The organism is Ancylobacter amanitiformis (assembly GCF_030814815.1).
Lineage (GTDB): Bacteria > Pseudomonadota > Alphaproteobacteria > Rhizobiales > Xanthobacteraceae > Ancylobacter > Ancylobacter amanitiformis.
Map to the genome: position 1 here is coordinate 56,579 of NZ_JAUSVR010000010.1, position 108,214 is coordinate 164,792.

The 108,214-nt window shown below is 67.9% G+C and carries 89 protein-coding genes and 1 riboswitch (1 of these 90 only partly in view); of the genes, 41 read left to right on the forward strand and 48 right to left on the reverse strand.

What is annotated here, in order from left to right:
* The 4 genes from QOZ99_RS15130 to QOZ99_RS15145 all read right to left on the reverse strand — a co-directional run.
* Window positions 1-246, reverse strand: partial view of an ABC transporter permease gene (locus QOZ99_RS15130; RefSeq protein ID WP_306890913.1) — the 5' portion only. 726 nt of this gene lie to the left of the window's left edge; 246 of the gene's 972 nt are visible here — the first part of the coding sequence; it begins with the start codon at window positions 244-246; its stop codon lies off the left edge, out of view.
* A 50-nt stretch (window positions 247-296) separates the two neighbouring features.
* A complete protein-coding gene (locus QOZ99_RS15135; protein ID WP_370876866.1) occupies window positions 297-1,925 on the reverse strand; it encodes a sugar ABC transporter ATP-binding protein in 1,629 nt (542 codons plus the stop codon).
* A gap of 103 nt (window positions 1,926-2,028) precedes the next feature.
* Window positions 2,029-3,039, reverse strand: coding sequence for a substrate-binding domain-containing protein (locus QOZ99_RS15140; RefSeq protein WP_306890829.1), 1,011 nt, complete (start codon window positions 3,037-3,039; stop codon window positions 2,029-2,031).
* Between the two features lie 59 nt (window positions 3,040-3,098).
* Window positions 3,099-4,094, reverse strand: a complete 996-nt coding sequence (locus QOZ99_RS15145; RefSeq protein WP_306890830.1) for an ABC transporter permease — start codon at window positions 4,092-4,094, stop codon at window positions 3,099-3,101.
* Between the two features lie 498 nt (window positions 4,095-4,592).
* Here QOZ99_RS15145 and QOZ99_RS15150 point away from each other — a divergent pair, with 498 nt between their 5' ends.
* From QOZ99_RS15150 to QOZ99_RS15170, 5 genes are all read left to right on the forward strand, one after another.
* Window positions 4,593-5,681 (forward strand): LacI family DNA-binding transcriptional regulator, encoded by a 1,089-nt coding sequence (locus QOZ99_RS15150; RefSeq protein WP_306890831.1) that lies wholly within the window; start codon window positions 4,593-4,595, stop codon window positions 5,679-5,681.
* 9 nt (window positions 5,682-5,690) lie between these two features.
* A complete protein-coding gene (locus tag QOZ99_RS15155) occupies window positions 5,691-6,353 on the forward strand; it encodes an aspartate/glutamate racemase family protein (RefSeq protein ID WP_306890832.1) in 663 nt (220 codons plus the stop codon).
* A gap of 42 nt (window positions 6,354-6,395) precedes the next feature.
* The gene (locus tag QOZ99_RS15160; protein ID WP_306890833.1) at window positions 6,396-7,457 is read left to right on the forward strand and encodes an aldo/keto reductase; all 1,062 of its coding nucleotides are present in this window, start codon (window positions 6,396-6,398) and stop codon (window positions 7,455-7,457) included.
* Between the two features lie 584 nt (window positions 7,458-8,041).
* Window positions 8,042-10,228, forward strand: coding sequence for an EAL domain-containing response regulator (locus tag QOZ99_RS15165; RefSeq protein WP_306890834.1), 2,187 nt, complete (start codon window positions 8,042-8,044; stop codon window positions 10,226-10,228).
* The gene (locus QOZ99_RS15170) at window positions 10,212-12,710 is read left to right on the forward strand and encodes a sensor histidine kinase (RefSeq protein WP_306890835.1); all 2,499 of its coding nucleotides are present in this window, start codon (window positions 10,212-10,214) and stop codon (window positions 12,708-12,710) included. The genes QOZ99_RS15165 and QOZ99_RS15170 overlap by 17 nt, the downstream gene beginning before the upstream one ends.
* Window positions 12,711-12,761: 51 nt before the next feature.
* On the opposite strand, the gene QOZ99_RS15175 is transcribed toward QOZ99_RS15170, so the two are convergent.
* Window positions 12,762-13,727 carry a crotonase/enoyl-CoA hydratase family protein gene (locus QOZ99_RS15175; protein WP_306890836.1) on the reverse strand — a complete coding sequence of 322 codons (966 nt, stop codon included), beginning with the start codon at window positions 13,725-13,727 and terminating at the stop codon, window positions 12,762-12,764.
* A gap of 780 nt (window positions 13,728-14,507) precedes the next feature.
* Window positions 14,508-15,839 (reverse strand): hypothetical protein, encoded by a 1,332-nt coding sequence (locus QOZ99_RS15180; RefSeq protein ID WP_306890837.1) that lies wholly within the window; start codon window positions 15,837-15,839, stop codon window positions 14,508-14,510.
* Window positions 15,840-16,079: 240 nt separating this feature from the next.
* On the opposite strand from QOZ99_RS15180, the gene QOZ99_RS15185 reads away from it, so the two are divergent.
* Together QOZ99_RS15185 and QOZ99_RS15190 are read left to right on the forward strand one after the other, a co-directional pair.
* A complete protein-coding gene (locus QOZ99_RS15185) occupies window positions 16,080-18,134 on the forward strand; it encodes a hypothetical protein (RefSeq protein ID WP_306890838.1) in 2,055 nt (684 codons plus the stop codon).
* Window positions 18,131-20,206: a hypothetical protein gene (locus QOZ99_RS15190; RefSeq protein WP_306890839.1), complete on the forward strand. Its 2,076-nt coding sequence runs from the start codon at window positions 18,131-18,133 to the stop codon at window positions 20,204-20,206. Before QOZ99_RS15185 ends, QOZ99_RS15190 begins: the two co-directional genes overlap by 4 nt.
* Window positions 20,207-20,215: 9 nt before the next feature.
* Here QOZ99_RS15190 and QOZ99_RS15195 read toward each other — a convergent pair whose 3' ends face one another.
* From QOZ99_RS15195 to QOZ99_RS15215, 5 genes are all read right to left on the reverse strand, one after another.
* Window positions 20,216-21,523 carry a S8 family peptidase gene (locus tag QOZ99_RS15195; RefSeq protein WP_306890840.1) on the reverse strand — a complete coding sequence of 436 codons (1,308 nt, stop codon included), beginning with the start codon at window positions 21,521-21,523 and terminating at the stop codon, window positions 20,216-20,218.
* A gap of 51 nt (window positions 21,524-21,574) precedes the next feature.
* Window positions 21,575-24,184, reverse strand: coding sequence for a peptidoglycan-binding protein (locus QOZ99_RS15200; protein ID WP_306890841.1), 2,610 nt, complete (start codon window positions 24,182-24,184; stop codon window positions 21,575-21,577).
* A gap of 113 nt (window positions 24,185-24,297) precedes the next feature.
* A complete protein-coding gene (locus tag QOZ99_RS15205; RefSeq protein ID WP_306890842.1) occupies window positions 24,298-27,186 on the reverse strand; it encodes a hypothetical protein in 2,889 nt (962 codons plus the stop codon).
* Between the two features lie 12 nt (window positions 27,187-27,198).
* Complete coding sequence (locus QOZ99_RS15210; protein WP_306890843.1) at window positions 27,199-28,239, reverse strand: AAA family ATPase; 1,041 nt, start codon at window positions 28,237-28,239, stop codon at window positions 27,199-27,201.
* Window positions 28,240-28,249: 10 nt separating this feature from the next.
* The gene (locus QOZ99_RS15215; RefSeq protein WP_306890844.1) at window positions 28,250-29,941 is read right to left on the reverse strand and encodes a trypsin-like serine peptidase; all 1,692 of its coding nucleotides are present in this window, start codon (window positions 29,939-29,941) and stop codon (window positions 28,250-28,252) included.
* Window positions 29,942-30,198: 257 nt separating this feature from the next.
* Here QOZ99_RS15215 and QOZ99_RS15220 point away from each other — a divergent pair, with 257 nt between their 5' ends.
* Entirely contained in the window at window positions 30,199-31,098 is a 900-nt protein-coding gene (locus QOZ99_RS15220; RefSeq protein ID WP_306890845.1) for a GNAT family N-acetyltransferase, read from the forward strand.
* Window positions 31,099-31,147: 49 nt separating this feature from the next.
* On the forward strand, window positions 31,148-32,152 hold the full coding sequence (locus QOZ99_RS15225) for a methyltransferase (protein WP_306890846.1): 1,005 nt from the start codon (window positions 31,148-31,150) through the stop codon (window positions 32,150-32,152).
* Between the two features lie 98 nt (window positions 32,153-32,250).
* Here the strand turns inward: QOZ99_RS15225 and QOZ99_RS15230 are convergent, their stop codons facing one another.
* The 9 genes from QOZ99_RS15230 to QOZ99_RS15270 form a co-directional block, all read right to left on the reverse strand.
* Window positions 32,251-33,450 carry a glycosyltransferase family 2 protein gene (locus QOZ99_RS15230; protein ID WP_306890847.1) on the reverse strand — a complete coding sequence of 400 codons (1,200 nt, stop codon included), beginning with the start codon at window positions 33,448-33,450 and terminating at the stop codon, window positions 32,251-32,253.
* A gap of 62 nt (window positions 33,451-33,512) precedes the next feature.
* Window positions 33,513-34,679, reverse strand: a complete 1,167-nt coding sequence (locus QOZ99_RS15235; RefSeq protein WP_306890848.1) for a DegT/DnrJ/EryC1/StrS family aminotransferase — start codon at window positions 34,677-34,679, stop codon at window positions 33,513-33,515.
* 656 nt (window positions 34,680-35,335) lie between these two features.
* Window positions 35,336-37,096, reverse strand: coding sequence for a rhamnan synthesis F family protein (locus QOZ99_RS15240; RefSeq protein ID WP_306890849.1), 1,761 nt, complete (start codon window positions 37,094-37,096; stop codon window positions 35,336-35,338).
* Window positions 37,078-39,984, reverse strand: coding sequence for a hypothetical protein (locus QOZ99_RS15245; RefSeq protein ID WP_306890850.1), 2,907 nt, complete (start codon window positions 39,982-39,984; stop codon window positions 37,078-37,080). The genes QOZ99_RS15240 and QOZ99_RS15245 overlap by 19 nt, the downstream gene beginning before the upstream one ends.
* Before the next feature lie 146 nt (window positions 39,985-40,130).
* On the reverse strand, window positions 40,131-41,060 hold the full coding sequence (locus tag QOZ99_RS15250) for an NAD-dependent epimerase/dehydratase family protein (protein WP_306890851.1): 930 nt from the start codon (window positions 41,058-41,060) through the stop codon (window positions 40,131-40,133).
* Entirely contained in the window at window positions 41,057-41,623 is a 567-nt protein-coding gene (gene rfbC, locus QOZ99_RS15255; RefSeq protein ID WP_306890852.1) for a dTDP-4-dehydrorhamnose 3,5-epimerase, read from the reverse strand. Before rfbC ends, QOZ99_RS15250 begins: the two co-directional genes overlap by 4 nt.
* Before the next feature lie 18 nt (window positions 41,624-41,641).
* Window positions 41,642-42,700: an NAD-dependent epimerase/dehydratase family protein gene (locus QOZ99_RS15260; RefSeq protein WP_306890853.1), complete on the reverse strand. Its 1,059-nt coding sequence runs from the start codon at window positions 42,698-42,700 to the stop codon at window positions 41,642-41,644.
* Between the two features lie 46 nt (window positions 42,701-42,746).
* Window positions 42,747-43,517, reverse strand: coding sequence for a glucose-1-phosphate cytidylyltransferase (gene rfbF, locus QOZ99_RS15265; protein ID WP_306890854.1), 771 nt, complete (start codon window positions 43,515-43,517; stop codon window positions 42,747-42,749).
* 544 nt (window positions 43,518-44,061) lie between these two features.
* Window positions 44,062-44,523 (reverse strand): Lrp/AsnC family transcriptional regulator, encoded by a 462-nt coding sequence (locus QOZ99_RS15270; protein ID WP_183189870.1) that lies wholly within the window; start codon window positions 44,521-44,523, stop codon window positions 44,062-44,064.
* Between the two features lie 134 nt (window positions 44,524-44,657).
* Between QOZ99_RS15270 and alr the strand changes: the two genes are divergently transcribed.
* The 10 genes from alr (at window position 44,658) to glpK (ending at window position 56,810) form a co-directional block, all read left to right on the forward strand.
* On the forward strand, window positions 44,658-45,779 hold the full coding sequence (gene alr, locus QOZ99_RS15275) for an alanine racemase (RefSeq protein WP_306890855.1): 1,122 nt from the start codon (window positions 44,658-44,660) through the stop codon (window positions 45,777-45,779).
* Between the two features lie 82 nt (window positions 45,780-45,861).
* Window positions 45,862-47,115, forward strand: coding sequence for a D-amino acid dehydrogenase (locus QOZ99_RS15280; protein WP_306890856.1), 1,254 nt, complete (start codon window positions 45,862-45,864; stop codon window positions 47,113-47,115).
* 256 nt (window positions 47,116-47,371) lie between these two features.
* Window positions 47,372-48,949 carry a glycerol-3-phosphate dehydrogenase gene (glpD, locus tag QOZ99_RS15285; RefSeq protein WP_306890857.1) on the forward strand — a complete coding sequence of 526 codons (1,578 nt, stop codon included), beginning with the start codon at window positions 47,372-47,374 and terminating at the stop codon, window positions 48,947-48,949.
* Entirely contained in the window at window positions 48,946-50,070 is a 1,125-nt protein-coding gene (locus QOZ99_RS15290; protein ID WP_306890858.1) for an ABC transporter ATP-binding protein, read from the forward strand. The genes glpD and QOZ99_RS15290 overlap by 4 nt, the downstream gene beginning before the upstream one ends.
* A 12-nt stretch (window positions 50,071-50,082) precedes the next feature.
* A complete protein-coding gene (locus QOZ99_RS15295; RefSeq protein WP_306890859.1) occupies window positions 50,083-51,171 on the forward strand; it encodes an ABC transporter ATP-binding protein in 1,089 nt (362 codons plus the stop codon).
* Window positions 51,171-52,073 carry a carbohydrate ABC transporter permease gene (locus QOZ99_RS15300; protein WP_306890860.1) on the forward strand — a complete coding sequence of 301 codons (903 nt, stop codon included), beginning with the start codon at window positions 51,171-51,173 and terminating at the stop codon, window positions 52,071-52,073. Before QOZ99_RS15295 ends, QOZ99_RS15300 begins: the two co-directional genes overlap by 1 nt.
* Window positions 52,070-52,879 carry a carbohydrate ABC transporter permease gene (locus tag QOZ99_RS15305; protein ID WP_306890861.1) on the forward strand — a complete coding sequence of 270 codons (810 nt, stop codon included), beginning with the start codon at window positions 52,070-52,072 and terminating at the stop codon, window positions 52,877-52,879. Before QOZ99_RS15300 ends, QOZ99_RS15305 begins: the two co-directional genes overlap by 4 nt.
* Window positions 52,880-52,891: 12 nt before the next feature.
* Complete coding sequence (locus tag QOZ99_RS15310) at window positions 52,892-53,197, forward strand: DUF2160 domain-containing protein (protein ID WP_306890862.1); 306 nt, start codon at window positions 52,892-52,894, stop codon at window positions 53,195-53,197.
* Window positions 53,198-53,250: 53 nt separating this feature from the next.
* Entirely contained in the window at window positions 53,251-55,005 is a 1,755-nt protein-coding gene (locus QOZ99_RS15315) for an ABC transporter substrate-binding protein (RefSeq protein WP_306890863.1), read from the forward strand.
* Between the two features lie 299 nt (window positions 55,006-55,304).
* Window positions 55,305-56,810: a glycerol kinase GlpK gene (gene glpK / locus QOZ99_RS15320; RefSeq protein ID WP_306890864.1), complete on the forward strand. Its 1,506-nt coding sequence runs from the start codon at window positions 55,305-55,307 to the stop codon at window positions 56,808-56,810.
* A gap of 5 nt (window positions 56,811-56,815) precedes the next feature.
* Here glpK and QOZ99_RS15325 read toward each other — a convergent pair whose 3' ends face one another.
* Entirely contained in the window at window positions 56,816-57,229 is a 414-nt protein-coding gene (locus QOZ99_RS15325) for a carboxymuconolactone decarboxylase family protein (RefSeq protein ID WP_306890865.1), read from the reverse strand.
* 196 nt (window positions 57,230-57,425) lie between these two features.
* Between QOZ99_RS15325 and QOZ99_RS15330 the strand changes: the two genes are divergently transcribed.
* A complete protein-coding gene (locus QOZ99_RS15330) occupies window positions 57,426-57,989 on the forward strand; it encodes a hypothetical protein (protein WP_306890866.1) in 564 nt (187 codons plus the stop codon).
* 82 nt (window positions 57,990-58,071) lie between these two features.
* On the opposite strand, the gene QOZ99_RS15335 is transcribed toward QOZ99_RS15330, so the two are convergent.
* From QOZ99_RS15335 to QOZ99_RS15365, 7 genes are all read right to left on the reverse strand, one after another.
* Window positions 58,072-59,427 (reverse strand): aspartate aminotransferase family protein, encoded by a 1,356-nt coding sequence (locus tag QOZ99_RS15335; RefSeq protein ID WP_306890867.1) that lies wholly within the window; start codon window positions 59,425-59,427, stop codon window positions 58,072-58,074.
* A complete protein-coding gene (locus tag QOZ99_RS15340; protein WP_306890868.1) occupies window positions 59,424-60,500 on the reverse strand; it encodes a phosphotransferase enzyme family protein in 1,077 nt (358 codons plus the stop codon). The genes QOZ99_RS15335 and QOZ99_RS15340 overlap by 4 nt, the downstream gene beginning before the upstream one ends.
* A 96-nt stretch (window positions 60,501-60,596) precedes the next feature.
* Window positions 60,597-61,406, reverse strand: coding sequence for a DeoR/GlpR family DNA-binding transcription regulator (locus QOZ99_RS15345; RefSeq protein WP_306890869.1), 810 nt, complete (start codon window positions 61,404-61,406; stop codon window positions 60,597-60,599).
* Window positions 61,403-62,197, reverse strand: coding sequence for an ABC transporter permease (locus QOZ99_RS15350; protein ID WP_306890870.1), 795 nt, complete (start codon window positions 62,195-62,197; stop codon window positions 61,403-61,405). Before QOZ99_RS15350 ends, QOZ99_RS15345 begins: the two co-directional genes overlap by 4 nt.
* Window positions 62,198-62,200: 3 nt before the next feature.
* Window positions 62,201-63,106, reverse strand: coding sequence for an ABC transporter permease (locus QOZ99_RS15355; RefSeq protein WP_306890871.1), 906 nt, complete (start codon window positions 63,104-63,106; stop codon window positions 62,201-62,203).
* A 3-nt stretch (window positions 63,107-63,109) separates the two neighbouring features.
* On the reverse strand, window positions 63,110-64,234 hold the full coding sequence (locus QOZ99_RS15360) for an ABC transporter ATP-binding protein (RefSeq protein WP_306890872.1): 1,125 nt from the start codon (window positions 64,232-64,234) through the stop codon (window positions 63,110-63,112).
* A 201-nt stretch (window positions 64,235-64,435) separates the two neighbouring features.
* A complete protein-coding gene (locus tag QOZ99_RS15365; protein WP_306890873.1) occupies window positions 64,436-65,587 on the reverse strand; it encodes an ABC transporter substrate-binding protein in 1,152 nt (383 codons plus the stop codon).
* Window positions 65,588-65,822: 235 nt separating this feature from the next.
* On the opposite strand from QOZ99_RS15365, the gene fabG reads away from it, so the two are divergent.
* The gene (fabG, locus tag QOZ99_RS15370) at window positions 65,823-66,632 is read left to right on the forward strand and encodes a 3-oxoacyl-ACP reductase FabG (RefSeq protein WP_306890874.1); all 810 of its coding nucleotides are present in this window, start codon (window positions 65,823-65,825) and stop codon (window positions 66,630-66,632) included.
* Between the two features lie 56 nt (window positions 66,633-66,688).
* On the opposite strand, the gene fabI is transcribed toward fabG, so the two are convergent.
* The 3 genes from fabI to QOZ99_RS15385 form a co-directional block, all read right to left on the reverse strand.
* Window positions 66,689-67,474, reverse strand: a complete 786-nt coding sequence (gene fabI, locus QOZ99_RS15375) for an enoyl-ACP reductase FabI (RefSeq protein ID WP_306890875.1) — start codon at window positions 67,472-67,474, stop codon at window positions 66,689-66,691.
* 88 nt (window positions 67,475-67,562) lie between these two features.
* On the reverse strand, window positions 67,563-68,528 hold the full coding sequence (locus QOZ99_RS15380) for a phosphate acetyltransferase (RefSeq protein WP_306890876.1): 966 nt from the start codon (window positions 68,526-68,528) through the stop codon (window positions 67,563-67,565).
* Window positions 68,521-70,746, reverse strand: a complete 2,226-nt coding sequence (locus QOZ99_RS15385) for a DUF3141 domain-containing protein (protein WP_306890877.1) — start codon at window positions 70,744-70,746, stop codon at window positions 68,521-68,523. Before QOZ99_RS15385 ends, QOZ99_RS15380 begins: the two co-directional genes overlap by 8 nt.
* 414 nt (window positions 70,747-71,160) lie before the next feature.
* Here QOZ99_RS15385 and ppk2 point away from each other — a divergent pair, with 414 nt between their 5' ends.
* The 4 genes from ppk2 (at window position 71,161) to QOZ99_RS15405 (ending at window position 74,367) form a co-directional block, all read left to right on the forward strand.
* Entirely contained in the window at window positions 71,161-71,967 is an 807-nt protein-coding gene (ppk2, locus tag QOZ99_RS15390; protein WP_306890878.1) for a polyphosphate kinase 2, read from the forward strand.
* Between the two features lie 66 nt (window positions 71,968-72,033).
* Complete coding sequence (locus QOZ99_RS15395; protein WP_306890879.1) at window positions 72,034-72,534, forward strand: hypothetical protein; 501 nt, start codon at window positions 72,034-72,036, stop codon at window positions 72,532-72,534.
* Window positions 72,535-72,710: 176 nt separating this feature from the next.
* Window positions 72,711-73,142 (forward strand): hypothetical protein, encoded by a 432-nt coding sequence (locus QOZ99_RS15400; protein ID WP_306890880.1) that lies wholly within the window; start codon window positions 72,711-72,713, stop codon window positions 73,140-73,142.
* Window positions 73,135-74,367: an HlyD family secretion protein gene (locus QOZ99_RS15405; protein ID WP_306890881.1), complete on the forward strand. Its 1,233-nt coding sequence runs from the start codon at window positions 73,135-73,137 to the stop codon at window positions 74,365-74,367. The genes QOZ99_RS15400 and QOZ99_RS15405 overlap by 8 nt, the downstream gene beginning before the upstream one ends.
* 31 nt (window positions 74,368-74,398) lie before the next feature.
* On the opposite strand, the gene QOZ99_RS15410 is transcribed toward QOZ99_RS15405, so the two are convergent.
* The 8 genes from QOZ99_RS15410 to QOZ99_RS15445 form a co-directional block, all read right to left on the reverse strand.
* Window positions 74,399-74,800, reverse strand: a complete 402-nt coding sequence (locus tag QOZ99_RS15410) for a (R)-mandelonitrile lyase (RefSeq protein ID WP_306890882.1) — start codon at window positions 74,798-74,800, stop codon at window positions 74,399-74,401.
* Window positions 74,801-75,092: 292 nt separating this feature from the next.
* Window positions 75,093-75,611, reverse strand: a complete 519-nt coding sequence (locus tag QOZ99_RS15415) for a Dps family protein (protein ID WP_306890883.1) — start codon at window positions 75,609-75,611, stop codon at window positions 75,093-75,095.
* 164 nt (window positions 75,612-75,775) lie between these two features.
* The gene (locus QOZ99_RS15420) at window positions 75,776-76,291 is read right to left on the reverse strand and encodes a hypothetical protein (RefSeq protein ID WP_306890884.1); all 516 of its coding nucleotides are present in this window, start codon (window positions 76,289-76,291) and stop codon (window positions 75,776-75,778) included.
* A gap of 79 nt (window positions 76,292-76,370) precedes the next feature.
* On the reverse strand, window positions 76,371-76,748 hold the full coding sequence (locus QOZ99_RS15425) for a response regulator transcription factor (RefSeq protein ID WP_306890915.1): 378 nt from the start codon (window positions 76,746-76,748) through the stop codon (window positions 76,371-76,373).
* Between the two features lie 120 nt (window positions 76,749-76,868).
* Entirely contained in the window at window positions 76,869-77,516 is a 648-nt protein-coding gene (locus QOZ99_RS15430; RefSeq protein WP_183189899.1) for a response regulator transcription factor, read from the reverse strand.
* Window positions 77,513-78,979 (reverse strand): sensor histidine kinase, encoded by a 1,467-nt coding sequence (locus tag QOZ99_RS15435; protein WP_306890886.1) that lies wholly within the window; start codon window positions 78,977-78,979, stop codon window positions 77,513-77,515. The genes QOZ99_RS15430 and QOZ99_RS15435 overlap by 4 nt, the downstream gene beginning before the upstream one ends.
* Before the next feature lie 195 nt (window positions 78,980-79,174).
* Window positions 79,175-82,276 (reverse strand): efflux RND transporter permease subunit, encoded by a 3,102-nt coding sequence (locus QOZ99_RS15440; RefSeq protein WP_306890887.1) that lies wholly within the window; start codon window positions 82,274-82,276, stop codon window positions 79,175-79,177.
* A 2-nt stretch (window positions 82,277-82,278) separates the two neighbouring features.
* On the reverse strand, window positions 82,279-83,490 hold the full coding sequence (locus QOZ99_RS15445) for an efflux RND transporter periplasmic adaptor subunit (RefSeq protein WP_306890888.1): 1,212 nt from the start codon (window positions 83,488-83,490) through the stop codon (window positions 82,279-82,281).
* A 419-nt stretch (window positions 83,491-83,909) separates the two neighbouring features.
* On the opposite strand from QOZ99_RS15445, the gene QOZ99_RS15450 reads away from it, so the two are divergent.
* From QOZ99_RS15450 to QOZ99_RS15485, 8 genes are all read left to right on the forward strand, one after another.
* Window positions 83,910-84,812, forward strand: a complete 903-nt coding sequence (locus tag QOZ99_RS15450; RefSeq protein WP_306890889.1) for a helix-turn-helix domain-containing protein — start codon at window positions 83,910-83,912, stop codon at window positions 84,810-84,812.
* A 30-nt stretch (window positions 84,813-84,842) separates the two neighbouring features.
* On the forward strand, window positions 84,843-85,961 hold the full coding sequence (locus tag QOZ99_RS15455; RefSeq protein WP_306890890.1) for an HlyD family secretion protein: 1,119 nt from the start codon (window positions 84,843-84,845) through the stop codon (window positions 85,959-85,961).
* Window positions 85,942-87,564: an MFS transporter gene (locus tag QOZ99_RS15460; RefSeq protein WP_306890891.1), complete on the forward strand. Its 1,623-nt coding sequence runs from the start codon at window positions 85,942-85,944 to the stop codon at window positions 87,562-87,564. The genes QOZ99_RS15455 and QOZ99_RS15460 overlap by 20 nt, the downstream gene beginning before the upstream one ends.
* Window positions 87,565-87,767: 203 nt before the next feature.
* Window positions 87,768-87,956: a hypothetical protein gene (locus QOZ99_RS15465; protein WP_183189904.1), complete on the forward strand. Its 189-nt coding sequence runs from the start codon at window positions 87,768-87,770 to the stop codon at window positions 87,954-87,956.
* A gap of 208 nt (window positions 87,957-88,164) precedes the next feature.
* Window positions 88,165-89,001 carry an alpha/beta fold hydrolase gene (locus tag QOZ99_RS15470; RefSeq protein WP_306890892.1) on the forward strand — a complete coding sequence of 279 codons (837 nt, stop codon included), beginning with the start codon at window positions 88,165-88,167 and terminating at the stop codon, window positions 88,999-89,001.
* Between the two features lie 382 nt (window positions 89,002-89,383).
* Complete coding sequence (locus QOZ99_RS15475) at window positions 89,384-89,737, forward strand: hypothetical protein (protein ID WP_306890893.1); 354 nt, start codon at window positions 89,384-89,386, stop codon at window positions 89,735-89,737.
* A gap of 295 nt (window positions 89,738-90,032) precedes the next feature.
* The gene (locus tag QOZ99_RS15480) at window positions 90,033-90,572 is read left to right on the forward strand and encodes a TRAP transporter small permease subunit (RefSeq protein ID WP_306890894.1); all 540 of its coding nucleotides are present in this window, start codon (window positions 90,033-90,035) and stop codon (window positions 90,570-90,572) included.
* 68 nt (window positions 90,573-90,640) lie between these two features.
* Window positions 90,641-92,053 (forward strand): TRAP transporter large permease, encoded by a 1,413-nt coding sequence (locus QOZ99_RS15485; protein ID WP_306890895.1) that lies wholly within the window; start codon window positions 90,641-90,643, stop codon window positions 92,051-92,053.
* 73 nt (window positions 92,054-92,126) lie between these two features.
* Here QOZ99_RS15485 and QOZ99_RS15490 read toward each other — a convergent pair whose 3' ends face one another.
* Window positions 92,127-92,618: a hypothetical protein gene (locus QOZ99_RS15490; protein WP_306890896.1), complete on the reverse strand. Its 492-nt coding sequence runs from the start codon at window positions 92,616-92,618 to the stop codon at window positions 92,127-92,129.
* A 290-nt stretch (window positions 92,619-92,908) separates the two neighbouring features.
* Here QOZ99_RS15490 and QOZ99_RS15495 point away from each other — a divergent pair, with 290 nt between their 5' ends.
* Window positions 92,909-94,165, forward strand: a complete 1,257-nt coding sequence (locus tag QOZ99_RS15495; protein ID WP_306890897.1) for a multidrug effflux MFS transporter — start codon at window positions 92,909-92,911, stop codon at window positions 94,163-94,165.
* A 15-nt stretch (window positions 94,166-94,180) separates the two neighbouring features.
* Here QOZ99_RS15495 and QOZ99_RS15500 read toward each other — a convergent pair whose 3' ends face one another.
* Entirely contained in the window at window positions 94,181-94,591 is a 411-nt protein-coding gene (locus tag QOZ99_RS15500) for an NUDIX hydrolase (RefSeq protein WP_306890898.1), read from the reverse strand.
* A gap of 177 nt (window positions 94,592-94,768) precedes the next feature.
* On the opposite strand from QOZ99_RS15500, the gene QOZ99_RS15505 reads away from it, so the two are divergent.
* Window positions 94,769-95,167 carry an MAPEG family protein gene (locus QOZ99_RS15505; RefSeq protein WP_306890899.1) on the forward strand — a complete coding sequence of 133 codons (399 nt, stop codon included), beginning with the start codon at window positions 94,769-94,771 and terminating at the stop codon, window positions 95,165-95,167.
* Window positions 95,168-95,289: 122 nt separating this feature from the next.
* On the opposite strand, the gene QOZ99_RS15510 is transcribed toward QOZ99_RS15505, so the two are convergent.
* Entirely contained in the window at window positions 95,290-95,499 is a 210-nt protein-coding gene (locus tag QOZ99_RS15510; RefSeq protein ID WP_183189911.1) for a hypothetical protein, read from the reverse strand.
* Between the two features lie 87 nt (window positions 95,500-95,586).
* On the reverse strand, window positions 95,587-96,324 hold the full coding sequence (locus QOZ99_RS15515; RefSeq protein ID WP_306890900.1) for a phosphatase PAP2 family protein: 738 nt from the start codon (window positions 96,322-96,324) through the stop codon (window positions 95,587-95,589).
* Window positions 96,325-96,668: 344 nt separating this feature from the next.
* On the opposite strand from QOZ99_RS15515, the gene QOZ99_RS15520 reads away from it, so the two are divergent.
* The 6 genes from QOZ99_RS15520 (at window position 96,669) to QOZ99_RS15545 (ending at window position 102,547) form a co-directional block, all read left to right on the forward strand.
* Window positions 96,669-98,999 (forward strand): MHYT domain-containing protein, encoded by a 2,331-nt coding sequence (locus QOZ99_RS15520; protein ID WP_306890901.1) that lies wholly within the window; start codon window positions 96,669-96,671, stop codon window positions 98,997-98,999.
* A 186-nt stretch (window positions 99,000-99,185) separates the two neighbouring features.
* Window positions 99,186-99,306, forward strand: a riboswitch (TPP riboswitch).
* 50 nt (window positions 99,307-99,356) lie between these two features.
* Window positions 99,357-100,376, forward strand: a complete 1,020-nt coding sequence (locus QOZ99_RS15525; RefSeq protein ID WP_306890916.1) for an FAD-dependent oxidoreductase — start codon at window positions 99,357-99,359, stop codon at window positions 100,374-100,376.
* Complete coding sequence (gene thiS / locus QOZ99_RS15530; RefSeq protein WP_306890902.1) at window positions 100,354-100,551, forward strand: sulfur carrier protein ThiS; 198 nt, start codon at window positions 100,354-100,356, stop codon at window positions 100,549-100,551. Before QOZ99_RS15525 ends, thiS begins: the two co-directional genes overlap by 23 nt.
* 11 nt (window positions 100,552-100,562) lie before the next feature.
* Complete coding sequence (locus QOZ99_RS15535; protein WP_306890903.1) at window positions 100,563-101,393, forward strand: thiazole synthase; 831 nt, start codon at window positions 100,563-100,565, stop codon at window positions 101,391-101,393.
* Between the two features lie 8 nt (window positions 101,394-101,401).
* Window positions 101,402-102,007, forward strand: coding sequence for a thiamine phosphate synthase (locus QOZ99_RS15540; RefSeq protein WP_306890904.1), 606 nt, complete (start codon window positions 101,402-101,404; stop codon window positions 102,005-102,007).
* An 87-nt stretch (window positions 102,008-102,094) separates the two neighbouring features.
* Complete coding sequence (locus QOZ99_RS15545; protein WP_306890905.1) at window positions 102,095-102,547, forward strand: YybH family protein; 453 nt, start codon at window positions 102,095-102,097, stop codon at window positions 102,545-102,547.
* On the opposite strand, the gene QOZ99_RS15550 is transcribed toward QOZ99_RS15545, so the two are convergent.
* The 5 genes from QOZ99_RS15550 to cysQ form a co-directional block, all read right to left on the reverse strand.
* Entirely contained in the window at window positions 102,532-103,101 is a 570-nt protein-coding gene (locus QOZ99_RS15550) for a DUF2087 domain-containing protein (protein ID WP_306890906.1), read from the reverse strand. The genes QOZ99_RS15545 and QOZ99_RS15550 overlap by 16 nt on opposite strands.
* 358 nt (window positions 103,102-103,459) lie before the next feature.
* On the reverse strand, window positions 103,460-104,830 hold the full coding sequence (locus tag QOZ99_RS15555) for an NAD(P)H-dependent oxidoreductase (protein WP_306890907.1): 1,371 nt from the start codon (window positions 104,828-104,830) through the stop codon (window positions 103,460-103,462).
* Window positions 104,831-104,959: 129 nt separating this feature from the next.
* On the reverse strand, window positions 104,960-106,372 hold the full coding sequence (locus QOZ99_RS15560; protein WP_306890908.1) for a coiled-coil domain-containing protein: 1,413 nt from the start codon (window positions 106,370-106,372) through the stop codon (window positions 104,960-104,962).
* A 169-nt stretch (window positions 106,373-106,541) separates the two neighbouring features.
* The gene (locus QOZ99_RS15565; protein ID WP_306890917.1) at window positions 106,542-107,123 is read right to left on the reverse strand and encodes a DUF1134 domain-containing protein; all 582 of its coding nucleotides are present in this window, start codon (window positions 107,121-107,123) and stop codon (window positions 106,542-106,544) included.
* 155 nt (window positions 107,124-107,278) lie between these two features.
* Window positions 107,279-108,067 carry a 3'(2'),5'-bisphosphate nucleotidase CysQ gene (gene cysQ, locus QOZ99_RS15570; protein ID WP_306890918.1) on the reverse strand — a complete coding sequence of 263 codons (789 nt, stop codon included), beginning with the start codon at window positions 108,065-108,067 and terminating at the stop codon, window positions 107,279-107,281.
* Window positions 108,068-108,214: the final 147 nt, after the last annotated feature.

Consider the following 108,214-nt stretch of genomic DNA (forward strand, 5'->3'; position numbering starts at 1 on the left):
CTTCACCAGCAGCGTCAGCGTATACATGGTGAAGGCGGCAATGGCGGTGAACGACACGTCGATGCCGCCCGCCGCCAGGATGATGAACACACCGAGCGCGAACAGCCCCATCACCACACTGGCGCGGCCGATATCGACCAGCGAGGAGGGATGCAGGAAGGCCGGGTTGACGATGGCGACGGCGGTGCAGATCGCCAGAAGCAGCGCGAAGGTGATGATCTCCGGCCGCCGGCGCACCAGCGCCATGAAGGCGTTCGGCTTCCCCGTGGCGGCGCTGTCGTGAAGATGGGTGGCGCTCATGGGCGGGGCTCCGTCTCAACGGCAGGCGGCGTTCTGGCGGGAATGTCCGGCTTGGCGGCGAGCATGGCCTTGTAGAGAAGGTCCTCGTCCGCCGCGCGCGCGTCATATTCGGCGACGATGCGCCCGTCCTTCATCACCAGGATGCGGTCGCAGTTCTGCAAGAGTTCCGGCAGGTCGTCGCTGACGATGACGAGGCCCATGCCCTGTTCGGCGAGAAGCTGGATGACGCGGTAGATCGTATCCTTGGAGCCGACATCGACGCCGACGGTGGGGCCGTGCAGTACGAGCAGCTTGGGCAGGATGGACAGCCAGCGGCCGATGAGCACGCGCTGCTGGTTGCCGCCCGACAATGCGCCGACCGGCAGATCGAGGTTGCGGGTGTTGAGCCGCATGTCCTGCGACAGCTTGTCGGCGAGCGCGCGGCCCTTCGCCTGATCGACGATGCCGAAGGCGTTGGCGAGCTGGCGCACGACAAGGGCGATCTCGTTCTCCAGGATCGACTTGTCGAGGAACAGGCCTTCCGCCAGCCGGTCTTCCGGCACATAGCCGATGCCGAGCCGGATCGCCTGCGCGGGATGGCGGATCCGCTCCACGCGTCCCTCGACGGCGATGCTGCCGTCGGTCGCCGGCATTACCCCGGCAATGGCCATGGCGAGTTCGTTGCGCCCGGAATCGGCGAGGCCGGTAATGCCGACGATCTCGCCCCGGTGCACGGTGAAGCTGACGTCGCGCAGGTAAGGAGGGCGGGAAAGGCCGCGGATCGTGATCAGCTCCTCCGGCCCCGCCGTGCCGGTGCGGTAGCGTTCGGCGTCGATCCGGCGGCCGGTCATGAGTTCGGCCAGCTGGTGCTTGGAGTAGTCCGCGAGCGGGCCCTGCGCCACGCACTGGCCATCGCGGAAGACGATGGCGTGGCCGCCGATGCGGTAGCACTCGTCGAGCTTGTGGGTGACGAACAGCACCGCCACGCCTTCCGAGCGCAGGCGCTCGACGACCGCGATGAGGTTGTCGACCTCGCGGCGGGTGAGCGAGGTGGTCGGTTCGTCCATGATCACCATCTTCGCCCGCGTGGCGATGGCGCGGGCGATGGCGATGAGCTGGCGCTGCGCCAGCGGCAGGTCGGAGACCACGGTGGAGAGGAAGGCGCGGTCGGCCGGCAGCCCGACGGCCTTGAGCGCGGTGGCCGCCGTCTCGCGCAGGCGGGCGCGATCGAACAGGCGCGCCAGCCGGCCGCCATGGGCGACCAGCTGCTCGCTGAGCGCGACATTCTCGGCGACGTTGAGGTTGGGCAGCAGCGAGAGGTCCTGATAGACCGTCTCGATGCCCGCGCTGAGCGACTGGATCGCGGTGAGCGAGCGGTGGCTGGTGCCCTCCAGAATGATCTCGCCTTCGTCCGGGGCGTGCGCGCCGGACATGATCTTGATGACGGTGCTCTTGCCGCAGCCATTCTCGCCCAGCAGGTGATAGGCCTCGCCCGGCCGAATGGTGAAGCCCACCCCGCGCAGCGCGTGGACGCCGCCGAAGCGCTTGTGAATGCCGCGCAGTTCCAGAAACGGACGCGCGGGCGTCACGCTGGCGGAAGACGCGACACTGGCGGAAGACGTGGCCGGGTCGATGGCGTGGGACACGGAAATTTCCTGACACCGGAGGCGGCGCGCGCCGGCAGGGGGGCGCGGGCAGGAGCGCCGGGGAACGCGCAGGCGTCCCCCGGCTTTTGCGGCTATCGGGCGATCAGAAGAGGTATTCCTTGTAGTTGGCCTTGTCGGCGATCACCATGCCGTTGCCGATGATGAGGACACCCTCGCCCGGGCCCTTGATAACCTTCACCTTCTCATAGCCGGGCACGCCGAGATTGGCGCCGTCCTCGATCTTCTTGCCGGCGATCAGGCTCTTGGCGACCGAGTTCATCGCCATGCCGGCCTTCTGCGGATCCCAGAAGCCGATGGCGGTGATGGCGCCGGATTCGAGCAGGTCCTGCGAGGGGTTGGGCAGGCCGGTGCCGACCAGGCACACCTTGCCCGAGAGGCCGGCCTCGTCGATGGCGCGGCCGACGCCCAGCACGTCATTGCCGGCCGAGGTCTGGAAGCCCTTGATGTCGGGGTGCTTGCGCAGGATTTCCTTGGCCTTCTCATAGGTGCCGTTGGCGTCGTCGAACGACTCGTTGTTCGCGTCGACCAGCTGCATGCCGGCATATTTCTTCGCGTTTTCCTCGCCCGCGCCGACCCACTGCATGTGCGTGCGGCTGCCGAGCGAGCCGACGAAGGTGGTCCACTTGCCCTTGCCGTCCATGCACTTGGCGAGGCGCTCGTTGAGGGCGCGGCCGTAATCGGCGTTGTCGAACGCCTCGACGTCGGCGTTGGTGTTCTTCTGGTTGTCCGCCTCGTGGGTCACGACGATGATGCCGCGATCCATGGCGCGCTTCAGCGTGCCCTCCAACACGGACGGGTCCATCGGCACCACGGCAAGGCCGTTCACGCCCTTGGCGATGAGATCGGTGACGATCTGCAGCTGCTGCGCGGCGTCGGCGGTGGCCGGGCCATACTGGGTGGCGACGACGTCCGGATTGTCCTTCTGGAACTGCTTGACGCCGGTTTCCATGCGGTCGAACCACGGAATGCCGCTGATCTTCACCACGGTGGCGATGACCGGCTTGTTCTGGGCCATCAGCGCGCCGGCCGAGCCGGCAAGGATGGTGGCCGCCAGGGCCGAGCCGAGCAGGGCCTTCTTGGAAAGGGTTCCCATCGTTTCCTCCATTGTTGTTTTCACCCTCAGAACCAGTTTCGATGCGTGAGGGGCGCGCATCACACGAGCTTGGTGCTCTTGTCGGGAATGAGGAAGCCGACCACGTTGTAGCGGCCGACCGCCAGGAAGGTCAGGAGCAGCGCACCCCAAGCGAAATCGCGCACGAAATTGGAGAGCCCGCCGAAATTCAGCATGCTGGACATGAGCTGCAGCGCGATCGCCGCCAGCACCACGCAGACCACCCGGCCATAGCCACCCTCGGGGCGCACCCCCGCCATGACGGCGATGAGGATGGCGATCAAGAGGTAGGACGTGCCGTAATCCCATTTCACGTTGACGTTTCGGGCGGCGATGATGATGCCGGCGAGGCCCGAGAGCAGGCCGCTCGTCGCATAGGTGGCGATCAGCACGCCCGTCCGGGGAAAGCCGGCATAGGTGGCGGCCTTCGGGTTGGTGCCCATCAGCATGAGCCACAGGCCGAACGGGGTGAATTTCAGCAGCGCGGCGACCAGCGCGGCGACGCCGATGAAGATCAGGAAGCTGATCGGCACGCCGAGAAACAGCCCGTTGCCGATCTCGGACAGCAGGTCCGGGCTGCCCACCGCCACCGCGCGCCCGTCGGAGGCCACCACGGCAAGGCCGGTGAACAGCATCTGCGTGCCCAGCGTGCACAGGATGGGCGTGATGTTGAGGCGGCTGATCAGCAACCCGTTGAAGGTGCCGCCGATGAGGCCGACCAGCAGCGCGCCGGCGATGAAGGCCAGCGAATACGCGCTGGACGGATCGGTGCTCGACAGGAACTTGCCGACCACGACCGCCGCGACGACGCCCGACAGATTGGCCAGCGCGATGCCGGAGAGGTCGATGCCGCCATTGCCGGCGCACATGGCCAGCATCACGCCGATGGCGAGAAAGCCGATTTCCGGCAATTGCCCGGCCATGGACTGGAGATTGAACGGGGCGAGGAACGAGCCGCCGGAAATGGCCGCGCCAACGGCCAGCACCGCCACGTTGATGACGATGAGCATGACCAGCTGTCCGCCGGTATTCCGCATGGTCTCCTCCCGAGCGTGGTTCGTTTTTTAGTAAATTCTGACCAGCTTTACTAAATGCGTAGCAAAGCCTTTGGCGGGGTGCAAGCGGCAGCGTGGTCGGTTTCGCGCGTGTTTCGGCGGGGGAGCCGGATGGCGAGGGCGCGTGCATGACCAAATGCACGCCATGCCCCGCGCTAACGTCGGAAACGGGTGCCGGTGGGTTTCTGGTATACCAAAAACCCTTATTTTATATGCATTGCAGCAAAGCTGTCCGTTGCCGTCAATCGCTCCGGGTCGTGCCGAGGCGCGCGCCGCGCGCGCTGGCCGCCCAAGATACCGTCGCTGGCGGCCCAATTATTGGGCGCCGTCCCGGTGGTCTCCCTACGCCTGCGTGGCTCGGTGGCAAGGCAGTTGCAACGTCACGTTTTTTGCCTTAACCGTCGGAAAGAGAGCCTGAATGTTTACTAAACAAAAATCGCCCTTGGGCGGATATTACGGCTCCGGGAAGCGCTTCGCGTCATGAAAGCAAGGAAGTCTTTCACCATCAGGGACATAGCCGGGGCGGCGGGGGTGTCGCCGGCAACGGTGTCCTTGGTGCTGAACGGAAAGGGAGAGATTTCCGGCCTCACCCGCGCCCGCGTGCTGGAGGCTGCCGCCCGGCTGAACTATGCCCCCCGCATCGCCCGTACCCGCGCCGAGGCCGCCAGCACCATCCGCTTCCTCAAGATCGCCAAGCACGGCCATACGGTGAACCGCGACCACAGCGTGTTCGTCTCGGATTATATCGATGGCATGTCGGCCGAGGCGACGCGGCGCGGCTTCACGCTGGAGGTGGTCAGCCACGAGTGGCAGAACATCATCGCGGTGGCCGACACGCTGGCGGTGGCGCCGGTGAGCGGGGTCATCGCGCTCGGCACCGAACTGTCCGAGGTGGATATCAGGGTGTTGCAGGGCGTCGGCCTGCCAATCGTGTTCATCGACACGTTCTATGACGTGGTCGAGGCGAATTTCGTCAACATGAACAACGAGGACGCGGTGCACCAAGTGCTGGCGCGGCTGCGCCAGCAGGGATTCGCGCGCATCGGCTTCGTGGCGAGCCATGTCGAGACCACGAATTTCCGCCTGCGGCAGGAGGCGTTCCACCGCAACATGGCGCGGCTCGGCCTCGACGTCGATCCCGCGCATATCCTCTCCGTGGAATCGACCCATGACGGGGCCCATGCCGACACGGTGAAGGCGCTGGCCGACGGCATCGATCTGGCCGACTGCTATTTCTGCACCAACGATGTCATCGCTTACGGCTTCATCAAGGCCCTGCGCGAGTTCAACATCGCCATTCCCGAGGATGTCGGCGTGGTCGGCTTCGACAATCTGCCGCTCAGTTCCACCATGGAGCCGGCGCTGACCACGATCGACGTCTCCAAGCGCAAGATCGGCAATCTCGCCGTCACCGTGCTGGACGACCTGATCAACGCCGCCGAGCCGCCGCCGCCGGTGAAGATTCTGGTCGGCGCCCGTCTTGTCACCCGCATGAGCGACCGCGGGCCGGCCGAGCCGCGCCCGGCGCCGCGCTCGGTCCGCCGGCGCGGCATCGCCGAAACCGCCTGAGGAGACGTCATGCCCCGGCTCGCGCTCATCCATACCGTGCCCGCGCTGGTGCAGCGCTTCCGTCCGCTGGTCGAGGCGGCGCTGCCCGGCTGGGAGCGCGTCCATCGGGTCGATGAAAGCCTGCTGGCGGATACGATCCGCGAGGGGCGGCTGACCGAGGCGACCGAGGCCCGGCTCGCGGCGCATGTGCGCGATGCGGCCGGCGCGGCCGATGCCGTGCTCGTCACCTGTTCGACGCTCGGCGAGGCGGTGGACCGGCTGCGGCCGCACCTGCCCGTGCCGCTGTTCCGCATCGATCGCGGCATGGCCGAGGCGGCGGTGCGGCAGGGCTCCCGCATCGGCGTGCTGGCGACGCTTCCCACCACGCTGGGCCCCACGCTGCGGCTGATCTTTGAGACCGCGCTGGCGCAGGGGCGCGAGATCACGCTGCTGGAGCGGCTATGCGAGGGCGCTTTCGCCGAACTCGCGCAGGGCCGCCGCGATGCGCATGACGCGATGATCCGTGCGGCGTTCGATGAGGTGGCGCCGCAGGTCGATGTCGTGGTGCTGGCGCAGGCCTCCATGGCCAGCGCGCTCGATGCCGCGACGGACGGGCCGGTGCGCGTGCTCACCAGCCCCGAACTCGGCATCGCCGCAATTGCCGTCGCGCTCGGGGCACGAGACGAGGCCTGAACGGCCGCGCGACAAATCCGCCACGTCAGGGAGACGCCTTCGATGAAATACCGCACGCTCGGCCGCTCCGGCCTCAAGGTTTCGGCGCTCAGCATGGGCACGTTTTCGTTCGGCGGCGTCGGCGATTTCGCCAAGGTCGCCAATCACGGTGTGAGCGAGGCGCGCCGGCTGGTGGATGTCTGCCTCGACGGCGGCATCAACGTCATCGACACCGCCAACATGTATTCGCTCGGCCGCTCCGAGGAGATCGTCGGCGAGGTGCTGGAGGGGCGGCGCGAGCGCGTGCTGATCTCATCCAAGGCGCGCATGCGCATCGGCGAGGGGCCCAATGACGAGGGCACCTCGCGCTACCATCTGATCCGCGAGTGCGAGAGAAGCCTGAAGCGCCTGCGCACCGACCATATCGACATCTATTTCCTGCACGAATGGGATGGGCTCACCCCGATCGAGGAAACGCTTTCCGCGCTCGACGCGCTGATGCGCCAGGGCAAGATCCGCTATATCGGCTGCTCCAATTATTCCGGCTGGCACGTGATGAAGGCGCTCGGCATTGCCGAGGCGAAGAACCTGCCGCGCTTCGTCACCCAGCAGATCCATTACACGCTGGAAGCGCGCGAGGCGGAATATGAGCTGCTGCCCATTGCCGTCGACCAGGGCGTCGGGGTGATGGTGTGGAGCCCGCTGGCCGCCGGCCTGCTCTCCGGCGCGTTCGGGCGGGACCTTTTCCCGGCGGATTCCCGCCAGGCCGCCGGCTGGACCGAGCCGCCGATCCGCGACCGCGAGCGGCTGTGGAACATTGTCGATGTGCTGAACGACATCGCGCATGCGCGCGGCGTGAGCGCGGCGCAGGTGTCGATCGCCTGGACCCTGTCGCGCCCGGGCATCGCCTCGCTGGTGGTGGGGGGCACGCAGGAGAGCCATTTCCGCGACAATATCGCCGCCCTCGATCTCGAACTGACGGCCGAGGAGCGGGAGCGGCTGAACCAGGTGAGCCGCCCGCCCTACCTCTATCCCTACTGGCACCAGCATAATTTCGCCCGCGACCGTTTCCGCGCCGGCGACTGGGCGCTGCATGCGAGCTTCGAGGATCTCGGCAAGGTCTGATCGGCGCCACGCCCAACGGTCGGCGGGAGCGACCTGCGGCCGCGATGCCGCTTTGGCGGTGGTGTCATCAAGATACCGCCGTGAAGCGGCACTTCGCGGCTACCATGTGTCGATAGGCGGGGCGGGGCGTTCCGCGGGCCGGTTGGAGTGGGTGATGGGAATGCGTGCGGGCGGCTCGCGGATGAAGATTGCGCGGCCGGTCTTCGTTCCCGGGGCTTCAGATCGGTCGCCGCGACGGGTGCCGAAGCCTCGTCTCTCCACGGACACCAGCGATGCGCCGGGATGGCGCATGTCGGGCGAGACCAAGCCTTGAACGAGGCCAAGCCTTGAACGAGGCCAAGCCTTGAACGAGGCCAAGCCTTGAACGAGGCCAAGCCTTGAAGAGGCCCCGGCCGGCCTCGCTTTGTCAGGCGGGCCGGGACAGCGGTCCACGCCAGCGATCTGCGCAGAGTGCAGCCGGATAAGGCGGGCTCCCTATCGGGAGCCGGTTTCATGACCGACCATTTTAAAAACAGCGTCCAGCGTTATCCGGTGTTCGCGGTTCACCGTGCTAATGCTATTGTGAAACGTGTTTCGAGTGTCTGATGGCGCAAGAACTGATGCCCACAATACTGATCATCGATGATAGCTCGACCAATAGGCGCATCTATTCAAGGCTTGCCCGGCAGCTTGAATCAAATGTCAACGTCCGCTCGTTTGAAAACCCGGCCAAGGCGCTCGATTGGCTGACAGAGCACACCGCCGATCTGATCATTACCGACTACAAGATGCCGATGATGTCCGGCGCGGCGTTGATTACCGCCATCCGCGCCAATTCGCTCAACCAGGACGTGCCGATCATCGTGGTGACGGCCTATAGCGACCAGCAGTATCGGCTTACCTCGCTGGAGGCGGGAGCCACGGATTTCCTGCTCAGCCCGGTGGATCACGTCGAGTTCCTGGCCCGCGCGCGCAACCTCCTGAAGTTGCGCACGCAGCAGCTTCAGCTCATGAAGCGCGCGGACTTTCTGGAGATCACGCTCAACGCCAAGGAGCAACTGCTCCGCGAGAGCCGGGAGGCGCTGGCGCAGGTCATCGATACCGTGCCGGCCATGATCAGCGCGACGGACCGCGACGGGCGCTGCGTGTTCGTGAACGCCCATCAGGCCGCGTTCATCGGCAAGCTGCCGGGCGATCTGGTCGGCCAGCCCATCGAGGTGCTGCTCGGCGAGGAGCGGGCGCATATCAGTCGCCGGCTCGACCAGCTGGTCGTGATGACCGGCCGCGCCATCCCCTCCCGCGAGGAGGAGGTGCAGGCACCCAATGGCGATTTCCGCATCTACCTCACCAGCAAGGCGCCGCTCTATGACGGGACCGGCGATATCGCCAGCGTCCTGACGACCTCCATCGACATTACCGAGCGTCGTCATGCCGAAAAGCGCCTGCAACACATTGCCAGCCACGATTCGCTCACCGGCCTGCCGAACCGCATGATGCTGCGCGACCACCTGCGGCGCGAACTGGCGCGCGGGCGTCGTGGCGACCAGCATTTCGCGCTGCATTTCATCGACCTCGACCGCTTCAAGGCCATTAACGACGCCCATGGCCATCACCGCGGCGACGAGTTGCTCCAGCGCGTGGCGCGCGCGCTCACCGGGCTGGTGGGCAGCACGCATATCGTCGCGCGGCTGGGCGGCGACGAGTTCGCCATCCTGCAGCCCGATATTGACGGCCCCGAGGATGCCGAGCGATTGGCGCAGGCGATCCTTCATCTGCTCAACAGCGACGAGGACAGCCTGGAGGCGCTCAAGATCGGCGCCAGCATCGGCGTCACCCTCGCGCCGCTGGACGGAACCGACCCGGACGAACTGCTGAAGAACTCGGACCAGGCGATGTATCTGGCCAAGTCGCTCGGCGGAGGCACCTGGCGCTTCTTCGCCGCCGACATGCGCCCGCGCGCGAGCCAGACCGCGCAGTTGCAGGCGGAGATGCGCGGCGCGCTGACGCGGCGCGAATTCGTCATGTTCTACCAGCCGCAGATCGACCTGCGCAGCAACAAGGTGGTGGGGGGCGAGGCGCTGCTGCGCTGGCAGCACCCGCAGCACGGCCTCTTGATGCCGGCCTCCTTCCTCGGCCTGGCGGAAGAAAGCGGGTTGATCGTGCCCATCAACGAATGGGCGTTGAACGAAGCCTGCCGGCAGGGCGCGGTATGGGAGGCGGAGGGGCTTGGCGAACTGCGCATCGCGGTGAACCTCTCGCCCATCCAGTTCCGCCGGCAGGGCGTGGAAAGCCTCGTCAAGGACGCGCTGCGCACGACCGGCTTCCGCCCGACATCGCTGGAACTGGAAGTGACGGAAGGCATCCTGCTGGGCCATGACGAGCAGATCGTCACGCAGATGCATGTGCTGCGCTCGCTGGGCGTGACCCTCTCGGTCGACGATTTCGGCACCGGCTATTCGTCGCTCAGCTATATCCGCCGCTTTCCCCTGCATCGGCTCAAGATCGACCGCTCCTTCGTGCAGGATCTCGGCAACGATCCCAGCGCTCTCGCCATCGTGCGCACCATCATCGATCTTGGCCACATCCTGCATCTGCAGGTGCTGGCGGAAGGGGTGGAGGAGGAGTCGCAGCTCGCGCTGCTGCGCTCGGAAGGGTGCGACGAGGTGCAGGGCTATTATTTCAGCCGCCCCATCCCGGCCGACGCCTTCGCCACCTGGGTGAGGGCGCACGAGAGGGCGAATTCCGACGTCGCGGAAAGCCCGACGGAGAGCGAACATGCGGGTCCGGGCTAGGCCGCTTCAGGCTCTCGGCGTGCCCTTCCGCTGGATGGCGACACGGCTGCGCGGCCGGCCCGACAGCGAACACGAGATGAGCTTCAACCGGCTCGTCTTCTCGCTCATCATCGTCCTCGTGCTGCTGGTGAACCGCAGCAGCAGCGATCTCGGCTATGCCCTGAACGTGATGGCGCTGTACATCCCGCTCGCGCTGGGCGTGCTCGGCCATATCCTGCTGTTTCCCGGGGTGTCGCGCGCGCGACGGATCTTCGCGCTCCTGCTCGATTGCGGTTTCCTGTCCTGGCAGTTGCATCTGGGCGGGGAGGTGGCATCGCTGTTCTTTCCGATTTACCTCTGGGTGATCTTCGGCAACGGTTTCCGCTTCGGCCTTACCTCGCTAGCCATCGCTATTCCGGTGGCGACCGGCTGTTTTGGCATCGTCGTGCTGACCACGCCGTTCTGGTACGAGCGCTGGCACCTCTCGCTGGGGCTTCTGGTCGGCCTCATCATTCTGCCCGCCTATGCCGGTACGTTGATCCGCAAGCTCTCGCAGGCGACGCAGGCGGCGGAGGAGGCCAGCCAGGCGAAGAGCCTGTTCCTCGCCAGCGTGAGCCACGAATTGCGCACGCCGCTCACCGCCATTGTCGGCATGACCGGCCTGCTGCGCGCCAGCCCGCTGATTGCCGAGCAGCGCGAGATGGTCGAGACGGTGGATGTGGCCAGCCGCTCGCTGCAATCGCTGATCAACAGCCTGCTGGACCTCTCGCGCATCGAGGCGGGGCGCATGCCGGTGTCGGACGAGGCGTTCGACCTCGTCCTGCTGCTGGTGGATTCGCGCCGGCTGGTGGAAGCCCAGGTGCGCGAGCGGGGATTGAGCTTCGACATTCACGTGACCCCCCGCACGCCGCTGCGCCTCTCCGGTAGTCGCCAGCATCTGCACGAGATCCTGGTCAATCTCGTCGGCAATGCGGTCAAGTTCACCCGCGAGGGCGGCGTGACGATCGCGGTGGATGGCGAGCCGGCCGAGGATGGCCGTGTGCGGCTCACCATCGAAGTTACCGACACCGGCATCGGCATCGCGCCGCAGGATCAGGAGCGCATCTTCGAGGATTTCACCCAGGCCGATGCCAGCATCCTGAACCGCTTCGGCGGCACGGGTCTCGGCCTCGCCATCGCGCGGCGGCTGGTGGAACTGCTGGGCGGCTCCATCGCGGTGGAGAGTGCGCTCGGGGAGGGCAGCACCTTCCGCTTCGACATGACCCTCGCGGCGCTCGCCGACGACCAGCGGGCCGATGAGACGGTGTGGCGCGAGCGGGGTGTGGTGCTGGTCTGCCGCGATCCCGCGCCGCTGGCGGAACTGATGAGCACGCTGTCCGCGCTGGGCATCCGGCCGATGATCGCCGACCCGCGGCAGGGCCCAGCGCGGATGTTTCCGCCGCAGGCCGCCGGCGCCATCCGGGTGCTGTTCGAGCCCGACACCCGCAACCTGCCGCTTCTGTCGGCGATCACGGGCGGGCCGACACCGAAAGTGCTGATGATCCAGCCGGGCGCCGCGCCGACGCTGCCGCCGCTGGCCGTGCGCCAGCGCTGCGCCAGCCTGCTCTCGGCACGTCCGAGCCTGGAGGAGATGCGCCGCGCGCTCAGCCTCGCCGCCCGGCTCGCGGCGCCGGCTGCGGGTCCGGTCGCCCCCGTGCGTCCGGCGCGGCCGAGCCGGGCGCGCCGCGTGCTGCTGGCGGACGATAATCGCATCAACCAGAAGGTGTTCTCCCGCATCCTCGAAGCGGCCGGTCACGCGGTGCTGGTGGCCGAAACCGGCGATCAGGCGCTCGACCTGCTGGAGGACAAGGCGGACCAGATCGACATCGTGCTGATGGATTTCAACATGCCCGACACGGACGGGCTGGAGGCCACCAAGCTCTACCGCATGATGGCGACCGGGGGGCGGCGGCTGCCGATCGTCGGACTGACGGCGGATGCGACGGCGCTCATGGATAATCGCTGGCGCGATGCCGGCATGGACGAGTGCCTGATCAAGCCGGTCGAGCCGGCCGCGCTGCTGGCCGCGGTGGACCGCATCGCGCGCGACGATCCCGGCCGTCCGGCCCGTCTGCTTCCACGGCCGACGCTGGTTCATTCGGACACGCCGCCCAGCCTGGACGAGAAGGCGGTGGAGAGCCTCAGCCGGCTCGGTGGCGCGGAATTCGTCACCGAGTTGATGGAGGACTATCTCGCCGATGCCGAAATCATGCTCGATCGGCTGACTCGAAGCGCGACCAAGGGCGACCTGACGGCCTTCCGCACCGATGCCCATGCGCTGCAGAGCAGTTCGGCCAATATCGGCGCTCTCGCCCTCGGTCGGATCTGCGCACCGTGGCGGGATCTGCGGGGGGAGGAATTGCGGGAGGGCGCGCGCGAATTCGCGCGGGTCGCCAAGGCGGAACTGAAGCGCACGCAGAAGGCCATGCGCGCCTATTCGGCGCGCGAGGCCGGCTTGGGTTGACCACGTCGGGTGGCAGGCGATGCGCCCGCCTGGGCGCATCGCCACGCGTGTTCATTCAGCGGCCACGAGGACGGGCGAGGCCTGAAGGCCGGCGAGCCGCTTGTTCTGCGCCGCGCAGAGCCGGTCCATCTTGCGAAGGTCCGCCTCGGTCAGGTTCAGCGCCGCCTCGGCCCAGATGTCGACGACATCGATCAGTTCCTGCAGCGTCACTGGGTTGACGCGCCGCCGCGCGCGATAGACCGCCTGGTGGGCGTTCTGCTTGCGGTTGTGGCGGGCGATGTACCCCACCACGGCCTGCTGGCCCTCGCCATCCTCCGCCAGCACGTCGACCACGCCCATCTCGTGCAGTTCCTCGGCCGTGTGGATACGGCCCGAAAGGATGAGCGCCTCCGCCTTGGCGCGGTCCATGCGCCGCGACAGGAAGCTGTAGGCGCCCATGCCGGGGAACATGTTGAACAGGATTTCCGGCAGGCCCATCTTGGCGCTGCGCTCGGCCACGATGAGGTCGAAGGACAGGGCGTGCTCGAAACCCCCGCCCAGCGCGTCACCCTGCACCAGCGCCATGGTCACAACAGGCGAATCGAAGGCGACCGCGTTGCGGTGGATCGCTTCCACGGCGACATGGCCGTAATGGCGCATGGCGTCGAGGTCGCCGCCGCGGATGCGCTGCGCGAAATGCCCGAGGTCGCCGCCGAGATTGTAGATGCCCGGCACCGCCGAGGCCATGACGAACCACGAGAAGGGCGCGGCGGCCGTGCTGGGCAGGGCGGCGAAGGTGTCCCGGATCGAGAACTGCATCCGGCTAATGTCGCTCATCAGCTCGTGCGTGTAGGACGGCTTGCCGACCGGATCCATGAAGCACCAGCAGGTGGCGTTCAGCGTGTCGACATCGATGCGCAGATTGTCATAGGCGGCATCGCCGATCGTCTTGGCCGCCTGCGTCTGCAGGAGGCTGGCGGCGTCGGCGGTGAGCTTGGTGCGGACGGCGGCTTCATTGTTGATACGGACCATGGTCATCGTGTTTCTCCAGTCGGGGGTGGGGCGGTACGGATGGCCTGCTGCGCGGCCTGTGCTGCGCGGGCAGTTCCCAGCACATTAAGCTCAGAACGCAAGGCACGAGCTAAAAAGGTAACGGCGTCAGTGGTGCAGAAGGCTGCGACAAAGGTGTAATTGCGCGGCCGAAAGTATGACGGCGCAATGCCGGGCCTCATCCCGGCCGATGCGGCCGGATATGCAATGGCGATGCCGGCAAACGGTACTTCGGTGAGTTAACAAAGCTTGTTTGGCGTTCCGGGGGATATAATGGTAGCGGCGATCCGCCCCGCCGCTCGCTTTCGGCACTGCGGGCGGCGCGATTACCCCGGTGCGAGGGCACTGACGGGCGCCTGCGGCAGATTCGCCGACAAACAAAAATTCGTGAGCATCGCCTCCCGCGGGCTTGCGGGAGGTCCATGGCGGAGCCGGAAGCCTCTACCGCTCGCCCGGGGTGCAGGGCGCTGCAGGGTTGGCGAATTCACAACCTGCCGGGAGACTCCCACCCGCTCCCCCGCGCCCGCCACCGACGTGGCGGAAATGCGCGGGAAATCGAAGCAAACCGTCGTTGAATTGGAAGTTAATTAGACGGCTATTTGTTGTTTATCTTGATGCCAGACTGAACGGCGCGCGGCGCGCGGCGCGAGCGCTCAAGAGCCGGCAGGGCGCATCCCCCACGCGGCTTGCCGCAGCGCGCTTTCAGCACGAAGACGCGAGCATCTCGTGCGCCGCGCATCGGAGCCGGGGCGGCTCGGCTCCGGCCTGTCAGGATGTCGCCGCGGGCAGGGCGAGCAGATGCCGCAGCACCCAGGCAGTGTAGGGTGTGCCGACATCGCCATGGGAGGTGATGCGGTTGGCCGAACCGTCCAGCCCCACCATCCGGGCTCCCGGCGGGTACAGCAGCGGCTCTCCGGGGCCGGGGATGGGATCGATCAGGGTCTCGCCCGACCCGCGCGGCCCATAGCCGCCGAGCGCGGCATAACGGCTGGGTGGTGCGCCGGCCGCCGCGATGCGCATCTCGCCCAGATCCGCGTCGCGGCGCAACGCGAGGTGGAAGACGTCATGCAGCGGCATGTCCATGGCGCTGAACGTGGTGAAGACCGGGGCTGCCACCCGCTCCAGCACGGCGCGATAGCCGCCCGGTCCCGCGCGGCCCGGAACCGTGGCGGCGAAGGCGAGATGGGAGATCGCCGGCTGGAGCAGCAGCAGCGTGTCGACCGGGCGGGGAAGGGCAGGCGCGGCCGCGATGGCCGACAGCATGACCTTGGCGCCGAAGGAATGGCCGAGCAGGTTGAACCGCGCCTCTGGCGCGGCGGCCATCATGCGCCGCAGCAGCGTGGCGACGCCGGTCGCCCCCACGCGGCCGGCGCGATCCTTCATCTGGAACAGCGAGAACAGGCGGATGAGGTCGCGCGGATCGAGCCGCCCGGTGATGCCGCTAAGGCTCGCGATCGGCAGGCCGTTCTCGTCGAGCGCCGGCGGGCCCGCCAGTGTCGCGGGGGCGGCGCGCCCCTCCACGGCCGCGAGCCGCCGGGCACCCTCGATCAGGTCCTCCGCCGTGGGGCCTGCGTCCATCGCGGGATCGCCGATCTCGTCGTTGAGGCCGCCGACCGCCGTGCTCAGCAGGGCCGCAAGCTCCTGCGCGGCGGGCGGATCGAGGTGAGCTGAATCCGCCAGCGCATAAAGCCGCGCGCGCGCCGGCGCCGCGAGCGGGGCCGCGAGATCGGTCACGATGCGCGCGGTGGCAGCCTCGGTGTTCATGCCGGCCAGCGTTGGGCCGGGCTCCTCCGCCAGCCAGACGCTGGGCCAGGTGATGCCAACGAAGATCGGGTTGAAGCCGGCCAGCGGATATGTGGCCAGAACCCCATCCAGCGCGCGCAGGAAGGTGCCGTACTGGCGCAGCGCATCGGCGAAATCGGTGTTCCAGCCGTGGGAGTGGAAGATGACATGGCTCAACGATCTATCAGCCAGTCGCACCATCAGCGCGTCCGCCGTCGCGGGGGAGGCGAGGACGCCGTCCGCGTCGAAGCGCAGCAGCCATGTCGGCATGGTTGCGCCCTCGATCGGAAAACCTTCGGTGGAACTGGAAACAGGCATGGCGTTTCTCCCCCGGGGCGGCGCCGGTGCGCTTCGCATGAAAGTCGTTGCGCCCGAACCTGGAAAAATAAAGTCAATAACGCTGACATATTTCTTTGCCAGCAACAGAACTTGCCAAGTTAAAGCATCGCATTATACTTGCTGTCTATCATCAGACAAGATTTCGGCAGGCGGGTCCGGGTACAGTGGCGTTTCTTGGCCGCAGGATCGTGCGTGCACATCACCGCATCCGGGGGGAGCATGAGCGAAGATCCGACGACAGCCGGGCTGAGCACGGCTGAAATCACCGCGACCGAGGCGCTTCTCGGCTATCGTGAACGCGACGCGTTCGATGCCGCCGAACGGGCGGAGGGGGGCGACGAGGCGCTTGTCGGCGTGCTTGCCACCGTGCCGAGCCCGGCCGCGCTGGCCGCCGCGGCCCGCGTTTCCGGCCGTGCCTTTCGCCTCATCGTGGATTACGAGACGGGTGGGCGCAGCTATTACGAGCGCATCATCAAGAGCCGGCCGATCTGGCCCAAGGCCTCCTCCGGCGTCACCATCGGCTTCGGCTACGATCTCGGCTATGTCGGGCCGGACGAGTACCGCAAGGACTGGTCCGGCCTCATCGCCATCCTGAGCGCGCCGCAGCGGGCCGCGCTCGAAGCCTGCATCGGCCACCATAGCGGCAGGGACAGCGCCGCCACCATGACCGCGCTGGTCGGCAGTGTGCGCGACATCGTCGTATCCTGGGAGCTTTCCGAGGCGGTATTCCGCGCGCGCACCTTGCCGAAATACGCCCTGCAGACGGCGAATGCGCTGCCCAATACCGATCGGCTCAACGGCGACTGCTTCGGCACGCTGGTGTCGCTCACCTTCAATCGCGGCGCTTCCTACGGCAAGGCGTTCAATCCCGCGACCGACCCGAAGGATCGCTACCGCGAGATGCGCGCCATCAAGGCGGCCATGGTCGCCGGTGCCCATGCGGATATCCCGCGCCAGATCAAGGCGATGATCCGCATCTGGGCCGGCACCGCCGTGGAGGAGGGCATGCGGCGGCGGCGGACCGATGAGGCGGCGCTGTTCCTTGACGGCCTCGCGGCGGGCGCGCCGGCGGGGGGGCCGGCTGTCGCCGCGCTGGAGGAGCCGGGCGCCTTCATCGCCGCGGCGGGTGCTGGGGCGGGTGCTGGAGAAGGTCTGGTCGCCTCCACCTTCAGCGACGAAGACAATTGGGTGGAGACATCCGAAGACGACCTCGCCGAGATGGCGCTGGATGGCTTCGCGATCGGCGTGGCGGCGGCCGGGGCGAGCTGGGCGGCGGACGCCGTGCAGCCCGATTATGCCCATCTGGGCGAGGGGCTGACGCTGCGCGTGCCCTTCGCGCTGACCGCGGATGATCTCGCCCTGCTCGCCGCGCTCAATGATTTCGATGTCGCGGCGCTGGCGAACGATACGCCGGTGCTGTTCGGGCTGCGCGGCGCCGGCATCGTCAAGGATCACACGGCACGCGAGGGCATCACGCTGGTGGACCAGCGTCCCGACCACGCGCTGCCGCGCTGCGTCATCGGCGCGTGGGATGTGAAGGCGGGCAAGGTCTCGGTGTTCCCGGCCTCCACCGTACCCAATCAGGCGGCGGTCGCCACCTTCCGGAACCGCGGCACCTCGGGCAATCTGCTGCCGACCGGGCTTTATCACTATGTCTGCGGCGCGCATGTCACCTCGCGCGCCACGCCGGGCTGCTTCCTGCTGCGCAAGCCCGACATGTCGAAGCGCATGGTGGTGGTGCGCCGCTCAAAGGACGATCTGGCCTATGAGACGACGGATCTGGTCGATCGCTGCCAGCCGGGAGACAACATTCACCCGGCCTTCTTCAGCCAACCCACCGGCTTCTCCTCCTTTGGCTGCCAGACCGTGACGGGAACCTTCCGGGATGGCGTCCATTCCGGCCCCTGGGCGGCCTTCCGCAAGGCGGCGGGGCTGGTGGATGTCGACGGTGCGCCGGGGCGGCGCTACCTCTACATGCTGCTGACCGGCGCCGAGGCGCGCCTCGCCTCCCGCCTGCGGCTCGATGGGTTGGCCGATGATCCTGTGGCGCGGCGCCGGCTGCGGCGGCTGAGGGCCGGTTCCACCGGCCCGGCGGCGCGGCGCCTGCAGGAGCGGCTCGGGCTCGCGGGCCCGGATGGCGAGCTCGGCCCCGTCACGGCGGAGAGCCTGCATCGCTTTCAGGCGGCGCGGGGCGGCGGCTCGGATGGCATCTTCACGCCGGAACTGGACGCGACACTGGGCTGGCAGGTGTTTGCCGCCGGAGCCAGCGCGTGATGCGGGCGTGGCTGCGCATCGTCGGGCTTCTCGTCCTCTCCGCCGCGCTGACCGCGCCGATCGCGGCACAGCCTGCCATCGAACTGGTGCCAGCCGCCAGTCCGGCCACGGAGGTGAGCTTCGCCATCGCCGTGCCGGGCTTCATGGAGGAGATCCGGGTGCGTAACCCGGCGAGCGACCCGGCCGCGGTGCAGCGTCTGACGACGGGCGGGCTGTTCATCCGCGTCGGCGATGGGGCCAGCGTGCCCGCGCGCTGGGTGCGGAAGACGCCGGCCGTCGATCCCGCGCGGCTCGCCTCGGGCACCGAAGCGAGTTTCATGGTTTCCGCGGACCTGCCGGGGCCGGGCGTCTATCAAAGCTGGATCGAGGCGGCGCCAGCGAGCGGGACGGCGGGCGTGCCGCAGCGCATCCGCGTGGTGGTGACGCGCGCGGCGCAGACGCTGCCGACGGATTTCCTCGTCGCCCCGCTGGCCTCCCCGGTCGATCTCGACTTCCTGCCGACGCTGGGACGGCTCGTCGGCCGGGGCGAGGCCATGCCGCGCCGCGTGCTGCTCTCCCTGCGCAACAGCACGGTCAACCCGGTGGAATTTCTGCCCCCGCTCGTGGTGTCCTATGGCGTGCGCGCCGGCGCCGTGACCAGCGCGGTGGCATCCACCGATCCGCCGCGCATCGATCCCGGGTCCTGCGCGGCCAGCCTCGCCCCCGGGGCCAACTGCACGCTGAGCCTGCTGCTCGATCGCAACGCCTGGTTCGGCCAGTACGATATCCGCGTCGGCGTGGCTGGAGTGGGCGGCGGCTGGTCGGAGCAGACGCAGGCGGTAAACGTGCGCGCCTCGGCGGGGCTGGCCTTCCTCGTCATCGTCGCGGGGGCGCTGGCCGGGCTGGTGGTCAATGGCTGGCGGGGCGCGGGGCGCCGGGCGCTCACCGGGCTGATCGATCTCGGGCATATCCGCGACGTGATCAACCGTATCGCGATCGAGAGCGCCGACACCGAGACAGAACGTGTCCGTGCCAGCCTGCTGGCCCGGGCCGATGAGGTGGAGTCCCGTTTTCGCAGCGGTGCCGATGCCGGCGCCGACCTGGCCCCGCTGGCGCAGCGGGCTGCCGTGCTGCCGCGCCTCGCCGCGCTCGGCCGGGCGCTGGCGGGCTTGCCGGAGGTGGGCCGGACAGCGTTGGCCCCGCGCTTCGCCGCGATTGCCGCCGCGATCGAAACCGCCGAGGGCGATGCGCTGGCGGCGGCGGACCGGGATCTGGTGAGCCTTGCCGCCGCGTTCCAGGCATGGCCCGCGCTCGCCGCCGAGGCGCGTGTCGCGGCCCGGCTTGCGGAAGGCGTCAATGCCGCGATCGGCGCCGGCGCCGGCGCCGGCGCGAGCGACGGGCGCGCCATCCTTGAGCCCCTGGTGGCGGCCGCCACCGCGGCGCTGGCGCCGTTCGAGGCGGGCACCACGGTCGAGACGCGCCGCCAGGCGCTGGCAATCGTGGTGGCCGGCGCTCGCGAGCAGGCGGCGGCTTTTGCCGCCAGCGCCATCGCCCGGCTGAACGAACAGGTGAAGGCGCTGCTCGCGACCGCTGAGGCGGACCGCACGCCGGAGGTGGCGCCGGCACGGGCGTTGGCGCAGACCACGGCCGCGCTGGCGGCGGCGCGGGTGACGCCCGAGGGGGCGGAGGCGGCGCTCGCCGGCTATGTCGCCGCGAGCGGCAAACGCGCCGCGCTCGATCTTGCCGCCGGCCCGAGCGCTCTCGCGACCGGTGCCGATGCCTCGGTTCTGCACCGGGCGGAATGGGCGGGCAGCCTGTCGATTCCGGTGCTGGACGCCATTTTCGCCATGGAGCCGCTATCGGCTGGCGCATTCCTGCCGCCGCCCGATACCAGCCTCGCCGGGCTGCAGCGGCGCAAGGCCCGCTACGAATGGCTGACCAGCGCCATCGTGCTGGGAGCGCTCGGCCTTGGCGGCGTCTCGACACTGTGGGCCTCCGATCCCGCCTGGGGATCGGGGCTGAGCCTCATTACCGCCTTCCTCGCGGGCCTCGCGGTCAATGTCGCGGTCGGCAGCGTCACGGCCCGTCCTTGACGCCTCGCGTCAGCGCGGCGCCATCACCCGGCCGGCGCCGCGATCGATATAGCCGACATCGGCGGTGAAGCCGTCCGCCACAGTTGACGCGATGATGCGGGCATTCACCATTGTCGCATTGGCGTTGCCGACCTGCCGGGCGACGCTCTCCCACCACAGCGCGGCGACGCCGGCCACGTGCGGGCAGGCCATCGACGTGCCGCTCATCGCCGTCAGGCGCGGCTGCGCTGTCGTTCCCACGCCGGTGCGAGCCGAGACGATATCGACGCCGGGCGCCGCCAGCACCGGATTGATGTTGGAGAAGGGCGCGATGGAATAGAGCCCGCCGCTCCGGCCGAAGGCGCCGACCGAGATGATGGCGGGAGAGGCGGCGGCCGGCAGGCTGGTATCGATGACGAAATTGGGGTCGACCTGACGCATGCTCTCATTGCCGGAGGCGGCCACGATGACCATGCCCGGCCGGCCGGCGCCCTGCTGGGTGAGGAAGGCGACCAGCGTGGCGAACAGGTTGAGGTTCTCGCGATAGGCCTTCAGCGCCATCGAGGTGGCGAGCTTGGCCGGGCGGCCGGCGCCGACCAGTTGTTCCTGCATCAGGGGAAAATCAAAGCCGAGCGACATGGAGACGACCTGCGCGCCCTGTTCGCCGGCCCAGTTCAGCGCCTTGAGCACGCGTGCCGTGGTGCCGCGGCCATTATCGTCCAGCACCTTGCCGATCACCGCCTTGCCGATGCCGCGGGCGACGCCGATGCGCACGCCCTCGACATCGCGGCCGAAAATGGTGCCGGCGCAATGGGTGCCGTGGCCCTGCACGTCGCTCGCGTCGTTCTCGTCGCCGCCGGTGAAGTTGCGGCTCACGAGCTCGATGCCGGCAAAGGCGGGATGCGACCTGTCGATGCCGGTGTCCAGCACCGCGACGGTCACGCCCTGGCCCGTCAGCGTGGACGTGTCGGCACCGATCGCCGACAGGCCCCAGGCCTGTTTGGCGCCCAGCGCGGTCGCCACCGGATCGTCGTCGCCCTTGATGCCGTAATCGGCCTTGCTGCAGCTGGGAATGATCGTGACCGGCATGACCGGGGCGACCAGATTGTCCGCATCGCGCGCCGCTTCGTGCGCCTGCTTCTCCGAGAGTCGGGTTTCTTCCAGTGTCACGCTTGCGGGCTCGGGCGGGGGCGGGGCGCCGAGCACGCCGCCCTGTATGTCGCCGGAGAAGAGATCGTCGGCGCTCTCGAAGGAGCGGCGCCGGTGCTGCGGCTGGGGTGGCGGCTGCGGCGCGCGATTGAGGCCCTTCACGTTCAGCACGAAATAATCGAGGTCCATGGCGTTGCCCTCCCTGTCGCCTGTCCGGCGTGTTGTCCTGCGTCCTGCATCTCAGTTCGCGCTCTTGCGCGAGCCGATGAAGGTCTGGAGATCGACCAGCAGTTCCGGCGTGACCGTGCCGGTGGCAGTGCGACCCTGGTCGGTCTGGAAACGGGTAACGGCCCGGGAGGTGACGGGACCCATGAGGCCGTCGACGTTCAGGGGGCCGTAGCCCGCCTGGTTCAACATCGTCTGCACCCGTGAAAGCGCCGCCCGCTCGGCCGCGATGTCGCTGGCTGGCGTGGCGGGAAGCGCGGCGAGCAGATGCGGCCTCGATCGCCCGCGCGTCGGACCCGCCGGCAGATAGGCGAGCGGCAGGGCGGCGACGAGGTGCAGCCGTGCCAGATCGGTCAGCCGCAGCCGGCCGTCAAGGCTCGCCGCGGCGAGATAGGCGCCGTCCGGCGAGAAGGCCAGCGCGGTGACGAGATCGCCATGGCCGGGCGCGCGCCGCAGGTTCGTACCCTCCCGCTCCACCAGGACGAGGCTGCCATCGGCCTGCGCCAGCGCGAAGTCGGCGCCATCCGGCGAGATCGCCACCATGACGACGCGCAGCGCCGGCAGGAACGGCTCCAGCATCGCCCGGCCCTCGCTCACGCGGCTCGGATCGGCGACATGCAGCGCGCCGGACGGCTCGCGATAGAGGAGGGTGGAGCCATTGGCGGCGAGCGCGAGCCCGTCCTCCGCCAGCGGCGGCATGGGGCCGGAGCGGGTGGGGTCCGGTCTGGCGCGATAGAGCGTGAGCCCCTGCGCCCCCAGCCCCTGCGCCCCCACCCTCTGCGGCGTCAGCACGGCGATGACGCTGGCATCGCCATTCAACGCGATCGCGCGCGGGTTCTCCACGTCGATGCGCCCGAGTTCGTCGATGCGCCCGAGTTCCGCGCCGGACCGCGTGTCGAACACCACCCGCTCGGTGCCCTGGCGGGCGACGAGCCGGGAGCCGTCGGCCGCCAGCGTGGCACCCCGCCAGCCGGCATTCTCCCGCTGGCGCGTCACCGCGCCGCTGCGGATCGAGTGCCAGAACAGGCGCCCGGCGGCGGGATCGAACAGGACGAGGCTGCGCCCGCCGCGCGCGAAGGCAAACTGGAAATCGCGCAGCGGCGCCCAACCCGGCGCCGGCGTCTCGATATCGGCGAGGGAGGTATCGTCGAGCGCGTGGATCAAGATCGTGTTGCCGACCGCCGCGATCAACGCGCCATCCGGGCTGAAGGCGATGCGGTCGATCGGGCCGGCGAAGGCATGACGCCAGATCTCCGTGCCCCCCGCCACCTCATAGACTGCCGCCCCGGCGTCCTTGTCGCCCCGCACCAGCACGGCGAGGCGGCTGCCATCCGGCGAGAAGACGACCGGGTCGGTCTCTTTCAGGCCCAGCGCGGACACGTCGATCTGCCGCAGCGTGGTTCCGGTTGGCTCGGCGCTGACCACGAGGTTTGCGGTGTCGCTGTTGACCTCCAGCGCCGCCAGACGCGTTCCATCGGCGGAGAGCGCCAGCGGTGCGCCGAGCTCGGCGGGCAGAGTCTTCATCGTCGTGCCGCCGCCTTCCGGCGAGCGCCGCAGCCAGGTGAGGGTGCCGATATCATCGTCCAGTACCAGCGTCGTGCCGTCCGCGCTCAGGGCCGCGATGGCGGTAGGGGCGCGCTCGAAGGCGATGCCGAGCCCGTCATCGGTGACCCATCGCGTTCCGGGTGCGACGATGTCGGTGACCGCGCCGGTCTGCACCGGGTAGGTCGGGCTGGCGGCGCGGCTCACGTCGAAAGCCTTGAGACTGCCATCGGCGAAGGCGGCGACGATCTTGACCGGAGCGGCGGCGTCGCTCGGCGCGCTCACCACCAGATCGACCACCGCCGCGCCGCCGGTGAGGATGAGGTTCATGTACTGGTCGGGCGGTACGCCGCCGATCTGCGCGCTGGAGTCGAAGGAGGTGAGATTGCCGGCGCCGTCGCCGACGATCATGCCGGGCGAGCCAGGTAGAGCTTTGACGATACGCGGATCCTCAACGCCCGACAGCGCGCCCACCTCGGTCGGCGTCGGCGAGAGGAGATCGCGATATTCCACCAGCTGATAGGCGGTGATGGGCGCCCGTGGCGGGGCCGGCTGCACATTCGCCCCCTTGGCCTGCGCCCCGTTGGCCTGCGCTTCGCTGAACGGCGCCGGGGAAAACGCCCCGTCCGGCGGCGCGGCCGCCGGCAGCGCGACGATGAGCGTGCCGCCATTCTCCCCGGAGACGGCGGTCAGCGCCGGCCGCGCCGTCTCTATGCCGCGCAGACGGTAGGGCGCGCCGCTGCCCTGTTGCTCGCGGGCGCGATCATGGACGATGGCGAGCGGCATGGCGCCGCCGATCTCGCGAAAGCCGACGATTTCGCCCACGGCCGGCATGGGCGTCCAGGTGGATTCGCCGGAACCTTGCAGCGGCGTGCTGGCATAGGCATCGATCACCATTCCACCTTCGGTGCCGACCATCAGCAGATGGCTGGATGACACCCAGCCGAGCGCCGTCACCCGGTCCGGCGCGCCGGAAGCATCCTGTAGCCGCGCGTCCAGCACGCGGTGCGCGCCGCTGAGATAGAGCCGCACACCCCACGCGCCGGCCAGCGGCAGCAGGATGAGACCGGCGGCGATCAGCATCGGGGTCCGCAGCCCATGGAGCGAGGCCAGACGAGCGCGCAGCCGCGGCGGCGGGGATTCCGAATGCGCGGGGCGCGGGACGACGGGTGGGGGAGGATTTTCCCGCGGGGCGCTCATTTGCGGCGCTCCGTTTCCGTTTCGTCCGATCGAGATGACGAGGAGGCCGGCTCCTCGGACGATAGGATTTCGAAAGGAGAGGGCGGGGCCGGCGCGTCCCCCGGCGTGGTGCCGCCCTCCCGCTCTTCCGGGGCGACGGTGGTCGCGCTGGCGGTATCCGGTACGGGCTCGGTTCCCTCGGCACGGTTCGTCTCTTCAGGTGCGGCGCGGTGGTGGCGGATGATGGCGAGGAGGCCGCCGCACAGCCCCGTTGCCGTGCCATAGGCGAGCAGCGGAAACCAGGCGCCGGGCGGGTGCGGCGCGCTCAACGCGGCCGGCCACAGCCAGAAGGCGCCCAGACACCAGGCCAGCGTCAGCCCGATGACGGCGAGGCGCCGCGTGGCCACCTCTCGCAGATGATCGCGGAAGATGCGGGAGAAAGCGCCCCCGCGCAGCATCGGCACGATGTCGGAACGCTCGGCCAGCCACAGGTCGGCCATGACCGCGTCATGGGGAATGTCCAGTCCGCCCGCTTCGGGTCGCCAGATCGGCAAATGGCTACCCGCCGGCACGGGAGCGCCGGTGGGCAACGGCGCGCCGTTCAGCATCGTGTCCACCGCGTCGCGGATGCGCTGGCGGCTTGCCGGTGTCAGCGCCGCGAACAGCGCCCGGCGCAGCCAGTGCGGCATGTGGCCGTTGCGGAACCATGGCAGAAGCGACAATTGCGCCAGTCGCCGCTCGTCATAAAGTGGCACGGCGAGCGGCCCGAGGCCGATGGTGATGCGCAGCCCGAGATAGAGCGTGATGGCGAAGCGCAGTTGCGGATAGGCGGCCGTGGCCGCCAGCCAGTGGAAGCCATAGGGCCCGAGCCAGCGCCTGAGGTCGTCGATCAGCGCGGCCTGTTCCCCGGCCGGGGGCTCGGCGTCGGAGGTCAGCACGGGGTCGTCATAGCGCAGCACGGAAGGACGCGCGGGGATGGCATCGCCGGCCAGCAACTGGTCGCTCGCCTCCAGCCAGTCGACCAGCCGCGTCAGCAGGTCGTCCTCGCCGCGATCGCCGCCGGCGCGTGTCTGCGGCGGGCGGGCCGCGCGTTCACCGAAGCCGAGCGCCAGATCGTGGAAGCCCTCGGGCGTCGCGCGTCCGACGATCGCGTCCAGCGCCTGCGCGAGGCGGAACTCGCGCTCGCCCCATTCGCTGAGCGGCAGCGGCGTCAGCAGCATGCGCCGGGGCCACAGCGCCAGTTCCTCGGCGATGAAGGCATGCGGGCGCTGGGTGAAATAATCCACCAGCTCGGCGCCGTCCGTCACCAGCACGAGCCGCGCCTCGGCGTGCCGCTCGCGCAGGGCGCGCAGGTCCAGCACGCCCCCGCGCGGATCGCCGTTCACCGTGCGCGGGATCAGCGTGCGCGGGTCGCGATCATAGTCATAGACATCGAGCGAGACCCCGCCGCGGGCGATCGCCTCGATGAAGCGGCTGACCCGGTCGCGTTCATGATCGGCCGGATGCAGGCGCGGCACGAGGAAGACATAATGCGCCGAGCGGGGCGCGCGGCGGGGCACGATGGTGGGGAAGCCGCCGGCCCGCACCGTGGCGCGCACGCTGCGGTCGGCATGGATGCGCCGCGCGATGCCCGGTTCCTGCCAGGAGATCTGCCGGGCGAGCCGCCGGGCCGGCGGCGGCGCCGTGAGCGCGAGGGCGCCGGCCGGCAGGTTCGCCTCGACGCCGACCCGGCGCGCCTGCGGATTGGTGAGCGCGGCGATCAGCGCGGGAAGGAAGCTCGCCGCGCTCCACGCCAGCGCGGCGAGCGCGGGGAGGAAGGCGAGGCCCGCCAGCCAGCCCGGCCAGGCGGTGGTGGGCGTCGTGCTGTCCATCAGGCCGGCGGCGCCGCTGCGGGCCGGGCTTCTTCCGGCGGCGACGCCCTCCAGCCACCGTGCCAGAAATGTGTCGTCCGGGGTGGCGCGGTCGAGCGCGGGCCGGTTGAGCGGCGTTGCCGCGCCCTGCTCGGTGGCGACAAAGGCCCAGGCAAAGTGCTGCAGCGCCAGCGCGCCGCCGGGGTCCAGCGGGATCGCGGCGTCGGGCGGCAGCGGCCAGCGCCGGCGCATGGCCGACAGAAACATCGCGGGCTCGCCGATGCTGTCGGATTCGCCGGCATAGATGGCGGCGAGCTGGCGCGGGGTGAGGGCTTCTGCCTGCTGCTGCGCGGTGAGGGCGACGCCGAGCGCCCGGCGGTACTCGTCGCCGAAGGGGTCGTTCGTCGCGGCGTTCGCGCGGTCGGGCGTGACCATCGGCGAGGGGCGGGCGGTGGCGACGCGGATCGGGGTGCCGGTCCCGTCCGTCGCCGGGTCGCCTGAAGGTGTGAGGGCGAGATAGAGGCCAACCAGAAGGGTGGCGAGACCGACGGCGAGCGCCCCGCGAATTGCGGGCCGCCGCAGCGCGTTTTTCAGCCGCTCGACGAGAAGTTCCCGCGTGGAGGGCGGCGGGGGCTCCTCGTGCTCCTCGCGCCACCACGGGTCTTCTACCAGAAGATCGGGAAGGGGCGGGGGCCGGCCGGCCGGCTCGATGGGGGGCTCGAAGACGCCGGGCAGGTCCTCGCGCGCGGCGATTTCGAGGGCGGCCGCCGATTGCCGCGTCTCGGCCAGAACAGGGGAGAGGTAGCGCAGCCAGAGGTCGGCGCTGTCCTCGCCCGGTTGGCGGTGCCAGCCGCGCGCGCCGTTCAGGCCGAATATCGCTGTCACCGCATCGATGCGCTGGGCCGGGGAAACGCGCTCCAGCGCGGTGGCAAGGCCGGCGCGGCGCCGCTCCTCCTCGTAGCGGGTGAACAGATCGTCCAGCCGGCGGGCTTCCGGCACGAAGCGATAGGTGGTCTCGTCCGCCTGCGTCATGTCGGTAGCCATGTCGGTAGCCATGTCCGTGCCACCCTAGCCGCCCTGGCGGACCCAGCGTTCGATGAGGGCGCCGAATTCGGCCCGGTCGTTCTTGAGCTTGGCCAGCGCCGCGGTCGTCGCGCCGAGCCGCGTGTCGAGCGGGGGCGGATGCTGATCACGGGGATAGGCGACCAGCGCGGCGGCGTCGATCATCTCGGAAATGCCGGGCTTCTTGTCGAGCCGCAGCCCGCGAAAATCCTGCAGCAGCGCAATCAGCGCGTCGCGCTCCTCATCAGGCAGGGTCAGGGGCGCCCCGCCCCCCAACAGGCGTTTTTCCAACCCGCTGGCGATGATGCGCCGCAGCACGCCGGCCTCGGGAAAGGCGATCTCGTGGAAGACGCAGCGGCGCAGGAAGGCGTCGGGCAGCTGGCGTTCCTCATTGGAGGTGATGACGATGATCGGCCGGCGCTGGGGCGGGATGCCGCCCGGCGTTTCCGGCGCGGCGGCCGCGGGGCCGCCATCGCGCCGCCCGAGTTCGGGCACGCGAAAGGCGAGGTCCTCGATCTCGCGCAGGAGATCATTGGGAAAATCGCGCGAGGCCTTGTCCACCTCGTCGATGATCACCACCGAGCGGGTCGGCATTCCGGGGTGGGTATAGGCGCGCCGCCCTTCCAGCAGATGGGCGACCTCGTGGGGGGCGTGGGCATCGAGTATCGCCTCGCCCAGCGCCTCGAACTCGATGTAGTCGGCGACGTCGGCCTGCCCGCCCGCGCGCCCCGCCTGCGCATCGCGGAAGCGCCCGATCGCGTCATAGGTATAGAACAGGTCGCGCGCCTCGGAGTTGGACTTGGTCGAGAAGAAATGCACGCGCGGGATGCCCAGCCGACGGGCGATGGCATAGCCCAGCTCGGTCTTGCCGCAGCCCGGCTCGCCGGATACGAGCAGCGGCCGACCAAGGCCGATGGCGACGTCGATGGCGGCGACCAGCGCCTCGGTGAAGATATAGCCGCGGCCCTTGTCACGCACCGGGCGTCCGTTCTCGCGGATCTCGCTTTCCGGCGCGGATGCGGCCTGCGAGAAGCTGTTGAACCACATATCTTCCCCCTCATCCGCCGGACTGGCCGTCCAGCCAGCTGCGCAGGACCGGCATCAGCCGCTTTTCCGCATCCATCATCGGCAATTGCCGGGTGGCCAGCGCCTTGTCGACATCGGCCTTGAGTTCGCCCTCCGGTAATTGCCAGGCGGTCTCCAGCGCGCGGCACCACGCACCGAGCTCGACGCTGCTGATGTCGTCGAGGCACAGGCACAGGCCGGCCCCCGGGGGCCTTTCGTCGATCTTCCACAGCGCGCCGAGCGCGGCGCGCAGCTTCTGGTTGGGGTCAGGCGCACCCTTGGCGAGCTGGTCGTAATAGATGACGAAAATCTGCAGCCGGTCGGGGTTCGACAGGCTGCCGGCGAGTTTGGCAATCTCGCGCACCAGCACCTTCTCGCGCCGCAGGTCCACATTGCGGATCTCGACCACCGCCTCGACCAGCTGTGGCCGGGTCTCGGAGGCGATCACCTCCAGGTCGCGCCGGAGCATGTCCAGCGCGATGGGCAATTTGCGGTCGGCGCGCGGCCAGGTGAGGTTGGCGAAGGTCCATGTCTCGTCCGGCCGGTCCTTCGGCAGCGGATTGAGAAAGGCCGCCATGCCCTCGCGCTGGGCCCGCAGGTCCTTTTCGTCACGCACCAGCGACCAACGGGCGATGCGCCGCAGGAACTTGCCGTGGTGATCGACATGCCGGCAGGACAGCACATGCAGCATGCCGCGATCCTGCGAGGAGGGGCGGCGCAGGTAGCAGAGGTCGCGCTCAGCTTCGTCGCGATCCATCAGGATGGCGGCGGCCTGCAGCCGACCCTCCGCCATGTCACGGGCGACGCGGATCTCGCGGGTGGCGCGGGAGATGCGCGGGGCGGCGGTGGCGCGCGGGGGCACCACGCCCAGCAGTCCGCCATGGCCGGTAGCGGTGAGATGGCGCACGATGGCCGCCACCGGGATGGCCTGGTTCCACTTGCCGCGAAAGTCGATATCGGCGTCGGGGTCGCCGGCATGGTGGAGGGCGATGAAGTTGAAGTTCATGTCATAGCAGGCCGCGCCCGAGGAGCCCTTGAAGGTCATCGCGTCGTGGCGCAGGCGCAGATCCGTGTCGATGAGGCTGAGCACCTTGCCGGAGGACCATTTCAGCGGCATCGCGCGGTAGCTCGCGCCCAGCATCCGCCGCTCCACCGGGTGCTGCCAGATCTGCAGCGGCGTGCCCGGCACGACGGGGCGCTCCCGTTCGAGGGGAATGGTGAGCCAGCCGCGCATCGCCCCGCCGGCATCGGTGGCGAGCGGCTCGAAGCCGATGCTCCTGTCCAGCTTGATGATGGCGAAATCCAGCTTGTCCGGCTCGAAGCCGGTGTCGGTGCCGCTTTCATCCTTCTCGCTGAACCGGCTCAGCACAACCGGCCAGTCCGCCGCGAAGCCGGCACGGTGGCCGGCCGCCTCCCTGGGGGCGCCGATATCGGAGCCGAAATCGAAGCGGCAGGAGGCCTCCCGATAGCGCTCGGGCTCCGCCAGCAGGCGCTGCACCACATGGAAATTGGTCAGCACCTTGTCGGGGCCGATCAGCACCCCGCTGCCGAAGCTGCCCTTGCAGCTTTCGATGGCGCAGGTCCAGGCGATGCGCTCCATCGCGCGCCGCTGCGGCTCGTCGCCGGACCAGAACCGGGACAAAGGGTCGACGCTGACCTCGAGGCCGTTCTCGGCTATGCCCATGCCGCCCCCCGCCGAACAGGCGAGCCCGCGTGCCCTGCGGAGGAAGCTTAACACAGCGACGCGTGCGTGCAGTAGTCCCGCGGCGGCGGGCTCGCTCGCTTCGTGCCGTTGCGGCTTGTCACGCCATGAAGCTGGGGAATGCAGGCGTGGATTGTGTTTCGCCGCCGGCGGCAATTCGGCTATAGGGTTTTTGCGTTCCGCGCGCCCTGTGCGGGGGACACGCTCGCGCTGCCTCAACCCGACGAGCCAACAGCCTGATGCCGACTGCTTACCGTTCCAGGGACTATGCCGAATCCCTCGCGGAGTTCGGCGAGGCGGCCGCGCTGCCCGCGAGCGGCGGCTGGTTCCTGCGTCGGCCGATCGCGGGTCACGACCTGCATGACGGGATGACCTATCCGTTCCTGTGCTGCGCGGACTGGCGCGCCCTCGATGAGGATATCGAGAGCTGGCGCGGCCGGCTGGTCAGCCTCGCCGTGGTGCCCGATCCGTTCGGTGCGTACCAGATGAGCGATCTCGAGCGCGCCTTTCCAGACCGGGTCATTCCCTTCAAGCAGCACTACGCCGCCGATCTCTCGGTGCCGGTCGCGCGCATCGTTTCCGCGCACCATGCGCGCGAGGCGGCGCGGGCGTTCCGGCGGGTGCAGGTGGAGGTGTACGAGGACCCGCTGCCGATGCTCGATGTCTGGCTCGGGCTGTTCGACATCGCCATCGACAAGTTCGACATACGCGGCATCCGCCGGTTCTCGCGCGCGGCGTTCGCGCGCCAGCTGGCGCTGCCCGGGGCGTTCATGACCGTCGCCTCGCTGGAGGGAACGCCGGTGGCGGCGCATATCCAGCTGGTCGGCGATGGCGTCGTCTATGCCCATGCCGCCGCCGCCAGCCCGCCGGCCTACAAGGTCGGGGCGGCCTATGCGCTCTATTACCGCGAGCTTGAATATTTCGCCGACAAGGCGCAGTGGATCGACTGGGGCGGCGAGGCGGGCCTTGCGCAGGACGGCAAGCTGAGTTCCTTCAAGGCGGGCTGGTCCACCGGGGTGCGCCAGTCCTATTTCTGCGGCCGCATCCTGGATCTGGTCCGTTACGATCAACTCGGCCGGGAGGCGGGGGCTGCGGCCACCGCCTATTTCCCGGCCTATCGGGTGGGAGAGTTCAATTAAGCGCTCGTCGACCGATACCGGGGAATCCCCTTCCACCACGCTGCGCCGGATGGTCGGTGGCTTTGCCGCGACCCAGCTTCTGGTAACGGCGGCGCGCCTGTCGATCGCCGATCACGTGGCGGCCGGGCATACCGAGGTGGAGGCGCTGGCCGCGCAGACCGGGGCGGCGCCGGGGCCGCTCGGGCGCTTCCTGCGCATGCTGGTCGTGCTCGGCGTTCTGCGCCAGTCCGGCGCGGGGCGGTTCGAACTGACGCCGATGGGCCAGTTCCTGCGCGCCGACCATCCCGACACGCAGCATGAGCGCCTCATCTTCATCGGCGCGGTCAATTACCCGACCGCGCAGGCCTCGGTTCACGCCGTGAAGACCGGGGAGAAGGCGTTCGACCAGGTTTTCGGCATGCCGCTGTTCGATTATCTCGACGGCGAGCCGCAACTGCGCGACATCTTCGCCGGCCTGATGAGCGACAGCGTCGAGGGGCGGGCGGAGGGCATTTGCCGCGTCCATGATTTTGCCGACGCCTCGCTGATCGTCGATGTGGGCGGGGGCGATGGCTCCTTGCTGCGCGCGATCCTGCGCACCGCGCCGCAGGCGCGCGGGGTGGTGTTCGACCGCCAGAGCCTTGCCTCCGGGCAGGATGGCGCGCCCGCCGATGCCGCCGCGCGGGAACCGGAATTTGTCGGCGGAGACATGTTCGCGGCGATCGCCCCGGCGGGGGCGGACATCTACATTCTCTCCAACATCATTCACGACTGGAACGACGAGGAGTCCATCGCCATCCTGCGCAATTGCCGCGCGGCGATGAAGAAGGACAGCCGCCTGCTGATCATCGAGGAAATCCTGCCCACCCGCATCGAGCAGGCGCCGGCGACCATCGCCAATGATTATTCGATGCTGCTGCTGACCGGCGGGCGCCAGCGCACCCGGCAGGAATTCGCGCAATTGCTCAAGGCGGCAGGGTTGCGGCTCAGCACGGTGCGGCCGATCGAGCTCAATGCGCGCGGCGCGCGACGGCGCGAGAACTGGGCGCTGGTGGAGTGCAGGCCCGGTCGCTGACGGGCCCTCGCCAGGTTCAGGCGGAGAGAGCCGCCCTTCGGGGCAAGCAACGGACGGTCCCCCGCCATGCTGCCGCGCGGCGCACCGCGCGGCGGGGGTCAGTCGAGAAACCGCTCGCCCTCATGCGGTGCGAATTCCTGCGACTCATAGCTGCGGTGGTACCATGTCAGTGGCTCGTCGACGAAAGCGAGGCGCGGGCGCAGATACTTGATCTTGCGGAAACGGTTCCAGTCGCCGGGTTCGGCGATGCGATAGGCGTTGATGTCCCAGGGCAGCTTCGTGAAGAAGCGGTGATAGAACACCGACGAATTGGTGATCTGCGTGTGCTCCAGCCGGCCATTGCCCCAGCGCTGCCACGATCCATCGCGCTGCAAGTACCAGAACGGGTGCCAGAGGAATTCGGCGCGCTGGGCGCGGGCGGCGGCCAGCAGCATCTCGATGCGATTCGTTTCGCAGCTGTCGTCATCATCGAGAAACGCGATGAACTGCCCGCGCGACAGCCGGTTCGAAGCATTCGCGGCATTCATCCCGGCCACGTTCCAGCGCTCCACGCCCGGCTTGGGGTAGGGGCCGCGCTCGGGCAGGTTGACGAACTCGATTCGCGGATCGCCGAGCGCGGCGATGCGTTCGCCGGTGTCGTCGATGCAGCCGTCGCCGATCACCAGTATCTGCAGATTGGTGTAGGTCTGCGCGCGCAGCGAGGACAGGCAGCGGTCGATCAGCAGATCCGGCCGGCCGGCAGTGCCGGTGCAAACCGTGATGAGCGGCTCGTCTTCCTCGTACGCGGCCTGGAATTCCGGGGTGGTGCGTGCCTCGATCAGTTCGAGACGCAGCGCCTCCATCCCCTCCAGCGTTCCCAGCGCATAGTCGATGCGGCTGCGCTCGTAATTGTGGTCCCAGGCGACGCTGTCCTTGAACATCCCCAGTTCCGCCCGCACGCCGTCGATCCGCCGGCTGCGCTCGTCCAGTTCCTTGAGGGCATGTTCGCGGAAGCCATAGAAGCCGCCGCGCAGATCGTCGATATGGCTGCCGGTGCTGCCGAGATGCGCCAGCGCATGTTCACGGAACCCGCGCAGTTCCTCGATCTTCCAGCTCGTCGCGCCCAATTCCGCGAGCACATGGTCGCGGAAGCCGTAGAAGCCGCCGCGCAGGTCGTCAATATGGCCCCCGCTGGTGCCCAGATCCGCCGCCGTGCCGTCACGGAACTCGCGGAAGGACGTGCTCAACTGCTCCATCTCGGCGCGCAGGGCGGCGATTTCGGCCCGGGCCGCGCGGAGCGCAGCACCTTCCCGTTGCATGCGCGCAAAAAACGCCCGCAGCTTCTTCCAGTAATGTCGCATGACGTGCAGCTTCTAGCCGGTTACAGGCCTTGCACGGCACGTGCGGGGCCAAAGACGGCATCAGCGACCGTCGCCAAGATCCGTACGATCTGATCTGGCACCAGATCCGGCGCCATGGGAAGCCCAATCAACCGCGCGGCGGTCTTTTCCGATGCCCCCATCGCGTCGCGCGGCGTGCGGGCGAAATGGGCGTGGAGATGCAGGCCGTTCTCGTACCACAAGCGCGATCCGATCGAGGCTGCCTCGAGATGCTGGCGGATGCGCAGGCTTTCGTCCACGCTGCGGGCCTCCAGGATTGCATAGGAAATGCCGACCTCGGGCACGCAGAAGAATCGATCGGCCAATCCACGGTCGGCGGCAACGCGTTGATAGATATCGGCGACAGCGAGGAAGCGCTGGCGCTTTTCCTTCCAGCCATCGAGTTCGGCCAGCCCGATGGCGGCATGATACTCGCTCATCTTGCCGTTCGTGCCCGCCGACAGGCTTTCCCGGCTGCCGTAGAAGCCGAAATTCAGCGCCCGCACACAGCCATGGATAACGCTCTCATCCCTGGACAGCACGAGACCGCCTTCGCCGGAGCTGAATCCCTTGGTCGCGTGGAGACTGGCGATGACCGGGACCGAGCCGACGAACTGCTCGGGATCGTCGAAGATCTGGCTTAGGCTGCCGGCCGCGTCGATCACCACGGGAATGCCCGTGGCCTGCGAAAAGGCGGCCCAGGCGGCTGCGGGCACCGGCCGCCCGAGCGGGGCGACGGGAATGACCAGCCCGGCCTTGTCGATCATCGGATGCATGCCCAGTTTCGCCGGGTCGATCATCCAGGTGTCGGGATCGATGTCGAGAAAATAGGGCTTGTAGCCGCACCGCTCGGCGGCGAGCGCCGTCGCGGTGAAGGTGAAGGATGGCATGAGTGCCAGCGGACGCTCGGGTGATAGCGGCGCGGCGGACACGATTGCGGCTTCAAGCGCCAGAGTGCCGGAGGTGGCCGTGGCGAGGCGCAGATCATGCCCAATCAAGCAGCGCAGGCGCTGCTCGAATTCGCGAACCAGCGGCCCATGATTGGTATAGATGCGTCCGGCGTCGATGCGCTTCAGATATGGCAGCAGGCGCTCGGCGGATGGAAGCAGTGGACGCAGCAGCGGAATCATCCGCCTGTCGACGTTTGCAGCCCGCAAAATGGTGCTCACGGTTCTCACTGACCTCCTTGCCGCATGCAGGATAAACCACATGCCCCCCCCGGGACAGAGCGGTCATTGCTCTCTGGAAGATGCTGGAACACTCACACCTTACCAATTGACGCATTTTAACGATAGACCAGACACCGGCAAGCGGGAAAGAGAAGCTCTCCCCGATCGGTTGCCTCACACGGGCCAGCCCGCATGCGCAACCTGGATGGACGCCGTGACGGCGGCCCCGGATTTCCGGCCGTCAGATCAATTTCTTTTGAATTTTCATAGTAAATTCAAAGCAAATACAGGCGTCGCGGCGCGCCGGCAGTGGAAGGCATCCCTATCGGCGGGCGTCACTTTTCCGGCGGAAAGCGATCGTCGGAACGCAACGTCATTGCCACATATCGGCATTTCTCGCGTAGCGCCGAACGAATTGCAAGCGAAGCTTCCGTTACGTTATGACAGTTGATGTCCGGATACATTCCAGAAATGATATGTGTTCTTCGGAAATGCCATCGTTCTGTTGGTCGTACTTCAAGGCAATTATGCCGAATCTACATTCACGCGGAAATCCAGCGATACCATCCGGCACGGGTGCCGCGCCGATTCCGGCTCCTGCGGAGGGCCATCCCGGGGGGTGGGCAGGAGTGGCGAGCGCCTCCCTCCCTCCCTCCCTAGGGCTCGGCGGTGCCGGCCGGCTCTTGCCTGGCGTTATCCGGGTCACTGCCGGGTGCCGACGTGCGGCGCACGATCCGTCCGCGGGTCTCGACGAAGGCGCGCAGATCGTCGGAATCGGCGACACGGCGAATCGTTTCGCGATAGTCGTACCACTCGGGAATGGCGACCTTGACCCAGGCATAGCCGGCCTGCTCGGCGGCGATGAAGAACATGCGCTCTATGGCGTGCGCCATCGTGCCGTCGATCTGGATCTCGGCCGTGTCCAGGGTGAAGTCATCGAGCGAGAGATTCGCCTCGGCGAAGGGGCGCAGCGCGTCCGTGCGCATCCAGAGCATGGCGCCGCTGGGATAGTCGAGAAAGCCGTTGACCTTCAGCTCCACCCCGAAACGGGCGGCGAGCGCACGGCAGAGCGGGTAGTTCTCGCCCCAGCCGAGCCATTGGCGGACAAACTCGAAATGCTGGGGCGCGATGGCGCCGACCTCGGGCGCATCCTCGAAGATGGTGAAGATGCTCCGAACGATCTCCGGCGAGCCGACCAGTTGGTCGAGCAGGAAGGCGCGCCAGTCGCGCAGTTCCTCGGCATGGGCGGAGACCTTGGAGTGGAGCAGCAGCACATAATCGTAGCGCGGGAAAACGTCCCGGAAGCCAACCAGCCGGGGAGCGATGTCGCGTCCCTGTCGCGGCATCACGCGGATTTCCAGATTTCCGCGCAACAGGCCGCGATGGGCCTCGATCACCGCCGCCTTGGCCTCGTTGTGAGTGGAAACATAGACATCGAAATCGAAGGGTATGTTGTTGAGATAGGTGAAGATCTCGCCGGTCAGTTCCTCGGCGAACATGTGCACCACGACCGCGATCCGGCGGGAGGGCGCGGACGCCTCGTTCCGTGTGGGATCGGTCGGGGTGGGATCGCTTGGGATAGGATCGCTCGGGGGCGCATAGGCGAGCGGCAGGGCGATGCTCCAGTCGTCCTCGCGGGCGGAAACGAGCGCCTGCCGATGGAAGATCTCGGGATAGCGCAGCATCATCTCGGCGGTGAGTTCCGCCTGATGCTGGTTGGTGCGGGTGTGCAGCATGGAGCCCGCATGGTGCCGGTGCTCGCACAGGAGTTCCGGCAGGAACACGCCGCGCATGTCGAGCGTGAAGAACCGGCACCAGAGATCGTAATCCTCCCAGCCGTGATTATCCGCCAGCGCGACATAGCCGCCGGCCCGGGCCAGCGCATCGCGGCGGATGAGCGCCATGGCGTCGATGGTGTTGCCATGGCGCAGGCGGTCGAGATGCCAGATATCGGCGCAGCCGATGTCGGTCTGGTCGCCGAAGATGAACAGCTGGGAATAGGCAAAGTCGGCGCCATCGACCTCGATCGCCTCGCACAGCCGCTCCAGGGCGGGTGGGCGGATGCGGTTGTCGGCGTCCAGCATGAACAGCAGCGGCTCCGCGCTCCAGGCGATGCCGGAATTGCGAGCCGTCGAGAGGCCCTGATTCAGCGCGTGACGGACGATGCGGGCCGAGGCGAAGCGGTGCGCGTGGTTTCTCAGGAAGGTTTCGGTCAACTTGAGGCCGTCATCCGTCGAGGCATCATCGATGATGACGACGGAGATCGCCTCCAGCGTCTGGTCGACCACGGATTGCAGGCATTCGACGATAAATGCCTCGTAATTGTACAAGGGGACGATGACGGCGACGCTGCCGCTGCCCGAGATGCCGCTCGCGTAGACGAGTTCGCCGAGTGATTCTATGTCGAATGTCTGCACGCGGCGCGCCCTTTCTTGGCCATGCTCGTCAAGGCGTCGAGCAGGGGCGGCAATATCGCGGCGCGGGCCGCGGGGCTGATCGCCTGCCGGTGACCGGCTGCGGCGATGCTGTCCATCCGCGCATGTCCTTCCGGCGTGCCGAGCAGCCAGTCGATCAGGTCGGGCAACTGGCGGAGATTTTCCTCCAGGAAGTGCTCGCCGGGACGGAAAATCGGATCGGCAAGGCCTGGATCGGAGACCACGCACGCCCCCTGCCAGAATCCCTGCTTCACCATGCGCGACCAGGCGAAAGGCCCCAGCCAGTCGCGGTGGATGTTGAGCACGATCTTGGACCGCTGGCCCAGCGCGCAGTTTATCTCCGGCGAGGTCGTCCGGTAATTGCTCGCGGTCAGTGGCGCGCCGGCACGGGGAGACACGCAGAGGAAGCGGTACTTGTCGGTCAGGCGGCGCAGTTGCTCGAAGGCGTTGGCCCGGCGGTCAAAGCCGGTGCCGACGAACAGAAGGTCGATCGGGCGCTCGCCGAGGCTTTCATGTGCCGAAAAATCGAACGGGGCCCGTGCGAAGCGATAGCCGCGCAGCACCTCGACCTGGCTGACATCCAGCTGCGGCACGCCGTAGCGGCTGCCCTCCAGATAGGGCGGTGCGTAATACACGGCGTTGATACCGCATTGCTGCAGCAGGACCGCGGATTGCAGGTTGATGTCGAGCACCAGCGGCGCGGCGAGAAGGTTGGAAAAGGCGCGGCAGAACTTCGATGTGTAGGGTCGCTCCACATTGTAGAGCACCGTGCCAGGCCGGCTGATCAGCGGGCGCCACTGCGTGCCCCGCTCGAACCAGAAGAATTCGTGCGGCGCGACGAAGATCCGCACGGCGAATTCCTCGTCGAATGGTGAGCGCTCCGTGCGCCGCTGCACTTCGATGCCCAGCGCGGAGAGCTGCCACGCCAGCAGGTTGGCAATTTCCTGCATGAAGAAATTGCCCTGCGTGCTGCAATAGATGGCGACCGTTCCGCCGACTTCCCTGAGCCCGGACGCCGCCGTCTCGACGGCGGCCGCGGGATCGGGCAGCGACAGGCGCTCGGCGACGGCGTGAAGGCTGGCATCGACCTCCGGTGCCAGTCGCGACAGCGCGCGGGCCGCGACCTCGGTGGTGGCGAAGCGGCGGCCTTCCGCCATCCCGAAGCGCACGAAATGGTCCCATGCGTCTTCGCCATCGGCGCGCACATCGGGGTGGAGGTCGAGATAGACTTCCGGCTCGAACAGGCCGGCACGGTCCATGATGCGCCGCAGCCCACCATCCGCAGCCGCCGCCGCCGGCAGGGCGGGCGCGGCGTCGCCGGATGCCGGCGGCGCCTCATCCGGCGGCGTCTCATCCGGCGCCTCCGCCGTCACCGGCACCGGCTCCGCGGCTTCAACGGGAGAGGTCGCCGCGGGCGCGGTCCCGGCCGGGTGCGGACGTCGCCCCTCGGCCCTGCCGCGCTCCAGATAGTGCTGCAGCGGCTCCAGCCCGGTATCAAGAACGTCCGGATTGCTGCGCAGATAATAGCTGACGCTGAAGGCCGGGCCGGGATCGCGACCCTCGCGCCAGCCGGAGGTGGCGTAGTGGATTACCGGGTTCAGGCCCGTCGCCACGACGTCGCCATTGGTTTCAAGATACCATTTCACATTGAAGAGCGGGTTGGGATCGCGCCCTTCACGCCAGCCCGCGCGGCAGAAATGCACCAGCGCGTCACGCTCGTTCCTGGCGATCGTCGATGCGATATCCGGATTCTGGGCGCGGTAATAAGCGGCATCGAACAGGGGCGCGACCTGGGCCTGTGCCGCGTGTGGCCCCCAGCCATGGCGCAGGCGATGGCGTGTCGCCCGCACCAGACGCTCGATCTCGCGAAACGGCGCGCCGATCCGCCATGTGGGCGAGGTGCGAATGCCCGACAGTTGCCGCTGCACCTGGCGCAGGGCGATCTGCCTGCGCAGACCCTCCGCCTCCAGCTCGGCATGGGCGCGCTGGAGGCTCTGGACCTCTTCCCGCGATCCGCCGGAGCCCGGAGTGCCCCAGTAGGGGTCCCGCCGCAGATACTCAAAGCGGCCGACCGCATCCTGGAGCGCGGTCGCCGTGGCGGAGAAGTCCCTCCGCAAATCCCGCAGCGCCGCTTCAAGAGCCGCCCGGCCTTCCGAAAAATCCTCCAGGGCGGCCGTCTTCCGCTCCAGCTTCTGCTCGGCAAGTTCCAGTTCACCGCGCAGAAGGCTGATCTGGCGATCCTTCTCCGCCAGCAGGCGCAGGCTTCGACCCGTCGTCTCGACATTGACGATGTCGGCGCTGCGATGGCTGCGAATGGTGCGGGCGGCGGGAACGGCATCGGCGAGCCGTTCGTCCGGCAGTGCGCCGGCATCCGCCGGGCCCTTGCGGAACACCATCACGCTGTCGCCATGGGCGCCATCGGCACGCGGGGCGGTGAAGGATTCCACCAGCGCGACCTCGATGCCGCGCCGCTCGGCCCAGGCCATCAGCGCCAGCGGGGCGTCGGGATAGAAGCGCCAGCCATCGAACGGAGCGGGATCGTAGCCGGCGTCGGACGACGCATCGACATAGATGAGCCCGCCCGCCCGCGTGACGCGCAGCATTTCGATGAAGAGGAGCCAGAAATTCGGGTAGCGCTGCAAGCCGGGGGCGGCGACGATGTCGAAATGCTCGTCCTCAAAGCGAAGGGCGTCGCCGTCAAGGCTGGGGCGCGCACCGTCACTGACGCCGACCTCGATCGCTAGCGCGGTTGCCGGAGCGCCATTCCCGTCCGGGGCCTCGCCTGATCCGATGACGAGAACCGTGCCGGACGCATCCCGGCCGTAGATCCGGAAGAACTCCCCTGCGAGGCTGCGCGCCGTGTCATGCATAGATCTACCACTTGGACTGCGATCAGTTCTGCACGCTGAGCCGATGGGTGAGGCGCGCGGCACGGCGGGTGGGCCAAGCTACAAGGCCGCGTCCGGGCCGTCGACCATGGATGCGCCGCGAGGGATGCCGGAGGCTGTCACCTCTCTCATCCGTGATAGAATTCCGCGATCGCGTCCCAGCCCGCCACCTCATCCCAGGCGCCGACATAGCGGAACGCCGAATCGGTGTTCACGCGCATCAGCGGCTCGCTGAAATCGGACTGGATGCCGAGTTCGACGCCGCACGCCCATCCCAGCCGCTCACGCATCGCCGCGGCGAAACGCTGGGCGAAGGCGCCCTGCCGTTCGACATAGCCGCTGGGGTTGAGCCTGCGCACTGCCGGGCCGCCGCCCTCCACGGCGCTGGCAAACCTCGCATAGGCCGATGCCAGCAGCGACACATGAATATTGTCGCGCACGTAATCCGGCGTGTTGACCCGGGCCGCCTTGCCCTCGCGCCAGGTGCGGATCAGATAGGAGCAGAAGCGCGGTTCTTCGAGCGGGCCGAACGGGTTGGGAATGACGAACTTGCCATAGCGCAGGCCAATTTCGCGGCAGCGGTGTTCCACTACGGTGGCGGTCAGCCCCTTGGAGAGGCCATAGGGCGAGAAGGCGACACGCGGCTCCTCGCCAGCCCCTTCATCCTGCTCGAACACGCTGCCGGTGAGTACCACGCCCTTGAGCCCGCCCCGCGCCAGCGCGCCGAGCACGGGCCGCAGATTATGGGTGTTTTCGGCCAGCGCGCCGGCAACATCGAAATCCGGGCTGCGATAATCGCCCACCCGTGCCGCGTGATGGCAGAGCAGGTCGAAGCCGCCCGTCCCGGCGAGGTCCAGGAAACGCTCGGAGCCGAACGGGGCATGCTCGACGATCTCAGCCACGGTGCCGAGCCGGGCGACGCGCTGCGCCCGCGCTCCTTCCGCATAATCGGCGCGGCCGGCCGTGAGCGGGGCGACGACCTGCGCCCCCGCCTTTGCCAGCGCTTCCGCGAACCAATAGCCGGTGAAGGAACTGGCGCCGGTGAGCAGGACCTTCATGTCAGGCCCCGCATCGACTCCATGCCGTGGAAGGCGTCGTTCAGATCCGGCCAGGCGGCGTCCTTGTCGGAAATCTCGGTGGGCTGGATCGGCCATTCGATGCCGATAGCCGGGTCGTTCCAGCGCACGCCGCGCTCCTGCTGCGGGGCGTAGAATTCGCTCACCAGATAAAGCGCCTCGACATTGTCGGTGAGGGTGATGAGGGCGTGGGCGAAGCCGCGCGGCACATACATCATCAGCCGGTTGTCGTCGTTCAGTTCGGCGCCGAACCACTTGCCGAACGTGGGCGAGCCGGCGCGCAGGTCAACGATGCAATCCCACAGCGCGCCCTTGATCGCCCGCACCAGCTTGACCTCGCCGGCGGGGGGCAGCTGGTAATGCAGGCCGCGCAGCGTGCCCGCCTTGCTGCTGAGCGAGTTGTTTACCTGCACGAAACGGGTTTCCAGCCCCTGCGCGCCGAACTCCTTCTCGCAGAAGAAGCGCGCGAAGAAGCCACGGTCGTCGCCGCGCCGCTCCAGCTCGATGAGATAGGCGCCCTCGAGAGGGGTCTTGTGGAATTTCATCGTCGGTTTTCCCAGCGTTCAGCGGCGCCCGCCCGGAGCCCAGCGCAGCTCGGGGCCGAGGCGGCCGGTGGCCATGTGACGCTCCAGCGTCTTCAGGCGCATATAGGGCGAATTGCGGAAATCCTTGTCGGCGAAGGCCATGCCGGTGAGCCCGCCGGCCAGCCGCTCGATCGACTGGTCGAGGCTGACCTGCGGAATCCATTCCGGTGCCAGCGATTTGAACAGCGCGAAATCCACCTTGTAGGAGCGCTTGTCCGGCGGCGCGCTGGTGTTGATCGAGACCTTGGTGCCCGGCACATGGCGGGCCACGGCGGCGGCGAGTTCCGACACCTGATAGTTGCCCTCGTCGCGGCCGGCATTCACCGCCAGGAACGTGCCGCCCTTGGCGGCGTCGCGGGTGATGGCCCAGGTGATGGCGCGGGCCATGTCCTCGACATCGATCAGCGGCCGCCACGGCGTGCCGTCGCTCAGCACGGTGATCTCGCCCGAGGTGAGGGCGCAGGCCACGAAATCGTTGAGCACGAGGTCGAGGCGCAGCCGGTCGGACATGCCGCAGGCGGTGGCGAAGCGCAGCGATGTGACGGTGAGGTTGCCCAGGTCCGCCTGCTGGAAGCCCTCCTCAGAGCCGATCTTCGAGCGGGCATAGGCGGTGAGCGGGTTGGTCGGGTCGTTCTCGGTGCGGGCGCCGCCCTCGGCATAGCCATACATCGAGCAGCTGGAGGCGAAGACGAAATTCTTCACCCCGCGCGCCGCCGCGGCCTCGGCGAGGCGGATGCTGGCGACTTGGTTGATCTCGTGGGTCACGGCCTCGAACTTGTTGCCCATCGGGTCGTTCGAGACGGCGCTCAGATGCACCACCGCGTCCACGCCATCGAGCAGTTCGACGGGGAAATCGCGGATATCGCCGAAGACCTGCCGGTCCAGCAGCGTTTCCGGCAGGGTGCCCGCATTGGTGAGGCAGTGGCCGAAGAAGCCGGCATCGAAGCCGATCAGTTCGCAATCGGCCACGTTATCGCGCAGGAAGCGCGTCAGGACGGGCCCGACATACCCCATGTTGCCGGTGATCAACACACGCATCTATCGAACCCTCAATCTACCGAGTCGCGTTCTATCAGGTCTTGTTCTACCAAGTCTTCCAGGGAGCCTTGCCCGACGCCCACATCTCCTCGAGCTGACGCTTGTCGCGCAGCGTATCCATGGGCTGCCAGAAGCCGCGGTGGAAATGGGCGCTCAGATTGCCCTCGGCCGCAAGCTGGCGCATCGGCTCCTGTTCCCACACCGTGGAATCCCCTTCGATATAGTCGCCGACCTTGGGCGACAGCACGAAATAGCCGCCATTGATCCAGCCGCCGTCGCCGACCGGCTTTTCCTGAAAGCCGGTGACGCGGTTGCCGTCGAAATTGATCGCGCCGAACCGGCCGGGCGGCTGCACCGCCGTCACCGTCGCCAGGCGCCCCTCCTTGCGGTGGAGGTCGATCGTCGCCTTGATGTCGACATCGCCGACGCCATCGCCATAGGTCAGGCAGAACGCGGTGTCGTCGCCGACATAGGGGAGGATGCGCTTGATGCGCCCGCCGATCATGGTCAGTTCGCCCGTATCGACCAGCGTGACGCGCCACGGCTCGGCCTGGACGTCGTGCACTTCCATGCTGTTATTCTTGATGTCGAACGTGACATTCGACATGTGAAGGAAGTAGTTGTTGAAATATTCTTTGATCAAATAGCCTTTATAGCCAAGGCAGATGATGAAGTCATTTATCCCATTGGCGGAATAAATCTTCATGATGTGCCAGATGATCGGCTTGCCGCCGACTTCGATCAGGGGCTTGGGCTTGAGGTCCGTTTCCTCGGCAAAGCGCGTACCCAACCCACCAGCCAAGATGACCGCTTTCATTCGGCTTTCCATTCATGAGTTTGGAGGAGTGATACCCGAGGGTCGACGCATCATGTGAACAGCGCGCCGACAATGTCGTGCGGTCGGAGCCGAGGAGCCATTGCGGCGCTGTCCTCGGCCTTGCGATGCACGAGCCTGGCGGGCTGCGCGCCCGTCAGCGGGCGGACCGGCCGACGCCGACCGGCATTCCCGCCCGGCTGTGCCGTCCCCGAAAACGGCGTTCGATGCGCGACGGGAGCGTGCGCAGCCAGGGGGCGCGGCGGGGCACTGCCGGATCGTGAGGCGCACGCCACAGGGGGGATCGGACGAGCGCCGTGTGATCCAGCGCTCGACACATCGCCGGATCCGTCGCGCCCGCAACCCAAGATTGCCCACCTTCTTCGACTTTTCCCACCTATTCTTGCAGGAGCGATAGCTTATCAATTAATTGATTGTCAATGAACGGGACGTCCCACTCCCCCGCGATGTGAACTGTCGATCTTTATACGCGCGCGCGAGCGCGCACTTCAGCACGGTTCATCGCTCCTGCCCCTACCGCGCCGGTCTACCGCGCCCGTCGGCGCGCGCCGAGCACGTTGCGGATGGAAAAGCTGGAGTGAATGCGCAGCACGCCGGGCAGGGTGGATAGAATCTCGGTGTGGATGCGCTCGAAATCGCCGGGGGTCTCCACCTCGACACGCAGCAGGTAATCCGAGCCGCCGGTCATGAGATAGCATTCCTGAATTTCGGGGTGGCGGCGCACGGCGGCCTCGAAACGGTTGAGATAATCCTCGGTCTGCCGCTCCAGCGTGATGTTGATGATCACCGCCATGCCGGCCTCGCGCGCGGCGTGGTCGATCAGCGCGGTGTAGCCGCGGATGACGCCGCTATGTTCCATCAGCTTGATGCGGCGCAGGCAGGTGGAGGCGGAAAGCCCGACCTCCTCGGCGATCTTCGCCGTGCTCATGCGGGCGTCGAGGCGCAGCAGGCGCAGGATGTTGCGGTCCGTGGCGTCGAGCGCGCTCATGGCGGTTCCTCCGAAAAATTCATCGATCCGGCCATAAATTAGTATCGAATGGCGGATGCATGCGCAAATCGACCGGAATTTGCGTGATTCGCGCATTACAATCGGTCCCCGTTCGGCAGCTGCGGGGACGGGTGATGTTCGGCGAGATTTCAAGCGAGCAACTGGCGGTCGACGCGGCGCCGGGAATTCTGACCATCGATCTCGGCGCCCTGGCCGCCAATTACCGGGCGCTGCAGGCGCGGGTTGGCGCGGCGCGGGTGGCCGGCGTGGTCAAGGCGGATGCCTATGGGCTCGGCGCGCTGCGCGTCGCTCCCGCGCTTTACGCGGCCGGCTGCCGCGATTTCTTCGTCGCCCATCTTTCCGAGGCGCGGGTGCTGCGCCCGGCGCTGGGGCCGGATGCGCGGCTTTACATTCTCAACGGCTTGCAGCCCGGCGCGGAACCGGCGGCGGCGGAGGCCGGCATCGTGCCGGTGCTGAACAGCCTCGATCAGGTCGAGCGCTGGTCCCGGCTGGCCGGCGCGCAGCGTCGCACGCTGCCCGCGCTCATCCAGTTCGACACCGGCATGTCGCGGCTCGGCCTCGCGCCGGACGAGGTGGAGGCGCTGATCGCCACGCCGGCCCGGCTCGAGGGGGTGCGGGTGCTCCATGTCATGAGCCACCTCGCCAGCGCCGATGAGCCGGACAATGCGCAGAATGCCGCGCAACTGGCCGAGATGCAGCGATTCGCGCGTGCCTTTCCCGGCGTGGAAATGTGCTTCGCCAATTCCGGCGGCGTGTTCCTGGGGCCGGACTATCACGGCACGCTGGTGCGTCCCGGCATCGCGCTCTATGGCGGCGCGCCGGTCGCCGGCATCGCCAATCCGATGGCGCCGGTGGTGCGGCTCGACGTGCGGGTGATCCAGACCCGCACCGTGCCGGCCGGCGCCCGTGTCGGCTATGGCGGCGCGCATGTGACCGGGACCGAGCGTCGCCTCGCCACACTCGCCGCCGGCTATGCCGATGGCGTGCCGCGCCATCTCAGCGATCGCGGCGCCGGCTATCTCGGTGCCACGCGCCTGCCCATGGTCGGGCGGGTGTCGATGGACAGTGTGACGCTCGATGTCACCGAACTGCCGCAGGGCACGCTCGGGCTCGGCAGCCTGATCGAGTTGATCGGCCCGCATCAGACACTGGAGGACATGGCGAGCGCCGCCGGCACCATCGCCTACGAGATCCTGACCCGCCTCGGGACGCGCTATCATCGGGTCTACCGCTGAACTCGCCCGCTGCCCGTCGCCGCCCGTCGCCACTCCTGCTGACCGCCGCCAAACGTCGCAAGAAGAGAACCAGAGGCCTTCCATGAAAGTCGTCATCCTCGGCGCCGGCGTGATCGGCGTCACCTCGGCCTATTACCTCGCCAAGGCGGGCCACGAGGTCACGGTGCTGGAGCGCCAGCCGGGCCCGGCGCTGGAGACCAGCTTCGCCAATGCCGGCGAGGTCTCGCCCGGCTATTCCTCGCCCTGGGCGGCGCCCGGCATTCCGCAGAAGGCGCTGAAATGGCTGTTCATGAAGCACGCGCCGCTGATCCTCCAGCCGAGGGCGGATCTCGCCACCTGGCGCTGGATGCTGGCCATGCTCGCCAATTGCACGGCGGCGCGCTACGCGGTGAACAAGGGCCGAATGGTGCGCATCGCCGAATATAGCCGCGACTGCCTGATCGCCCTGCGCGCGGAGACCGGCATCGCCTATGACGAGCGTATGCAGGGCACGCTCGAAGTGTTCCGCACGCAGAGGCAGCTCGACAATATCGGCAAGGACATCGAGGTGCTGAAGAAGGACGGCGTGCCGTTCGAGGTGCTCGACCGCGCCGGCTGCGTCGCCGCCGAGCCGGGCCTCGCGGGCTCCGCGCAGAAGATCGTGGGTGGCCTGCGCCTGCCGGGCGACGAGACCGGCGACTGCTTCCTGTTCACCCAGGCGCTGTCGAAGCTGGCCGAGGGGCTCGGCGTCACCTTCCGCTATGGGGTCGACATCCGCCGCATCACGCATTCGGCTGGCCGGGTGCTGGCGGTTGAGACGGCGACGGGCGAGGTGCGGGGCGACGCCTATGTCGCCGCTCTCGGCAGCTATGCCCCGGCGCTGCTGGCCCCGCTCGGGCTGCGCCTGCCGATCTACCCGGTCAAGGGCTATTCGATCACCGTGCCGATCGTCGATGAGGCGCGCGCGCCGGTTTCCACCGTGATGGACGAGGCGCACAAGGTGGCCATCACCCGGCTCGGCGACCGCATTCGCGTGGGTGGCATGGCGGAGATCGCCGGCTTCAACTTCGATCTGCCGCCGGCGCGGCGCGCCACGCTGGAACATTCGGTCGAGGACCTGTTCGGCGGGGCGGGCGACCAGAGCCGGGCGACCTTCTGGACCGGGCTGCGGCCGATGACGCCGGACGGCACGCCGATCATCGGGGCGACCCGCTATCCCAACCTGTTCCTCAATGGCGGCCATGGCACGCTGGGCTGGACCATGTCCTGCGGTTCCGGGCGCCTGCTGGCCGATCTGGTCAGCGGCGCCAAGCCCGACATTGACAGCGCGGAATTCGCCCTGTCGCGCTACGCCTGATCCTTCGCGGGAGGCCGCCGGGCCGCGCGCGCCGGCCGATCCGTCACACCGCCGGACGCCCGCGGGATCGCCCCCGCGGGCGTCCGCTTTTGGCGGGCAGCGCTGTCACGAAAATGCTGCATTGCACTCAAACGAAAGTTCGAGTCTTTCGTTTGAAGCCCCGTTGTGGACAGGTAAGCTTTCGTATAGCGTCCATGTGAAGATAAAAACGAAAGCGCTCCTGACGTAAAGGGAGCCGTCACTGGGAGGAGATGGCGTGGACGCTCGTGCGCTCGACCCGCTATACGATATCGCCATCATTGGCGGGGGCATCAATGGATGCGGGATCGCGCGCGACGCGGCGGGGCGCGGGGCGTCGGTCGTGCTGCTGGAGCAGGGCGATTTCGCCGGGGCGACCTCGTCGGCCTCCACCAAGCTGATCCATGGCGGCCTTCGCTATCTCGAACATTACGAGTTTCGCCTCGTGCGCGAGGCGTTGATGGAGCGCGAGGTCCTGTGGGGCATCGCGCCGCACATCATCCGCCCGCTGCGCTTCGTGCTGCCCCATCACAAGGGGCTGCGGCCGGCCTGGCTGCTGCGGCTGGGGCTGTTCCTCTACGACCATCTGGGCGGGCGCAAGCGCCTGCCGGCCACGCGCACGCTGGACCTGCGGCATGACGAGGCCGGCGCGCCGCTGCGGGCCGGCTATGCGCGGGCTTTCGAGTATTCCGACTGCTGGGTGGAGGATTCGCGGCTTGTCGTACTCAACGCGCTGGACGCGGCCGAGCGCGGCGCCGACATCCGCCCGCGCTCCCGGGTGACGGGGGCGGTGCGCGCCGCCGACCACTGGCAGATCGAGGTCGAGCCGCCGGGCGGCGGGCGCGAGATCGTGCGGGCGCGGGTGCTGGTCAATGCCGCCGGCCCGTGGGTGCACGAGGTGCTGGCGCAGGTGCTGCGCATCAACACCCCCGCCAATGTCCGGCTGGTGCAGGGCAGCCACATCGTGGTGCCCAGGCTCTACCAGCATGACCGCGCCTATATCTTCCAGAATGGCGACGGGCGCATCGTCTTCGCCATCCCCTATGAGCATGATTTCACGCTGATCGGCACGACCGACCGCGACTTCGGCCGGGTGCCGGGCAAGCCGGTGGCGAGCCCCGAGGAGATTGCCTATCTCTGCGCGGCGGCCAGCGAGTATTTCCGTACGCCGGTGACGCCGGACACGGTGGTGTGGACCTATTCCGGGGTGCGCCCGCTCTATGATGACGGTGCCTCCAAGGCACAGGAAGCGACACGCGACTACGTTCTGGAACTGGAGGGCGGCGAGGGCGAGGGCGGTAGCCCGCCATCCGGGCGCCCGCCGCTGCTCTCGGTTTTCGGCGGCAAGATCACCACCTATCGTCGGCTGGCCGAGCATGCGCTGCAGAAGCTCGGCCCCTTCCTCCCCACGCTGTCGCGCGCGTCCTGGACCGGGGGCGAGCCGCTGCCGGGCGGCGACTTCCCGGTGGACGGGCAAATGCGCATCGTCGCGCAACTGAAGCGGGCGCATCCCTTTCTGGAGGAGCGGCAGGCGCGCCGGCTGGTGGTGGCCTATGGCACCCGCGCGCTGCGGCTGCTGGACGGGGCCCGCTCGGCCGCCGATCTCGGCCGCACTTTCGGTGCCGACCTCACCGAGGCGGAGGTGCTCTATCTCATGCGCGAGGAATGGGCCCGCACGGCCGAGGACGTGCTGTGGCGTCGCTCCAAGCTGGGGCTGCGTTTCACCCGCGAGCAGGTCGAGGCGCTGGACGCCTTCATGCAGGCGAGCATGATGCGTCAGCCACAGGTTTCCGCCGCACGGGGGCGCGCGTCATGACGCTCGAACTTGAGAAGGTCAGCCGTGCCGTGCACGGCGTTCCCCATATAAGCGACGTGTCGCTGCGCCTTGAGCGCGGCAGTCTCAACGTGCTGCTCGGCGCCACGCTCTCGGGCAAGACCAGCCTTATGCGACTCATGGCCGGGCTCGACGCGCCGACCTCGGGGCGCGTGCTGGCGGATGGGCGCGACGTGACCGGCCTGTCGGTCAAGAAGCGCTCCGTCGCCATGGTCTACCAGCAGTTCATCAATTACCCCGCGCTCAGCGTCTACGAGAACATCGCCTCGCCGCTGCGCGTGGCCGGCCTGCCCCGGGCGGAGATCGAGGCGCGCGTCGTCGAGGCGGCGCGCCTGCTCAAGCTGGAGCCCTATCTCCAGCGCCGGCCGCTGGAAATGTCCGGCGGCCAGCAGCAGCGCTGCGCCATCGCCCGCGCGCTGGTGAAGCGCGCCGATCTTGTGCTGCTCGACGAGCCGCTGGCCAATCTCGACTACAAACTGCGCGAGGAACTGCGCGAGGAACTGCCGCGCATCTTCGCCTCGACCGGGGCGGTATTCGTCTATGCCACGACCGAGCCGACCGAGGCGCTGCTGCTCGGCGGCAACACCGCGACGCTGCGCGAGGGCGCGCTGACCCAGTTCGGCCCGACCGCCGGTGTCTATCGCCATCCCCATGATCTCGCGACCGCGCGGGTATTCTCCGATCCCCCGCTCAACGTGCTGCGCGCGACCAAGGCGGCGGGCCGCGTGCGCCTCGCCTCGGGGGACGCCATCGCGGCGGCGGGTGCCTTTGCCGACGTGCCGGACGGGGCCTACACGATCGGCGTGCGGGCGCATCACCTGCGGGTGGAGGATGGCGCGGCCTATGAGGCGCCGCCCGCCGATGGCGCGGCCTTCCGCCTGCGCGCCTCGGTGTCGGTGGCGGAAATCACCGGCTCGGAAACCTTCCTGCACATGGTGGCGGCCGGGGAGGGGGTGGACGCAGCGGGGCTGATCGCGCTGCTGCCCGGCATCCGCACCTATGAGCCCGGCGCGGCGGTCGACGTGGTGTTCGACCCCGGCCATATCCTGCTGTTCGATGCCACCGGCGCGCGCGCCGGGCGTGTGCTCGACGTGGCGGCCTGAGGGAGACGCGTCATGGCCAGCATCACCCTCGATCATCTCGCCCACGCCTACCGGCCCGATCCGCGCGGGCCGCAGGACTACCAGCTCAAGGAAATCAACCATGTCTGGCGGCAGGGCGGCGCCTATGCGCTGCTCGGGCCCTCGGGCTGCGGCAAGACCACGCTGCTCAACATCATCTCGGGCCTGGTGACGCCGACCACAGGGCGCATCCTGTTCGACGGGCGCGACGTGACGCACCTGCCGACCGAGGCGCGCAACATCGCGCAGGTGTTCCAGTTCCCCGTGGTCTACGACACCATGACGGTGCGCGAGAACCTCGCCTTCCCGCTGAAGAACCGGCATGTGCCGCGCGCCGACATCGTCCGCCGGGTCGAGGAAATCGCCAGCCGGCTCGACCTCTCCGCGGTGCTGGACCGCAAGGCGCAGAACCTGACCGCCGACGCCAAGCAGAAGATTTCGCTCGGGCGCGGGCTGGTGCGGGCGGACGTGGCGGCGATCCTGTTCGACGAGCCGCTCACCGTCATCGACCCGCACCTGAAATGGCAGTTGCGCTCCTCGCTGAAGGAACTGCACCGCGCGCTCGACCTCACCATGATCTATGTCACGCACGACCAGACCGAGGCGCTCACCTTCGCCGATACGGTGGTGGTGATGCATGACGGCTCGGTGGTGCAGACCGGATCGCCGGAAGAGCTGTTCCTGCGCCCGGCGCACACCTTTGTCGGCCATTTCATCGGCTCGCCGGGCATGAACGTGCTGCCGGCCGAGGTGCGCGGGCGCACCGCCTATATCGAGGGTATCGCCATCGCCCTGCCATGCGCCTATCCGGCCCTGCCGGCCGGAGCCCGGATCGAACTGGGTGTGCGGCCGGAATTCGCCCAGCTCGCCCGCGCCGGCTCGGGCCTGCCGGTGAAGGTGCGGCGGATCGACGATCTCGGCCGAACCCGCATCGCCCGCATCGAGATTGCCGGGCACGCGGCGGCGGCCACCGTGCCCGAGGGCCTGTCGATCGAAGGCGACGCGGCCGGGCTGAAGCTGGACCCGGCACAGATCCACATCTACGCCGATGGCGCGCTGGTGGCCGGCGAGGGGGGCGTCTGATGGAAAAACCGATCAACAACCGGGCTTGGCTGCTGGTCGCGCCGGTCTTCCTGATCGTCGCCTTCTCGGCCATCCTGCCGATCATGACGGTGGTGAACTACTCCGTTCAGGACACTTTCGGCAACAACCAGTTCTTCTGGAACGGCCTCGGCTGGTTTCAGGAACTGCTGGACCCCTCCACCGAGCTTGGCGGGCGCTTCTTCGCGGCGCTGTGGCGCAACCTCGCCTTCTCCGCCATCATCCTCGCCATCGAGGTGCCGCTCGGCATCCTCGTCGCGCTCTCCATGCCGCGCGAGGGCTGGAAGGTGGCGGCCACGCTCGTGGTCATGGCGCTGCCGCTGCTGATCCCGTGGAACGTGGTCGGCACTATCTGGCAGGTCTTCGCGCGCGCCGATATCGGCCTGCTCGGCTATGGGCTGAACTGGCTCGGCATCGACTATAATTACACCGGCGACACGCTCTCCGCCTGGATCACCATCGTGGTGATGGATGTGTGGCACTGGACCAGCCTCGTGGCGCTGCTGTGCTATGCCGGCCTCAAGTCGATCCCCGACGCCTATTACCAGGCCGCGCGGATCGATGGCGCCTCGCGCTGGGCGATCTTCACCACCATCCAGCTGCCCAAGATGAAGCGGGTGCTGCTGATCGCGGTGCTGCTGCGCTTCATGGACAGCTTCATGATCTACACCGAGCCCTTCGTATTGACAGGCGGCGGGCCGGGCAACGCCACCACCTTCCTGTCCATCGACCTCGTGAAGCTCGCGCTCGGCCAGTTCGACCTCGGCAAGGCGGCGGCGATGAGCCTCGTGTACAACCTGATCGTGCTCGCCGTGTGCTGGGTGTTCTACACCGTGATGACCAACACCGGCAGCGAGCGCGCGGACCGGGGAGAGCCGGCATGAACCAGTCCTCGCGCGCCAGCACCTTCATCATGGTGCTGTACCTCATCTTCCTGCTGCTGCCGATCTACTGGCTCGTCAACATGAGCCTGAAGACCAATTTCGAGATCAACACCACGGTCTCGCTGTGGCCGCGCGACCTCACCTTCGAGCACTACATAAAGATCTTCACCGATGCGAGCTGGTATACCGGCTACATCAATTCGCTGACCTATGTGGTGCTCAACACCATCATCTCGATCAGCCTCGCCCTGCCGGCGGCCTATGCCTTCTCGCGCTACACGTTCGTGGGCGACAAGCATCTGTTCTTCTGGCTGCTGTCCAACCGCATGGCGCCGCCGGCGGTGTTCGCGCTGCCCTTCTTCAATCTCTATTCCGCCATCGGGCTGTTTGACACGCCCTGGGCGGTGGCGCTGGCGCATTGCCTGTTCAACGTGCCGCTGGCGGTGTGGATCCTGGAAGGCTTCATGTCCGGCGTGCCGCGCGAGATCGACGAGACGGCGGCGATCGACGGCTATTCCTTCCCGCGCTTCTTCGTGAAGATCTTCATGCCGCTGATCGCCTCCGGCATCGGCGTGGCCGCCTTCTTCTGCTTCATGTTCTCGTGGGTCGAACTGCTGCTGGCGCGCACGCTCACCGCCACCAACGCCAAGCCGATCGCCGTCACGATGACCCGCACGGTCTCCGCCGCCGGCATGGACTGGGGCCTGCTCGCCGCCGCCGGCGTGCTCACCATCATTCCCGGCGCCTTGGTGATCTGGTTCGTGCGCAACTACATCGCCAAGGGCTTTGCCCTCGGGCGGGTGTGAGGGGAGGCAAACATGGACGATTTCACCGCCCACCTCGCCGAAAATGCCGCGTGGATGGCGTGGACCTGGCAGACCGGGCTGTTCTTCGTCATCATCGCCAGCCTGCTCATCGTCTTCACGCTGGTGGCGCTGTTCAAGCCGGAGCGCGCGCGCGTGGGCGTGCTGGGCATCCCCACCACGCGGGGCGACCGGCTGTTCATCACGCTGCTTGGCAGCGCCTTCATCAATCTCGCCTGGCTTGGCCTGGCAGGACCCGATCTCGGCTGGGCGCTCGCGCTCTGCCTTGTCTACGCACTGGCGGTGTTCCGCTTCGTGTGAATCGCACGCGGCGGCAGGCCGCGGCACTTGGGAAGAAACGGGAGGAATGACCAATGAAGCTGTCACAATGCCGTACACGCCTGCTGCTCGCCGCAAGCGCGGCAGCACTGTTCGCCTTGGCCGCGCCGGTGCGCGCGGACGAGGCCGCTGCCAAGAAGTGGATCGATGCTGAGTTCCAGCCCTCGACGCTCTCGAAGGACGAGCAGCTGAAGGAGATGGAATGGTTCATCAAGGCGGCCGAGCCCTATAAGGGCATGGAGATCAACGTCGTCTCCGAGACCATCACCACGCATGAATACGAGGCGAAGACCCTCGCCAAGGCCTTCTCCGAAATCACCGGCATCAAGCTCACCCACGACCTCATCCAGGAGGGCGACGTGGTGGAGAAGATCCAGACGCAGATGCAGTCGGGCAAGAACATCTACGATGCGTGGGTGAACGATTCCGACCTCATCGGCACGCATTTCCGCTACAAGCAGGCCGTGCCGCTGACCGACTGGATGGCCGGCGAGGGCAAGGACGTGACCTCGCCGACGCTCGACCTCAAGGACTTCATCGGCCTCAGCTTCACCACCGCGCCGGACGGCAAGCTCTACCAGCTGCCGGACCAGCAGTTCGCGAACCTCTACTGGTTCCGCTATGACTGGTTCACCAACCCGGACATCAAGGCCAAGTTCAAGGCCAAGTATGGCTATGATCTCGGCGTTCCGCTGAACTGGTCGGCCTATGAGGACATCGCCGAGTTCTTCACCAACGACGTGAAGGAGGTCAATGGCGTCAAGATCTATGGCAACATGGATTATGGCAAGAAGGACCCCTCGCTCGGCTGGCGCTTCACCGACGCGTGGCTCTCCATGGCCGGCAATGGCGATCGCGGGCTGCCCAACGGCAAGCCGGTGGACGAGTGGGGCATCCGCATGGAGGGCTGCCGCCCGACCGGCTCGACCGTGGAGCGCGGTGGCGACACCAATGGCCCGGCGGCCGTCTATTCCATCGTCAAATATATCGACTGGCTGAAGAAGTACACGCCGCCGCAGGCGCTCGGCATGACCTTCTCCGAAGCCGGCCCGGTTCCGGCGCAGGGCACCATCGCCCAGCAGATGTTCTGGTACACCGCCTTCACCGCCGACATGGTGAAGCCCGGCCTGCCGGTCATGAATGCCGACGGCACCCCGAAATGGCGCATGGCCCCCTCGCCGAAGGGCGCCTACTGGAAGGACGGCATGAAGCTCGGCTACCAGGACGTGGGTTCCTGGACGCTGCTCAAGTCCACCCCGCTGGAGCGGCGCAAGGCGGCCTGGCTCTATGCCCAGTTCGTCACCTCCAAGACCGTCTCGCTGAAGAAGAGCCATATCGGCCTCACCTTCATCCGCGAGAGCGATATCTGGGACAAGAGCTTCACCGAGCGCGCGCCCAAGCTCGGCGGCCTGATCGAGTTCTACCGCTCGCCGGCTCGCGTGCAGTGGTCGCCCACCGGCTCGAACGTGCCGGATTATCCCAAGCTCGCGCAGCTTTGGTGGCAGAATATCGGTGACGCTTCCTCCGGCGCCAAGACCCCGCAGGCGGCGATGGATGCGCTGGCCGAGGCCCAGGAATCGGTGATGGCGCGCCTTGAGAAGTCCGGCGTGCAGGGCGAATGCGGCCCGAAGCTGAACGAGAAGCACCCGATGCAGTATTGGGTCGACCTCGCCAAGAAGGAAGGCAACCTCGCGCCCCAGCCCAAGCTGGCGAACGAGAAGCCGCAGGGCGAGACCATCGACTACGATACGCTCATCAAGAGCTGGCCCGCGACTCCGCCGCAGAAGTAGACGAACGGAGCGGCTGCTTAACCTCTCCCCGCCGGGGAGAGGTCGACGCCGCTGGCGTCGGGCGAGGGGGCGTGACCTTCCTCATCGGGCACGATGCCCCTCGCTCAACCCTCTCCCCTAGGGGGGGAGGGCTTTCGTCCGCCTCGGGGCCGATGAATTTTCTCTTCCGTCATTCCCGCCGGAGACGAAGCTGAATAGCCGGGATCGCTCCCCGCCATCTCGCCTGATAAAACGACCCGCGATCCCGGATGCGGCCTGCGGCCGTTCGCGGGATCGCGCCTGTCCGTGAGGGTTTTGCCATGACCTCCTATCTCCTCGCCATCGACCAGGGCACCACCTCCTCGCGGGCCATCCTGTTCCGGCCGGACACCGGTATCGCGGCGCAGGCGCAGCAGGAATTCCCCCAGCACTTTCCAGCCTCCGGCTGGGTCGAGCACGAGGCGGAAGACCTGTGGCGGACGACGCTCGCCACCTGCCGGCAGGCCATCGCGCAGGCCGGGGTGAACGCGCGCGATATCGCCGCCATCGGCATTACCAACCAGCGCGAGACCACCATCATCTGGGATCGCAAGACCGGCGCCGCGATTTATCGCGCCATCGTCTGGCAGGACCGCCGCACGGCCGAGCACTGCGCGCGGCTGCGGGCCGAGGGGCATGAGGCGCTGGTGAGCGAGCGCACCGGGCTCATTCTCGATCCCTATTTCTCCGGCACCAAGATCGCCTGGATCCTCGATCATGTCCCCGGCGCCCGCGCCCGCGCGGAGCGGGGGGAACTGGCCTTCGGCACGGTCGATTGCTGGCTGCTGTGGAAGCTCACCGGCGGCGCCGTGCACGCGACCGACGCCACCAATGCCGCGCGCACGCTGCTGTTCAACATCCATACCGGCGCGTGGGACGAGGATCTGCTGGCGCTGCTGCGCGTGCCGCGCTCGCTGCTGCCGGAGGTGAAGGATTCCGCGGCCGATTTCGGCACCACCGACCCGGCGCTGTTCGGCGGCGCCATTGCCATTGGCGGCATGGCCGGCGACCAGCAGGCGGCAACCGTGGGGCAGGCCTGTTTCCAGCCGGGCATGATCAAGTCGACCTATGGCACCGGCTGCTTCGTGCTGCTGAACACCGGCGAGACGCCGGTGAAGTCCCAGAACCGGCTGCTCACCACCATCGCCTACCAGCTCGGGGGCAAGCGCACCTATGCGCTGGAGGGCTCCATCTTTGTCGCCGGTGCGGCGGTGCAGTGGCTGCGCGACGGGCTCGGCATCATCGGTACCTCGGCGGAGAGCGAGGCGCTGGCCGAGGCGGCCGATCCGGCGCAGCACATCTATCTGGTGCCGGCCTTTGTCGGCCTCGGCGCGCCCTACTGGAACCCGGATGTGCGCGGCGCGATCTTCGGCCTGACACGGGCGACGTCGCGCGCCGAATTCGCCCTCGCGGCGCTGGAGAGCGTCTGCTACCAGACCTCGGACCTGCTCGACGTCATGCGCGACGACTGGAACCGCACCGCGGGCGGCGCCGCGCGCCGGCCGACGGTGCTGCGGGTGGATGGCGGCATGGCGGCCTCCAGCTTCGCGATGCAGCGCCTCTCGGACCTCTTGGCCGCGCCGGTTGACCGGCCCGTGGTGCGCGAGACCACGGCGCTGGGCGCCGCCTATCTCGCCGGCCACCAGGCCGGCATCCTGCCGGCGCCGGGGCGCTTTGCCGATACGTGGCGGCTGGATCGTCGATTCACCCCGACCATGCCGGAGGAGACGCGGACCGAGAAGCTGGCCGGCTGGCGCGACGCCGTGCGCCGCCTCACCATGGCGTAGGCCGTTCAGTCCGTCTTGACCAGAAACGCCTCGTCGACCGGCACCTGCAGCGCGGTGACGAGCGCGTTGGTCTGCGCCGCCATGCCGATAATGGCCATGAGGTGTCCGTGCTGGGCATCGGTCATGCCCCTGGCGCGCGCCGCGGCGGTGTGGGAGTGGATGCAGTAGGAACAGCCATTGGCGGTCGACACGGCGATGTAGATCAACTCGCGCGTCATCGGGTCCAGCGGCCCGTCTGCGAGCATCACCGCCTTGAGGCTCTCCCAGGTGCGCGCGAGCGCGGCGGGATCATTGGCCAGGGCCCGCCAGAAATTGTTGACGAAATCCGATTTGCGCGTGGCGCGGATGTCGTCGAACACCGCTTTCACCGCCGGATCGGCCGCCGCTTCGTCATCGCTCCAGAGCCGGACCGTGGTCATGCCGTCGCCTCCGCACCTGTGATGCTGTCAACGGTGATTCTTGTAGCGGCCGTCCTCTCCGGCGCAAGGGGCGCGGGCACCGTTCGCATCTGCACGGTGGATCACGGACAGAACTGCGTGCATTCGCCATGGCTTGGCGCCTCCTGTGCGTTGCGGTGCCGCCGGTGTCGTGCTTGGTTGCCGCGATGGAGGGGCCATGGAACCGCATATGACCGCGTGCGAGCGCGCGCTCTTCGAGAACTGCCTCGGCCGCGCGGGCTCCTACATGGAATTCGGCGCGGGCGGCAGCACGCTGCTGGCCGACCGGCTGGTGAAGGGGCCGGTCTACTGCGTCGAATCCGATCCGGCCTGGATCGAGAAGATGCGCGCGCTGTCCTCCGGCACGGACTATGAGCGCCGCTTCATCTTCGCCGATATCGGCCCGACCGGCCGCTGGGGGCGCCCGCTCAAGGCTCCCGGCGAGGTGGATTATCGCAACTATCACGAGCATATCTGGAACGAGATCGGCCGGAGCTTCGACCTCTATCTGATCGACGGCCGGTTTCGCGTGGCCTGCTTCTGCCAGGCGCTGCTGCGGGCGGGCCCCGAGGCGCGGCTGATGGTGCATGATTATCGCTCGCGCCCGCACTACCACGCGCTGGAGACGGTGGCGGCGGCGGTGAGCGAGGTGGAGGACCTGACCGTCTTCGCGCGCCGGCCGGACGCCAGCGACGAGCGCCTCCGGGCGCTGATCGACGATTACGCCAACGTGGTCGACTGAGCCGGCCGGGGCACGGCGTCTTTGTCGGCCTCGCCTGTCATTTCGGAGCGGGCCCGGTCCGCCGCCCGCGATTTGGCGATCCTCACCCGGCCGCCAGCACATCCTCGATCGCCTCGACCAGCTGGTCGGCATGGGCCGCGGTGACGCAGAGCGGGGGGCGGATCTTCAGCACGTTGCCATATTGGCCGGCCGCGCCGATGAGGATGCCGCGCTGCTTCAGGCCGTTGATCAGCCCCTTGGCGATGTCCGGGGCGGGGCCGTTCTCGCTGCCGAACTCCACCCCGAGATAGAGGCCGGCGCCGCGCACGGCAGTGATCGGCGTGCGCCCCTGAAGGTGACGCAGCCGGCCGGCGAGATGGCGGCCGACGCGCTCGGCATTGGCGATGAGGCCATCCGCCTCGATCGCCTCCAGCACCGCCATCGCGGCGGCGGTGGCGACGGGGCTTGCCGCGAACGTGTTGAAATAGCCGAAATCGGCGCAGAAGGCGGACAGGATCTCCGGCCGTGTGACGAGGCCCGCCACCGGGTAGCCATTGCCCATCGGCTTGCCCAGGGTGACGATATCCGGCTCGACGCCGTGTCGCGCGAAGCCCCACATGCCGGCGCCGGTGCGCCCGAAGCCCGGCTGCACCTCATCGGCGATGAACAGTCCGCCCGCCGCGTGGGCCACCTCCACCGCGCCCTTGAGGAAGCCCGGCGGGTCGGCGAAGACGCCGTCGGAGGAGAAGATGGTATCGACCAGCAGGCCGGCGAAGCGGATGCCGTCCGCCTCCATGCCGGCAATGGCGGCGAACACCGCGTCCGTGAAGCCCTGCGCCACGTCATTGCCGAAGAGCGCCGGGTCGGGCGCGGGTACCATGCGCACATGGGCCGGCGGGCCGCCGCGCTTGTATGAGGAGGGGGAGACCTCGGTCACGGCGGCGGTGTTGCCGTGATAGGCCGTGCGGGTGACGACGAAGCCGGTACCCCCGCTGGCGCGGGCGGCGAGGCGTAGCGCCAGGTCGTTGCTCTCGCTCCCCGTACAGGTGAGCACGACATTGCTGAGCGCCGGGGGAAAGGTGGCGAGAAGCGTCTCGGCATAATCATGCGCGATATCGAAGAGATAGCGCGAATGGATGTTGAACGCGCCGATCTGCCGCTGCACCGCCTCGACCACCCGGGGATGGCAGTGCCCGACGGTCGGCACATTGTTGTAGAAATCGAGATAGGCCCGCCCGTCCGAGGCATGGAGATAGGCGCCCTCGGCCCGCACGACCTTCAACGGCTCGTCATAGAACAGCACCGAACCGGCGCCGAAGCTGCGGATGCGGCGTTCGACCAGCGCGGCGATGTCGGGCGGCAGAGCCGCCTTGGCGCCGGCAAAGGCGTTGAGCGAGAGGATCGGCTGCTCGCGGCCGGTCTCCGGGCTCGCTTCCCGGGGCGTCGGCTGTCTGGTCATGATGTGGCCCTCCCGCCGTCCGGCTTGGCGGCGCCGGTGTCGTTACCTTCGGTGTCATGGGCGGCGAGAAAGGCGCGGGCGAGCGCCACCGTGCCATGGGTATAGGCCTCGCCCATCGCCTGCGCGGTCGGGGTCTCGGCATGCGAGGCGATCCAGGCGGTCAGCAGCATGCGCCGAAGCATGATGAAGACCGGCAGGATGGCGCATTCCTCATCCGCGAGCGGCGCGACCGTGCGGTATCCTTCGATCCACGCCGCCTGAAGCGCGGGAATGTAAGGCTCGTGCTCGGCGAAGCTGATGGCGGCGGCGAAGTCGTAGAGATACCAGCTGAAGCCGCAATCATCGAAATCGATCACGCTCAGCCGCTCGCCCTCGACCAGAAGATTGGCGACCCGCATGTCGGCATGGACCAGCCCGAAGCGGTCCTCACCCTTGCCATAGGCCTCCAGCCGGGCGCGCAGCACCTGCGCCGTGCGCTCCAGCACCGCGCGGCCCGGCGCGTCGAGGCCGAGACCCGCCCGCCAGTCGCCCCACAATCGCACCTCGCCCAGCATGGCCTCGAAGTCCCAGACCTTGCGCACGAACCCCTCCGGCCGCTCCCACGCCCTGGCGTGGGCGTGCAGCCGCGCATTGATGGCGCCCAGTTCGCGATACCAGCGCGGCAGGTCCTCGCCCTCCGCCGGCTCGCGGCCGGGCAGCAGCTCGAAGGCGACGACGTGGCGGGTGAGCCCGTCATCGTCGATATCGGCGATCAGCGCGCCGTCGCTCTGCGCGATGGGGGTGAGCGTGTCGACGAGGGCCTCACGGCCAAGCGCCGCGAGCCAGGCCAGCTCGGATTCGATCTCGGCGCGGCTGTGATAGCCGGGGCGATGCACGCGAAACACCAGATCGCGGCCGCTCAAGGGATCGCAGGCCCGGAAGGTGGCGTTCTCGGAGATGGTCAGCAGCCGAAGATGGGTGGTCTCCGGCAGGCCCCAGCGCGGCAGGGCGGCGCGCAGGCCGGCCTCCAGCCGCGCGAGAAAGGTGTCGTCATACATGGGTGGCGTTATGAGTGGCGTTATGGGTTGCGTCATGGAAGCCGGCTCATGTCGGAGGTTCGTCCGCGCGGTGCCGCGGGATGGGCCCGCCCTGCGCGGGTGTCATGTCGAGGATGCCGCATGCGCATGCCGCTATTTCCGCGCCACGGTGACGTCGACATGGGCGCGCTCCAGCGCCCGCGCGACCGTGCCGGCGGGCGCGGCGTCGACCACGAGGCGCTGGATGTCGGGAATGCGCGCCCAGATGGCCAGCGCCTGCACGTCGAACTTCTTGTGGTCGGAGACCACGATGGTCTCCGCCGCCCGGTTCATCATCGCCTTGTAGACCCAGGCGGCGGGCGCCTCGGCATCGGCGAGACCATCGGTGGTGATGCCGGAAATGCCGAGAATGGCGCGGTTGACGTTGTAGTTCTGCAGGAAGTCGATGGTTTCCGCGCCAACCATCATCCCCTCGCGCGCATTGTAGCGGCCGGGACACATGATGATCTCGATGGTGGGATTGGGCGCGAGCACGGTTGCCACCGAGAAGGAATGGGTGATGACGGTGATGTCGCGGCACTCGGCCGACATGCGGCGCGCCACATGGGTGGTGGTGGCGCCGGCGCCGATGGCGATCACCTCCTTCGGCTGGATGAATTTCACCGTCACGGCGGCGATCGCCTCGCGCTCGGCCACCATCAGCCGGTGGCGCTCGGTCACGGCGGGCTCGTCGCCGAAGGGGCGCACCGCGCCGCCATAGGTGCGGTTGATGAGGCCCTTTTCCTGCAGCTCGAACAGGTCGCGGCGGATGGTTTCGGTCGAGACCTCAAGATCGGCGGCGAGGTCGCCCACGCGCAGCGTCGCGCAGGTGCGCATCTCGCTGAGGATGCGCTCGTGGCGCGCCGCCTTGTCGAGGCGCGGACGTCGCCGGTCGCCCGCGCGCGTGGTGTCGTCCTGGCTCATGACGCGGTCCGCCGGCGCACCAGAATTCCGACCAGCCCGCCGGTGAGGAGCAGGGCGGCGGCGCCCAGCGTGGCCATGGTGCCGAGCGCGGGCACCATCGGCGTGTAGCCCGCCACCATCTTCGCGTAGAGCCATTTCGGGATCGTGGAATCCGCGCCCGCCGTATAGAGCGACAGCGGGAAATTGCTCCACGAGAGCAGGAACGCGAACAGCATGCCGGACCAGATGCCGGGCCATAGCAGCGGCAGCGTCACCTCGCGCAGCACCTGCAGGCGCGAGCAGCCGAGATCGATGGCGGCTTCCTCCAGCGAGGGGTCGAAGCCATAGACCTGGATGGCGATGACCAGCGTCACCACCGGCACCACCCAGACCAGATGGGCGAACACGGCGGTCATCCACGAGGTCTGGATGCCGACCGCGCTGAAGCCGAGCAGCATGGCCAGCCCGAGCACCGGCTGGGGAAAGAAGATCGGCAGCATGATGAGCTTCTGGTACAGCCGCCGCCCTTTCCAGTCATAGCGCGCGAAGGCCAGCGCGCCGAACGTGGCGATGAGCACGGACAGCACCGTCACCAGAAGCGCGATCAGGATCGAGTTGCGCACGATCATGCCGATCTCGATCGAATCCAGCGTCTTCTCCCACCAGTCGGTGGCATAGGCCTTCACGGGGAAGCCGAAATAGCGGCTCTTGTTGAAGCTGGCCAGCGCGCCGCAGGCGATGGGCAGATAGACCACCGCGACGACGAACAGCGTCCAGATCCAGATCAGCGCATGGGTTCGCCGATGTGTCATGGCTCAGCGCCTCCCCAGCATGCGGTCGAGGTCCAGCTTCGACAGCGCGAACAGGGTGAGCGCGCCGATGAAGAAGGTGACGAGGACGGCCAGCGCCGAGCCCGCCGGCCAGTTCTGCGAATAGGTGAAGGCGATCTCGATATCGTGCGAGATGACGATGATCGACTGGCCGCCGAGAATCTTCGCTTCCGCCGTCGCGCCGATGGCCAGCACGAAGGTGAGCAGCATGCCGATCAGGATGCCGGGCATGGCGAGCGGCAATTCGATCTCCCGCCAGATGAACAGGCGGCCGGCGCCGAGGTCGCGCGCGGCATCGACCAGATCGCGCGGCACGAGGGCAAGGCCCAGCGTCATCGGAAACAGCATGAAGGGCAGGTAGGTGTAGAGCATGCCGAACAGGGTGATGCCGGGCGTGTACAGAACTTCCGGCCCGCCGTTGAGCCCGAGCCATTTCAGCGTGCCGTCGAGCACGCCGTTCTTGATGTAGAACAGCACCCAGCCATAGAGCCGCACGTTTTCCGAGACGAAGAGCGGAAAGACGAACAGAACGCTGATGAAGGCCGAGGCGCGGCCGAACACCCTGTTCAGCCCATAGGCGATGGGATAGGCGATCACCGCCAGCAGCGCGACGGTGAGCAGCGCGAAGCCGCAGGACCACAGGAAGGACAGCCACACCGTGTTGGTGGGGTCGAACAGCGCGGCGAAATTCTCCAGCGTGAACGAGCGGAACACGTCGAAGGAGCGCGGCGTCGCCACGGAATAGCCGAGGATGGCGACCAGCGGCGCGGCAAAGCCGAGGGCGAGCAGCCCGATGACCGGGAGCGCGCATAGCGCGCCCGCCGAGAGCCGGCGCGCCGGGCGCTCCTCGCGGGGGGCTTCGGCATGCTGGACGATGGTGAGGTCCGCCATTGCTCAACCCCTCAGCGTGAAGGCATCAGTAGCATCCCAGCCGAGCGTGACGCGGGGCTCGGCGCCCGCCGGCAGCGCCCGCGCGCGGGAGAGTTCCACCAGCATCACCTTTTCCCCGCCGTCCCGCGCATTCACCCGCACCTGGTACTGGATGCGCGAGCCGAGCGAATATTCGTTGTAGACGACGCCCTCGACCCGGTTGTCGGCGCTCTCGCCGGGGCCGAGCACGCGCATATATTCCGGGCGGATGACGATGAAGGCGCGGTCGGGCGCGCCGGCTTCCGCGATGCCCTGCGGGGGCTGGACCTTGAAGGCGCCGGACACATCCACGCCGCTCCAGCCGCCATCCGCTCCGCGCGTCACCTCGATGCTGTTCACCTCACCGACGAACTCGCACACGAAGCGATCGACCGGGGCGCCGTAAATCTCCTCGGGCGTGCCGACCTGCACCAGCTTGCCCGCGCGCATCACGCCGATGCGGTCGCTCATCACCATCGCCTCTTCCAGCGAATGGGTGATGTAGATGAAGGTCTTGCCGGTCTCGCGGTGCAGGTCCTTCAGCTCCTTCTCCAGCGTTTTCTTGAGCTTGTAGTCGATGGCCGAGAGCGGCTCGTCGAAGAACAGCACTTCCGGGTCATAGGCCAGCGCCCTTGCCAACGCCACGCGCTGACGCTCGCCGCCCGAGCATTTCATCACGTTCTTGTCGTGATAGGTCTCGGGCAGGCGTACGATTGCCATCAGTTCCAGCGCGCGGGCCTTGCGGGCCGCCGCATCGACGCCCTTCACCTTGAGCGGGAAGGCGATGTTCTCGCCGACGCTCTTGTGCGGAAACAGCGCGAGCGACTGGAAGACGAGGCAGGTCGGCCGCTTGTTCGGCGGCACGTCGTTGATGCGTTCGCCATGCAGCGTGATGTTGCCCTCGCTGGGGCTGTCCATGCCCGCCAGCATGCGCAGCAGCGTGGTCTTGCCCGAGCCGGAAGGGCCGACAATGGTGAGGAATTCACCCTCGCGCACGTCGAGGTCGATGCCCTGCACGGCATGAAACCCACCGAAGCTCTTGCGCACGCCGACCAGCTGGAGGATCGGCCTGCGGGCAGGGGCGGTGGGGGCGGTCATCGTCGGGAACATGCGGGTCTTCCGGTCGTGAGCAGGTGGTCGAGGACAAGGGGCGGATGGAGCCCCCCATTTCTTCCCTCTCCCCATCGGGGAGAGGTGGCCCGCGCTGCGGGTCGGTGAGGGGGTGACGCCATCGGCAAGTGCCGAAGGCCCCTCGCCCCACCCCTTTCCCCGACGGGGAGAGGGAGCCGCCCCGCTTACCCCCGCAGGCGCTTACCCCCGCAGACGCTTGGCGGCGTTCATGATGTCGAGCGCCTTGTCGTAGTCCGGCACGATGTCGTACTCGACCGAGCGGGCCATCTCTTCTCCGAGGCTTTCCCACTGGATGGCGTCGAGTTCGTCCTTGGTGAACAGCTTGAAGCAGTCGGGATTGCCCATCTGCGCCACGGGATTGAACGTGCCCTCGGCGAAGGCGACGGTGTGGGCGACGTCGGGCGCCTGCACGTATTTCAGGAAATCGATCGCCAGCGGCGAGAGATTGGGGTTGTTCACGGTCGACGTCACCTCGATCCACGAGATGCCGCCCTTGCCGCCGGCCAGAGGGCCCCTGAGCGGGGTGATGGCGCGCAGGTTCGGATGACCGTCGGCGCGGGCCGGCGAGACCGAATAGGTGCCGCCGGTCATGTGCAGGTCGATCTCGCCGGAAATCAGCGCCTGGTTCATCGAGGCGATGTCGCCGATCAGCTTGGCGCCCTTGAAGACGCGCTTGGCGGTCTCCTCGAACTTGGCAAGCTCATCCGGCGTGTGCACCTTGAACGGGTCGATGCCGGCGATGATGAAGATGTTGAAGACGTTCCAGTCGTCGGATTCCAGGATGCCGTATCTGCCGGCCAGCGCGGGATCGTTGAACAGGTCCCAGCCGGTATCCTCGGCGGTCTTGCGGCTGACCTTGTCGGTATTGACGACGAAGCTGTAGGGCCCGAAGCGCTGGACCATGCCGATCAGCTCCGCGCCATCCTCGCTCATCGCCCATTTATAGGGCCATTTGAACTCGGGCAGCATCTTGGCGAAGAAGGGCTCGAACTCGGCCTTCGGCAGCGGCCGGATCAGCTTCTCGGGCAGCATCACCTTGCGCGCCCAGGGGTTGTTCACATTGATCAGATCCCAGGTGTTGATCTCGCCGGCGCGCAGCCGGTTGATCATGGTGGGATCGTTGGTGAGGCTCTCGGCCTTCACGGTGGCGCCGGTGCTGGAGCGGAACGGGTCGAGCACCTGCGCGGAATTGTAGCCCTCCCAGCACAGGATGTTCAGTTCCTTCTCGCGCGCGGCGAGGGCCGGGCCGGAACCGATCATCGGGCCGGCGGCGAGCGCGCCGATCCCTGCGCCCATGCCCTGCAGCAGCGACCTTCTGGAAATGCCTGCCATCTCGAAATCCCCTTGGATTATGGGCGCGAAGCTCTGATGGCCGCGCGGTCAATGTGGTTCTTATGTTGGATCCTGTGTGATCCTAAACATGCTGAATTGGGCTTTACAACATCAAGTTTGCAGCGCAACGTGATGAAAAGGAAGGCAGCCTAATTCGTCGGCAATGAGCGCCGGCGCGGGTGGGCTCGGCGCCTAATCACTTGTCCCAACAGATTCATTCGGGAATTGACGATCCATGTTCACGTCGCTCGCGGGGAAAACCGTCATCGTTACCGGCGCCAGCAAGGGCATCGGGCGCGGCATCGCGCGGCGCTTCGGCGAGGCCGGGCTCAACGTTCTCGTGGTGAGCCGCCACATTGCGGACGCGCAGCGCGTGGCGGGCGAGATCGGCCCCCACGCCTCCGCCTTCGCCGCCGACGTGACCAGCCCGGAGGACAGCGCGGCGATGGCCGCGGCGGCGCTGGAGCGCTATGGCGCGATCGACGTGCTGTGCGCCAATGCCGGCATCTTCCCCGCCGCGAAGCTCGGCGACATGACGGCCGCCGATTTCGACCATGTCATCGGCACCAACCTGAAGGGCACGTTCCTCTCGGTCTCCGCGGTGCTCCCAGCGATGAAGGCGCAGAACAAGGGGCGCATCGTCATCACCTCGTCCATTACCGGGCCGATCACCGGCTTTCCCGGCTGGACGCATTACGGCGCGTCGAAGGCCGGCCAGCTCGGCTTCATGCGCACCGCCGCCATCGAACTGGCGCCGTGGAGCATCACGGTGAACGCCGTCATGCCGGGCAATATCCTCACCGAGGGCATGGAGGGGATGGGTGAGGCCTATATCGCCGCCACCGCCGCCTGCGTGCCGATGAAGAAGCTCGGCGCGGTGGCCGACATCGCCAATGCCGCGCTGTTCTTCGCCAGCGAGGAGGCCGGCTACATCACCGGGCAGGGACTGGTGATCGATGGCGGGCAGGTTCTCCCGGAATCGCCGATGGCGCTGGACGAGATGGGCACGGCCCGAGTGGACGCGGTCCGAGTGGACGCCGCCTGATTGGTCGCGGCCTGAGCGGGCGGGGGCGACCTCGCGTCTCGGAAGCCGGGCGCCCCTCAGTCCATGATGTGGTAGCCGCCGTCGATATAGAGCACCTGACCGGTCATCAGCCGCGCCGCGTCATGGGCGAGGAAGGCGGTGGCGACCCCGACATCGTCGATCGACACCAGTTCGCGCGCCGGCGCCTTGGTCTTCGCCTTCTCCAGCAGCGCGTCGAATTCCGGGATGCCGGAGGCGGCGCGGGTGGCCAGCGGGCCGGGCGAGATGGCGTGCACGCGGATGCCCCGGGGACCAAGCTCGGCCGCGAGGTAGCGCACCGCGCTCTCCAGCGCCGCCTTCGCCACGCCCATGATGTTGTAGTTCTCCACCACCCGCTCCGAGCCGTAATAGGTCATGGTGAACAGCGTGCCGCCCTCCGTCATCAGCGGCTCGGCGAGGTGCGCCATGCGGATGAACGACCAGCAGGAAATTTCCATCGTCTTGAGAAATCCGTCGAGCGGGGCGTCGGTCACGCGGCCGGCCAGCGTGCCCTGCGGCGAGAAGGCGATGGAATGCACCACGAAATCGAGCGAGCCCCATTCGCGCGCTATTGCCTCGAACACGGCTTCCATCTGGCCGGGCACGGCGACGTCCAGAGGCAGGAAGATCGGCGCCTCCAGTTCCCGCGCCAGCGGCTCCACATGGGGACGCGCCTTGTCGTTGAGATAGGTGACGGCCAGTTCCGCTCCGAAGGCCCGGAAGGCGCGGGCACAGCCCCAGGCGATCGACCTGTCATTGGCGATGCCGACGATGAGCCCGCGCTTGCCGTCGAGCAGTCTGGCCTTGGCGATGGGAATGGGCATGAGGCACTCCGTTCGGGGCCGGAAACGGATGAGGGAACCGCGTTATCCATCAATCAACCAGAGCCGGCGACCAGGGCCGGATCCGGCTCTAGTCGGCGACGATCTGGGTCATGCTGCGGCGCGCGCCGGCATAGAGCGTGGCGACGGCGCAGGAGGCGAGCCGCGTACGCACGCTGTCCGCGCGCGAGGTCAGGATGATCGGCACGCGCGCGCCGAGCACGATGCCGGCGGCATCGGCATGGGCGAGGAAGGTGAGGTTCTTCGCGAGCATGTTGCCGGCCTCGAGGTCCGGCACGACGAGGATCTGCCCGTGCCCGGCGACAGCCGAGACGATGCCCTTGATCCGCGCCGCCTCGGGATCGATGGCGTTGTCGAAGGCAAGCGGGCCATCGACGATGCCGCCGGTGATCTGGCCGCGCTCGGCCATCTTGCACAGCGCCGCCGCGTCGATGGTGGAGGGGATCTTGGTCGTCACCGTCTCCACCGCCGAGAGGATGGCGACCTTCGGCGTGCCGAGGCCGATGCCGGCCCACAGGTCGATGGCGTTCTGGATGATGTCGCGCTTGGCGTCGAGGTCGGGGAAGATGTTGATCGCCGCATCGGTGATGAACAGCGTTTCCTCATGGCCGGGCACATCCATGATGAAGACGTGGCTGATGCGCCGGCCGGTGCGCAGGCCGGTGGCGGAGGCCGCGACCTCCTTCATCAGTTCGTCCGTGTGCAGGCTGCCCTTCATGAGCAACTCGCCGCGCCCCTCGCGCACCAGTTGGACCGCCTTGGCCGCGGCCGCATGGCTATGCTGCGCATCCACGATCTCCACCCCGGTGAGGTCGAGACCGAGGCCCGCCGCGAGCGAGCGGATCTTGGCTTGCGGTCCGACCAGGATGGGCTCGATCAGCCCCGCCGCCCTGGCCTCCAGCGCGCCGCGCAGGGAGGTCTCGTCGCACGGGTGGGCGACGATGGTCACCGCCGGTTCGCAGGCGCGAGCCTTGGCGATCAGCCGGTCGTATTTCGAAGGGCCGGCCGTGCCGGGCGGGAGCCGTGTGTCAGCCATGCGGGTGCGGTTCCTTGCGGGCGGCGGGCGAATGGCCGGCGGACGGAGGGGTGTCGCGCGATGACGCCGGCGCGGGGCTGTCGAGGCCGTAGAGACGGCGCATTTCCTCACGGCGCTGGGCCGCCTCGTCGGTGAGCGGCCCGCTCGCGCCGAGCACCTCCTCGATCAGCGAGAAGACGCCCGCCCGGGTCTCGCGGTCGTCCGGCAGCAGCACGGCAATGGCCTCCAGCGCGGCCGGGCGGTCGATCAGCAGCATGTAGAACTGCTCGCGCACAAGGTGCTTGAAGTCCTCCAGCGTGAGCTGGCGGGCCAGCGGTCCCTTCTCGCGAAGCCGGCGCAGCGCTTCGAAGCCGCGCTCGTCCGCCCGCCCGCGCGCCATGCCGATATAGAGCAGGGTGCGCACGCCGGCGGCGAGCAGGCCGCCCTGCGTGAAGCCTTCGCGCAGTTCCGCGATGCGCTTGGCGATGAGTTCGGCGTGAAGCCGGCTCTTGGCCGCCCGGCGCGGACGCAGCGATGGCGTGGGCGCGATGCCGACCGCGGCCTGTAGCACCGGCGCGCCATAAATCTGGCGGAAGGTCTGCTCCGACTGGTGCTCGACCGCCTTGCGCCAGCCTTCCAGGGCCTCGACGATCTGGCGCGAGACCTGTTCCTGCGCCTTGAGGAAGGGGTTGTCGGGCGCGGCCGGCTGGCGCGCCTCGCGCACCCTGGCGGCGAGGTCCGCCAGACCTGACAGAAGCGGATTGCGCGCACCGAACAATTCGTAGCCCAGCCGCAGGGGATGCAGCCGGCGCAGCGTCTCCGCCATGGCCGGGTTGGCCAGCGCGCGCACCGCCGGCTGCGCCACGGCGCGATAGAGCGCGAGGTTGATGTCCGAGACACGCGCCGCGGTGGCGAAGCGGCGCTCGTCCTCGATATCGTTGCCGCCCAGCGCGCGGATATCGTCGAGGTCGCGCGTCTCGCAGCGCATGATCCAGTCGCCGTTGGCGCGCGAGGGGTCGCCCCCGTCCTTCGGCTCGAATACCGCCTCATAGAGGCCGGGCGGCAGCATGTCGATGAAGTCGATATTCGAGGCGAATTCCTGATGCTCCTTCCGCGCCACGCCGGCCGAGACGAAGATGCCGAGATGGCCGATCGTGTCGTGCACGGTGTAGACGATGGTCTGCCCATAGGAACGGATCTCGTCGACGCTGTCATAGAGGTCGAGGATCCAGTCCAGCGCCTGCTGCGGCGGGGTGATGTTGTCGCCGCGCGAGCAGAACACCACGATCGGCGAGCGGATGTTGCGCAGGTCGATGGCGGTGCCGTCGGACGTGCGGATCTCGCCGCAGGCCAGCCGATTGCCGATGAACAACTCGTCGACGATGAACTGGATTTCCTCCGCGTTCAGCGTGACATGGCCGCCCCACCATTTCTCGAAGCCGAGATAGCGGTCGACCTCGGTGTCGACCTTGGCATAGAGGTTGTACTGCTTGGTCCACAGCGTGTTGGCCGGGTTCTGGTTCTCGAAATTCTGCACCAGCCACGCGCCGTCGAAAATGCCGGCGCCGAGGTCGCTGGTGAGCGCGGTAAGCCAGCTGCCCCCCAGCAGGCCGCCGGCATAGCGCATCGGGTTCGCCCCCGTCACGCCGGCCCAGTAGGAGAGCGGCGCGCCGGCGATGATGATGGGGCCGAACAGTTCCGGCCGTACCGCCGCGAGCATCATGACCGCCCAGCCGGCCTGGCAGTTGCCGATGACGCAGGGCTTGCCCTGTGCCTGCGGGTGACGCCCGATCACCGCCTCGATGAACGCCGCCTCGGCGCGCGAGACGTCCTCGATGGTCTGGCCGGGCATGGGATCGGGCAGGAAGCCGATGAAGTAGCAGGCATGGCCGGCCTGCAGCGCGACGCCGATCTCGCTGTCGGCCTTGAAGCCGCCAATGCCCGGCCCGTGGCCGGCGCGCGGATCGACGATGATGAAGGCGCGCTTGGCCGCGTCGATCTCCACGCCGGCGGGCGGCACGATGCGCACCAGTCCGTAATTCACCGGCCGCGGCAGGTCGCGCCCGTCACAGACCAGTTCCACCTCGTAATCGAGCACGTTGGGCGCGGTTTGCGCCATGTGCTCCTCATATTGCAGGCCGCGCCGGCGCATCGCGTCGAGATACAGCGTCCACCGCTGGCCCGCATCCACAAGATAGGCCCCGGCGTCGGAGAGGATATTCGCCGTACGAGCGTCCACGTCCGTTCCCCCGCTCTGTCGCTGCGCGATATGCACGGCTGGAAGTCTCGCCGATGATGGCCCTCACTGCCTTGACGGGCATCAACGTTCCGGCCGGAAGGGTCCTTCGCGGTTTCTGTCGGATCACTGTCTCTGGACTTGCGAGCGGCACGCCCTTGCCGCAGAGTTATCCCGCTGGTTGCCTTGCGCTCCCACCGTTGAGCCAGATCAAGGGCGCTGCCAGCGCAATGGTGCCAAATGCGCACGGGTTTGACAACGCGAACATGCTTCCAGATCCGGGCGTCGACGGCCGATGCGGGGCCGGGGCGGGTTCAATGCCGGTCGGCCGAGAAGGCTGTCTCCGGCCGGCAATGTCAGGAGAGCACTCATCGAGGCTAGGCGGCGGCAGGAAGCTGGCCGCCCGGGAGGTGGAACATGGGCGAGAAAAACAACGAAGCCGCCGACGACGAAAAACTCTCGCGCAAGGTCTATGACCAGGAGCTGAAGCGCCTGCATGGCGAATTGGTGAGCCTGCAGGAATGGACCAAGCGGAGCGGCGCCAAGGTCTGCGTGATTTTCGAGGGGCGCGATACCGCGGGCAAGGGCGGCACCATCAAGGCGATCACCGAGCGCGTCAGTCCCCGCGTCTTCCGCGTGGTGGCGTTGCCGCCGCCGACCGAGCGCGAGAAGACCCAGATGTACGCGCAACGCTACCTGCCGCACCTGCCCGCCGCCGGGGAAATCGTGATCTTCGACCGCAGCTGGTACAACCGCGCCGGCGTCGAGCGCGTCATGGGTTTCTGCACCGAGCAGCAGGCGAAGAAGTTTCTCGACTCGATCAACGGCGTCGAGAAGGCGATGATCGAATCCGGCGTGGTGCTGCTGAAATACTGGCTGGAGGTCAGCCCGCAGGAGCAGACCCGGCGGATCGAGTCGCGCATCAATGATCCGCGCAAGATCTGGAAGCTCTCGCCCATGGACCTCAAGTCCTATGGCCGCTGGTATGACTATTCGAGGGCCCGCGATGACATGTTCGCGGCATCCGACACGCCATGGGCGCCCTGGTATGTCGTGGATTCCAACGACAAGCGCCGCGCGCGGCTCAACATCATCACCCATCTTCTGTCGAAGCTGCCCTACGAGGCGGCCAAGCACGTCAAGATCAAGCTGCCGAAGCGCCAGAAGGCCGATGGCTATGTCGAGCCCGAGGACATCCGCCACCACGTGCCGGCCACGTTCTGACCCGGCGGCCACGCTTCCCGCGCGACGCCTCCTCTAACCTCTGTACCGAAGGCATGGAGTAGAACGATGAGTGAGACCGAGAAAATCCCCGGCGCCGCCCAGCGGCCGCTCGGCGACGAGAGCTTCATGTCGGCATCCGATCTGCGCGGCTACATGGACAAGGTCGCCACCGCACGCGCCAACGAGTTGGTCGAGGCGATGGACAAGGCCGACCGGGCGCGCGACGAACTCGCCAAGACGCTGGCCGAGCCGATCGAGGTGACGCCGCAGAAGCTGGAGGAGATCACCCAGAGCCTGCTGGTCAAGCTTCGCGCCGCGGCCGAGCGGGGCGAAACCGAATTGATGGTGATGCGCTTTCCCAACAGCCTGTGCAGCGACCACGGACGGGCCATCAACAACACGCTGGACGGCTGGCCGGACACGCTGACCGGCCGCCCGCGCCAGGCCTACGAACTGTGGCGCGACCGGCTGAAGCCGGCCGGCTTCGGGCTGGCGGCGATGATCGTCGACTGGCCGAAGGGCATGCCGGGCGATGTCGGGCTGTTCCTCACCTGGGGCGGCAGATAAGGCGGTTGGGTGACGCGAAAGCCTGTTGACGCCCTGAAAGCGTGCCGGGATAAGGTAGTCTCCGAACAGCCTGCCGGCCGATGGCACGGGACGTAACGGACCCGCCGAGGGCGGGTCCAGGGCGCGACCCCGACCAGCACCACGCGGGCGCGACGACGCCAGGGGAGTCCAAGGCCATGACGGCCGCGCCGCACCTATCCGCTCCCGCCCATCTGCCGTTTTTCATCACCGCGCCGGACGGCACGGACGGGCTGATGATCGCCGCCGTGGTGACGTTGATCGTCTCGGTCGCGTTGATCGGCGTGCTTTTCCTCACGCTGCATTCGCTGCCCGAGCGCATGGCCCACAAGGGCCAGAAGCTGCAGTTCGAGATTGTGGCGGTGCTGTGCCTGCTGGCGCTGTTCACGCATACTCACCTGTTCTGGGTGATCGCGCTGCTGCTGGCCTTCATCGACCTGCCGGATCTGGTGTCGCCGCTGAACCGCATCGCCCGCGCCTCGGAGGCGGTGGCCGACATTGCGCCTCCCGACCCGTTGCCGCCCGAACGGCCGGCTTCCACGCCGGCCTCGGCCCAGCACGGCACCGGCACGGGAGGTCGTCATGCTTGAGCTCATGCTGTGCTCGATGCTCACCGTGCTGCCGGACTACCTCTATCGCCGCTTCGCGCAGGGCAAGAGGTTCGGCCGCGAGATCACGCTTTACTCGGTATGGTACGAACTCAGGTGGGGCATCACCGCCTGCCTGATGCTGACGGTCAGCCTCATCACCGTCATCTTCTACAACCATCCCGCCTCGACCAACGTCACCGCCTATTTCCGCACCGTTTCGATCCTGCCGGAGACGGTGGGCCGGGTGGCGGAGGTCTATGTCGGTGTCAGCGACCATGTGGAGCAGGGCCAGCCGATCCTGCGTCTCGACGATTCCAGCGAGCGGGCGGCGGTCGAGGCGGCGCGCCGGCGGATCGAGGAGACCGATGCGTCGATGATCGTCGCGCGCTCCGACATCGCGGTGGCCGACGGGCAGATCCTGCAGGCCGCCGAATCCCTGCAGCAGGCCATGGATGAACTGGCCACCAAGCAGGAACTCGTCGCCCGCAATGCCGATGTAGTGACGCGACGCGAGATCGAGCGGCTGCAGAATGTGGTGGACGGGCGCCAGGGCGCGCTCGCCGCCGCCAATGCGGCACGGGAAGGCGCCGTGGCCCGCCTCGACAGCCTCCTGCCGGCGCAGAAGGCCAGCGCCGTGGCCGCGCTCGCGCAGGCCGAGACGGAACTTGCCAAGACGGTGGTGCGGGCCGGCGTGAGCGGGCGCGTCGAGCAGTTCGTGCTCAGGGTCGGCGACCTCGTCAACCCGATGATCCGCGCGGCCGGGGTGCTCATTCCCGACAATGCCGGCCGCGAGCGGCTGATCGCCGGCTTCGGCCAGATCGAGGCGCAGGTGATGAAGCCGGGCATGGTGGCGGAAGCCACCTGCATCTCCAAGCCCTTCACCATCATCCCGATGGTCGTTACCAACGTGCAGAACTACATCGCCGCCGGCCAGTTCCGCGCCACCGAGCAACTGCTCGACGCGCAGCAGGTGCAGCAGCCCGGCACGATCACGGTTCAGCTGGAACCGCTCTATGAGGGCGGGTTGGATGGCGTGCCGCCGGGTTCAAGCTGTATCGCCAACGCCTATTCGTCCAACCATGAGCGGCTGGCCGCGGGCGATCTGGGCATGATGCAGACATTCTACCTGCACATGGTGGACACGGTCGCGCTGGTGCACGCCCTGCTGCTGCGGCTGCAGGCTCTGATCATGCCCATACAGACGCTGGTATTCGGCGGGCACTGAGGCCCGCCGTGCCACGGCCCGCGGTGGTCTCTCAGGCTTCGCCGCGGTAATCGGGATCGGCGACCGGCTCCAGCCAGTCGACGCCGCGCCCGTCTAGCGCCTCGCTGATGGCCACATGAGTCATGGCGCTGTCCGTCGTTGCGCCGTGCCAGTGACGCTCGCCCGGGGCGAACCAGATGACGTCGCCCACGGTGATTTCCTCGCGCGGGCCGCCCTCGCGCTGCGCCCAGCCATGGCCGGCGGTGACGATGAGGGTCTGGCCCAGCGGATGGGTATGCCACGCGGTGCGCGCGCCGGGCTGGAAGGTGACGATGGCGCCACCCACCCGCGCCGGCGCGTCGCGCTGGAAGCGCGAGGCCAGCTGAACGGAGCCGGTGAAATACTCCGCCGGCCCGTCGATCGGCGGCAGCGCGCCGTGTCGCAGAATATCCATGTGCCTCTCTCCCTCACCGCCGGCCCGCGCCGGAAAGACCCGCCATGTCGGCCTCGGCGCGTTTTCGACAGGGCGAACCGGTATTCGGGCCATGGAAAAACGCGCCCGGCAACCGGGCGGCGAGAGAAGACGCCATGAGCCGCCCGGGCGTCAATCCATCCGGCGGTTTGCCATCCGGCGGTTTGCCATCCGGCGGTTTGCCATCCGGCGGTTTGCCATCCGGGCGGTTTGCCGGCCGAGCGGGATGTCGGCGCGGGGCGAGGCGTGAGGCGAGGCGTGAGGGTGGGGGGGATCAGTTGACCCCGCGGGTGGTTTCCCACAGGAACCACGTGCGGCGCTCGGTCTCGTCGATCCAGACCTCGAGCAGGCTGGTGGTGGCGACGTCGTTATATTCCTCGGCGACCGCATGCACTTCGCGCAGGATCGAGGTCAGCTTCTTGTTGTCCTCGGCCAGCTCGGCCAGCATGTCCTCGGGGGTCACGAACTCGGCGTCATTGTCGGGAATCCGCTGCAGGCGCTTGATGTGGCCGACCGAGCGCAGCGTGGTGCCGCCGATCTTGCGGGCACGCTCGGCAATGGCGTCGGTCATGGCGAAGATCTGCTCGCCCTGGTCGTCCAGCATCAGGTGATAGTCGCGGAAATGCGGGCCGGACATGTGCCAGTGGAAGTTCTTGGTCTTCACGTAGAGGACGAACACGTCGGCGAGGAGGGCCGTCAGGGCGGCGGAGACGTCACGGGTGGCGTCCGCGCCGAGATCGGTCGGCGTCTGCAGGGGGGCGGTCCGACGGGCCTTTGCCGCGTTGGTGTCCATTGTGGCGCTCCATTGGCATTTGGTGGCGGGTTGGGCCTTGTCGGGCCGTCCGGTTCCAGCAGTTTCTCGCGGAACGTCCCTGTTCTAGGACGGTACGACGTGCGGAAGAAGTGACCGGACGTGTCGATGACCTATACGTGCGTTTGCCTCCGCGACGCCGTGGTTCAGCGCAAGTTCGCCCTCACGCGGCGAAGCAGCGCCCGTGCCCGGCGCTTGAGCGTATCGAGGCGCAGCCATGCGACGATTCGATCGCGAATCGTGCTGGCCGAGGTAATGATCGATGCCATCCACGCGATGGTCATGAGCTTGGGCTTGCCGGCGGTGAAGATGCGTTCGATCAGCACGAAACTGACGAGATGGGCCAGGACGAACATGGTCGTGCCGGTGCGCACCGCGCCTTTGGCGATCCACAGCAGCGCGACGAATTTCAGCGGCTCGACGGTGGCGTAGGGAACCAGAAGCAGCGCCAGCACGGCGAGGGGCCCGCGCGCGGCGATCCAGCGCTCGAAGGCCTGCATGAGCGCGAGCGCGGCAAGGCGCCGGATCAGGGGGCGGTAGATCGGCCGCACCAGTTCGTCGAGCAGGATGACGAGCGTGGCAATGAGGCGGAAGAGGAGGCTCAGCGCTGCCAGCGGCAGGGAGCGCCTTCGTGCCGGCGGAGGTGCCGTAGGGTCGGGCATGGGCTGATCAGCACCGCGATTCGGTCCGGTTCCACGGCGGAAGGGATCGACGCGATATGAACCGGCGCGGCGGCCGGTGTCACGAATTGAGCGAGACGGGACTGCCCTCGCCGAGTGCCCGGTCGATGCAGGCGATCATGTCCGCGCCATCGAACGGCTTGGCCAGGAAGCCGACGGCGCCACCCGCATCGACCTGTCGGCGGATGCGCTCCTCGGGGAAGGCGGTGATGAAGATGAGCGGCGTGGTGTCGCCGCGGGCCCGCAGCACGCTTTGCAACTCGACGCCGCTCATGCCCGGCATCTGCACGTCGGTGATCACGCAGGAGGTCGTCCCCACCAGCGCCGACTGGAGAAAATCCTCGGCGGAGGCGAAGGTGCGGGCCTTCAGGCCCAGCGATCTAACGAGGCTTTCGGTGGCGACGCGCACAGACTCGTCGTCATCGATGATCGAAATCATCGGAGTGGCGGACACGTGAGGTACCTCGATTCGGGGAAGCCGCGCGGCGTGGCGCCGCTGATCTGCCGTCAATATAGGCCGAACAAACCCCACTTTCGAATTATACGCAGGTTTGTCGCTTTATCTCTTGGCATTGTGCAGGCCCAACGTTTCGGCAAGCCGGACAAGGTCGGCCAGCGAGCGGGCGCCCATTTTCCGCATGACGTGGCCGCGGTGAATCTTCACGGTGATCTCGCTGAGACCGACTTCGGCGGCGACCTGCTTGTTCATCAGGCCGGATGTCACCAGCGTCATCACCTGCTTCTCGCGCGGGCTGAGCGTCTCGAACATTCCCTGCACATCGGACACGGCCTTCAACTCGTCGCGGCGCGAGCGGTCGAGCTGGATCGCGGTGGCGACCGCGTCCAGCATGTCCTGGTCGCGGAACGGCTTGGTGAGGAAATCCACCGCCCCGGCCTTCATCGCCCGCACGGACATGGGGATGTCCCCGTGCCCGGTCATGAAGATGATCGGCATGTCGATTTCCGAGCGCGCCAGCTGGCCCTGGAAGTCCAGCCCGCTCACGCCGGGCAGGCGGATGTCGAGCACGAGGCAGCGCGGCACTTCGGGCAGGCGGGCGGCCAGAAGCTCGCTGGCCGAGGCGAACAGTTCCACCTGCAGGCCGACCGAACGGAACAGGCTGGAGAGCGCCTCGCGCAGGGCCTGGTCGTCATCCACCACGATGACCAGCGGTTCGGCGGAAGCGGCATTCGGCGAGCGGGTATTCACGGCTGGTTTTCCTTCGTGATGGGCAGCTTGACGGTGAACAGCATGCCGCCGCCCTCCCTCAACGTGGGCATGATGCGCCCGCTATGGGCTTCGATGATCGAGCGGGAAATGGACAGGCCCATTCCCATGCCTTCCTTCTTGGTCGTGTAGAAGGCATTGAACAGCAGGGGCAGATTGTCGGCCTCGATCCCCGGTCCGCTATCCTTGACCTCCATGATGACGCCGTCATCCTCCCCCGCACCCGACCGCCGGGTGACGAAGCCGAGCCGCCGCCGCTTGGGCGCCACGGCATCCATGGACTGGATGGCGTTGAGCGCCAGATTGAGCATGACCTGCTGCAGCTGGACGCGGTCGCCGAGAATGGTCGGCAGGCTGCGATCGAGCGTCAGTTCGAGCGCCACGCGGTGGGTGGACAATTCGCGCTCCAGCAGCAGCAGGACGTCGTCCACCACTTCGTTGACGTCGACCGGCCGGTGCTCGGGATCGCTGCGGCGGGCGAGCGAGCGCAGCCGCGCGACCACCTGGCTGGCCCGCCGGCCATTGCTGATCATGCGCTCGACCGTGGCCCTGGCCTCGCCGATATCGGGAATCGGCCGGCCGAGCCAGCGCAGGCAGGCCTCGCCATTGGTGACGACGGCGGCGAGCGGCTGGTTGATCTCATGCGCGATGGAGGCGGTCAGTTCGCCCATGGTGGTGACGCGGGTGACATGGGCAAGCTCGCTCTCCGCCTTGTGCAGGGCGTCCTCGGCCTTGCGCCGCTCGCTGATGTCGCTGTTGGTCTCCATGGTGAGAGCGGGGCGCCCGCGCTCGTCGCGCTGCAGCGACCAGCGGCTCATGACGACCACTTCGGACCCATCCTTGCGGCAGTGGATGAGTTCACCTTCCCACCGGCCGGCGCGCAGCAATTCCGCGCGAATGTCGGCCGGCGGGGAAGGAAACACGGTGCGCAGCAGCTGCGCCGTCTTCTGGCCCACGGCGTCGGACCGGCTCCAGCCATAGAGTTCTTCCGCGCCCTTGCTCCAGTAGAGAATGGTGTCGGTGGCATCGCGCACGAAGATGGCGTCATGCGTCAGGTCGAGCAGGTCGGCCTGCTCCCGGAGCGACCGCGTGGCCTCCTCGTTCCTCAGCGACAGCAGCGTGGTGACGGAAATGGCGGCGATGCTCACGAGGCAGCGCATGATGGCACTGGGGTCGAGATCATGGGCGTGCATCCACATGAAACTCATCATGGCGAGCGCGATGCACAGGCCGCCGACCGCCAGGACGCCCTTGCGCTCGAAATACGGCGCCGACAGCAGCACGACGACGACGTAGAGCACGGCGATCGCCATATCGAGCGGCGAGAGCGTGTCGATGGCAAAAATCAAAGCGGCCAGCACGGTCACGAGAACCGCCATCTGCCAGTTGCGCGTCGTGGCGACGCTGCGCGCGTCTCGCCGGGTCGGTGGTTGAGAGCGGTCCATCTGCCCCTGCGTGTCTAGCCCCACCGAGAAGTTCCAGACTTCCGCGGCGAGCGTCTTTTCCTACGGCTGCATGCTTGTCGAATAGCACGGCGTCACCCGCGCGGTCCTCAGCGCCTGCGAGGGTAGCGGGTGGCAGCGCGGGTGCAACGGCAAGTCTCGCTCACGCCTGTCGCTCCATCGCCTACCCCTGTCCTCTCAGCCATGCGCCCCGGCCGGGGAGGGCTCGGGCCGGCGCCGGCGGCCGATCCGGTCGAGGAACAGGAAGATCACCGGCGTGGTGTAGAGCGTGAGCAACTGGCTGACGACCAGCCCGCCGACAATGGCGTAGCCGAGCGGCTGGCGCAGCTCCGATCCGGTGCCATGGCCCAGCATCAGCGGCACGCCGGCCAGCAGCGCGGCGAAGGTGGTCATCAGGATCGGGCGGAAGCGCAGCAGGCACGCCTCGCGGATCGCGTCATGGGGCGACATTCCGTCGACCCGCTCGCGCTCGATGGCGAAGTCCACGATCATGATGCCGTTCTTCTTCACGATGCCGATCAACAGGATCAGGCCGATCAGCGCGATGATCGAGAAGTCGAAGCCGAACATCCACAGCATGATCAGCGCCCCGAGCCCGGCCGAGGGCAGGGTGGAGAGGATGGTCAGCGGGTGGACATAGCTCTCATAGAGCACGCCGAGGATCACATAGATCACCAGCAGGGCGGCCAGCACCAGCGCGGGTTCGCTGGCCAGCGACTGCTGGAAGGCCTGGGCATTGCCCTGGAAGGCGCCGGTCAGCGTCGCCGGCTTGCCGATCTCGGTCTCCGCCCGGTGGATCGCCGCCACCGCGTCGCCGAGCGCCACGCCCGCCGCCAGGTTGAAGGACAGCGTCACCGAGGGAAACTGCGACTGATGGTTGATCGACAGGAAGCTGGTGGGCAGCGACGTCCACTTGGCGAGGACGCTGAGCGGCACCTGCTGGCCGGTGATCGGGGAGGTGACATAGAGATCGTCCAGCGCGCGCGGCGAATTCTGCAGCTCCGGCAGCACTTCAAGAATGACGTGGTAGCTGTTGAGCTGGGTGAAGTATTGCGTCACCTGCCGCTGTCCGAACGCATCGTACAGCGTGTTGTCGATCAACGCGGGGCTGATGCCGAGCCGCTCCGCCTGGTCACGGTCGATCGTGAGCGTCAGCGTGGTGCCGCCGGCCTGCTGGTCCGAGGCGAGGCTGGTCAGTTCGGGCAGGGTCTTCAGCTTCGCCAGCATCTTCGGCGCCCACGCGTTGAGTTCGTCGATATTGCCGTCCTGCAGCGTGTACTGGAACTGGGTGCGCGCGACGCGCCCGCCAATGTTGAGGTCCTGTGCCGCCTGGAGAAACAGCGCGGCGCCCTCCACCTTGGCCAGCCGGGCGTTCAGCCGGTCGATGATCTGGAAGGCGGAGGCCTCGCGCGCCTCGCGCGGCTTCAGGGTGATGAACATCTTGCCATTATTCACCGTCTGCCCCGCCCCGGCGCCGACCCCCATGCCCACCGTCGCCACGTCGGGATCGGCCGCGACGATCTCGGCGAGGGCGAGCTGGTGCTTGACCATCTCGGCGAAGGAAATGTCCTGCGCCGCTTCCGACACGCCGATGATCAGGCCGGTATCCTGCTGGGGGAAGAAGCCCTTGGGAATCTCGTAGAACAGCACGCCGGTCGCCGCGACCGCCGCGAGGAAAATGGCGAGCGTGATGCGCGCGTGATCGAGCGCCATATCCAGCGTCACCCGATAGCCCGCGAGCAGCGCGTCGAAGCCGCGCTCGGAGAGCCGGTAGAGCCGGCCGTGCGTCTCCTCCTTGCGCTTCGGCTTGAGGAACAGCGCGCACAGGGTGGGCGTCAGCGTCAGCGAAACGAGCGCCGAGACGGCGATGGTGATCGTCACCGTGACGGCGAATTCGCGAAACAGCCGGCCGACCAGCCCGCCCATCAGCAGTAGCGGGATGAACACCGCCATCAGCGACAGGCTGATCGACAGGATGGTGAAACCGATTTCGGCCGAGCCGTCGAGCGCCGCCTGGAGCGGGGTCTTGCCCATTTCCAGATGTCGCTCGATATTTTCCAGCATGACGATGGCATCGTCCACCACGAAGCCGACGGCGATGGAGAGGCCCATCAGCGAGAGGTTGTCGAGGCTGTAGCCGCACACATACATGGCCGCGAACGTGCCGACGATGGCGAGCGGCACGGCCAGCGAGGGGATGATCGTTGCCCTGACATTGCGCAGGAAGACGAAGATCACCGCGACGACGAGAACGATGGTGATGACGAGGGTCTTCTCCACATCGGCCACCGAGGCGCGGATGGTGCCGGTGCGATCGCTGACGATCTCCAGATCGAGCCCGGCCGGCGCGCTCGCCATCAGCGTGGGCAGCTGCGCCTTGATCTGGTCGACCGTGTCGATGACGTTGGCGCCGGGCAGCTTGAACACCGGCAGGAGAATGGCCTTCTGCCCGTTCGCCCAGGCGGCGAGCTGGTCGTTCTCCGGCGCATCCACCGCCGTGCCGATGTCGCGCACCCGCACGGGGGCGCCATTGCGCCACGCAAGGATGGCGTCGCGCCATGGCGCGGCCGAGGTCAGCTGGTCGTTGTCGAACAGGGTAAAGGTGCGCTGGCGGCCCTGCACGGTGCCCTTTGGATCGTTGACCGTCGTCGAGACGATGGCGCTGCGGATATCCTCCAGCGACAGGCCCAGATTGGCGACCTTCGAGGGGTCGACCTGGATGCGCACCGAGGGCTTCTGCTGGCCAAATACCGAGACCTGACCGACGCCGCCGATCTGGCTGATATGCTGCTGCAGGATGTTCTCGGCGAAATCGTCGACCTGGATGATGGGCAGCGTCTTCGAGCTGAGCGCGAGGACCAGGATCGGCGGATCGGCCGGGTTCACCTTGCGATAGGTCGGCGGCGCCGGCAGGTTGGTGGGCAATTGCCCGCCCGCGGCGTTGATCGCGGTCTGCACGTCCTGCGCCGCCGAATTGATCTCGACGCCGAGGTTGAACTGCAGGGTGATGGACGAATTGCCGAGCGTCGAGATGGAGGTCATCTGCGACAGGCCGGGAATCTCGCCGAACTGGCGTTCCAGCGGCTGCGTCACCGAGGAGGCGATGATTTCCGGGCTGGCGCCGGGCAACTGCGTCGATACTTGCAGCGTCGGAAAATCGACATCGGGCAGCGGCGCCACCGGCAGGCGCGGGAAGGCGGCGGCGCCGAGCGCGAGCAGGCCGGCCATCAGCAGCGAGGTGCCGATCGGGTGGCGGATGAACCAGGAGGAGAGCGACATGGTCAGCCTCCTGTCGCAGCTGTGGCGGGGGCGGGCTCCGGTGCCGGCGCGCGGGGGGCTTCGGTCGGCGTGACGAGCGTTCCCGGCGCGAGGCGGTACTGGCCACGCGTCACCACGGTGCGGCCCGCCTCCAGCCCCTTCGTCACCACGGCGATATTGTTGGCGATCTGGCCGGTCTCGACCGGGGCAAGGGCCACCTTGTCGCCGGCCTCCACCGTGTAGACGAAGGTGCCGTCCGGCCCGCGCTGGACCGCATCGGCGGGCACGGTGACGACCTGGGGCAGGGTGCCGACCCGCAGCTTGATGTCGACGAACAGGCCGGGCCAGAGCGCGTCCTGCTGGTTGGGGAAGTTCGACTTCACCTGCAGCGTGCCGCTTTGCGGGTCGATCTTGTTGTCGATGATCTCCACGATACCGGTATCCAGCACCGTGCCGTCGTCGCGCGAGACCGCCTGCGCTTCCACCGGGCCGCGGCCGAGCGCGTCGCGAATGGCGGCGACATCGGCCTGCGGCAGGGTGGAGATGACCGAGATCGGGTGGATCTGGTTGATGACCACAAGGCCGTTCGTATCGGTGGTGTGGACGATATTGCCCTGGTCGACGAGGCGGATGCCGGCGCGCCCGTCAATGGGCGAGGTGATCCGCGTATAGGAGAGTTCGGTCTGCGCGCTGTCGATCGCCGCCTTGTCCTGGGCGATCTGCGCCTGCAGCTGGGCCACCGTGCTCTGCTCGTTGTCGACCGCCTGCTGGCTGGCAAAGGCGTCCTTGCCCAGCTTGAAATCGCGCTGGTAGGTCAGTTCCGCATTGGCCAGCGCCGCCTCGTCCTGCGCGAGCTTGGCCTTGGCCTCTTCCAGCGCCGCCTCAAAGGTGCGCGGATCGATGACGGCGATCACGTCGCCCTGGCGGATATCCTGCCCCTCCTTGTAGAGCACCTGCTGCAACTGGCCGTCGACGCGCGAGCGGATCGTTACGGTGTTGTAGGGCTCCACCGTGCCGATGCCCACGAGATAGACCGGCACGTCCTGCCGCGTGGCGCGGGCCACCTGCGCGGGCACGGCCACGACCGGCGCCGGCGGCGGCGGGGGGCGATCCTCAAGGCGCAGGAGACCGTAGCCGACGCCGAAGACGGCGAGTGCCGCCCCGGCGAGGAGGACGGTGCGCGGCAGGTGGCGCGGCAGGTGGCGCGGCAGATGGCGCGGCGGGTTCTGGGGCATGGCAGTGGCCAGGTTTCGCGGGCCCGCCGCTCGGGTCGGCCCGCTCCGGCGGCACGGTGCCGCGGGTCCTCGAGTGGATTGCATTGGAGGCGTTCCAGAGTTCGGCATCTTTCGCGATTGCCGCTGTCTTGCCGATCCGCCCCCTCACGCCCCCGGCGAGTGCCAACTCGCACGCTCCTATACCAAGGTATCTATTCCTCACACTCATCATATATCCGTCGAAACCCACGTAGAATGGAGACGATGACAGGCCAGTCTATTGTTTGATCACCGCCAGATGCGAACTGGATGGGCCGACCGGAAGACGGATCGCAACCGATACACGCCACTCCGCGGATGCTGGAAGTGGCCTGTGCCTGCGGTCCGGGAGGGCGCCATTCGGGAGCAAACGCCATTTCAAGGGATCAAGGGATCAGGCCATGTCGCTTCATGTCACGCCGCCTTTCGAAGCCTTCGCCGTCAACGCCCGCGCCGGTGAAATCATTGGTTCGCGTTCCGAGGGCCGGACGGCTCCCGCCTTCGACGGCTTTGCGCCCGGCGCGCTGCCGGACGAGCGCCTTTCCGTCCAGCTCGGCCATATGGGCGTGGTGATCGCCGTCTCCACGCCGGCCCAGGGCGGGCCGGTCGGCGCTTCGTTCCGGGCTCCCGCACGTACCGAGACCGCCGATACCATCCAGCTTCTGGTCACGCGCTCCGATTTCGAGCGGCTCGCCGGCCTCCTCGTCGACGACCATGGCGATGAGGGGCGTCTCGCGTCCTCCACCGATCCGGTGATCCAGCGCCTGGCCCTCGCACTCGGCTCGGCCGAGCGCAGCGACAAGGAATTCGGCGGCGTCTATGCCGATGCGCTGCGCCTTGCCATCGTGACCCGCCTGCTCGCCGCCGATACGCGCTGCGAGGAAGAGACGGGCGAGCAGCCGGGCATGCCGGCGGCCCGGATTTCCGAGATCGACGCGCCGTCCAGCCAGCCGCGCCGCCCCAAGACCGGCCTGCCGAAGTGGCGCTTCAAGCGTGTCGCGGCCTATGTCGAGGAGCATCTGGGCGAGGCGGTCACGCTGGCCGACATGGCCGAGGCCGCCGGCCTGAGCCGCATGCACTTCGCCGCCCAGTTCCGCATCGCCACCGGCGTGCGCCCGCATGAATACCTGCTGCGCCGCCGCATCGAGCGGGCCCAGGAAATGCTGCTGGAGAGCCGCGACTCACTGGTCGAGATCGCGCTGGGCGTCGGCTTCCAGACGCAGGCCCACTTCACGACCGTGTTCCGCCGCTTCGTCGGCGACACGCCCTACCAGTGGCGCTGCGCCAACCGGAACCGCGGCTGACGCGTGCAGGGCAGTGGGGGAGGGCCGGCCATGTCGACAGTTCAAGCGGCCGGGAACAATTCTTCACCCGACGGGACCAATCCGCAGCCGGCTGCGTGGTGGGTCGGGTTGCGACGGCTGGTTCTGCCGGCTGCCGCCATCCTCGCGGTCGTCGTGATCATCGTCGTGTTCAACCATGGCTGGGCCTTCTGGGTCAGCGAAGCGGCGGTGCAGTCGACCGACGATGCCTATATCGAGGCGAATGTCGCGACGATGAGCGCGCGGGTCAGCGGCAACGTGCTCAACGTGCTGGTGCATGACTTCCAGCCGGTGAAGGCCGGCGAGGTGCTGGTGGAAATCGATCCGGCCGACTATCAGGCGGCGGTCGAAGGTGCGCAGGCGGCGGTCGCCGGTGCGCAGGCCGCGCTGTCGAACCTCGCCAACCAGGAGACGCTGCAGCGTGCGCTGCTGGAGCAGGCCAAGGCGCAGCATCAATCCTCGCTCGCCGCCCAGACCTGGGCGCTGGAGGAGCGCAACCGGCAGCAGACGCTGGTTCAGGGTGGCATCGCCGGAACCGAGCAGAAGCTGCAGCAGGCCATGGCCAGCTATGACGAGGCGGTGGCGAATGTCGCCGCGACCAATGCCTCCACGCAGGCCCAGCAGGCGCAACTCGACGTGCTGGTGGGACAGGAGGGCACGCTGCGCGCCACGCTCGACGCGGCCCGCGCGAACCTCAAGACCGCCCAGCTCAAGCTCGGCTACACCTCGGTCATCGCCCCGTTCGACGGCGTTGCCAGCACGCGCCGCGTGCAGGTGGGCGACTATGTGAATATCGGCACCAGCCTCATCTCGGTGGTACCGGTGCCCAACGTCTATGTCATCGCCAATTTCAAGGAGACCCAGCTCACCCACGTGGCCGCCGGCCAGCCGGTCGAGCTGACGGTCGATACTTTCCCGGGCGAGGTTCTGCGCGGCCATGTCGGGCGCCTGTCGCCGGCGAGCGGCGCGGTGTTCTCGCTGCTGCCGCCCGACAACGCGACGGGCAATTTCACCAAGGTGGTCCAGCGCATCCCGGTCCGCATCGAGATCGATCCGGATCAGGCGCTCACCGGCCGCCTGCGGGCCGGCATGTCGGTGGAGGCACATATCCATGTCGATGGCGGGCGCTGACACGGCGGCGGGTTCGGCACCGGCTCCCCCGTCGCGCTCGCCGCGTCCGCTCTGCGCGGTGGCGGCGGTGCTGCTCGGCTCCTTCCTTGTCGGCTTCGATACCCGCCTGTTCGCCATCGGGCTGCCGGACCTGCGCGGCGCCTACGGGCTCTCCTTCGACCAGGGCGCCTGGCTCAACACCTTCGCCACCGCGCCGCAGATCCTGATCGCCCCCGCGGTCGCCTGGCTCGCCGCCACGTTCGGCGTGCGCCGCGTGCTGTTCTGGCCGAGCCTCGCCTATGCCGTCATCTCCCTTCTCCTGCCGCTTGTGCGCGGGTGGGAGACCCTGGTGGTGCTGCACAGCCTGCGCGGGCTGCTGCTCGGCGTCTTCATCCCCGCCACCATCATGATCGTGCTGCGCACCCTGCCGCCGCGCTGGTGGGTGGCGGCGCTGGCGATCTATGCCTTCCGCCTGTCCTTCTCGCTCAATAGCGGACCGCTGCTGATCGGCCTTTACGACGTGCATTTCGGCTGGCAGTGGATCTACTGGCAGGACATGCTGATCGCCCCGGTCATGGGGGTGCTGGCGGTGCTGGGCACGCCGCGCGAGAAGGTGGATTTCGGGCTGCTGGAGCGGGCCGACTGGGGCGGCATGGCGCTGCTCGGCGCCGGCTGGGCGCTGATCTATGCCGGGGTCGACCAGGGCAACCGGCTCGACTGGTTCGAATCGGGACTCATCACCTCGCTCATCGGCGGCGGCGCGGCACTGATCGTCGCCTTCTTCGTCAATGAGTCGATGGTGCGCTACCCCTGGGCGAGCTACAAGGTCATCGCCTCGCGCAATGTCGGCATCAGCTGTCTGATCGTGCTCTTCTATACCGGCACAAGCCTGTCGAACTCCCAGTTGGTGCCGGGTTTCCTCACCAATGTCGCGGGGCTGCGTCCCGAGGAAATCGGCTGGCCGATCTTCGTCACCGCCTGCCTGCCGCTTCTGGTCGCGGCGCCGATCGCGGTGTTCTTCGTGCGGTTCTGCGACGCGCGGCTGTCGATGCTGGTTGGCTTCATCGCCTTCGCCGTATCCGCGCGGATGGGAACCGAGCTGACGCTGGTCTGGTCGCCCTGGAGCTTCGCGTCGATGGGCATGATCCAGTCGATCGGGCAGGGCTTCACCCTGCTGGCGGTGATCGTGTTCATCCTGGCCAATTCCGACCCACGCAACGCCACCGCGTCCGCCGCCTATATCCAGGTGCTGCGGCTCGGCGGGGCGGAGACGGCGACATCGATCATGGCGACCTTCCTGCGCCATCGCGAGCAGCTGCATTCCTATCTGCTCGGCCTGCATGTTCCGGCCGGGGGCGATCATACCGAGACAGCGCTCGCCCAGCTCGGCAGCGCCTTTTCGGCGGACGGCGCCTCGCCAAATGCGCTGGCGGCGCGCAGCACCCTGAGCCTGCACCAACTGGTCAGCCAGCAGGCCAATGTGCTGGCCTATATTGATGGTTTCCAGCTCACCTACTGGGTCGCCCTGATCGGGCTCATCCTCGTTGCCCTGCTGAAGGCGGCGCCGGCGGGTCCGCTGGTGCCGGCCGCCGCCGCGGCGGGCCCGGTTGGCGTCGCCCGCTAGCGGCGGCGTGCCGCCCGATCGGGCGAGGCCATAAGGGCGAGACTATACTTGGGTATGCCGGGCGCATGCCAACGGTAAAGCTGTCTACACGCTTGTTCAGATGGAGCCGAACCCGCACTGGCGTAGTGTCCTGTCACTCACCGAAGCGAACCGGCCGACCCGCCGGCGCGGTACGGCGAGAACCGAAATGTCAGGACACGACGATGTTTCTCGCCCTCGCCCTGCTCACCCTCATTGCCGGCCTCCTGCTCATGGTGATCGGCGGCACGCTGGTCGTTCACATGCCGGCGCCGCGGCGGTGGATGGTGGCGAGCTTCGTGGCGCTCGACGGCGGATTGCTGGCGGGCAGCCTGCTGGCGCTGCCCTTCGCGCTGCCGCTCGGGCTGGGCTGAGATGCTCCTTCGACCGGGCGGAAGGCAAGATCCGCCCGGGGCGCTCCTTCCCATCATTTCGGGACACCCCCGCAGTCACCGCCCTGACGCAGCGCGCGTGACAGATTTCGGCCTCGGCGCGGTGGCGCCAGCATGGACGCCATGACCCGCCGCGGCCTTCACGTCTTCTTCCTCAACAATCGCTTGTCTACCTGAAAGGAATATCGTCATGGGTTACGTCACCACCAAGGACGGCGTCGAGATCTTCTTCAAGGATTGGGGTCCGAAGGACGCGCAGCCGATCGTGTTCCATCACGGCTGGCCGCTGTCGTCGGACGACTGGGACGCCCAGATGATGTTCTTCCTCGCCCATGGCTACCGCGTCGTCGCCTCGGATCGTCGCGGCCATGGCCGCTCGGCGCAGGTGTCGGAGGGGCACGACATGGATCACTACGCCGCCGATGCCTCGGCGGTGGCCGAGCATCTCGACCTGAAGAACGCCGTCCATATCGGCCATTCGACCGGCGGTGGCGAAGTCGCTCGCTATGTCGCCAAATTCGGCGAGCCGCAGGGCCGTGTGGCCAAGGCCGTCCTGGTTTCCTCGGTTCCCCCGATCATGGTGAAGACCGAGAGCAACCCCGGCGGCACGCCGATCGAGGTGTTCGACGGCTTCCGTTCGGCGCTGGCCGCCAATCGCGCGCAGTTCTTCCTCGATGTCGCGGCCGGCCCGTTCTACGGCTTCAACCGTCCCGGCGCGAAGGTCTCGCAGGGCGTGATCGACAATTGGTGGCGCCAGGGCATGACCGGCAGCGCCAAGGCGCATTACGAGGGCATCAAGGCATTCTCCGAAACCGACCAGACCGAGGACCTGAAGGCCATCACCGTGCCGGTGCTGGTGCTGCAGGGCGATGACGACCAGGTCGTTCCCTACAAGGACGCCTCGCTGCTCCAGGCCAAGCTGCTGAAGAACGCCACGCTCAAGGTCTATGAGGGCTTCCCTCACGGCATGCTCACCACTCATGCCGATGTGATCAACCCGGACCTGCTCGCCTTCGTGAAGGGCTGAGCGATCCGGCTTGCGCCGGCCTGCGGCGGCCGCTCCTCCTCGGGGGAGCGGCCGTCTGCGTTTTGCCGGGGGGAATGGGAAGGGGTGCTGGCGGCGAAACATGAGCGGATTCCGCCGGATGGCGCATCCCCGGCCGAATGAGGCGGAAAGATGAGAGAAAGAGGCTCTCGTCATTGCACCGTCGAGCTTGCGATTATTATTATCAGCTCAGGTATTTTCGTAAGATAGATCCTGCGTTCGATGCCGGCATCGACGCAGAGTTCGGAATAGTTCCATGATTTGTACGAAAATTAACTGATTGACGGGATTCGCCGTCGCGCGTTTCCTGATCGGGTCGCTTGCGGGCACATGGCCCGCTTCTCACCAGACAGGGAGAATGCCGATGACCCAGGAAAACCCGCCTCCCGCGACCGGTGGATGGCGCGATGCGCTTCATCCCATGCCGAAGCCGACGACAGCGCACCCCGAGGGCGGGGCGGACGTCTATTACATCCTCTATTATGCGGAGCAGACCCCCACCGGCGTGATGGGTCCGCTGCGGCGAGCGCGCTATGCGAGTGCGCATGAGGCCGCGGACCGGGCGATGGAGATGCTGCGCGCGGGCCTGCAGCGGCCGGTCGAGATTCGCGATCGGCAGGATCGGCTGATCACCTGCGAGATGATGGGCTGGCAACTGCCGCCACTCGCGCGGGGCGGGGACTTCGAGACTGCGGGCGCCGCGCGGCGCTTCGCCTGACCGTCCGACCCGATGTCAGACATGCGGACAACGCCGGCCTGCGGGCCGGCGATGTCGTTTTCAGGCGGGCGCCTCGCGAGGCGCGGCGGTTTTCGGCGAGGCAGGCGTCGTGCGCTCGACGCTGCGGTAGCGCTGCGCGGGCAACACCCCTCAAGCGATTGCCGTGCGCGCAGGCCCAGCGCATTTCAATTACGTGAGACCATGGTCTATCTTGCTGATGATCGGCTAAGCGGCGAATGCATCGCATTCCAAGCCGCAACGACAAAAAGTCGGCGCAGACCAAGGGGGACGTTCAATGGCAGGGCTTCTGGCCTTCAGCCGAGGCGTGGACTGGCTGAACGAGAAATTCGGCTGGCTTGCGGATTATTGCGTGCTGCTCGCCTGCCTCATCAGCGCGGGCAATGCCACCGTCCGCTATCTCCTGAGCTACAGCACCAACGGGCTCCTGGAAATCCAGTGGTATCTGTTCGGCGCGGTGGTGCTGCTCGGCGCTCCCTATACGCTCAAGCGCAACGAGCATGTGCGTGTTGATCTGCTCTACATGTCGCTCTCGCCGCGCGGGCGCCTGTGGGTCGACACGCTCGGCTTCACGATCATCCTCATTCCTGCCAGCCTCTATTTGGCCTGGCTCAGCTTTCCGTTCTTCTGGCAGTCCTTCGTCTCCGACGAGATGTCGCAGAATGCCGGCGGGCTGATCCTCTGGCCCGCCAAGCTGCTCTTGCCGCTGGGCTTTGCTCTGCTCGCCATTCAGGGCATGTCGGAACTCATCAAGCGCGTGGCCGCCCTCGGCGGCGCGATCGAGATCGCGACCGATTACGAAAAGCCGCTGCAGTGAACCGCCGGCCACCGTCGATCCCTTCGCGAATCCGCGCCCCTTCCCGATTCTGAACGAGAGAGCCCCGCATGTTCTCCCACGGCGTGATGCCCCCGCTCATGTTCGGCGGCATGATCTGCTTCATGATCATCGGCTTCCCGGTCGCGTTCTCGCTGATCGCGGTAGGCCTGTTCTTCGGCACGCTCGGCATATTGACCGATCATTTCCATCCGAGCTTCCTGCAGGCGCTGCCGCTGCGCTTCTACGGCATCATTTCCAACGACCTGCTGCTGGCGATCCCCTTCTTCACCTTCATGGGGGCGATCCTGGAACGCTGCGGGCTGGCGGAGGACCTGCTGGAAGGCACCGGCAAGCTGTTCGGCAAGGTGCCGGGCGGGCTTGCCTATGCGGTGATCGTGGTGGGCGCGATTCTCGGCGCCATCACCGGCACGGTGGCGGCCTCGGTCATCGCCATGGGCGTGATCTCGCTGCCCGTCATGATGCGCTACGGCTATGACCAGAAACTCGCCACCGGCGTCATCGCGGCGTCCGGCACCATCACGCAGCTCATCCCGCCCTCGCTGGTGCTCATCGTCCTCGCCGAGCAACTCGGAAAGCCGGTGGGCGACATGTATCTGGGCGCGATCGGCCCCTCGATCCTGCAGGTGCTGCTGTTCCTCGCCTATGTCTTCGTGCTGTCGCTGTTCAAGCCGCAGCACATGCCGCCGCTGCCGCCGGAGGCGATCGGCGAGGGCGGCTGGCCGCTGATCAAGCAGGTGCTGTGGGGCATGATTCCCTCCATCGTGCTGATCGCGCTGGTGCTCGGCACGCTGGCCATGGGTCTCGCGACACCAACCGAAGCCGGCGCCATGGGCGCGGTGGGTGCCATCGTGCTGGCGGCGATGCATGGCAGGCTCAGCTGGACGCTGGTTCGCCAGGCCATGGAATCGACCATGCGCCTGACGGCCATGGTGGTGTTCATCCTCATCGGCGCCACCGTGTTCAGCCTGGTGTTCCAGGGCATGGACGGCGCCCGCTGGATCGAGCACCTGCTCACTCAGCTGCCGGGCGGGCGGGTCGGCTTCCTGATCTTCGTCAACATCTTCGTCTTCTTCATCGCCTTCTTCCTCGATTTCTTCGAGATCGCCTTCATCATCGTGCCGCTGCTGGTGCCGGTGGCGGTGAAGCTGGACATCAATCTCATCTGGTTCGGCGTGCTGCTGTGCGTGAACATGCAGACCGCCTTCATGCACCCGCCCTTCGGCTTCGCGCTGTTCTACCTGCGCGGCATCGCTCCACCGTCGATCCGCACCTCGCAGATCTACTGGGGGGCGATCCCGTGGCTGGCGATGCAGCTCATCCTCGTGGTCGTGGTGATCATGTGGCCCGAAGCCGTGACCTACTGGGTGAGCCCGGGCTCGACGGTCGACCCCTCCACGATCGAACTCAACATTCCCCAGTTCGAGCCTCCCGCGCTCGACATGGGGCCGCCGCAGTTCTGAGGTGGCGATCACAGGATGACGACCGACCCGGGTCCTTCTCCCCATGTGCGGGAGGGGCCCGGGTCGAGCGCGTTCAGAAGGCCGGCCGGACTGGCGCCCGGCTGCCGCGCACCGCGACGACACCGGCGAGCACGAACAGCGCCAGCGCCGCCAGCTGCGCGATGGCGAAGGGCGGCTCGGACTGGGTGGGCGCCAGCGCCTGGAGCGCGGGCACCTTGGCGAAGGACTGGGCGATGCCGACAAACACCAGCAGCCAGAGGCTGATCACCACGCCCACCAGGTAGATCCAGTTCCAATGCCCGGCGCGGTGGAAATGGTAGCGGGCGGGCAGCGTCACCGCGAGCACCGCCAGCGCCACCAGCCCGACAATGTGCGAGGGCAGGAGGCCGGTGAAGGGAAAGCCGAACCCGGTCGCGCTGGTCGCGACGGCGGTGGCGAGAAAGATGGCGGTCAGAAGCGGCCGGTCGCGCCCGGCGAAGAGATCCAACAATACGACAAGGCCGGCGGCGATGGCGATCAGGCTCAACCAGGTGTGAAACCCGGTCCAGGTAACAGGATTGAACATGGCAGTGCTCCCGTGTGGCCCCAACTCAGCTGCGGTCCCGAGGCGCACCGACCCCACCGGCGCGCCGCCGCCAGCCCGGATACCGGGGCGGCGATTTTTCATGATAACCATCATTTGAATGTCGGCCAGTGCCCCGCGCCAGCCGCGGGGCATCCCGACGCCGCGCCGGGCGCCGGGGCGCGCGATTTCGCGAAGCTGTGTCCTCAAGTCCATTGGGCGGGCGGGACTTTTGCGCCATAAGGCGTCCCGGGCCCGCCCATGGCGGGCGCCTCGCATGCGACGGATCTCACATGAACAAGTCAGAACCCACGCCGGACACGCCTCATCCGGGCATGGGCTTCCGCCAATTCGTGGCCTTCATCGCCGCGCTGATGGCGACCAATGCCATAGCGATCGATTCCATGCTGCCGGCGCTGCCGGAGATCGGCCGTTCGCTCCGCATCGACACCGCCAACCATACGCAGATCGTGATCACCGCCTATCTGCTCGGTTTCGGCGGGGCACAGATCCTTTATGGCACGCTGGCCGACCGCTATGGCCGCCGGCCGGTGCTGATGGTCGGTCTCGCCATCTACACCATCGCCTCGGTCGGCGCGTTCTTCGCGGGATCGCTGGGTGTGATGATCCTGGCGCGCGCGACCCAGGGCATCGGCTCGGCGGCGACCCGCATCCTCGCCATCACCATCGTGCGCGACTGCTATTCCGGGCGGCAGATGGCGCGCGTGATGTCGCTGGCCTTCATCGTGTTCCTCACGGTGCCGATCTTCGCGCCCTCGATCGGCCAGATCATCATGCTCGCGGCGCCGTGGCGGGCGATCTTCCTGATGCTGTGCCTGTTCGGCGGGGGGCTGTTCGTGTGGACGCTGGCGCGGCTGCCGGAGACGCTCAAGCCGGAAAACCGCACGCCGATCTCGATTGCCGGCATCACCTTCGCCTTCGGCCTGGTGTTCCGCAGCCGCATCACGGTTGGCTACATGTGCGCGATGACGATGGTGATGGGCGGCCTGTTCGGCTTCATCAACTCGGCGCAGCAGGTGTTCGCCGTGGCGTTCGACGCCGAGCAGCTGTTCACGCTCATCTTCGCGCTGATCGCCGTCTTCATGGCGCTGTCCTCGCTGCTCAATTCGCGGGTGGTGGGCCGGCACGGCACGCGCAAGGTCTCGCATGCCGCGATGCTGGGCTATCTCGTGGTGACGCTGGTGCATGCGGTGATCGGGCTGGCCGGGTGGGAAACCATCTGGACCTTCTCCATCCTGCAGGCGGCGATGATGTTCTGCTTCGGCCTGATGATGTCGAACTTCAACGCCATGGCGATGGAGCCGGTGGGTGCCGTTGCCGGCACGGCATCCTCGGCGCTGGGCTTCTGCAGCACGGTCGGGGGGGCGCTGGTCGGCTTCGGGCTGGGGCAGCTGTTCGACGGCACGACCTTGCCGCTGCTGCTGGGCTTCGCGGGGCTCGGTCTTGCCGCCTTCCTCTGCGTGCTCGTTGCCGAGCGCGGGCGCCTGTTCGGTCGCGCGGCGGCGGCAGGGGGAACGGCGCACAAATAGGGGGCTCGCGCCCCCTTACTGCGCGGCGATCGGAAAGGCCCGCCGGACCTTCGGGAAATGGCTGCCCGCGGTCTTCTGCCAGCTGCGCGATCGGGCGAACTCGATGATGAGCCCGCCGAGATCGGTTTCGTCGACCAGCAGGGCGGCGTCTTCCGGCGACAGCCACACCTGCGCGCGCTCGTGGCGCTCCGGCCATTCATGAAGCTGGCGCTTCACCGCGAAGGGATAGACCGAGACGCTGACCAGCGCGAAATGCGTGTCCAGCCGTTTCCAGTAGCGATATTGGCCGAGGCGCTTGCGGCTGATTTCGCCCATCGCTCCGGCCTCCTGCCGGGCCTCGATCTGCGCCGACTTCCAATCCTTGCGGTTCTTCATCGGCCAGCCCTTGGGGATGACGGCACGCTGCGTCTCGCGCGAACTGATCAACAAAATCTCGAGAGTGCCGTCCGCCCGCAACCGATAGGGCAGGGCGGCAACCTGCCGGAGGACCCGCCCGTCAGAGGCCGGGCGCCTGGATTGCTTCAACTTACTCATCGCGCTTAACTCTAGTGCATGTCGCGGATAATGCGATGAAAAACGGATCCAAAGGGTGTGGCGGGCGACATGACCACGGAACTGACATTACTCGGCTGGAGTCTCGTTCTGGCCCTCTTTCAGGTGATGCTGACGGCGAGGTTTCGCAACCGGGAAACCGGAACGACCTATAATACCGGGTCCCGGGACGAGCCGGGCCCGCCGGTGGGGGTGATCACCGGGCGGCTGCGGCGCGCGCAGGCGAATCTGTTCGAGACGCTGCCGCTCTTCGCCGCCGCCGTGCTGATCGCCCATGTGGCGGGGCGCGAAGGTGCGCTCACCTTCTGGGGCGCCTGGCTCTATCTGGCGGCGCGAATCGCCTATGTGCCGGCCTACGCGCTGGGCGTGGCCTATCTGCGCTCGGCCATCTGGATGGTGTCGATGGCCGGCCTGGTCATGATCCTCGCCGCGATCCTGCGCCCGGCCTGAACCGGCGGCCATGGACGGCACGCCGCCGGGCCGCGCGCGCGAATCAGCGGATGTGGCGGAGGCTGCCGGGTGGCGCGCAGGTGGCGCGCAGGTCGCCCGCGCGCCACCCGTGCTCGCCCGCCTCAATGCTGCGCGAGCATCTTGGCGATCGCCTGCGCGACCTGCTTGGTCACGCGCCGGCGATACTTGCGGTGAACGAGCTGGCCGTTGTGAAAGACGTCCTGCTCGACATACAGATTGTCGCCGTCCCATCGCAGGATGTTGTCGGATTCGGTGGTTTCGATCACGCCGATTTCGGAAATCAGCTGACCTTCGGGGGCGGCTCGTGACATGTGCTTCTCCTTGGGAGCAACGGGGGCCCTCGCGGCCTCTTCGCTATTCAAGGATAGCGCGACGGCCGGCGAACGCCATGGGGTGAATCAATCCGTGCGCCGGTCATTCTCCGGCGAGGGGGCGTCGGTCTCGATCCGGCCGCGCCGTTGCAGCCACAGCGCGAGCGTCCAGCACGCCAGCGCCCAGGCGCTGCCTGCGGACCAGCCGGCCAGCACGTCGGTCGGCCAGTGCACGCCGAGATAGATGCGGCTCAACCCGATGACCAGCGTGAGGGCGATGGCCACCGCCAGCACATAGATCTTCAGCCGCCGCCGGGCCTCGGTACGCACGATGAGCGCGCCGAGCGTGAGATAGGTCACGGCCGAGCCCATGGCGTGGCCGCTGGGAAAGCTCAGCGTGTGCACGTCGACCAGATGGGCGACCAGATCGGGACGCGGACGATCGAAGCCGATCTTCAGCACATAGCTCATGATGCCGCCACCGGCGGTGGCCAGCGCCACGAACAGCGCGGCGGACCGCTTGCCGTCGGTGATGAGGAAGCCGACCACGACCAGCGTTACCAATGCGAGCACGGTGGTGCTCCCCATCGCGGTGATGTCGCGCACCACGATTTCCAGCCAGGCCGGGCCGAGGGGTTCGGCGGAATCGCCCGGCGCCCGGAAGGCCAGCAGGATCGCCTCGTCGAAACCGTGCGAATCGCCCTCCACCATCTCCTCGGCGATCAGCGCGAAGGCCAGCAGCCCCGCCGCCGCGCCGGCGAGGGCCAGCAATAGGCCGAATTCGGTGGCGATCCAGCGGGGAATGAATTGAGATCCGGCCTTCACGTCAGCTCACGCTCCTCACCTGTGTGGCCGGATTCGATAGCGGCTTCCGGCGGGCTCGTGCAATCGGGAACTCAAACGCCCGGCGAGTGTTTCCCCTCGCAACTCGGATGGAGAAACGTCATGTTCAAGGGTGGACTTCTCTGGTTGGTGGGCATTCCGCTGCCGATCATCCTCGTGCTCTGGCTGCTCGGCTATCTCAGTTGAACGGTCATGTCCGCGTGGGGGTGATTCGCGGACAAATGGTTGCGCCAAGCCATCCAAGTGGTGTTGAACAACTGGACATGACGTAGCGTACGCTGCGTCATCCACAAGGGCGCATCAGCGGTCCTGAGGGGGAGGGAGCGTTGCACGGGGCGATGCATGTGGTCGGCGCACATCATTGGGGGCTTGTCGCCCTCTCGGTGCTTATCGCCATCGCCGCTTCCTTCACCGCTTTGGATCTTGCCGGGCGCGTGCCGCAATATTCCGGGCGCACCCGGGCCGGCTGGCTTGCCACCGCTGCGCTGGTGCTCGGCGGCGGCGTCTGGGCCATGCATTTCGTGGCGATGCTCGCCCTGCATCTGGGCATGGTGGTCTCCTACGACCTCCCGCTCACCGCCTTGTCCTTCGCCATCGCCGTGCTCGGCACCGGGGTAGCGCTGACGGCGGCCAGCCAACCGGGGCTCTCACCGGCCGGTCTGGTGCTGAGCGGCGTGTTCATGGGGCTGGTCATCGTCGGCATGCATTACACCGGCATGTTCGCCATGCGGGTGCCCGGCACGATCGTGTATGACCCGCTCTATGCCGGAGCCGCGGTCGTGCTCGCCATCGGGGCGTCGACATCCGCGCTGTGGCTCGCCTTCCGGCGCAGTTCGCTGGCCGAGCGGCTCGGCGGTTCGCTCGCGATGGGCATCGGCATTTCCGGCATGCACTATGTCGCCATGGCGGGCGTGACCTTCACGGCCGGCGACGCCGAGGCGATGGCGCATGTCGGCGGCAGCATGGACAATGTCCATGTGGTCATCGCGGTTTCCGCCGGCAGCTTCGCCATCTTTGCCGCGGCGCTGCTCGCCGCCATGTATGACCGGCGCTTCACGCTGCTCGCCGAGCGCGAAAAGGCGCTGTGGCGGGAGGGTGAGGAGCGGTTTCGCACGCTGTATCGCCGCACGCCGCTGCCGCTGCATTCGCTTGGGCCGAACGGGCTGATCGAGCAGGTCAGCGACCGCTGGCTGGACCTGCTCGGCTATCGGCGGGCGGAGGTGATCGGCCGCCCGCTCACCGACTTCATGACGCCGGAATCCGTGCGCGAGCGCGATGAGGACCACTGGCCGCGTCTCGTCGGAACGGGCGAACTGCACGAGGCCGAGTACCGGCTCGTCGCCCGCGATGGCCGGCTGATCGACTGCATTCTCTCCGCCGTGGCCGAGAGGGATGCCCAGGGGCGCATCACCAAGACGCTGTGCGGGCTGATCGACGTGACCGACCGGCGCCGGGCCGAGGAGGCGCTGCGTCAGGCGCAGAAGCTGGAGGCGGTCGGCCAGCTGACCGGCGGCATCGCCCATGACTTCAACAATCTGCTTGCCGTGGTGATGGGCAATCTCGAACTGGTGCGCAAGCGGGCGCCCAACGAGCCGCGCCTGATGACGCTGATCGACAACACGCTGCAGGCCGCCCAGCGCGGCGCGGCGCTGACCCAGCGCATGCTGGCCTTCGCCCGCCGGCAGGATCTCAAGCCGCAGCCCGTGGACGTGCCCGAGCTGGTCATGGGCATGGCCGAGCTGCTGCGCCGCTCCATTGGCCCGAGCGTGCGCATCGAGACGCGCTTCCCCCTCGGCCTGCCCCAGGCGCGGGTGGATGCCAACCAGCTGGAACTGGCGCTGCTCAACCTCGCCGTCAATGCGCGCGACGCGATGGCCGATGGCGGCATGATCGTGATCGGCGCGCGGGAGGAGACGGTGCCCGCGCAGGCGGATGAGCCGGAACCGGGCGCGCTCCGGCCCGGCCGCTATTTCTGCCTCTCCATTTCCGACACCGGCGCCGGCATGGATGCGGTGACGCTGGCGCGCGCCGCCGAACCGTTCTTCACCACCAAGGGCGTTGGCAAGGGAACCGGACTGGGCCTTGCCATGGTGCATGGCCTGGCGGCGCAGTCGGGCGGCGCGCTCATTCTGGCCAGCGAGCCGGGGCAGGGCACCATCGCCTCCATCTACCTGCCGATCGCCGAGCCCTCGGCGCGTGGGACGGCCATGCGTGTCGACACCGAGCCCACGCCACCCACCTCCACCGAGCCGGAGGCGCCGGCCGGCTCGGGTACGACGCGCGTGCTGGTCGTCGACGACGATCCGCTGGTGCTGTCGGCGACATCGGCCATGCTGGAGGATCTCGGCTTCATCGTCACGGAGGCATCGTCCGGCAAGCAGGCGCTGGATCTGCTGGATGAGGGCATGTCGTTCGACATGGTGCTGACCGACCAGGCGATGCCGGGCATGACCGGGGTTCAGCTGGCGGCGGTGATCCGCCAGCGCCGGCCGAGCCTGCCGGTGGTGCTGGGCACCGGCTATGCCGAACTGCCGGCCGATGCCGGGGCGAGCCTGACACGGCTGGGCAAGCCGTTCAGCCGGGAGGCGCTGCGGCGCGCCGTACTCGACGCCACGCGGCCCGACAATGTCGTGCCGCTCCCGTCGCGGACGGGTTGAGCGTTCCGGCAGGTCGACTCGGGCAGGTCCACTTGGGCGGGCCAGCTTGCGCAGGTCGACTTGGGCAGGTCGACTTGGGCGGGTCGGCTTGCGCTTGGTTCGGCGCGGCGGGTTGGCGCGCCTTCGCCGCGGACCGCATATTGTCGACGACGGCACGGTGACATTTCGCCGGCGAGTGATTATATCCAACCCGTCCGGGGGAGCCTCGTCAGGAGGCTGAGAGGCCATCATCGCGCGTCGCGCGGCATGGCGACCCTTCGAACCTGATCCAGTTGAGACTGGCGGAGGGAGGAGTTCATGCCGTCACCGCAGCCATCCACGCCGAATGACAGGCCAGCCGGTCCGGCCGCCAATGCGATGCGCGTGCGCATTCTTGGCGGCGGCGTGGCGGGTCTGACCTGCGCCCACGCCTTTGCCCGCCGCGGCGCGCGGGTCACGCTGATCGAGCGCCGTTCCGCCACCGGGCAGGGCTGTTCCTGGTATGCCGGCGGCATGCTGGCGCCGTGGTGCGAGCGCGAGAGCGCCGAGCCGATCATTGCCGAGCTTGGATTCGAATCGCTGGATTACTGGCGCCACGCCGTGCCGGACGTGCCCAATGAGGGCAGTCTCGTGCTCGCGCCGCCGCGCGACCTGCCCGACCTCCGGCGTTTCGCGCGCCGCACCGAGGGCTTCGAGTGGGTTGATGGCGCGCGCATCGCGGCGCTGGAGCCGGATCTGGGCGGGCGCTTCGACCAGGGCCTGTTCTTTTCCACCGAGGCGCATCTGGAGCCGCGCAAGGCGCTGGCCGCCCTCACGCGCACGCTGGTCGACGAATATCAGGTGACGATCCGCTACGAGGCGGACGGGCTGGAGGCGGACGGGCTGGATGAGGGCGACGCCCCGGCCGATGTGGTCGTCGACTGCCGCGGGCTGGCGGCGCGCGACGTGCTGGCCGATCTGCGCGGCGTCAAGGGCGAGATGCTGGTGCTGTATTCCCGCGAGATGTCGCTCAAGCGTCCCGTGCGCATGCTGCACCCGCGCATTCCGGTCTATATCGTGCCGCGCGGCGACGGGCATTTCATGATCGGCGCTACCTCGATCGAGAATGACGAGCGCGGGCGGGTCACCGGCCGCTCCATGCTGGAACTGCTCGGCGCGGCCTATGCGCTGCACCCCGCCTTCGGCGAGGCGGAAATCGTGGAGATCGGCGCGGATGTGCGCCCGGCCTTCCCCGACAACATTCCGCGCCTGCGCCGGCGCGGCAACACGATCTATGTGAACGGGCTCTACCGCCACGGTTTCCTCGCCGCACCCGCTCTGGCGCGGCGGGCGGCGGCGCTCGCCTTTGACGGGACACCCTGCCCGGAGGTCATGGATGAAGATCGTCGTGAATGGTGAGACCGCCGAGACGCGGTCCGGGACGCTGGCCGAGCTTTTGACCGAGCTTGGCTATGCCGGCGCGATCGTCGCCACCGCGGTGAACGGGGCGATGGTGCGCGCCGTCAAGCGGGACGCGACCCCGATCGCCAATGGCGACCGGGTGGAAATTCTCGCGCCGATGCAAGGGGGCTGAGGAGGCTGATCATGGATGCGATGACGGACAAGACGGCGTTCAGCGCCGATCCGGTCGAGTTCTACGGCACCCGAGTGGGCTCGCGCCTTTTGCTCGGCACCGCGCAATATCCCTCGCCCGCCATTCTCGCCGAGGCGATCCGGGGATCGGGGGCGGAGATCGTCACCGTGTCGCTGCGGCGTGAATCCGGCGTGACCAAGCCGGGCCAGCCGCTGGCCGGCCAGAGCTTCTGGCAGATCATCCGCGACCTCGGCGTCAAGGTGCTGCCCAATACGGCCGGCTGCAAGACGGTGAAGGAAGCGGTCACTACCGCCGAGATGGCGCGCGAGCTGTTCGGCACGCCCTGGGTGAAGCTGGAGGTGATCGGCGAGGACGACACGCTGCAGCCGGACGTGTTCGGCCTGGTCGAGGCGGCGCGCATCCTCTCGCGCGACGGGTTCCAGGTGTTCCCCTATACGACCGAGGACCTGATCGTCGCGGAGAAGCTGCTCTCCGCCGGCTGCGAGGTGCTGATGCCGTGGGGCGCGCCGATCGGCTCCGGGCGCGGGTTGAACAATCCCTATGGCCTGCGCTCGCTGCGGGCGCATTTTCCCCGGGTTCCGCTGGTGGTCGATGCCGGCCTCGGCCTCCCCTCGCACGCGGCGGCGGCGATGGAGATGGGCTATGATGCCGTGCTGCTGAACACCGCCGTCGCCAAGGCGGGCGATCCGGTGCGCATGGCGCGCGCCTTCGCCCGCGCCATCGAGGCGGGCCGCGACGCGGTGATCGCCGATCCGATGGAGGCGCGCGACATGGCGGCGCCTTCCACCCCGGTCATGGGCCGGGCCGTGTTCGGCGAATGAGGCAGGCAATGAAGCTCGATCCGTTCTATCTCATCGTCGACCGTGCCTCCTGGCTGCCGCGGCTGCTGCCGCAGGGCGTCAAACTGGTCCAGCTGCGCGCCAAGGACATGGACGAGCCGCAGCTGCGCACCGAGATCGCCACCGCGCGGGAGGTGTGCGCGCGCTATGGCGCCCAGCTGGTGGTGAACGATCACTGGCGGCTCGCCATCGATCTGGGATGCGATTTCGTGCATCTCGGCCAGGAGGACCTCGCCGATGCCGACGTCGCCGCCATCAAGCGGGCCGGGCTGCGGCTCGGGCTCAGCACGCATGATGAGGCCGAGCTGGAACTGGCGCTGATGGCGCAGCCCGATTATGTCGCGCTGGGCCCGGTCTACCCCACCATCCTCAAGAAGATGCGCTGGGCGGCGCAGGGGCTGGAGCGCGTGAGCGCGTGGAAAAAGCGCATCGGCGACCTGCCGCTGGTCGGCATTGGCGGGCTGACCATCGAGCGCGCGCAGGGCGTGCTCAATGCCGGGGCCGACAGCGTCGCCGTCGTCACCGACGTGCTGCTCAATGTCGACCCGGAAGCCCGCGCCCGCGAATGGGTTCTGGCCACGCGCGAGACGGTTTGACCCCGCGCTGACCCCGCGCACGGAGCCGCGCTGCGCAATCGCCGGCCGGCGGCATGGGTGCTATGTTCCGCGTGAGGGAACATGGCCATGGCAATCATCACCCGCCTGTCGATCCTCCTCCCGGGGACCCTGCTTGGCGCGCTGCTGGTTTCGCCAGCGGCCTTCGCCGATGACGCCGGGGCGATCCGCGCGCGGCTGGAGGACTGGACGCGGCAGTTCAATGCCGGGGACACCGCCGGCGCCTGCGAGCTGTTTTCCCGCACGCTGGTCTCCGATGTCCGCGGGCAGGGCGAGGCGGGGTATGACACGCGCTGCACGCTGATCGGCAAGGCGCTCGCCAACCCGGAGCGCCGGTTCCACTATGCGCTGGATATAAGGGAGATCCTCACCGAGGGTGACATGGCCATCGTCCGACTGGTGTGGACGCTGACCATCTCCCCCGGTGAGATCACGAGCGTCGAGCCCGGCCTCGACGTGTTTCGCCGCGAGGCGGACGGGCGCTGGCGCATCATCCGCTACATGGCCTATGAGAGCGACTGAGCGCGCCCGCGCAGCAGGGCGAGCAGGACCCGGAGTTCCGGCGGCGGCGCCTGCTCGATGCGGCTATATTCCCGCCCGTCGACCGTGCGGCGGAACAGGCCGAGCTCGATCAGTTCGCGCCGCAGCAGGGCATGGTCGCCGAACAGGTGCAGGCGGTTCACCCGCTCGTTCATGATCTTCTCAGCGAAGGTCTCCCCCGCTGGCAGGCGTGACCACAGCACCCACAGGCACAATTCCTGCTGGTTTCGCTTCTTCGGCCAGCGCGCCAGCCGGCCCTGCGCATCGTAGAGCCGTAGCGCCTTCGCGCAGCGCGCGTGGTCGGCCGGCGGCGGGGCCGGCGGGGGCGGGGCCGGCGGGGGCGTGGCATCGATCTGCCGGCGGGCCAGCCGGTCGGCCCGCAGATGCTGGAAATTCCGGAATCCGGCCGCGCGGGCGAGAATGTTGAGCAGCTCGACATGGCCGGGAACATGGTCGAGCGTGGCGAGCCGGCCGTGCAGGGTGCGGGCGAGGGCGGAAATATCCGGCGCCTCATAGGCCAGAACGGTTCTGGTCATGACTTATCCTCCGTCGTGCCGTTCCTTCCGAAAGGACGTCGCGGTTGCCGTCTTGCGACCGGGCACGGGGACAAGTGCGGGGTGCGAAAACTCAGATGCAGGTTTAGCTCCCCTTGCGGGGCGGCAACGCCTCGGTGAACTGCAGACCGTGCCGGCAGAAATAGACGCGGCGTCGGGCGAAGTCCAGTGGCGGCATCGGGCGATCGCTCGCCCCGCCCGGGCGAGGGCCCGGTGGAGGGCGTCGCGGCTGCGCAAGCGCCTCGCCCCTCACCGCCGGCCTCCCCGTCCCGCGCCGTAGCGCCGGCTGGCGGGCGAAACGGGGCCTTGGCGGGACCTTGGCGGGGCGGGGCGTGCTGCCTCACACCATCGCGCCCGTCTCGACGTTCGAGAAGGTCTGCTCCATCTCGCGCCTCAGGCGAAGGATCGCGCTGTCCTCGACCGCGACATCGGACCAGCCGATCACCTCGCCCTCGGCGATGTCGCGTCTCAGGGCCGCGTGGTGGGCGAGGCCGATGGGCAGCGCGCCGCGCGCCAGCGAACTCGCCGCCGGCAGCAGCTTGCCCCACACGGTGTAGCCGCCCTCGCCGTCCAGCACCTCGCCGGCCCGCAGCGGGCGCTTGGCCACCGCCACCACGTCGGCATTGAAGAATTCGGTGGCGCCGGTCGGCTCGCCGCGCAGCGCCGCCGAGGCGACGCTGATGCCGAGTTCCAGCCCGATGAGGTGATAGGGTCGGTACAGCGCGGTATAGCGGCCCGATGAATCCGTCACCACGCCATATTCCTTGAAGCAGCGCCGGGCATAGTCGCCGCGCGGGCTGGGGTCGGCCTCGAACACCACATAGACGCCCCAGCGCAGGTCGCGGAACACCGGGCGCCCGTCGCGCTCCAGGCTGGAAACGGTTTCCACCGTGCCGGAATGTTCCAGCACGCCGCCCGCCTCGCGCGGGCGCAGGATGGTGGCGAGGTCGTCGACCCCGCAGGGCGGGAAGAGCAGCCCGTCGGAGGGCGCCCGCAGATTGGCGGCATTGGCGATGGCGGCCATTTCGATGGCGGATTTGGTGCCGTCGGCGAAGGAGTTGAACATCTGCGCGTTCATGCCGCCCTCGGCCGCCTGCTCGGGCGTCAGTCCGTAAAGGCTCCAGATCGTGTCCGGCGTGGAGTGGTGGAAGCTCGGCAGGTATTTCGTGCCCTTGCCGGCGCAGACCACGTTGAAGCCGCAGGCGCGCGCCCAGTCGACCATCTCGCAGACCAGCGCCGGCTGGTCGCCCGAACCCATGGAATAGACGACGCCGGCCGCGCGCGCCCTCGCCGCCAGCAGCGGACCCACCAGCACATCCGCTTCGACCGTGACCATGACGACATGGCGGCCATGCGCGATGGCCAGCAGCGCATGATTCGCGCCGGCGGCAGGGTTGCCGGTCGCCTCCACCACGACATCGAGCCCACCGGCGGCGATCAGCGCGCCGGCATCCTGCGTGAGCATGGTGCGTCCGGTGCGCAGCGCCTCGTCGAAGGAGGTTGCCACCGCGGCGTCCGCATCCCAGCCGGTGCGTTCCAGCGCGGCCCGGGCACGCGGCACCGACAGGTCGGCAATGCCGAGCAGGTGCAGGCCCGGCGTGGTGCGCAACTGCGCGAGGAACATCGAGCCGAACTTGCCGGCGCCGATCAGCCCGACACGGACCGGGCGGCCGGCATCGGCGCGCGCTCTGAGGAGGCGGGCGAGATTCATCGGGCGGTCTCCATCGGGCGGTCTTCCCTGGATTATGGACAAGCGCTTGTTCGCGCTCTTGAGGCGGGGTCGTGTCACTCCCGCCGGCGGGTCTGCGTACCGGTGCGGCGTTGGCGCGCCGCACGCGGTTCAGCCGGCGACGGCGCGATCCTTCTGGCCGTTTTCCGGCGCGATGTCCCGGCTGCCGAGTTCCTTCGCGGTCCGTTCGATCGAACGCAGGGCGAGCCCGACCTCGTCGGCTTCCGCAAGTGTGGGTTCCAGTCTGGTGGGTTCCAGCCTGGTGGTCTCCAGTCTGGCGGCATCCGCTCGGGCGAGTTCCGATCTGCCGTCGCTTCGGCGCGTCGCGCCCTCGCGCAGGGTGCGGATGCGGTCGGCCAGCGTCGGGGCGGCGCCGGCGAGTGACGGCGGCGCCCCTGCCAGCAGCGCATCCACCGCCGAGCCCGGACCTTCCAGCGTCGCGGTGAGATGGGCCATCTCGGCGGCAATGTCGCTCAGGCGCTCGCGCAGCAGCGCGATCCCGGCCGGCTCGTCCGGGGTACGCGCGGCGGGCTGCAGCGTGTCGAGCCGCTCCTGCAATTGCGTACGGTCGTCACGGGCCTTGGCGAGGGCGCCTTCCAGCATGGCTTTCTCCGCGCGCAGCATTTCAGATGTGTCATTGGCCTGTCGGGCGGCGCTTTCCGCGCTCTCGCGGGCGGCAAGCGCCTGCGAGGTGACGCGGGCCGCCTCCTGTTCCACGCTGTCGCGCCGCGTCTCCGCCTTGCGGGTGCGGTCCTGCAGCGCGTCGGCGCGCAATTGCAGCGAGGCGATATGCGCGCGCAGCGTCGCCGCTTCGGCGCTTATGGTGCCGAACTCATGCTCGGTATCCTCGAGCCGCTGGCGAATCGCCCGGCCGCGGGCAATTTCGGCCGAGAGGCTCTCGGACGTGCTCTGGAGGGATGAGCGTTCGTTGGCCAGCTGGGCATTGGCGGCGGAAACGTGCCGCTCCAGATCGGCGATGCGGTCCTTGAGCGTGTCGCGCAGCGTGGCCAGCGCGATATGCTCGAACTTCAGCTCGTCCTGCCGCGCCGTCGCCTCCTCAAGCTGGCTGCCCGTCGAGGCGAGGTCCGCGCGGGTGTTTTCGAACAGCGCGCGGGTCTCATCGAGCTCAAGGCTGCGCGCGGCGAGGTCGTCGGCCAGCATGCGGTCGCGGGCGACAAGCCCGGCATGCTCGCTTTCCAGCGCGGCGAGGCGGGTGCTGGCTTCGTCCAGCCGGGCCTGCCGGCTGGCAAGCTCGGCCGACTGGCGGGCGATCTCGCTCCACTGCCCGGCCAGGCGGGTGCGCAACTGGTCGACATCCATCTCCAGCCGGCGGACCGTCGTGGCGAAGGCGGCTCGCGCCTCGTCCTTGTCGGCCTGGATTTCCGCGAGGGTCACGGGGAGCGCGTTCTCGATGCGCCGGCGGGTGAGACGTACGGCGCGGCGCCACACTGCCGGCAGCGCCAGGAGCGCGAGCAGGGTGGCGGCGAGGAAGCCGATTGCGCAGTACATGATCGCTTCGATCATGCGACGATCTCACTCTTGTACGCCGTCACAGGACTGCCCCCGGGGTCCAGCGGTGTCGAGCCGGAGCGGCCTCAAGCTAGGGCCGAAGGGTTACGAACACCAAAACACGCACGGCATCAATCGAGACGGCCGGGTCTTTCCGGTCATCTGTCATATTCGCCCGTCGGGATCAGAAGGGATTCCAGGTCGCGGTGGGCGTGAACTTGAGATAGCCGATATTGGCGCCAAGGCGGACGCCGACGCCGGAGCGGATCGGCACCACCACCAGATTGTCGGAGGCGAGCGCCGTCATGCCGAAGCCGGCGACGAAATAGGCCGAGCCGGACAGGCCGCCGAATCGCCGGAAGATGTCGTTGATGCTGTTGAGGTTGTAGACAAGGATCATGGTGCGCGCGCCGTCGCCGCCGAAATCCCAGCCCAGCGAGGGGCCCTGCCAGTAGACCTTGAGGTCGCCGGCGTTGCGCGTATAGAGCGTGCCGTCGCCGTAACGCAGGCCGCCGACAAAGGCGCCCGAGCCTTCCTGGCCCAGAATGTAGCCATTGGGCTGGCCCCACTGGCTCACCGCCTTCTCGATCGACAAGGCGAGACCGCGCGAGACTTCGCCGAAGAAGCCGTGACCCTGCTGGACCAGTTCCTCGCTCGAATAGGTGCTGGATGCCGGCTGCTTGGCCTGGGCAGCGGCGGGGCCGGAAAGCAAGGGCAGGGCGGACAGCAGGGCGAGGCAGGCAAGCAGGGCGCGCAAGGTCGGCATCATCGGTCTCGCGTTGGGTCGGGGCATTGATCCGGCGAATTCAGGCGAATGTGGCGCCTGCCGCGCACGGCTGATCCGCCTATCAATAGCACGGAGTGCGACGTGAAGAAGGCATGGCGCGTGGCTCATCGTCCCGCACCGCCGATCTGTGATCGTCAAAGCTTGGCGCCGAAGGCGATGAAGGCCGGCACCCGGTATTGGGATGCCGTGCGGCCATAGGGCAGGGGGCTGCCGTCCGGCCGCCGCACGCTGCCGCCCGCTGCGAGCAGCAGCGCGTGGCCGGCCGCCACATCCCATTCGCACACGGTGCCGAGGCGGGGGTAGAGATCGGCGCTTCCCTCGGCCACAAGGCCGAACTTCAGCGCCGAGCCGATGGTGATCCGCTCGGCCACGTCGAGCGTGTCCAGCAGTGCCGCCGTATCGGCGTCCAGATGGGAACGGCTGGCCACCGCGACGAGGCCCTGCTCGGGCATCGGCCGGCAGCGGATCTGCTCCCAGCCGGTGGCTTCCACCGGCGCGCCCGCGGCACGGCGGGCGCGGAACGCGTGGCCCCGGCGCTCGACGAGGGCGGCGCCGGCATAGAGCTTCTCCACCGCCGGGCCGTAGACCACGCCATAGGCGGGCACGCCATCCACGACGAGGCCGATATTCACGGTGAACTCGCCACGCGCATTGACGAATTCGCGCGTGCCGTCGAGCGGGTCGACCAGCAGGAAGAGGTCGGCCGGTGTCTCGCCGCGCCCTTCGGCCACCGCCTCCTCGGCGATGACGGGCACGCCGGGCAGCAGGCGGGCCAGTTCGTCGCGCAGCAATTCCTCCGCGGCGAGGTCGGCGGCCGTCACCGGGCTCTCATCCGTCTTGAGGCGGGCCTGCATTCCCTCGGCGCGGATGCGCAGGATGACCGCGCCAGCCTTGAGCGCGGCCTGTGCGAGGGCGGCGAGCAGGGAGAGGTCGCCAGGCGCTCGGGCGTTGGGCGTTCGGGCCTCAGGTGTTGGTGCCTCAGGTGTTGGTGCCTCAGGTGTTGGTGCCTCAGGTGTTGGTGCCTCAGGTGTTGGTGCCTCAGGTGTTGGTGCCTCAGGTGTTGGTGCCTC

What these genes read in the sequence shown, in the direction of transcription:
- QOZ99_RS15540 (WP_306890904.1), top strand. Translation starts at nt 101,402, where the DNA reads ATGAAGCTCGATCCGTTCTATCTCATCGTCGACCGTGCCTCCTGGCTG.
- QOZ99_RS15185 (WP_306890838.1), top strand. Translation starts at nt 16,080, where the DNA reads ATGAGCGAAGATCCGACGACAGCCGGGCTGAGCACGGCTGAAATCACC.
- QOZ99_RS15380 (WP_306890876.1), bottom strand. Translation starts at nt 68,528, where the DNA reads ATGGCTGACACACGGCTCCCGCCCGGCACGGCCGGCCCTTCGAAATAC.
- QOZ99_RS15350 (WP_306890870.1), bottom strand. Translation starts at nt 62,197, where the DNA reads ATGACACATCGGCGAACCCATGCGCTGATCTGGATCTGGACGCTGTTC.
- QOZ99_RS15335 (WP_306890867.1), bottom strand. Translation starts at nt 59,427, where the DNA reads ATGACCAGACAGCCGACGCCCCGGGAAGCGAGCCCGGAGACCGGCCGC.
- QOZ99_RS15480 (WP_306890894.1), top strand. Translation starts at nt 90,033, where the DNA reads ATGGCAGGGCTTCTGGCCTTCAGCCGAGGCGTGGACTGGCTGAACGAG.
- QOZ99_RS15155 (WP_306890832.1), top strand. Translation starts at nt 5,691, where the DNA reads ATGCCCCGGCTCGCGCTCATCCATACCGTGCCCGCGCTGGTGCAGCGC.
- QOZ99_RS15415 (WP_306890883.1), bottom strand. Translation starts at nt 75,611, where the DNA reads ATGGACACCAACGCGGCAAAGGCCCGTCGGACCGCCCCCCTGCAGACG.
- fabG (WP_306890874.1), top strand. Translation starts at nt 65,823, where the DNA reads ATGTTCACGTCGCTCGCGGGGAAAACCGTCATCGTTACCGGCGCCAGC.
- QOZ99_RS15140 (WP_306890829.1), bottom strand. Translation starts at nt 3,039, where the DNA reads ATGGGAACCCTTTCCAAGAAGGCCCTGCTCGGCTCGGCCCTGGCGGCC.
- QOZ99_RS15340 (WP_306890868.1), bottom strand. Translation starts at nt 60,500, where the DNA reads ATGACGCAACCCATAACGCCACTCATAACGCCACCCATGTATGACGAC.
- QOZ99_RS15175 (WP_306890836.1), bottom strand. Translation starts at nt 13,727, where the DNA reads ATGACCATGGTCCGTATCAACAATGAAGCCGCCGTCCGCACCAAGCTC.
- QOZ99_RS15545 (WP_306890905.1), top strand. Translation starts at nt 102,095, where the DNA reads ATGGCAATCATCACCCGCCTGTCGATCCTCCTCCCGGGGACCCTGCTT.
- QOZ99_RS15550 (WP_306890906.1), bottom strand. Translation starts at nt 103,101, where the DNA reads ATGACCAGAACCGTTCTGGCCTATGAGGCGCCGGATATTTCCGCCCTC.
- QOZ99_RS15210 (WP_306890843.1), bottom strand. Translation starts at nt 28,239, where the DNA reads ATGTGGTTCAACAGCTTCTCGCAGGCCGCATCCGCGCCGGAAAGCGAG.
- QOZ99_RS15215 (WP_306890844.1), bottom strand. Translation starts at nt 29,941, where the DNA reads ATGGGCATAGCCGAGAACGGCCTCGAGGTCAGCGTCGACCCTTTGTCC.
- QOZ99_RS15420 (WP_306890884.1), bottom strand. Translation starts at nt 76,291, where the DNA reads ATGCCCGACCCTACGGCACCTCCGCCGGCACGAAGGCGCTCCCTGCCG.
- rfbC (WP_306890852.1), bottom strand. Translation starts at nt 41,623, where the DNA reads ATGAAATTCCACAAGACCCCTCTCGAGGGCGCCTATCTCATCGAGCTG.
- QOZ99_RS15150 (WP_306890831.1), top strand. Translation starts at nt 4,593, where the DNA reads ATGAAAGCAAGGAAGTCTTTCACCATCAGGGACATAGCCGGGGCGGCG.
- QOZ99_RS15445 (WP_306890888.1), bottom strand. Translation starts at nt 83,490, where the DNA reads ATGCCCCAGAACCCGCCGCGCCATCTGCCGCGCCACCTGCCGCGCCAC.
- QOZ99_RS15440 (WP_306890887.1), bottom strand. Translation starts at nt 82,276, where the DNA reads ATGTCGCTCTCCTCCTGGTTCATCCGCCACCCGATCGGCACCTCGCTG.
- QOZ99_RS15315 (WP_306890863.1), top strand. Translation starts at nt 53,251, where the DNA reads ATGAAGCTGTCACAATGCCGTACACGCCTGCTGCTCGCCGCAAGCGCG.
- QOZ99_RS15325 (WP_306890865.1), bottom strand. Translation starts at nt 57,229, where the DNA reads ATGACCACGGTCCGGCTCTGGAGCGATGACGAAGCGGCGGCCGATCCG.
- QOZ99_RS15465 (WP_183189904.1), top strand. Translation starts at nt 87,768, where the DNA reads ATGTTTCTCGCCCTCGCCCTGCTCACCCTCATTGCCGGCCTCCTGCTC.
- QOZ99_RS15280 (WP_306890856.1), top strand. Translation starts at nt 45,862, where the DNA reads ATGAAAGTCGTCATCCTCGGCGCCGGCGTGATCGGCGTCACCTCGGCC.
- QOZ99_RS15410 (WP_306890882.1), bottom strand. Translation starts at nt 74,800, where the DNA reads ATGGATATTCTGCGACACGGCGCGCTGCCGCCGATCGACGGGCCGGCG.
- QOZ99_RS15555 (WP_306890907.1), bottom strand. Translation starts at nt 104,830, where the DNA reads ATGAATCTCGCCCGCCTCCTCAGAGCGCGCGCCGATGCCGGCCGCCCG.
- QOZ99_RS15330 (WP_306890866.1), top strand. Translation starts at nt 57,426, where the DNA reads ATGGAACCGCATATGACCGCGTGCGAGCGCGCGCTCTTCGAGAACTGC.
- QOZ99_RS15270 (WP_183189870.1), bottom strand. Translation starts at nt 44,523, where the DNA reads ATGAGCGCGCTCGACGCCACGGACCGCAACATCCTGCGCCTGCTGCGC.
- QOZ99_RS15535 (WP_306890903.1), top strand. Translation starts at nt 100,563, where the DNA reads ATGGATGCGATGACGGACAAGACGGCGTTCAGCGCCGATCCGGTCGAG.
- QOZ99_RS15260 (WP_306890853.1), bottom strand. Translation starts at nt 42,700, where the DNA reads ATGCGTGTGTTGATCACCGGCAACATGGGGTATGTCGGGCCCGTCCTG.
- QOZ99_RS15220 (WP_306890845.1), top strand. Translation starts at nt 30,199, where the DNA reads ATGCCGACTGCTTACCGTTCCAGGGACTATGCCGAATCCCTCGCGGAG.
- glpK (WP_306890864.1), top strand. Translation starts at nt 55,305, where the DNA reads ATGACCTCCTATCTCCTCGCCATCGACCAGGGCACCACCTCCTCGCGG.
- QOZ99_RS15435 (WP_306890886.1), bottom strand. Translation starts at nt 78,979, where the DNA reads ATGGACCGCTCTCAACCACCGACCCGGCGAGACGCGCGCAGCGTCGCC.
- QOZ99_RS15180 (WP_306890837.1), bottom strand. Translation starts at nt 15,839, where the DNA reads ATGCCTGTTTCCAGTTCCACCGAAGGTTTTCCGATCGAGGGCGCAACC.
- QOZ99_RS15230 (WP_306890847.1), bottom strand. Translation starts at nt 33,450, where the DNA reads ATGCAACGGGAAGGTGCTGCGCTCCGCGCGGCCCGGGCCGAAATCGCC.
- fabI (WP_306890875.1), bottom strand. Translation starts at nt 67,474, where the DNA reads ATGCCCATTCCCATCGCCAAGGCCAGACTGCTCGACGGCAAGCGCGGG.
- QOZ99_RS15495 (WP_306890897.1), top strand. Translation starts at nt 92,909, where the DNA reads ATGAACAAGTCAGAACCCACGCCGGACACGCCTCATCCGGGCATGGGC.
- rfbF (WP_306890854.1), bottom strand. Translation starts at nt 43,517, where the DNA reads ATGAAAGCGGTCATCTTGGCTGGTGGGTTGGGTACGCGCTTTGCCGAG.
- QOZ99_RS15425 (WP_306890915.1), bottom strand. Translation starts at nt 76,748, where the DNA reads ATGATTTCGATCATCGATGACGACGAGTCTGTGCGCGTCGCCACCGAA.
- QOZ99_RS15300 (WP_306890860.1), top strand. Translation starts at nt 51,171, where the DNA reads ATGGAAAAACCGATCAACAACCGGGCTTGGCTGCTGGTCGCGCCGGTC.
- QOZ99_RS15400 (WP_306890880.1), top strand. Translation starts at nt 72,711, where the DNA reads ATGACGGCCGCGCCGCACCTATCCGCTCCCGCCCATCTGCCGTTTTTC.
- QOZ99_RS15505 (WP_306890899.1), top strand. Translation starts at nt 94,769, where the DNA reads ATGACCACGGAACTGACATTACTCGGCTGGAGTCTCGTTCTGGCCCTC.
- QOZ99_RS15205 (WP_306890842.1), bottom strand. Translation starts at nt 27,186, where the DNA reads ATGGCTACCGACATGGCTACCGACATGACGCAGGCGGACGAGACCACC.
- QOZ99_RS15310 (WP_306890862.1), top strand. Translation starts at nt 52,892, where the DNA reads ATGGACGATTTCACCGCCCACCTCGCCGAAAATGCCGCGTGGATGGCG.
- QOZ99_RS15365 (WP_306890873.1), bottom strand. Translation starts at nt 65,587, where the DNA reads ATGGCAGGCATTTCCAGAAGGTCGCTGCTGCAGGGCATGGGCGCAGGG.
- QOZ99_RS15250 (WP_306890851.1), bottom strand. Translation starts at nt 41,060, where the DNA reads ATGAAGGTCCTGCTCACCGGCGCCAGTTCCTTCACCGGCTATTGGTTC.
- QOZ99_RS15200 (WP_306890841.1), bottom strand. Translation starts at nt 24,184, where the DNA reads ATGCTGATCGCCGCCGGTCTCATCCTGCTGCCGCTGGCCGGCGCGTGG.
- QOZ99_RS15490 (WP_306890896.1), bottom strand. Translation starts at nt 92,618, where the DNA reads ATGTTCAATCCTGTTACCTGGACCGGGTTTCACACCTGGTTGAGCCTG.
- ppk2 (WP_306890878.1), top strand. Translation starts at nt 71,161, where the DNA reads ATGGGCGAGAAAAACAACGAAGCCGCCGACGACGAAAAACTCTCGCGC.
- QOZ99_RS15145 (WP_306890830.1), bottom strand. Translation starts at nt 4,094, where the DNA reads ATGCGGAATACCGGCGGACAGCTGGTCATGCTCATCGTCATCAACGTG.
- QOZ99_RS15485 (WP_306890895.1), top strand. Translation starts at nt 90,641, where the DNA reads ATGTTCTCCCACGGCGTGATGCCCCCGCTCATGTTCGGCGGCATGATC.
- QOZ99_RS15510 (WP_183189911.1), bottom strand. Translation starts at nt 95,499, where the DNA reads ATGTCACGAGCCGCCCCCGAAGGTCAGCTGATTTCCGAAATCGGCGTG.
- QOZ99_RS15355 (WP_306890871.1), bottom strand. Translation starts at nt 63,106, where the DNA reads ATGGCGGACCTCACCATCGTCCAGCATGCCGAAGCCCCCCGCGAGGAG.
- QOZ99_RS15245 (WP_306890850.1), bottom strand. Translation starts at nt 39,984, where the DNA reads ATGCATGACACGGCGCGCAGCCTCGCAGGGGAGTTCTTCCGGATCTAC.
- QOZ99_RS15525 (WP_306890916.1), top strand. Translation starts at nt 99,357, where the DNA reads ATGCGCGTGCGCATTCTTGGCGGCGGCGTGGCGGGTCTGACCTGCGCC.
- QOZ99_RS15225 (WP_306890846.1), top strand. Translation starts at nt 31,148, where the DNA reads ATGGTCGGTGGCTTTGCCGCGACCCAGCTTCTGGTAACGGCGGCGCGC.
- QOZ99_RS15395 (WP_306890879.1), top strand. Translation starts at nt 72,034, where the DNA reads ATGAGTGAGACCGAGAAAATCCCCGGCGCCGCCCAGCGGCCGCTCGGC.
- QOZ99_RS15405 (WP_306890881.1), top strand. Translation starts at nt 73,135, where the DNA reads ATGCTTGAGCTCATGCTGTGCTCGATGCTCACCGTGCTGCCGGACTAC.
- QOZ99_RS15455 (WP_306890890.1), top strand. Translation starts at nt 84,843, where the DNA reads ATGTCGACAGTTCAAGCGGCCGGGAACAATTCTTCACCCGACGGGACC.
- QOZ99_RS15360 (WP_306890872.1), bottom strand. Translation starts at nt 64,234, where the DNA reads ATGTTCCCGACGATGACCGCCCCCACCGCCCCTGCCCGCAGGCCGATC.
- thiS (WP_306890902.1), top strand. Translation starts at nt 100,354, where the DNA reads ATGAAGATCGTCGTGAATGGTGAGACCGCCGAGACGCGGTCCGGGACG.
- QOZ99_RS15460 (WP_306890891.1), top strand. Translation starts at nt 85,942, where the DNA reads ATGTCGATGGCGGGCGCTGACACGGCGGCGGGTTCGGCACCGGCTCCC.
- QOZ99_RS15450 (WP_306890889.1), top strand. Translation starts at nt 83,910, where the DNA reads ATGTCGCTTCATGTCACGCCGCCTTTCGAAGCCTTCGCCGTCAACGCC.
- QOZ99_RS15470 (WP_306890892.1), top strand. Translation starts at nt 88,165, where the DNA reads ATGGGTTACGTCACCACCAAGGACGGCGTCGAGATCTTCTTCAAGGAT.
- QOZ99_RS15560 (WP_306890908.1), bottom strand. Translation starts at nt 106,372, where the DNA reads ATGATCGAAGCGATCATGTACTGCGCAATCGGCTTCCTCGCCGCCACC.
- QOZ99_RS15160 (WP_306890833.1), top strand. Translation starts at nt 6,396, where the DNA reads ATGAAATACCGCACGCTCGGCCGCTCCGGCCTCAAGGTTTCGGCGCTC.
- QOZ99_RS15475 (WP_306890893.1), top strand. Translation starts at nt 89,384, where the DNA reads ATGACCCAGGAAAACCCGCCTCCCGCGACCGGTGGATGGCGCGATGCG.
- QOZ99_RS15295 (WP_306890859.1), top strand. Translation starts at nt 50,083, where the DNA reads ATGGCCAGCATCACCCTCGATCATCTCGCCCACGCCTACCGGCCCGAT.
- QOZ99_RS15170 (WP_306890835.1), top strand. Translation starts at nt 10,212, where the DNA reads ATGCGGGTCCGGGCTAGGCCGCTTCAGGCTCTCGGCGTGCCCTTCCGC.
- QOZ99_RS15345 (WP_306890869.1), bottom strand. Translation starts at nt 61,406, where the DNA reads ATGAGCCAGGACGACACCACGCGCGCGGGCGACCGGCGACGTCCGCGC.
- QOZ99_RS15565 (WP_306890917.1), bottom strand. Translation starts at nt 107,123, where the DNA reads ATGCCGACCTTGCGCGCCCTGCTTGCCTGCCTCGCCCTGCTGTCCGCC.
- alr (WP_306890855.1), top strand. Translation starts at nt 44,658, where the DNA reads ATGTTCGGCGAGATTTCAAGCGAGCAACTGGCGGTCGACGCGGCGCCG.
- QOZ99_RS15165 (WP_306890834.1), top strand. Translation starts at nt 8,042, where the DNA reads ATGGCGCAAGAACTGATGCCCACAATACTGATCATCGATGATAGCTCG.
- QOZ99_RS15195 (WP_306890840.1), bottom strand. Translation starts at nt 21,523, where the DNA reads ATGGACCTCGATTATTTCGTGCTGAACGTGAAGGGCCTCAATCGCGCG.
- QOZ99_RS15290 (WP_306890858.1), top strand. Translation starts at nt 48,946, where the DNA reads ATGACGCTCGAACTTGAGAAGGTCAGCCGTGCCGTGCACGGCGTTCCC.
- QOZ99_RS15305 (WP_306890861.1), top strand. Translation starts at nt 52,070, where the DNA reads ATGAACCAGTCCTCGCGCGCCAGCACCTTCATCATGGTGCTGTACCTC.